Here is a 115343-nt window from a genome sequence, read left to right on the forward strand (position 1 = left end):
TGCGCTTCCTGGAGAATCACAAGGGATCGAGCGGTATCGTCTACTGCCTGTCGCGCGCGAAGGTCGAGGAAACCGCGGAGTGGCTGAGTGCGCAAGGCATCCGCGCGTTGCCCTACCATGCGGGTATGGACCGGGAGGTTCGCGATGCCAATCAGGACGCCTTCTTGAAAGAGGAAGACCTCTGCCTCGTCGCGACCGTCGCCTTCGGGATGGGCATCGACAAACCCGATGTACGCTACGTCGCGCACCTGGATTTGCCGAGCTCAGTCGAAGCCTATTATCAGGAGACGGGCCGTGCCGGTCGTGACGGTCTGCCGTCCGAAGTTTGGATGGCCTACGGGATGGCCGACGTCATTCAGCGCGGCAGGATGATCGACAACGGCACGTCCGGCGACGACGTCAAGCGGGTCGAGCGCGCCAAGCTCAATGCGTTGCTTGCGATCTGCGAGACGGCCGGCTGCCGACGACAGGCGATCCTCGCACATTTTGGAGAAGAGCATGCGGGGCATTGCGGAAACTGCGATACCTGCATCAAGCCCGTGGACACCTGGGACGGAACCGAGGCCGCCATCAAGGCGCTCGCTGCCGTGTATCGAACAGAGGAACGGTTCGGTACCGGCCATTTGATCGATGTCCTGCTCGGCAATGACAACGAAAAGACACGTCGCTTTGGCCATGTGGACATGCCGGTCTTCGGTGCGGGAAAGGATCTGGCGCAAAAGACGTGGCAGTCCGTCTATCGCCAGCTTCTGGCCGCAGGCCTGGTGCGCGTCGATCACCAGGCTTTCGGGGCTTTGAAACTGGAGCCTTCGGCACGCGATGTCTTCCGCCACGAGCGGACCGTCCGTTTCCGCAAGGACCCGGTGACCGGCCGCAAGACGGCACGAGGGCAAACGGCAGGCTCGAAAAACCCAAGGTCGCAGTTGGGAGAGACCGATGCGGTCTTGTTTGAGGCATTGCGCAAAATGAGAATGACGATTGCGAAGGATCTGGCGATCCCTCCCTACGTCGTATTCGCCGATGCGACGCTGATTGCGTTTGCAACGCAGAGGCCGACAACCCACGATGCGCTCCTCGGTGTATCCGGCGTCGGGCAAGCGAAACTTGAGCGTTATGGCGACGCGTTCCTCGATATTATTCGGGCACACGACGGATAATCGATAGACGACTGTTCGATTGAAAGGTGGAAGGGCGCTGCGAGCGGCTAATGGTCGTCCCGACACTATATCGGGACGACGCCAGTCTTACTGCTTTGTGACGGGAAACGTTCTGAGGCGGTCCGGCGGGCACGTGCCCTCGATCCCGGCGCGTCTGTCCGCTACGTACTGGATTGCTTTCACGACCTCGAGATCGAGGATCGGCTTCTCCATGACGCCAAGCGTTCCCTTCACGCCCGCCCCCAACGCGCCCGGATCGCTCGTCATGAACAAGACGGTGATGTCGGCGATTGCGAGGTCGCGCCCGATGCCCGGACCGGTTGGACCGTCATCGAGGTTAACATCGACCAAAGCCATATCCGCTGTGGCCGCAAGCAACGTGGCTTCCGCTTTGTTTCTCGCCACACCGATTGAATGGTGCCCCAACGCTTCGACAGCGTCCTCCAGACCCATTGCAATAATCGGCTGATCTTCGACAATCAGAACATTGAAAGCCATTTCCATTCTCCGTTCATGAACACTTTTGCGTAATCTCTTAGTGAGCGAACGGGTGGAAATGCAGGGTGTTCCAGTCTTCGTCACAAATACTTATGGTTGAGCGTGGTTATCGCGTGATGCCCCACAGAAATCCGATAGCCGCCGCAAGCCCAACGGCTCCGATTGGCGATCTTTGGATACCGCGCTTGATGTCGTCCACAATAAGGCGGGGTTCGTTCGCGTACTCGCGGTAGGTTGCCGGCTCTACGGCTCTGTCCTTCAAACTTTCGAGCTCTGCGCGGAGGGCTGTCAGCGTATCTCGTGCTTTGGCAGTTGCCGAGTTGTCGCGGTCGTGGACCGATGCCAGCGCTTCATCGACAAGCGGTTCGTCTGAACTCGTGCTCGGGCCGCCAAAGCCTGTGGCAGTGGACGAAGATGAAACAGGATCGGAACCCGGGAAGGTCTCCTCGAGGCCCTGTTGCAGGACTTCGTCTGGAGTGCGGGCGCGTTGTGCTGCCTGTTCGCGAAGAAGAGACGCGGCAGCAGGCGACTGGGAATGATCGGCCATTGGGTTTTCCTTGCTTGTTTGTGTGGGGATCGAGACATCCTCTGATCCGGCTCGTGTTTCTATGGGTACCGAAACTCGCTCTTCGAGAGCGGTTTCGGGAGAGGAGCGAGCCTTCCCGAAACCGAACGACAATGAACGGATCAGATCATGATCTCGCCGCCGGTCACCGGAATGACGGCGCCGGTCATGTAGCTGCCAAGGTCGGACGCCAAGAGAACATAGGCACCTGCCAATTCGGCTGGCTGGCCCGCACGACCGAGCAGGGTCTGCTCGCCGAACTTCGCCGCCTTTTCAGCCGGCATGGTCGAGGGAATGAGAGGCGTCCAGATCGGGCCCGGCGCGACGGCATTCACCCGGATCCCATGTTCTGCCACCATTTCGGCAAGACCAGCCGTGAAGTTGGAGATGGCACCCTTGGTCGAGGCGTAGGCGAGAAGCTGTGGCGAAGGTTGACGCGACTGGATCGACGTCGTGTTGATGATCGAGCTACCCGGCTTCATCAGAGGGACAGCCGCCTTCGATAGGAAGAATGGTGCGTAGATGTTGGTCCGGAACGTCTCGTCCCACTCTTCCGCAGTGATATCGGTAATGGTGGCATAGGTGCGCTGGAAGGCGGCATTGTTGACGAGGATGTCAATTTTTCCGAGCTCATCGGCCGTGCGCTTCACGAGCGCGTTGCAATGCTCTTCCGACTTGATGTCGCCGGGAACGACCACTGCCTTGCGGCCTGCTTCGCGCACCCACTTCGCCGTGTCTTCAGCGTCTTCGTGTTCGCTGAGGTACGAAATCAGGATATCTGCGCCTTCGCGGGCGAATGCGATCGCCACAGCTTTGCCGATGCCTGAGTCAGCACCGGTGATAAGCGCGACCTTGCCCTCAAGACGACCATTGCCCTTGTAGGAGTGTTCGCCATGATCCGGCGCCGGATCCATCAATGCGGTCTGGCCTGGCGGATCCTGATGCTGGGCGGGATGGGGAGGTGTCGGGCGACGTGTTTCTTGCATGGTTTGATCTCCAGTCTAGCGTTCTGAGCAGAAACAAGCTGATCCACAATCGGTTCCGTTGTCGCTCACTCAACCTCTTCGAAAGCGCTCCAGTCGGGCCGGGGAAACTAAAAGTTGACTTTCGGGAGCGTAGCCGCTATTTGTGGTTTATCGATATTTTGCTTGCTGATCTTTGGTTATTGCGCTTCGAACGAAGCGCCTGAGCGAACTTCCTCTTCAAAACAAATCGCTATCACCTTCTGCAAGATCTCGTTTTGCAGATTTCTTCTCTATGCTTTGAAAGGGTTCACTATGACCACCGGCACAGTAAAATGGTTTAATTCCACTAAGGGCTTCGGCTTCATTCAGCCTGACGATGGCGGCGCTGATGCGTTCGTTCACATCTCCGCAGTCGAGCGCGCCGGAATGCGCGAAATCGTCGAAGGCCAGAAGCTGGGCTACGAACTTGAGCGCGACGCAAAGTCGGGCAAGATGTCGGCCTGCAACCTTCAGGCTGCTTAATTCGATTTTTGCTTCGCTTTGACCACGGATGTACTGGCACTGTCGAAGTAGCAGTTGGTGAGGGCCGAGCATACGTGCTCGGCCTTCTTATTTGGCGTCTACCGCCAGGATTGGATAAGAAATGACGGAAACAATGTCGAAGTCGCGCGAGCGTGCGGAAGCCGCATTTGCTCAGACCCAGACCCAGTTTTTCTCCCGCGTCGAAGCGGTCGCAGAATTAAACGCACACGTCGCCGAACGTGACTCAAAGACGGCTCGGCTCAAGGCTGCGCGCCTTGCAAAAGAAATTGAAGACCGCGCCTCTGCGACTGCTGCCCTGATTGCCAAGCGCGCCAAGAAGGCCTGACACCAGCCCGACTTCGAATGAACTCGGCCCGCAGCCTGCGCGGCCGATCTTGTTTGATGACCGTGGCTCCGACTACCGCTATAGTCGACCAGAGATCACGGACCTCCGATCGTCGGCAGATACGTCTCGACTTCACGCCTTCCCACGGTGTCGAGCACAGCGATATTCTCGTTCCAGAAATCTTCAGCTTCTTTGGTATCGGTTCCCCATGCACGCGTAGCGCTGCGACGGCCACCGAGACGCAGATACTGATGGGCCAGCATCGACAGGCCGGACGCAGTCCCAGTCTCAATCGTGGAGCTCCTCACGGGAAGTGCAGATAGCATCCGCTCAAGCGCGTCGTGCTCGGGGCCACGTGGGTGTTGACTTAAGAACACGTCCACTGGAATCCGCGTTTCGTGGCCACCGGACGGCAAGTTGCCACGGTGCGTGACCGTTGCGCGATGGTTCTCGGAAGCAGGTTCGATAAACCACCGATCTCCATTGGTGCTGTGCGCAAACTCCTGCGGTTCGTTCATGCTGCCGATCCTTACGAGTTTTCGAGGGGGAGACGCTATCCGGACTCGCCGCGCGCCTCCACTATCAACAGCGACAGCCGCCAATGGTTGCCGAGAGCCTCGAATTGAGTTCGAGGCCCGGCTGCAATCCGCTAAACCCGTTCCAAGGCGAGGGCGATCCCCTGGCCAACGCCGACGCACATCGTGGCAAGCGCGTATCGCGTACTACCCAGCGATAGCTCCATTGCCGCGGTTCCGGCAATGCGTGCTCCGGACATGCCGAGCGGGTGACCCAGCGCGATGGCACCGCCATTCGCGTTGACATGCTCTGCATCATCGGGGATTCCGAGCTCGCGCAAAACGGCGATGCCCTGAGAGGCGAAGGCTTCGTTCAGCTCGACAATCCCGAAATCCTGCGGCGACAGGCCGAGGCGTGCGCAGAGTTTCTGCGTCGCTGGCGCAGGCCCGATGCCCATCACCCGTGGCGGAACGCCAGCCGCAGCGCCGCCGAGGATGCGTGCAATCGGCGTCAGGCCATATTTTAGGGCCGCTTCCTGCGAGGCGATGATCAGTGCCGCGGCCCCGTCATTGACGCCGGATGCGTTGCCGGCCGTGACCGTGCCGCCTTCGATCTTGTTCACCGGCCTGAGCTTGGCCAATGCCTCCAGGCTGGTCGTACGGGGATGCTCGTCCTTGTCGACAATGATGCTGTCGCCCTTGCGTTGCGGGACGCTGACTGGTGTGATTTCGCGCGCTAGACGGCCGTTCTGCTGAGCTGCGGAGGCTTTCTCCTGGCTGCGCAGTGCAAAAGCGTCCTGATCCTCGCGAGAGACGTGATAATCGATCGCGACGTTGTCGCCCGTTTCCGGCATGGAATCGACGCCATACTGCTTTTTCATCAGCGGATTGACGAAACGCCACCCAATGGTGGTGTCATAGATCTCGGCGTTGCGCGAAAACGCGGTCTCGGCCTTCGGCATCACAAATGGCGCACGGCTCATGCTTTCGACGCCACCGGCAATCATAATCTCGGCTTCGCCGGCCTTGATGGCGCGGGCAGCGGTGATCACGGCATCCATGCCCGATCCGCAGAGACGGTTGATCGTCGTGCCGGATACGGAAACAGGCAGGCCGGCAAGCAGCAGCGACATGCGCGCGACATTCCGGTTATCTTCGCCCGCCTGGTTGGCGCAGCCAAAGACCACGTCGCCGACCGCTTCCCAGTCGACGGCAGCGTTTCGCTCCATCAATGCCCTAAGAGGTACAGCGCCCAGATCGTCCCCACGGACCGATGACAGCGCGCCGCCGAAACGACCGATCGGGGTACGGATATAATCGCAGATAAATGCTTCGGTCATCGATCTCTCCTCAAAGCGCCGGTACGACAAGATCGGCAACAGCGCCGTCCACATGGAGCTGCGCGCCGGTCATCGCCTGCAATTCTTCAATGGTCATTGCGGCAAGCTTCTCACGCAGGACAAAACGACCGTCCGCGATATCGATTACCGCATGGCTCGTATAGACCCTCGTAATGCAGCCGACGCCCGTTAGAGGGAAGGTGCATTTGGAGACAAGCTTCGGCTTGCCGTCCTTCGTCACATGCTCGGTGATGACAAAAACCTGCTTGGCACCATGCACCAGATCCATGGCGCCGCCGACCGCCGGCACGCCCTTGGAGCCAACACGCCAGTTGGCGAGGTCGCCATTTTCCGCCACCTGATAGGCGCCGAGGATTGCAACGTCGAGATGGCCGCCCCGCACCATGGCGAAGCTGTCCGCATGATGAAAGAAAGCCGCGCCGGGCTTGACCGTGACGGCCTTTTTGCCCGCGTTGATCAGATCCCAGTCTTCCTCACCGGCTGCCGGAGGCTCACCGAAATCGAGGATGCCGTTTTCCGTGTGGAAGATCGCCTGTCTGCCGGGCGGCTGATAGCGGGCGACCATTTCCGGAAAACCGATCCCGAGATTGATATAGGCGCCATCTTCGATGTCCTGCGCGGCACGCCAGGCGATCTGCGTGTTCGACAGTTTGATGTCTTCGCGGGTATCCAGTGTCTGAGTTTCGCCGCTCATGCGCTCATTCCTCCGGCATAGGCCACTCCGGCCCGGATGAGTTCTTCCTCTTGCTGAGGGTTTGAGACCTCAACCACCGCATCGACAAAGATGCCGGGCGTGATCACGTGTTCGGGGTCGATGTCGCCGGGTTCGACGATCTGCGAGACCTGGGCGATGGTGGTGGTCGCCGCCATGCACATCAGAGGATTGAAGTTCCGGCCGGCCTTGCGATAGGTGAGGTTGCCATGGGTGTCGCCGAGATGCGCCTTGACGACGGCAAAGTCGGCCTTGAGCCAGCGCTCCTGCACATAATGTCGTCCATCGAACTCGGCGACCGGCTTGCCCTCGGCCAGTTCCGTTCCATAACCCGTCGGCGTGTAGAAGGCCGGTATGCCGGCGCCACCTGCGCGGATCCGCTCGGCAAGCGTGCCCTGGGGGACGAGTTCCAACTCGATCTTTCCGGCCAGATAGGTATCGGTGAAGGCGCGCGGATCGGACGAGCGAGGGAAGGAGCAGATCATCTTCGCGATCATGCCCGCATCGATCATCGCCGCAATACCGATGCGTCCGTTCCCGGCGTTGTTATTGATCACGGTCAGGTTTTTAGGACCATTGTCGATCAGCGCGTGGATGAGTTCGATCGGCGCACCGGAGCCTCCGAAGCCACCGATCATCACCGTTGCACCGTCGGTGATCTTGGACACGGCATCAGCCAAAGTCCGAATTGTTTTATCCATCAGTATCCTCCGCAAACCGCTCCCGCTGCAGAAACAACTAAATCCCATAAGGATGGACGGCAAACCATTTGTGCGATATCGTCTCTTTGTACGATTATCGCACAAAATGAGGCTCTGTTGGACGTCAAGACGAGAGACATGATGGGCGGGCTGGCAAAGGGCCTCAAGGTCATAGAAGCCTTCTCTGCCGAGCGACCGCGTCTCAGCATCGCCGAAGCCTCACAGCTCACCGGTTATGATCGCGCGACGGTGAGACGATGCCTCCTGACGCTCTCCGAACTCGGCTATTGTGCCTATGACGGAAAATTCTTCACCGTCACGCCCCGCGTCTTGCGACTGGGAACGGGATGCCTGGCAGCGATGCCACTTCCGAAGATCGTGCAGCCCTGGCTCGATGACCTGTCCGAACAGACAGGCCAAAGCACATCCGTTTCCATTCTTGATGCGAGTGACATCGTCTACGTCGCGCGGGCCGCGCAGCGCAGGGTCATGTCGATTTCGCTGATGCCGGGCTCACGCCTTCCAGCCTACTGCACCTCTATGGGGCGGGTGATGCTGGCAGCACTTCCTGTCGAGCAGGCAGAAGATCTTCTTTCATCAAAGCCGCTCGTGGCGAGGACCGCAAAGACCGTGACCGACATCGAAACACTCAAGGGCGAACTGCTCCGCATCCGTCATCGCGGCTATGCCTGCATCGATCAGGAGGTCGAAATCGGCCTCCGCTCTCTGGCCGTCCCGCTATTCGGCCCCCGCGGCCAGGTTGTCGCCGCATTGAATATCGGGCTCGCCGCATCGGAAGAGCCGATGCAGGCTGTCGCTGACCGTTATATTCCGTCACTGCTTAAAGTTCAGAAGGAACTGACAGGCATATCCAGCTGAAATTGCAGGATATGACAGTCTTCCAACTCCGAAACCATCTTATTCCCGCGGTATCTCCTGCAGCATCCGGATGATGGCGGAAAAGTCCTCGCCGCCGTGTCCGGCTGCCTCGAACTGGGCGTAGAGGTCGGCCGCGTGGGCTCCGAGCGGTGTCGCGGCGCCGGATTGTTGTGCTGCTTCTTGCGACAGCAGCAAGTCCTTCAGCATCAGCGCCGTGGCAAAACCAGGCCGGTAGTCGTTGTTGGCAGGCGATGTCGGCACGGGACCGGGCACAGGGCAATAGGTCGTCAACGACCAGCACTGGCCCGATGAGGTCGAGGCGACATCGAACAGCGCCTGATGCGAGAGGCCCAGCTTTTCAGCCAGACCGAACGCTTCGCAGACGCCGATCATCGAGATGCCGAGGATCATGTTGTTGCAGATCTTTGCAGCCTGACCCGCACCATCGCCGCCGCAGTGGACAATCTTGCGGCCCATGGCTTCGAGGATAGCCTTACCCGACGCAAACGCACTCTCCGAGCCGCCCACCATGAATGTCAGCGTGCCCGCTTCCGCGCCAGTCGTTCCCCCGGACACCGGAGCATCGAGAGAGAGGCAACCCATCGCGCTTCCAAGAGCATGCGCCTTGCGGGCGCTTTCCACGTCTACGGTCGAACAATCGATGAGCAGCGTTCCCTCGGGGATCACGGATGCCAGATCCGACCAGACGGCGAGGACATGCTGGCCCTTGGGCAGCATGGTGATAATGCAGTCTGCATTCAGCACAGCCTGGGGGAGGGTGCTTGCCGCGTTGACGCCATGCGCGCTTGAGGCATTCCTGCTCGCCTCCGAAAGATCGAAGCCCCAGACGTCATGTCCCGCCTTGACGAGATTGGCTGCCATCGGCCCGCCCATGTTCCCAAGTCCAACGAATGCAACCTTGCTCATAGTCCCCCCTTACCGATTGTCCGACAAGATCATCGCCGCCGCCTTTTCGGCAATCATGATCGTCGGAGAATTCGTGTTGCCCGATGTGATGGCGGGCATGATTGATGCGTCGGCAATTCTCAGCCGGCCGAGTGCTCTCATTTTCAGTCGCGGATCGACGACGCTATCGGGATCCGACCCCATCCGGGCCGTGCCCACGGGATGGAAAATCGTCGTTCCTATTTCGCCGGCAGCGCGCTCCAGATCTGCATCCGTGTCGTACGCCGGTCCCGGCTTGTATTCTTCCGGCTGGTAGCGGGCGAAAGCGGGCTGCGCGACGATGTTGCGGGTCAGCCGGATCGAACTTGCCGCGACACTGCGGTCGGCAGCTGTCGAAAGATAGTTCGGCCGGATCGCCGGCGCTGCTGCAAAATCCGGGCCTTTCAGATGCACGGAACCGCGGCTTTCGGGGCGAAGATTGCATACGCTTGCGGTGATTGCCGGAAAAGCATGAACCGGATCCCCGAAGCGGTCCAGCGAGACCGGTTGGACATGGTATTCGAGATCAGCCGTTTCCTTGTCCGGACCCGACCGGGTAAAAATCCCGAGCTGGCTTGGAGCCATGGACATAGGTCCTGAGCGTTTCAGCGCATATTCCAGCCCGATCGCAGCCTTGCCGAGCCAGCGAGAGGCTTTCTCGTTCAGCGTCGGCACGCCGGTGACCTTGTAGACCAGCCGTAGCTGCAGGTGATCCTGCAGGTTTTCGCCGACCTGTCGCACCTCCTTGACCATCTCGACCCCGGCGTCCGCCAGAACCTCGCCGCGTCCGACGCCTGAGAGTTCGAGCACATGCGGCGTCCCGATCGCGCCCGCCGAAAGCACCGTCTCGCGACGGGCATGAGCCACCTGCGACACGCCATTCTGCTGAAACTCGACGCCTTTCACCTCACCGGTTTCGATGATCAGGCGGCGGACATGCGCCTTGGTGAGGACGCGTAGGTTCGGCCGCTTCATCGCGGGCCGCAGAAAGGCCTTGGAGGTGTTCCAGCGAATGCCCGAACGCTGGTTGACGTCGAAATAGCTCGAGCCTTCGTTGTCGCCGCGGTTGAAATCCTCGATCATCGGGACGCCCGCCTGTTCCGCCGCCTTGCGGAAACTGTCGAGCACCGCCCAGTGCAGACGCTGCTTTTCGACCCGCCATTCGCCGCCTTCGCCATGCAGATCGTCGCCGCCCTTGTAGAAGTCCTGACTCTTGCGAAACAGCGGCAGCACGTCGTCCCAGCCCCAGCCGGCACATCCCATCTGCCGCCATAGGTCGTAATCTCGCGCTTGGCCGCGCATATAGATCATGCCGTTGATCGAGGAGCAGCCACCGAGCAGCTTTCCGCGCGGATAAAACAGGGAGCGGCCGTTGAGGCCTTCCTCCTTTTCGGTGGCAAAACACCAGTCGGTGCGCGGGTTGTTGATGCAATAGAGATAGCCGACCGGGATATGCACCCAGTGATAGTTGTCGGTCCCGCCGGCTTCCAGCAGCAGCACGCTGTTGCGGCTATCGGCCGAAAGGCGGTTCGCAAGAACGCAGCCGGCGCTTCCGGCACCGATGATGATGTAGTCGTAGGTTTCCATGATCTTCAGCCAATCAGCGGCGATGCTCGAAGCCCAGTTTTCGGCCAAGCCGCGAGGCGTAGAATTCCCCGATCAGGCCGCGCCGGAAAAGGAGGACGCAGACCATGAAGACCACGCCGGTGATAATCGTCACGGGAAATTCCGAGGTCGCGAGATAGTTCTGCAGGGCCACGACCAGCCCGGCGCCGAAGATCGGACCGATCAGCGTGCCGATGCCACCAAGAAGCGTCATCAGGATCACCTCGCCGGACATCTGCCAGCCGACATCGGTCAGCGTCGCGAACTGGAAGACGAGCGCCTTGGTTCCGCCGGCAAGCCCGGCAAGGGCCGCCGACATGACGAAGGCGCCAAGCTTGTAGCGGGAAACGGAATAACCGAGGGAGATGGCGCGCTGCTCGTTTTCACGGATCGATTTGAGAATCATGCCGAAGGGCGAGTTGATGAACCGCCAGATGATCGCCATGCCGATCAGAAATACGGCCAGCACGAAATAGTACATGTTCGTCGTTTCGCTGAGATCGATAAAGCCGAACAGGTGGCCGCGCGGCACGGACTGGATGCCGTCTTCGCCATGCGTGAATTCCGCCTGCAGGCAGAAGAAGAAGAACATCTGCGAAAGCGCAAGCGTGATCATCGCAAAGTAGATGCCCTGCCGCCGTATCGCAAAGAAGCCCATGATCAGGCCAAGCACGGCCGCTCCGAATGCACCGACGAGAATGCCGAGTTCCGGCGACAGACCCCAGACCTTCACGACATGGGCAGTAAAATAGGCGGCTCCGCCGAAGAACGTCGCATGGCCAAAGGACAACAGGCCCGTGTAACCCAACAACAGGTTGAACGCGCAGGCAAATAGCGCAAAGCACAAAAGCTTCATCAGAAAGATCGGGTAGAAGAACAGCGGTGCAACAAGGAGCAGCACTAGTCCCAACCCGATGAAGATCGCGTAGGTTTTCGTGGCTGTGCCCGATCTCTCGATGCGCGGCGGGGCGGCGGTGTGGATGATGTCGCTCATCTCTGGCATCCTTCCCTAAACATCCCGGCCGAAAAGACCGGCTGGCCGCAGAAGCAGCACGATCGCCATGATCACGAAGATCACGATGCTCGATGCTTCCGGATAAAACACTTTCGTCAGGCCCTCGGCGATTCCGAGCATGTAGCCGGTCAGGATCGCACCCATGATCGATCCCATGCCGCCGACCACGACGACCGCAAAGACGACGATGATGATGTTGGACCCCATCAGCGGCGAGACCTGATAGATCGGCGCGGCCAGCACTCCGGCGAAGGCTGCAAGTCCGGCCCCGAGCCCGTAGGTCAGTGTCAGGAGCACCGGCACGTTGACGCCGAAGGCCTGAACGAGGGTCGGGTTCTCGGTGGCTGCCCGCAGATAGGCCCCGAGCTTGGTTTTTTCGATCAAAAGCCAGGTGCCGATACAGGCGACCAGCGACACGACCACGACCCAGCCGCGATAGATGGGCAGGAACATGAAGCCGAGATTGGTGCCGCCGGCAAGCTGCGGTGGGACCGAATAGGGCTGGCCCGACGAACCGTAGAGATACCGGAACGTGCCCTCGATGGTGAGCGCCAGTCCGAAGGTGAAGAGCAGGCCGTAGAGGTGGTCCAGTTTGTAAAGCCGTGACAGCAGGAAGCGTTCGGTGATTGCTCCGAACAGGCCCACGACGAGGGGTGCGAGAACGAGCGCGAACCAGTAGTTGATGCCGAAATACTGCAGCATCAGCATGGCGACGAAAGCGCCGAGCATATATTGCGCGCCGTGGGCGAAGTTGATGACGCGGAGTAAGCCGAAAATGACGGCTAGGCCGAGGCTTAAGAGCGCATAGAAAGAGCCGTTGATCAGGCCGATGAGGAGCTGTCCCAAGAAAGCCTGCAGCGGAATGCCGAAAATCATGGTCATGGGGCGGCGCTCCTGGCGTCGTCTGATTTTACCGAAATTGGACGTGAGCGCGTTGCCAGGTCGTCCGTGCGGTGATCCGTTTGCATTGCGACCATGCTCAAACCCCTAGAACCTTGTGCAGCATGTCCATCCTCTCGGGCAGTTCGCCGACGGGGAAATTTGCCACCATCTTTCCGAGGTCCATCAGGTAGAACCGGTCAGCGACGCGGCTTGCGAAGCGAAAATTTTGCTCGACCATCAGCACCGTCATGCCGCGGTCTTTGAGCGTCTTCAGGACTTCGCCGATGCGCTGCACGATGACAGGCGCAAGCCCTTCGGTCGGCTCGTCGAGGATGAGCAGTTTTACCCCGGTGCGCAGGATCCGGGCGATCGCCAGCATCTGCTGTTCGCCACCGGAGAGTTTCGTGCCCGGGCTGGAGCGGCGTTCGTGAAGGTTCGGGAATAGCTCGTAGATCTCGCTGAGCGGCATTCCACCTTGCGCAACGACAGGCGGCAGCATCAGATTTTCCTCGACCGTCAGCGTCGAGAAGATACCGCGCTCCTCCGGTACGAAGCCGAGACCCGCATGGGCGGTTCTGTGCAATGGAACGCGCGACATGTCCTGGCCGGAAAAGAGGATCTCGCCGCGGCGTTCCCGGATGATGCCCATGATCGTGCGCAGCGTCGTGGTCTTGCCGACGCCGTTGCGACCGAGAATGGTGATGGTTTCGCCCTCATGCACCGTCATGTCGACGCCGTGCAGGACATGGCTTTCACCATACCAGGCATTGAGATTGGAAACCTGAAGCAGGGGTTGCGCCATCATGCCTCCTCCGTGCCCATGTAAGCCGTGCGGACGCGCGGATCCTGGCTGACCGTCGCGTAATCGCCCTCGGCCAGAATTTCGCCGCGCTGCAGTACTGTGACGTGGTGGCAGATATCTGCAACGACGGAAAGATTGTGCTCCACCATCAGCACCGCGCGGGTTTTCGCCACTTCGCGGATGATGGCGGAGACCGTGCCGATATCCTCCTGGCCCATACCCGCCATCGGCTCGTCGAGCAGCAGCACTTTCGGATCGAGTGCCAAAGTCGTTGCGATCTCCAGCACCCGCTTGCGCCCGTAGGAGAGATCGGCAGCCAAGGCGTCACGCTCACGCTTCAAACCGACGGTCTCGATCAGCTCGTCGGCACGCGCGTTTAGCCGGTCGAGCGAGGAGAGCGGCAGCCAGAACTGCGTCGACAATCCGGTCGGACGCTGCAATGCGACACGGACATTGTCACGCACGGTCAGATGCGGAAACACGGCTGATATCTGGAAGGAGCGGACCAGTCCCATGCGCGCCACCTTGTCCGGCGGCAGTTTCGTGATGTCGGCGCCCATCAGCGTGATCGAACCGGCCGTCGGCTGCAAAAACTTGGTGAGCAGATTGAACACCGTCGTCTTGCCGGCGCCGTTCGGACCGATCAGCGCATGGACACTGGCGTCGTGAACATCGAGATCGACATTCTTGACGGCTGCGAATGCTCCAAAGCTCTTCGACAGGCCACGGGCGGACAAGACCACCCGTGGCTGCTCGTTAGTCGAGATCGATGCGACTGCCATCGCTCACTTCACCAGCTCGCAACCGGCCTTGGCCGGGTCGAGATAGGCCTCCTTGCCGGGAATGGTGGCAAGCACGTTGTAATAGTCCCACGGCTCCTTGCTTTCGTCAGGCTTCTTTACCTGCAGCAGGTACATGTCGTGGATCATTCGGCCGTTGGCTCCGACCGTGCCGCCGCGCGCGAAGAAGTCGTCGACCGGCATTTCATGCAGAGCTTTGGCCACCGCGTCGCTTTCGTCCGTACCGGCCTTCTGCACGGCTTTGAGATACTGCGTCACGGCCGAATAGGTGCCGGCATGAACCATGTTCGGCATCTTGTTGGTGCGTGCGAAAAACTTCTTCGCGAACTCGCGGCTCTTGTCGTCGAGGTTCCAGTAATAGCCTTCCGTCAGCGTCAGGCCTTGTGCTGCCTCAAGTCCGAGCCCGTGCACTTCGGCCAGCGTGAACAGGAGCGCCGCCAATTTCTGCCCCCCCTGGACAATACCGAACTCGGCCGCCTGCTTGATCGAGTTGGCCGTGTCGAGACCGGCATTGGCTAGCCCGATCACCTTCGCGCCTGATGACTGCGCCTGCAGCAGGAAGGATGAGAAATCCTGGCTCGACAGGGGATGCCGCACCGAACCGACGACCGTGCCGCCATTGGCCTTCACATAGTCGCTGGTCTGCTGCTCGAGGGAATAGCCGAAAGCATAGTCCGCGGTCAGGAAAAACCAGCTGTCACCGCCCTGCTTGACCATCGCACCGCCTGTGCCGACCGCAAGCGCATGGGTATCATATGCCCAGTGGAAGCCGTAGGGCGTGCAGGACTTGCCCGTGAGATCAGTGGTCGCCGCACCGGTGTTGATGGTGATCTTCTTCTTGTCCTTGGACAGCGCCTGGACCGCGAGACCGACCGACGACGTTGTCAGGTCCATGATCGTATCGACCTGCTGGGTATCGTACCACTGGCGGGCGATGTTGGAGGCGATGTCGGGCTTGTTCTGGTGATCGGCGTCGATGACCTCGATCGGAACATCCAGAACCTTGCCGCCAAAATCCTCGACCGCCATCTTTGCAGCCTCAACGGACGACTTGCCGCCGAAATCGGAATACACGCCGGACTGGTCGTTAAGGATACCGATCCTGACCTTGCCGTCGGATGCCGTTTGGGAAAATGCAGTGCTGCTGGCAAGCAATACGGCCAGCGGTGTAACAACGGACGCCACAAAGGTCTTTCGCATAAGGTCTCCTCCCAGAGATAACAGCGCGCGAATCTGTTCAAATTTGGCGGGCCACCCTCCTCAAAGCAGCCCCTCCTGTGGGTATGGTCGAGTAAAACGAACGTTGACGCAAGGAGGAGCGCGCTATTAATTGCAAACAGCCTCTGTTCAATTTTGAACAGACACGTGACAGCGTTTGAACAAATAGGGACATTGGAGCGCTAACCGCCGACATGACAGCCAGCCCGAACTTCACCTGGGACGACCTTCAATATTTCCTGGCCGTCGCCCGAACCGGGCAGCTTTCCGTCGCGGCCCGGCAATTGCGCACCAGCCATGCCACCGTATCGCGCCGCATCGACCGACTGGAATTCAGTCTCCGGATCAAGCTTTTCGAGCGCAATCCGCGCGGCTATGTCCTAACGGGAATAGGACAACGCTTCATCGAAGCGGCGGAACGCATGGAGGCGGAAGCGGACCGGTTGCAGATGGATATCTTCTCGGGGAGCGCTGCTCACCAGGGCGTCGTCCGTCTCAGTGCTCCGGAAGGAATTGCGAACTTCTTCCTCGCGCATCAGATCGGTGATTTCACCGTCCAGCATCCCAATCTCTCGCTCGAGCTGGTGACGATCCAGCAGATCATGTCCTTGTCGCGCAAGGAGGCCGACATTGCCATCTCGCTCGATCCGCCGAAGGGCGGACCCTACGAGATCGAGAAGATCACCGACTATCGGCTGAACATCTACGGCGCAAAATCCTACCTGTCCGAGCGACCGGAGATCAAAAGCCGCGACGACCTGCTGCTACACCCGTTCATCGGCTACATCCAGGATATGATCTTTGCGCCGGGACTGGACTATCTTGGCGACGTCCATCCGGGAATCCGGCCGCGGTTTCAGAGCTCAAGCATCTCGGCGCAACTGACGGCGACGCTTCAGGGCCAGGGACTCTGCATCCTGCCGCATTTCATTGCGCGCCGTCAGCCGGATCTCGAGCTGGTGCTGCCCCGCGAGGTGCAGTTGACCCGGCACTACTACCTGGTCCGTCACCGCGACATGAGCCGCATTCCCCGTGTACGTGCCGTCGCCGACTACCTTTTGGCAGTCGTGCAGAACAATCGAGATGCTTTTCTTGGCGAAATAGAAAGCGCCTGAGCAAAACGGATGTGCCCGCCAAACCTGGTTTACCTGGCGTGGCGGGCACTGTACCGAGACAGTAGTCGCGTTCGGAATCAGTGACTGACGATTTTTACAGGGATTGCCTTGGACGCCGGCGTCTTGGACATCTCGTCGTGATGGTCGATTGCGTTCAGCACATTGCATTCGGGATAGTACCCGCCGATCGTGCCGCGCGGAAGCTTGTGCGCTCGGACAGTCAGCCCGCTGAGTTCGCGGTGTTTGCCGTCTTCGAAGTCACTGACGAGCGATACGACCTGACCTTCCCGAAGTCCTGCTGCAGCGATGTCTTCCGGACACATGAGAAGCACGTCTCGCGTACCCTCGATGCCGCGGAATCGATCCGAATAGCCATAGATCGTTGTGTTAAACTGGTCGTTGGATCGCATCGTGATCAGCCGGAACCGACCAGCCGCATCCTCGAACGACAACGCGTTGAGCTGATGCGGCGTTGTAAAGACCGCTTTCTTTTCCTCGGTATTCCACTTGCGGTCATGCGCATCATTGCCGCGGTAAAAGCCGCCGGGCTCGAACATGCGCTGGTTGTAATGCTTGAAGTCGTCGGGGTAGGTTGCCTCGATGAGATTGCGGACGAGGCTGTAGTCCCGCGTCCATTCGTCCCATTTCAGCTTCGGGTTATGGTCGAGGGTTGCCTTGGCGATGCCGGTCACGATCGCAAGTTCGCTCTGGAGTTGCTTGGATGCCGGCGTGCGCTTTCCGATCGAACCGGAAATGTGGGAGAAGCTGTCTTCCGTCGTGACGGACTGATTTCCGGTCGCCTGCATGTCGATCTCGGTTCTGCTAAGACATGGCAAGATCCAGGCCTCCTTGCCCGGAAACAGATGGCTGCGGTTGAGCTTGGTCGAGACCATGACAGTCAACTCCTGCTCGGCCCAGACCCGCTCCATATCGACCTGATCCGGCACGGCGCGAAGCAGATTGCCGCCGAGTGAGATCGTGGCGCGAATGGTTCCCGCCATCATGCCTTTGACCGCATCGACGATGTGCGTTCCGTCCTCGGTCGGAGGATCGAAATCGAACAGTTCCTTCAGTTTGTCCATCGGGATGAGCTTGGTCTTTTCGGCGATGCCGACGGTCCGCTGGCCCTGAACGTTCGAGTGGCCACGCACCGGACAGCAACCAGCCCCCTCGCGGCCGATATTGCCGCGCAGGAGAAGAAGGTTGACTAGCATCGCGATGTTGAGGCCGCCCTGCGAGTGCTGGGTCAGTCCCATTCCATAGACGCCGATGACGCGCTTGGCGGCAATATAAGTCGCGCCTGCCTCGCGCAGATCAGCCTCCGTGAGCCCGCTTTCGCGGACAATGTCCGACCAAGGCGTATCGCGCACGCATTCGATGAACTTGTCGAAGCCCGTCGTATGCTCGGCGATGAAATCGACATCGAGAACACGCGCCCGGCCAGCGGCAACCGCCGCATCATCGGCCTCGACGACGGTCTTACAAAGACCCAGCATGGCAGCGACGTCACCACCGGCCTGCACCTGCAGATACTGATCGGATATCTTGGTCTCGTTGCCCGTGACCATGTCGAGCGGATTTTGCGGGTTCACGAACGACACGAGACCCTGCTCGATGACAGGGTTGAATGTGACGATCTTCGCGCCGCGCTTTTTGGCTTCCTGCAGCGGATGCAGGAAACGTGGACTGTTGGTGCCCGGGTTCTGGCCGAAGAAGAAGAAGGCGTCGGTCTTTTCCAAATCTTCCCAGACGATGGTACCGACCGGCGAGCCGATGACCTTGGTGAGGCCGACGGACGTCGTCTCGTGGCACATGTTCGAGCTCTGCGGCAGGTTGTTGTTGCCATAGGCGCGTGCCAGCAAGGCATAGAGGTAGGATGCTTCCAGTCCGGCATGGCCGGACGAATAGAAGACCACGCTCTTCTTCTCCAGGCGCTTTAGCGTTGCGCCGATCTTTTGGAACGCCTCGTTCCAGGTGGCCTCCACGTATTGTCCGGTCGCGTGGTCGAAGCGGAGAGGATGGGTCAGGCGACCTGTCATCTCCAGATCGTGGTCTTTCCAGCCCTTCAGCTCCTCCACCGTATGCTTCTTGAAGAAATCAGGTCCGCAACGGGAGTTGGTCAGGTCCCACATGGTGGCCTTGGCACCATTCTCGCAAAACTCGAAGGGGTGATAGTTTTTGGGCTTTGGCCAGGCGCACGAGACGCACATGAATCCGCCCGGCTTGTTTTGGCGAGACAACGTTTCGAGAAACGCTGGTGGAGGCAAACTCTCGCCGTAGATCCGGAAAATCGACTTTACCGAACCCCAACCACCTGCAGGGCCTTTGCCTTCAGGATTGCTGATGTTGTCTGCCATGGGTGGGCCTCCGAAATGTTCGCTGAAAGGGATGCTAGGGGCGGCATCGACATAACTCGAAGAAGGCGCGATCGTTCCTCCCGCAGGGCAGTCGTTTCCGAGCGGCTGTCGGATCCGGAGACGGCATAGGGCCTCGGTTTCAGGACGAGGCATACCGCAAATGACTGACGTGACGTTGCTCCACTATTCTTCTTGAACCGGCGGCATATATAGGCGTTTGCGTCCGGACGATTGCGGTTGGGCGCGCCAGGCAAGACTAGTTGTAAACAGGGAGATACCGGCCGTGCACCTGCCCAAGATCGTGATCGGAACCATATTCGCCATTGCCGCATCTGCGGCCACGGCATCGGCGCAAGTCGTCGTATCATCAAAGATCGATACCGAGGGCGGCGTCCTCGGCAACATCATTTTGTCCATCCTGAACGCAAACGACATCAAGACGACGGATCGCGTTCAGCTCGGCGCCACACCTGTCGTGCGCAAGGCGATTACCGCTGGCGAAATCGACATCTATCCGGAATATACCGGCAATGCGGCGTTCTTCTTCGAAAAAGCCGAAGACCCGGCCTGGAAGGATGCGGCAAAGGCCTATGCTGAGGCCAAGAAGCTGGATTACGATGCAAACAAGATTGTCTGGCTGACCCCGTCTCCGGCAAACAACACCTGGGCGGTCGCCATCCGCAAGGAAGTCGCGGACGAAGGCAAGATCAAGACCTTCAGCGAATTCGGCTCGTATGTTGCTGGCGGCGGTAAGGTCGTTCTGGCTGCCTCCTCGGAATTCGTCAACTCGGCTGCCGCCCTTCCGGCCTTCCAGAAGACCTACGGCTTCACGCTTAAGTCCGACCAGCTGATCACGCTGTCCGGCGGCGACACCGCTGCCACGATCGCAGCAGCTGCAAACCAGACCAACGGGGCCAATGCGGCGATGGTCTACGGCACGGACGGTGGCATTGCGCCATCAGGTCTCGTCGTTCTGGAAGACGACAAGGGCGTCCAGCCGGTCTACCAGCCGGCTCCGATCATCCGTGAAGCAGTTCTGAAGGAGCATCCGCAGATCGAAACGCTTCTGAAGCCGGCCTTCGAAAAGCTCGATCTTGTGACGCTCCAAGAGTTGAACGGTCGCGTGCAGCTCGGTGGCGAACCGCCGAAGGCCGTTGCCGAAGACTTTCTGAAGAAGAACGGCTTTCTGAAGTAACAGTGTCTGCTTGATGCATTCCTCCCGAAAGGGCGGGATGCATCATCCGGGGGCCAAGGAGGATCGGATTGAAGCTTCGCCTCGATAAGCTGGGTGTCGTCGTGGCGCTTCTGGCAACCTATGCTGCCTTTTTCGCGCCCCTCATGATTTTCCGTCCCAACCGGATCGTGCCGGGGCAGGGGAAGTCTCTCTGGGAATCCCTGCCGCCATCCACGTCGATCTCCTTCGTCGTCGTTATCAGCGTCGCGATCCTCATCACACTCTTCAAAACACCTCTTTATCTAAGGCTGTCGGCTGCGGCGGCCGTTCTCGCGGGACTGGCCATCTCCGTCGGTTCCGCCGCGTCGTTTCTGACGCCGGACGGCAATACCTATGCTCGTGTTTCGCCGGCCTCCGGTGCCTGGCTGTTGATGCTTGCCTTCGCTCTGCTCGCCGCCGATGCGATCGCCAGACTGCGGCCAACGCCCGTCGTTCGGATCGCCTTGCTGGCGGTCAGCCTAGCGGGAATAGCGGTCGTCCTGTCTTCGGGTCTCTGGGACGGACTTTCCATCATCAGGGAATATGCGGGCCGCGCCGACGTCTTCTGGCAGGAAGCGGGAAAACACGTGACATTGGCGATCGGATCGCTGATTGCAGCCGTCGTCGTCGGTCTTCCCCTCGGCGTTCTTGCCCACCGAGTCACGTCCTTGCGTTCCGGCATTCTCAACACGCTGAACTTCGTCCAGACGATCCCGTCGATTGCCCTGTTCGGCATTCTCATCGCGCCGCTCGGCTGGATCGCCATCAACGTGCCGGGTGCGGCCGCGATCGGCATACGCGGCATTGGCGCTGCACCCGCGTTCGTCGCGCTGTTCCTCTACTCCCTGTTGCCTGTTGTCGCCAACACCGTCGTTGGCCTTGAGGGCGTGCCCCGGGAAGCAAACGAGGCGGCCCGCGGAGTCGGCATGACCGGGCGCCAACGCCTGTTCGGCATCGAACTGCCGCTCGCCATGCCCGTCATCCTGACCGGTATCCGCATCGTTCTGGTTCAGAATATCGGGCTTGCCACCATCGCGGCCCTGATCGGCGGCGGCGGGTTCGGCGTCTTCGTCTTCCAGGGCGTCGGCCAGACGGCAATGGATCTTGTGCTCCTGGGCGCCGTACCCACCGTCGTGCTCGCCTTCACCGCAGCCACCGTATTGGACGCACTCGTCGAACTGAACGCCCCTGTTGGCACTCGAGGCAAAGCCGCATGATCGAAATCGAGACCCTCACCAAGCGTTACGGCGACAATACGGTTGTCGACACAGTGACTATGACGATCCAACCGCGCACGGTAACGGTCATTGTCGGAACGTCCGGCTCCGGCAAGACCACGCTTCTGCGGATGATCAACCGGCTCGTGGAACCGACCTCTGGAACCATCAAGCTCGACGGCGTCGACAATCGCGACTTGCCGGGGTTCGAACTGCGGCGCAGGATCGGCTACGCGATCCAGGGACACGGGCTTTTTCCGCATCGAACCGTCGCGCAGAATATCGCCACTGTTCCGGGTCTGCTTGGCTGGGACCGGCCCCGCATCGACGCCAAAGTAAAAGAGCTGCTCGAACTCTTCCAGCTCGACCCCGCCGATTTCGCGGCGCGTTTTCCGCATGAACTCTCCGGCGGGCAGCAACAGCGCGTCGGCGTGGCACGCGCTCTTGCGGCCGAACCCAACGTGCTCCTGATGGATGAGCCGTTCGGCGCTCTCGACCCGATCATTCGCGCCAAGGCGCAGCAAGACCTTATCAGCATTCAAAAGGTGCTCGGCACGACCATCGTTCTCGTCACGCACGATATGGACGAGGCCTTTCATCTGGCGGACCGGATTGCGGTGATGGACAAGGGCAAGGTCGTTCAATACGGCGCGCCTGTCGAACTGGTTCGACAGCCTGCGACCCCGTTCGTCGAAACGCTGATTGGCGATACGGAGCGGCCGTTCCGGCTCCTGTCGATGCAGACTATCGGTGAGGCCCTCGAGCCCAATCAAGCGACAGGGGAACCACTGTCCGAAGACATGAGCCAGCGAGAAGCGCTATCAAAGCTTTTGTGGACGGGACAGCAGGCATTGCCTGTTCGCGCATCCGATGGGCGGATCATCGGTTCTGTTTCGGTCGAAGGACTGTCCAAGCGCGCGGCGGGTCTGGCATGAGAGCGTGGCTTCCTCTCATGCTGCGGGCGTTACTGCTCGTTCTTCTGCTGACGTTCCTGCTGATGCCCGAATTGTTCGATCCCATCCTGCGCCCGCTGGTTCAGCAGAATGCGCCCGCGATCTACAATCAGGGAAGTCTTCTGACACTCACGCTTCTGCATCTGCGGACGGTCGCCATCGCCACGACAGCAGCGATCCTTGTGGCTGTTCCCATGGCAATTCTCGTGACGCGGCCGATCGGCGCCGAGTTTTTGCCGCTCTCGCGGGGCCTCGTGAATATCGGGCAAACCTTCCCGCCAGTAGCGGTGCTGGCGCTCGCGGTTCCAACGCTGGGCTTTGGTGAAAAACCGACGCTGGTCGCGCTCTTTCTCTACGGTTTGCTGCCGATTTTCGAAAACACACTGACGGGGCTGACGACCCTTCCGCCGTCTGTCATGGAGGCGGCGCGCGGGACGGGCATGACCGGGTTGCAGCGGCTGTTCAAGGTCGAGCTGCCGCTCGCCACACCCGTCATCCTCGCCGGTATCCGTCTGTCGGTCGTGATCAGTCTCGCCACGGCCACGATCGGTTCGACCGTTGCCGCAAAAACCCTGGGCGAAGTCATCATCGCCGGCCTGCAGGCCAACAATCTCGCCTTTATCCTGCAAGGCGGCCTGATCGTCGGCGCTCTTGCGATCCTCATCTACGACACGCTTTCCGCCGTCGAGCGGATTGCAGCGCGTCGTACGGGCCTGAACGTGCGGTAATTCCGCTTCTGGTAGAGCTTCAACGCTGACAGTCTAGCTGTCCCACTTCGGCCCGACACCGCGGCCGGTGATCAACCAGCCGAGGCTTACCTGCAGGGAGCGTGCGACGATCTCGAGATCGGTTGCGATCGGTGCGTCACGGTCGTTCTCCCAGGCCTCCCAGACACTCCGGTCAACACCGGACATGTGGGCGGCATCATCTACCGAAAGATCAGTCGCGTCGCGTGCCAGCGAGATACGCCCGCCGAGCGTATCGCCGGTAGCCTGGTCGAGATCCGTTCCGTCAATAAACATCGTTTGCTCCTAACAACTGGATGCTGGCATCAAGTAGCAAAAGGGCTCCGCGGATAACCGCGAAGCCCGAGGCCTATGTCAGCCTTCTTCTCCAACCCAGGCCTTGACCTGATCCGGATGGTCCTTGATGTATTTTGCGACCGCTTCGTCGTAGGACGTCTCCTGCGCGGTAAACATCCCCGCTTCGAGATCAGCGATCGGCAGCTTCATGCGCGAGAGGAAGCCGGCAACCTTCGGATTTTCGGTCTTGAAATCCTTGCGGGCAAGGACGTCGACGTGTTCTGCTTCACCCAGCGACTTCTTGGGGTCGGTCAGGTAACGAAGCTTGTACTTGCCGAACATCCAATGGGGGCTCCAGGACGTGGCGACGAACCACTTTTCGCTGCGCATGGCGCGATCGACCGTCGTCAGCATGCCCGCCTCACTGGAGATCTGCAGCTTGTAGTCGTCGAGACCGTAATCCTTTACGGCCTTTTCTGACAACCGTGTCAGACCTGCGCCCGGATCGATGCCCTGCACGATGCCGGAAAGCTTCTTTTGCACTTCAGGCTTCTTCAGATCCTCGATCGAAGCGATCTCGCTTTCCGGGATATAGGCCGGAACGACCCAGCCCAGCTTTGCGCCGTCATAGACGGTACCGAGCGTTTCGACCTTGTCCTTCACCTTCTCGTAGTAGTCCGCATGGGTCTGCGGCAGCCAGGCCATCATCATCGCGTCGAGATCGCCGCGGCTGACACCCTGGTAGAGCGGAGCGACATCGGACTGTACCAGCTCGACTTCCGTGCCGAGTTCATCCTTGATGAGCTTTGCGGCGAGCTTGGTGACAAATTCAGCATCGGACCAAGCGGACCAGCCGATCTTTACCGGCTTGGCGTCCTGCGCCATCGTTGCGGTCACAGATCCACCGATGAGAGTGGCGGCGAGCCCGAGGGTTGCGAGGGTCTTGAACATGTAGTCTCCTTTTTGGGAGGTTTGCAATTGCGGGTTCATCACCCGCACGGTTCGGCGAAGGACTGGATCAGGCGGTTGCCGTCACCATGTCCTCACGCTCGTTTCTCTTGGAAAGCGCGCGCCAGAGGGCGTTCGGCTTTCTGGATTTCTGGCCGAGGCTCTGGGTGATCCGGTCGAGAATGACGGCCAGGATGACGACGGCAAGACCGCCCTCGAAGCCCGTGCCCACATCCAGGCGCTGGATACCGGTCAGAACCGTGTTGCCGAGCCCGCCGGCGCCGATCATCGAAGCGATGACGACCATCGACAGCGACAGCATGATCGTCTGGTTGATACCGGCCATGATCGAGGGCAGGGCATTGGGAAGCTGGATCTTGAACAGAAGCTGCGTCGAGGTGCAGCCAAACGCGTTGCCTGCCTCGATAAACTCGTGATGTACCTGGCGGATGCCAAGATTGGTCAGTCGCACGACAGGCGGCATTGCAAAGATCACCGTGGCGATGGCACCCGGTACCGCTCCAAGCCCGAAGAACATCGCTGCCGGAATGAGGTAGACGAACGCCGGCATGGTCTGCATCAGATCGAGGATGGGCCGGACGATGGCTGCGACACTATCCTTGCGCGCCATGGCAATGCCGAGCGGCAGGCCGATGATCATCGCCATCAGCGTCGACGCGATCACCAGGGAAAGCGTCTCCATCATGGCGCTCCAAAGACCCATGTGGTCCACCAGCCAAAGTGCGATGCCGGTCAGCAGGCCGAAGCCGAGGCCGACCCGCCAGAGGGATAGCGCAACAAAGATGGCAATGCCGACGGGCATCGGGAGCGCAAGCAGCGCATCCTGAATCGTCCCGGTCACAAAGCCGATCGCCGACGCGATCAGATCGAGAAAGGGGGAGAAGTTGTCGAGGATGTAGTTGACGGCTGTATCGATGCCGTCGCCGATGTTGAAATTCATGTCTGTCTCCGGTTTCTGGCCGGCTACAGCGCCGCCTGCATCATGGGCCGGCAGGGCGCTGCAACAATTCTAAGGTCGTGAATGGAAATCAGCTGGCGCGGTCGAGCGTTTCAAGCAGCGTCGTTTTGCTGATCGATCCGAGATAGCGCTTGGCGTCATCGATGACGGGGACCGGCCAGGCGCTGGCGGCGACCGTGCCGAGAACGTTGGAGAGCGGTTCGTCGGCTGCGATTGTCTCGATCCCGGTGAGAAACGCTCCGCGGTAGGGATCATCCGCCTTGGCGCGCAGCTTTTCGACAAGCGATGTCTGGCTGACCATTCCCTGGTAGGTCTTGTCGCGACCAAGAATGATCGCGTATTCGCGGTCGAAGTGCTTCATGCGTTCGAGTGCGGCGGCGGCCGATACACCCTGACGGTCGATGATCGTGACCTGGGTCTTGCGGGCAACATCGCCGGCCTTGAAGACATGGCTGACATCAACATTGCGGAAGAAGGAGCGGACGTAATCATTGGCCGGGCTCATGACGATTTCGTCCGGCGTACCGACCTGAATGACGCTGCCGTTCTGCATGATGCAGATACGGTCGCCGATCCGCATGGCTTCGTCGAGATCGTGGCTGACGAAGACGATCGTGCGGCTTTGTTCGGACTGAAGACGGACCAACTCGTCCTGCATCTCGGTCCGGATGAGCGGGTCAAGTGCCGAGAAGGCTTCGTCCATGAGAAGAATGGTCGGTTCACTGGCCAACGCACGGGCAAGGCCGACGCGCTGCTTCATGCCGCCGGACAGCTGATCCGGAAGGCTGTCCTCGTAACCGTCGAGGCCCACGGCCTTCAAAGCAACGAGAGCCTTCTGCCGACGCTCGGCTTCGTTGACGCCTGCCACCTCGAGACCGAAGGAAGCGTTGTTGAGCACGATACGGTTGGGCAGAAGCGCGAAGGACTGGAACACCATGCTGATATCGCGGCGCCGCAGATCGATCAGTTCCTTGCGCGACATCTGGGTGATGTCACGCCCGTCGATTTTTATCGCACCGGATGTCGGCTCGATGAGCCTGTTCAGCAGACGAAGGAGGGTGGATTTTCCGGAGCCGGACAGGCCCATGATCACGAAAATCTCGCCAGCCTTGATCTCGAAGCTCGCGTCGTTGACACCGACGGAGCAACCGGTCGCTGAATGGATTTCGGATTTTGTCTTGCCGGCGCGGATCATGTCCAAGGCCTTGTCAGGCCGCTCGCCGAAGATTTTGTAGACGTTGTTTAGACTGATCTTGGTCGGTGTCGCTTCGAGCGGCGCGTCATTTTCAGTTGCATAAGCCATTAAAAATTTGGCCCGGGCTCGGTAGCGCGGGCATTCTCCTAGACAGTCGGATCTACTCTACGGCGGAAGCATAGGCTTTCCGGCCAGAGGTCGTCCGTGTATTTTATTTGGGCGATATAGCCATCGCCGGCGAAGAACCAATCCGATCAGCGTATCGCGAGGATTGTATCAAGTCAGACGTCACGCACTAAAAGCGCGCTTCAGACGCACATTCGTTATGCGCATCTGCAGCCCGTCCATGACCTGTTTGTAGAGCGAGAGATGTGGATGTCCATCAAAAAATCCAATTTACATGGGCCGGAAAACCTCCCGAGGCGGGCTCATCCATCGCAGATCCACTGCATCAACGAGCATCTCGCCCTATCGAACCCGGATTTCAGACCGGCCATCACGAAACCGTGAAACAATGAAAATCTTGCTCTAGCCCAAATTGCGAACGTCCAGACTTGTGAGCCAGTGAGCTAGACTGCGCCGCGCAATCGTCCCAACAAGCCGATTTCCGGACCGTTACACCCAACGCAACTCCCCGCAGCCGCTCTGAGAAACACTCGCGTTGCAATGCGACATGGGATATTTGCATTGTTGGGTGATGGGCGGGTAACGACGTCTGGTCTTTGTGAAGCGGTTTACTCAGCGTGGTCTCATGAGCGTTGTCGGGCAGAGTACTTTTATCATCGACAATCTGAGATTAGCGGACGGTCGCCAAGGCATGTCGCTGAGTGTTTCGAACGGCGTGATAGTCGCGATCGGAGAGCAGACCGCACAGCTATCGTCGCCGCGTCTCGATGCTGGAGGGGTGCTGATCCTGCCGGGACTGACGGATGCGCATGTCCATCTCGACAAGGCGATGATCCTTGGCCGCTGCCCGCTGTGCGAGGGGACCCTTGCTGAAGCCGTTCGGCTGACGGCGCAAGCGAAACGCAGCTTTACCGCAGAGGATGTCGAAGCGCGCGGCGCGCAAGTCTTGGAATTGGCTGTGCGTGCGGGTACGCAGCGCATGCGCAGCTTCGTCGAGGTGGATCCACGCGCAGGTCTTCGAAGTCTGGAAGGTCTGCTGCGGCTGAAGCGCAGATGGTCGGGTCTCATCGACGTCCAGCTTTGCGCCTTCGTGCAGGAAGGCCTGACCAACGAGCCTGAAACCATCGACCTTCTTCACGAAGCCATGAAGATGGGTGCGGATCTGATTGGCGGATGTCCTTATACGGACCCTGATCCCGTTGCCCATGTCGACCGCATCTTCGGCCTTGCCCGTCATTACAACGTTGATGTCGACTTCCACGCCGACTTCGATCTCGATCCCGGAAATTCCATTTTGCCCGAGATCATCAGGCAGACCGAAGCCTTCGGCTGGGGTGGGCGTGTCACTGTCGGCCATGCAACGAAGCTTGCAGCCTTCGACCCTGACGAGCGTGAGAGGATGGCGCGGAGCATGGCCGAGGCCGGTATCGCTCTCGTCGTCTTGCCCGCGACAGACGCGTTTTTGAACGGATCGCGCGACAACCCGATGCGGCCGCGAGGCATCGCTCCGGCAGCCCAGATGAAGCGCTTCGGGGTGGATGTCGCGCTCGCCACCAACAATGTGCAAAACCCGTTCACGCCGTATGGCGACGCCTCACTGCTTCGGATGGCAGGCCTCTACGCCAATCTCGATCAGCTCTCGACGGCAGCTGATATGCACAGCGTTTTCGAGATGGTGTCGAAAGATGCGGAGAAGATCACCGGGATGCTAGCGCCACCGATCGCTGTGGGGGCGAAGGCCGAATTCATTCTTGTTGCTGCAGAAACGGCTGAAGATGCGATCCGCCGCAACGCGCCCGTCGTCGCCGCTGTCAAACGCGGCGTGTTGCGACTATGGGCGCCTCTTGCGCCTTTGATCATTCCGGCCTGAAACTTTCCTTGTCCCGCGCGCGTAGTAGGAGCGAAATGCTCATTTCGGCGAAACGCATTGAGGACTAATGCAAAAGATTGTCTTGCTTCTGGGGTTTGCGCTCGCGGCGTTCGGCATCGTCGGCGCGCGGCAGGTGACGGCCGATGACCATGCGGCACAAGCGGTCCGGATCGATGTCGGCGGTTACAAACTCAACAGCGTTCTGATCGAGCCGGACAAAAAAGCGGATCTTCCCCCGATCGTTTTTCTCCATGGTGCGAGCACGAGCCTGAAAGATCCCCTCTTTTCGTTCAGGAAGACGTTGCAGGGCAGGGCGCGACTGCTGTTCGTCGACCGACCGGGACATGGCAGTTCCGATATCGGAAGCGAACAGAATATCCTTCCGGATGGCCAGGCTGATGCCGTCGCGCAGCTGATGAGGAAGCGGGGGATCGGCAAGGCCATTATCGTCGGCCATTCCTTCGGGGGCGCCATCGCCGCAGCATTTGCAGTTCGGCATCCGGACATGGTGTCCGGTCTCGTCTTCCTGTCGCCGGCGGTCTACCCCTGGGACGGAAGCGTGGCATGGTATTATTCTGCAGCCACAGCCCCTGTCACGGGCCAGGTCTTCAGCGCGCTCGTCGTTCCACCGGTGGGGCTGCTGGCGATCAAGGGGGCGGCCAGCGCAGTCTTCTCTCCCTATCCTGTCCCCGCCGGCTATATTGCCGAGACCAATGCATTTCAGGCGCTGAGCCCAACCGCATTTCGCCATAATGCGCGGGAAATCTCGGCGCTCAGCGACTGGGCACGTACCGCCTCGCGACAATATCCGAAGATCAAGGCGCCGACCGTGATCATCACCGGTGATGCTGATGAGATCGTGTCTCCCGAAATCCATGCCAAACATCTGGCGCGCGATATCCGCGGCGCAAAACTGATCGTCGTCCACAAGCTCGGGCACAAGTCCGACTACGTCGCAAGGGATCTGGCGGTGGCTGCCATGGAAAGCGTTGCGGGCCGACGCAGGGACTTAGCCTCCATTGCAAGGTCGGTGGAGCGACGGATAGCGGCAGATGCAAAGGATTGAACTCGCCAGGGAACGCGAGGGACAGGACCTGACCGTCTGGCGCCGTCGGTGCCGGTTGGGCCTCTTCCTGTTCTATGCCGCAGCGGGCGTCCTGCATATCACCGTGCCGCGGCCGTTTCTCAGCATCACACCCAGCTGGGTCCCTGATGCGCCGGAGGTGATTCTTGTAACGGGCCTTTGCGAGATCGCAGGCGCGATCGGATTGCTTGTTCCGTGGTCGCGTCGGTATGCGGGCATTGGCCTGGCGCTTTACGCAGCCTGCGTCTTTCCTGCCAATATCAAGCACGCAGTTACCAGCCTGACTGCGCCAGACGCCTCGCAGTGGCAGTGGCTTTATCACATGGTCCGATTGCCGTTACAGCCTGTTCTGATCTGGATCGCCCTGTTTGCGGCGGGCATCGTCAGGTGGCCGATGAGGGCGAGAGACTGATCTGTCGCCTCTGCGCGACAACAATTCCGCGCCGGCATCGTGCCGCGCTCGGCGAAGGTCGGAGGGTTTTCAACCCGAATCCACCGGCAGCACGACACGACCTCAAGGGTTTCACAAAGGAAGAGACCATGTCCTCCATTTCCAGAACCGGCTTTACGATACTCTCAGGCGCACTGATCGCTGTCACGCTTGGTGTTTCGGCCTTTGCGGCAGACACCGTCCGGGTCCGCGGTACAGTCGAGAGCCTCCAAGGCAAGACCCTGTCTGTCAAAACCCGCGAAGGCACGAATGCCAAGATCACGCTCAAGGATGACTGGAAGGTGTCGAGCGTTGCCAAGGCCTCTATCGATGACATCAAGCCTGGTGACTTTGTAGGGATCGCCTCGTTGCCGACTGCCGATGGCGGTGATGGCGCTCTTGAAGTTCTGATCTTCCCGGCGGCGATGAAAGGCACCGGTGAAGGCAGCTACGCCTGGGATCTGAAGCCGAACAGCTCGATGACCAATGCGACGGTTGCCGATGCGGTCAAATCCGTCGATGGCCACACGGTCACCGTGACGTACAATGGCCAGGAGAAAAAGATCTCGATCCCTGAGGGCACACCGATCGTGACGTTCGCGTCAGCAGTCGAAGCGGATATCAAGGCAGGCGCGACTGTGTTTGTGCCATCGGAAAAGGCGGCCGATGGCTCCATGTCGAGCGGTCGGGTCGTTGTTGGCACCAACGGCGTCGTGCCTCCGATGTGAACGAGCTCGTCGATTTCCTAGAGATGGCGCAGTTCTATCCGCGCTTCGAAACCGTCGGAGCGTCCTGTCGCCGGAGATGCGAGGATCAACTGTCCGTTCATCTGACCGAGTAGTCGGTCCACAATGGAAAGACCGAGACCGGAGCCTTCGGCTTCGGTCCGGCCACGCCCGAAGCGCTTGCGAATGGCGGCGAGTTCAATCGCACTCATAACCGGCGATCCGTTGGTAATGCGCACTGGGCCACCATCCTCAAGAAATACCTCGACCGGTTTATCCGGCGTCCCGTGAATGAGTGCGTTTTCGATCAGATTGCGCAGCACGATCGCGAACCCGTCTTCGCTCACCGGCGCCGTCAGGCGCGCGCCAGTTGGATGGCGGAGGACCAGCCGGTCGGGATCGGCCATGCCGCGCTGAAAATCGGTCACCACCATGTCCAGAACACGACCGAGATCGACGGCGTGGTCGGCGAGGCCGATGCCCGCCTCCGCGCGAGACAGTTGCAGCATCTTTTCCGCAAGGTGGCTCAGTCGCGTCAGTGAGGCTTCAACCTGGTCGGCACGCCGGCGATGAGGGTTTCCCACAAGTTCGGCGACCAGCATCTGAGTCTGCGCCAGCGCGCCCGCAATCGGCGTTCTCAGCTCGTGGGCGCTGTTGGCGGTAAATTCACGCTCCGCATCAAGTGCTGTGCGCAGGCGCTGCATCAGCCGATTGACCGATGCGGCAATCGGCATCAACTCTTTCGGAAGCGCCGTCGCGTCGATCGGCTCGGTGTTGCCGCCGTCCTTGGTTTCGATCTCCTCGCGCAACGCACCGACGGGACGGACAGCTCGACGCACCACGAACCAGATCGCCATTCCGCAGACGGGAATAAGCAGCAGGAGTGGCAGAAACAGTGCCATGGCGCCTTCGCGAAGCGCTTCTTCTCTGTTTTCGAAAGCGTCGGCGACCTGCACGAAGACACTCCGATCGCCATTCGCCGCGGTATAAAATTGATAGGTGTCGTTTCGCCACAGCCCTGCCTTCAGCGGCGCCTCGAAAGGTTCTGCCGGCGCATCATGGGACCGGATCAGGATCCGGCCGGCCGTGTCTCTCACCTGATAGATCAGGTACTCCCGTTCGCCGCTCGAACTCGCGGTCTGTAGTTGTTGGGGGGAGGCGCCGACGAGGCTGCGATGTTCAAGGTCGTCGACGGCAAGGGGAACCAGTCTTTCGGCCGTATCCTGCAGAGTGCCATCGAAAATTTCGGCGAGCTCCTCTTCCATCACAACGAGGCCGAGGCCCACGGCAAGCAGCCAGAGAAACGCCATCACCACGGTCAGCCACAAAATCAAACGCCGGGTCATGGAAGGCGCCGTCTTGGAAAGAAGCATGCTCATCGATCTACCCTAGCCGATATCCAATTCCGCGCAGTGTTGTGATGTGGTCGCGGCCAAGCTTCTTGCGCAAGCGGCTGACATAGACTTCGACGGTATTGCTCTCGATTTCCGAGCCGAAGGCGTAAAGCGCTTCCTCGATCTGTGATTTGGAAACGACCGCGCCGACACGAGACGACAGCGCGTCAAGCACGGCCCATTCTCGGCTGGAAAGTTCGATGACGGTGCCCGTTGCGGTAACGCGGCGGTCGGTCGCATCGATCTCGAGATCGCCCACGCGAAGAAGCGAAACCGGACGGCCGCTGTAACGGCGACTGACCGCCAACATGCGCGCCGTCAGCTCACCCAGGTTGAAAGGCTTCACGAGGTAGTCGTCTGCACCGCTGTTCAATCCTTCGATGCGATCTGAAATCTGGTCATGTGCCGTCAGAATGATTACCGGCGTGGTGATACCCTTGGCGCGCAGGCGTTTCAAAAGCGCGATGCCGCTGCCATCCGGCAGGCGCAGATCCAGAAGGACAAGACCGTAGCCGGTCGTCGAGAGGGCGCTCTCTGCAGCGTCAAGCGTCTTGGTCCAGTCGACGGCATGGTCGGCGCTCGCCACATGGTCGCGCACTGCTTCCCCAAGTGTCACGTCATCCTCGACCAGAAGAACTCTCAAGCAGTCTGCTCCATCCCTTTGCCATTTCGCTTCGGCGATCCGGAGGCGAGAATAGCCGGAAATCTCAGGAAGTGGAGCGACAATCGTGCGCACACAAGCGAAGCACGAGAGCCCTGTTGCCAACCCAGCAAGCGATGTCGAGAAGAACTGTCTGACCGGACTACCACCAGTGTCGAACGGTCAGAAGTCTGCACGCGCGCTGGCAACGCCGCTACTGTCTCTCACCCGCCGGCATGATGCCATTACGTCAAGGTCCGGTTTGTAGCTCGAAGTCCGAACGGACATCATTCCCAGTACGGTGTGAAACAGATTGTCATGTGAGGCGGGTGCAGCCGCTCGGGAAGAGAGGCATTGCGGATCGGTCGTGGTTTTCAACTCCGACCCTTGCCACAGCACAAAGGGCACGTGGGTCTGCTGCGATGGCGCAACGACATACGGAGCGCCGTGCAGATAAAGGCCATGCTCACCGAGCGACTCGCCGTGATCGGACATGTAGATCATGGCTGGAGCGATGACGTCCTGACGCGCCTTCAGACTGTCGATAACCGACGCGAGGATGTGGTCCGTGTAAAGGATCGTGTTGTCATAGGCGTTGACGATCTCATCGGTTTTGCAATTGCCCAGTTCAGCATTGCGGCATTCCGGCATGAAGCGGGCAAAGGACTTGGGATAGCGCTCAGAATAGGCGGGGCCATGACTTCCCATCTGATGGAGGACCAGGACGCTGTCGCCCTTGACTGTCGAGAGCCAGCCATCGAGTGCCGCGACCATCCCCTCGTCGAGGCACTCCCTGTCTTTGCAGTAGCGGGGATCGTTGGCATCGGAAAACGAGTGGTAGGCGGTACGGCTTGCAACGTTCTTGCTGCCGGTGTTGTCGTCCCACCATTCCGTTTTGACACCCGCGTGACCGAGGACGTCGAGCAGATTTTCATTCGCGAGGCCGGCACGATGGGAATAGCCGCGCCGTGTCAGGTTGGAAAACATGCAGGGCACGGAAACCGCTGTTGCCGTGCCGCAGCTTGATGTTTCCTTGAAGTAGGTAATGTCTCGGCGGGCGAGCTCCGGATTGGTGTCGCGGCCGTAGCCACCAAGCGAAAAATTCTCGGCACGGGCCGTCTCGCCGACAACGATCACCACGACGCGCGGTCGGCCGGAGGATGTCGGGGCAATGACGCGGGCATCGGTCCCGAGCGATTTCACGACGACGGTTTCGTCCTCGCTGGTCGCCATGGCAAAGCCGATGGCATTGCCGATCGGCACGAAGGGGTTAAGTGTCATCATCAGGTCTTTGTGGAGCCGCGTGACCGAGGCAATGCTGCGAGCGCTGCTCATTCCGCAGGCGAGCGCGACCAGCAGAAGTGGAACGATTGCCGCGCTGTTCCACAAGACTTTGCCGAAGAACGGCCTGTGTTCGATCTTGACCCAGCAGACCAGAAGCGATGGCAGGATGCCGAAAACGGCCATGTGCAGCACGAAGGCCGGTGTCAACAGATGCCCGGCTTCGGATGACGTCGTCTGGACGGCGTTGCGGATCATGTCGACGTCGATGATCGTTCCGAACCTGTCCATGAACCAGGAGCCCGCAGCAGCGCTCACGAAGAGAAAGACCAGAACCGGCTTCAGGACATACTTGAGCGACAACGATACGATCAACGCAGCGAAAAGGCATGCGAGACCGAGTATGAAGGCAGCAAAGGCCAGGTGACTGTCGAAATAGGCGAAAGCCCGCGCGAGAAACATCCGGTTGGTAAAGGCTGCAAGATAGAGCGCACCTGTCACAGCCAGGGTAACGCTACCCATCCGCGGGCGGAAGAAAGGAGGTGCGGTTCTGGACAGACTGGAGATCGGCACTGGTTGATCCTCGGCGATATCGATTGCCACGGATTTGCATCGGATCCTGACACGCACCTGAATGCCCTAGACCAACGGCCACCCTTCAGCTGGGAGTCAGCTTCGTTCGTCATCATTGCCTGAGTGAGAAGCAACAAGGCCTATACTCGGTGAACAGTTTTCGTCTTCGGCCCGGTCTAATTTTCGTGGGCATATTCGTACTGATCGTGTGCTCGATCTCGCTGCTGCGCGATCCCCGGCACGTTCGCAATCCCCAGACGCTACCGGGATCGAACGTTCGACAAACACATATGCCGACGGGTTGAGCGGCCGCATCTTGACCGGCGGATGTCCGGTGCGCCATGTCATAGGGTGCATCTTTACGGACGACGGGGGCAGGCAGTGGGCGATATCGATCGGGACAGGGCAGAGCGATTGATGCAAGACGCCGATCTTGACGGCCTGCTGCTATTCCAACCCGAGGCATTCCGCTACGCAATCGGCGCATCCGCTGGCGTCGCAACGATGTGGGGCAGGGCAGGGGCAGCAATCGCTTTTGTCCCCGCGGATGCGGGGCTCGCGCTTGCCGCCGTCGTCAGCGATCACGCCCTGCCAAGCATCCGCAAATCCGCACCTGATGTCGAGCTGCGCAGTCATCGGATCTGGATCGACACCGTCGATACAACGGACGCCGGCTCCATCGCGCAAATCGACCAGTGCTATCGCCGAGGTGGGTCGACGGGGGAAAGGCCTGAAACCTTTGATCGCGAAGTGTCCTTCGGCCTGCTGGGGGAACTGCTTCGTGAGCGCGGTCTATCTGAGGCCCGTCTTGGCGTTGACGTGGAGTTCATGCCCGCCGCCGATTTTGCCGCGCTGAAGCACCATCTGCCCCGCGCCTTGTTGACCGATGGATCTACGGTTCTGCGCCGCCTGCGCTCGGTGAAGACGCCGGTCGAGATCGCTCGATTGCGTCTTGCGGCCAATGCGGCAGAGGCAGGCATCGTCAGAATGGTCGAGGCCATACGGCCTGGCTCCTCTGTAAAATCGCTTTCCGACGCTTGGAAATCCGGCGCGAAGGCGTTCGCAATCGGGAAGGGCGTCAGCCTGTCCGGGTCATGGGACTACATCTCCGTTGGCCCGGATCTTTCAGACGCGAACGCAACGGTTGTTCCGGGTGCGCTCATCAAGGCAGATGTAGGGACGCTGGTGGAGGGATATTCTTCCGATAGCGCACGAACCTTCGTCTATGGCGAGGCGCCGCCGCTCGCGAACGATCTCGACAAGATCCTCCTCGAGGCATTTGCAGCGGGCCTCGAGCAGATCCTTCCCGGCAATACATTCGGCGCGGTGCATCGGGTTGTCACGGCCGCCATCCGTCGTGGGGGATTGAGCGAATATCATCGTGGGCATTTCGGGCACTCGGTCGGCGGCAGTGCCGGCATCGAGGAATGGCCATTTTTCTCGATGGGAAATGAGGAACTGATCCAGCCGGGCATGGTGGTGGCGCTCGAGACGCCCTTCTACGGGAATGGCTTTGGTGCCCTGATGATCGAGGACCAGTTCCTTGTGACCTCTGACGGCACGGAATGCATGAATAGATTGCCGCGCGGTCTTCAGAAGATCATGCATTGAAGCCTGACGACCGAACGCCCGCGAACGGCATTCTTCAGAAATCAGGGGCCCTCCGCGCACGCCGTTCGTCCTGGTTCTTGCGATGGACACGCAATATTGCACACCCAGACAGTTGCCAAAACTCGATCATTGTTGCACCACCATTGCGCAAAACGAACCGACATCGCAATTGGAACATAGCGTAATGCGTCTGAGATATTCTTTCTTTGGTCTACTTCTTGCCATCGCACCAGCAGCCTATGCCTTGGAACCGGGCACACCCCCCGTCTTGGCTCCGCTCGATCGGCAGGCACAGGCGGCCAATATCAGCGCACAGTTTCTCGGCCGCTACAGCTATAAGCCCGTACCGCTGGACGACGCGCTGTCGGTCAAGATCATGAACAGCTTCATCAAGTCGCTGGATCCGGACCGGAGCTTTTTTCTCAAATCCGATATCGACAGCTTTGCCGCGAACAGCAAGAAGATCGACGATGCGATCGAAGACGAGGACCTGAAGCTTCCCTTCTCGATTTTCAACGTTTATTCGCAGCGCGTTTCAGAGCGCCTGACCTATGCACGTGAGTTGCTGAAGCAGGGTTTCGACTTCACCCAGCGGGAAGAGTATTCCGTGCTGCGAGACGACGCGCCGTGGCCGCAGTCGCAACAGGAAAGCAACGACCTGTGGCGCAAGCGAGTGAAAAGCGACTGGCTGCGCCTGAAACTGGCGGGCTCCCAGGACGCGACGATCCGCGAGACGCTCGACAAGCGCTACCAGAACGTCCTTGATCGGACCTACCGTTATAAGAGCGACGATGTATTCCAGTCTTTCATGGCTGCCTACACGACGTCGGTTGACCCGCACACGGACTATTTCGGGGCGAGGGCAGCGGCTGAATTTGACATCTCCATGAGCCTGTCTCTCGTCGGTATCGGTGCGGTTCTGCAAGAGCGTGACGGTTACACCACGATCCGTGAGCTCGTGCCTGGCGGCCCGGCGCAGCTCTCCGGCAAGCTTGCTGTCGGCGATCGCATCGCAGGCGTTGCGCAAGGTGAAGATGGCCCGATGAAGGACGTCGTGGGTACGCGCCTCGACGAAATTGTGCAGATGATCCGTGGCGCGAAGGATTCTGTCGTCCGTCTGGACGTGCTGCCTGCAGATACCGGTGAGACCGGAAGCCACCGGGTTATCAGCCTCGTGCGCGACCGGGTTAGTCTCGAAAAACAGGCGGCCCAGAAAAGCATTATTCCGGTCGAGGACAAAGGTGTCGCCCGCCGCATCGGCGTGATCACTCTGCCCGCCTTTTACGAGGACTTCGAAGCGAGACGCAAAGGCGAGAAGAACTACAAGAGCGCCAGCCGCGATGTCGCCAAGCTGCTCGTTGAACTCAAACAGGAAAGCGTTGATGGCGTCCTGATTGACCTGCGTGATAACGGAGGCGGATCCCTGTCTGAAGCGATTGAACTCACCGGGCTCTTTGTCGGCAAGGGACCGGTCGTGCAGCAGCGCGATGCCAAGGGTAAGGTTGAAATCCTGAAAGACGATCGGTCTGCTCCCGCTTGGGCGGGCCCGGTCGGCGTGCTCATCAACCGCGGTTCGGCTTCGGCCTCCGAGATCTTTGCTGCAGCTATCCAGGATTATGGTCGAGGCGTTGTGATCGGCGAGCCCAGCTTCGGCAAGGGAACCGTGCAGACCGTCGTGGATCTCGATCAGGCGACGCGCAGCAGCGAATCGAAATACGGCGAATTGAAACTGACCATCGCCCAGTTCTTCCGTGTCGATGGCGGTACGACCCAGCTTCGCGGTGTGACGCCGGATATCAGCCTCCCGGGCCTTTCTGACCCGAAGACGCTGGGTGAGGCGAGCTATGACAATGCCCTGCCATGGACACGTATCAAGCCTGCCAAATATGCCGCAGTCGGAAATGTCGCATCGGTTCTGCCACAACTGCAGACCCAGCACGAAGCCCGAATCAAGGATGACCCGGATTTCCAGCGGTTCATCGAGGACGCTGCCGAACTGAAGCAGCAGCGCGAGAAAAAGGTCATCTCGCTCAACGAGGCCGAACGCCGGGCAGAACTCGCAGCCGTCGCCAGTCGTCTGAAGGCTCGCGAGCAGATCAACAATGGCCTGGTCGGCAGCGAAGACGATGGTCTGCAAGCAAACGAACGTAGCTTGAGTGCGGAGATCGCTCTTGAGGATGCGCGCAAGAATGCCAAGGACGTCCTGAAAAACGAGGCGTCTGCGATTGTCGCCGATCAGGCGACCTTGCTGCAAGACAGCAATGCACAGCCCGGGCGCGCCAAGCGGAACTAGTCACAAGCGGGCTGCGGGGTCGTCGGGGTTCAAGTGAACCTTATGACGGTCAGTGGAGCAACGTGAAACGACGTTGACAGCGCGCGGTAGAGATACCGTGCGCTGTCGTCAAAGCGAAGGGAATATGCAGTTTCGCCGACGTGGAAAACCTGATCCACCCGACAGAGAGCATCACCCAGTTATCAGATAATATGCATTATGGAACCAATGGATATTGATGGCGTGTAGCAGGCTTAGCGGCCTTGGCTGAGACGGTAGATACGTCCGCTACGGTTCAACGTGCCGCCTCTGAAGCGCCGATATCCAGCACGCCATTTCCGGCTATCTTTGCCGACGCGTGAGAGACGAAGCGAGAGAGACGAAGCGTGACAAAGCAGTGGCCGCGGGTTTGAAAAATGCAAATCCTAGTTCAGCCGCGACCATCGATAGCTTGTAATCCCGGCCGACCTGGGAGCCTTACCAGACCGCGGCTAAAACTCCTCCCACGCCTCGGCGACAGCTGCACTTGTTGGAAAAGAGCTGTTCACTCTCGCCATCAGCTTTCTGGCTGGGGACGGCATATGGGGCGCGCCGTTGGCGTTTCCGGTTCGAGGTTGAAGGTCATGTCCTTTGCTCAACGTGAACCGACCAATCATGGTGAAAAGGTTATCTGCTTCGCGGGCAAGGCTGTTGCTGGCTGCAGTCGATTGTTCGACCATGGCCGCATTCTGTTGCGTGCCCTGGTCCATCGTATTGACCGCCATATTGATTTCCTTGAGCCCGACCGCCTGCTCCTTGGCCGCTTCGACGATGGCGGTGACATTGACGCTGACGTCCTGGACGCGGGAGACGATCTCAGTGAGCGATTTTCCGGTTTCTGCAACAAGCTGAACCCCGTTTCGAACCTGCTCGCCTGACGTGTTGATCAGGGTTTTGATCTCCTTGGCCGCCTTTGCAGAGCGTTGAGCAAGTTCACGGACCTCCTGGGCGACGACGGCAAATCCCTTTCCGGCCTCCCCGGCGCGCGCCGCCTCGACGCCGGCATTCAATGCCAGCAGATTTGTCTGGAAAGCGATATCATCGATGACCCCTATGATATTGACGATCTCGTTCGACGAGCGCTCGATTTCGCCCATTGCCGAAATCGCTTTTCGCACGACGTCACCAGACTTTTCGGCACTGTCCTTTGTCTCGGTGACAAGGCGACCAGCGGCTTCGGCACGCTTGCTCGATCCGGCAACGGTGGTCGTGATCTGCTCAAGGGCAGCAGCCGTTTCTTCAACAGAGGCAGCCTGTTGCTCGGTGCGCTTCGAAAGATCATTGGCGGCCGACATGATCTGGTTGGAACCCGCCGCGATCGTCTGCGCGTTCTGGCCGACGGTGCGCAAGGTCTGCTCGAGGCGTTCCATGGAACTGTTGAAGTTCGTCCTCAACACATCAAGCTGCGCAACGAATGCTGCATCGATCCGATGCACGAGGTTCCCATTCGCAAGCTGATCGAGACCATGTTTCAGGTTATCGACAGCGAACTCCATCGCTTCGGCTTCGGCGGCTCTGATCCGGTCGCGTTCAATACGCTCCCGCTCCGAAACGCTGCGGTTTGCATCGGCCTCGGCCTCCAGACGAGCTCGATCTTTCGCACTTTGCCTGAAGACACCAACGGCGCCTGCCATTGTGCCGATCTCGTCGCGGCGGCCCTCGCCGAAGATGCGCACGTCAAGTTTGCCGCCCGCCAACTCGGTCATGGCCCTCGTCATCTCGGTCAACGGCCGGATAACCGCAGAACGAACCGTCCAAACCGAAATCACCACGACGGTAAGACCCGCGAAGGCAATGATCGCCATGACCAATGTCAGGCCAGCCTTCATCTCCTTTCCTGTCGCGAGCGTTTCGGCTGCGACACGAAGCTGAAGCTTCACCAGTTCGTCGATGGGACCACCAAGCGGATCGATTGTCGGATAAAGATCGGCGTCGGCGAAGCGTCCCAAGGCATCCAGATCGCCGGATGCAATCAGGGTCAGCAGGCCTTTCAGCTTTGCATCGGCCGCTGAGCGAGACGCCTCGAAGGTCGTAGCGATCGCCGACTCATCGGCTGTCATCTTCGTGTTGCGATATTCGCGCCATCGTAGGTCGATGACCTTCATGGCGGTCTCGATGTTTTCGGTCGCCTGCCGGGCTGTCAACGTTCTCGCGCGGGCCTTGTGGACCGTATCGACGATGTTTACCGCGTAACTGTCGGCGACCTGCTTCAACTGCGCCAAGGGGATGACGCGATCTTCAACGATGGAATTGGCAAGCTTGCCTTCTTCATCGAGTGCATAGAAAGCAAAACCAGCCATCGACAGTAGCGCCGTAGCGAGGACGAAAAGACAGGCTAGAAGCTTTGTTCGTATCAACATTTTCAACCTCTCATCGGGCATCGACCTGCCACCGGCACAACGGGCCGGAAGTCAGTATGGTCGCAGATTGTGGATTTTGGAAAAACTGACCGTATGCAGTGGCACGGCGTCTTGCTCGCCGGTACCGCAGGGGTCGATCGGAAAAGGAATTCTAGACGATTGGCCCAAACTAAAATTGTTGCCGTTTACCGGGCAGTGCAAATCCTGAAATCGGTCTCGCGCTGACAAAAGACGAGCGCCTACCCACTCCCTCGATTTGTAGGGCAGATTCGTTAAACTGTGGTTACGATGCGAAAATCAGCAATTCGTCTTAATCAAATACTCATACGTTGTGCGATTGAGGCGTAAGTTGCGTTTCAGGTTGTACCTGCTTCCGCAAGCCAAGTTTGGTCGTGCACCGAACCGTCATCTGACAGTCACGGAGCGTCTAGGCGGATGAGTGCGAACGGCGCAGCTATCAGGCGGCGATGAGGCCGGCAGTATTCAAACCTTCGAACATTCGTTCCAGGTTCAGAAAACAGATCATTCCTGTGGGCTGGACGATGATGCCGTCGGAATAGCTCGTCGCGGCACCCGCGTTCATGTCAGGCACAGGCTGCATGTTTTCGACGGGAATCGTGAGGATGTCCGAGACCCGGTCGACAACAAGACCAAAGGCCATTCCGTGGACTTCCGCCACGACGATCGCACTCCGCTCATTGGGTTCGGTACTCCGCATACCGAGCTTGCAGGCGAGGTCGATGATCGGAATCACTGCACCGCGGAGGTTCATCACTCCCAGAACCTCTCTGGGTGAATGCGGGATCGGCGTCGCGGGGCCCCAGCCGCGGATCTCGCGGATCGTCACCGTCCTGACGCAGAACTCCTGGTCGTGAAGGCGGAACGCGATGATTTCCAGGGTCTCACCGGAACGTGCAGAATTGGAAGGATGCAAAGTGTTCATTTCATCGTCCTTGCAAAGCGGTCGGTTGATTTTCGAGTTCGTAGTTCTGTGTTGTTGGTGACGTCATCATTGCAACAGTCAGTGGACCGTCATTTTTCTCCACGCGGGCATCGCTGATGGCGCGGCGGCAGCGTTCAAAGGATTCCTTCGACTGCGAGCACCCAGCGTGAACCGGGATGCAGCTTGTAGGCACTGAAAGCAGGCTTTCCCTGCGATCGGTCTCCATGATTTCGAGAATGACGGACAATGCCTTGTCGAAGGCAGCGACACAGCGGGGGTCGAAGTGGCTCCCCGATCTTTCACGTATGTGTGCTACGGCCCGATCCACGCTCCACGCCTCTTTGTAGGGCCTTGCGCTCGTCAACGCATCGAAATTATCGGCAATGGCGACGATGCGGCCGGAAACCGGAATGGTCTCACCCGAAAGCCGGAACGGGTACCCCTGCCCGTCCCAGCGTTCATGATGACTGCCAGCAATTTCGGCAGCAAGCTGCAGAAGGCTCGACTTCGATTCCCGGAGAATATCGCAGCCGACGACCGTATGCCGCTGCATGGCCGCGAACTCCTGTTCGGTCAGCTTGCCGTTTTTCAGGAGGACGGCATCGGGAATGGCGACCTTTCCGATATCGTGCATCGGCGAGGCAAGCCTGATGTCGGAACAAGCACGCGCCTCCATGCCGTAGGCCCGCGCGATTGCCTCAGAATAAAGGCCTACGCGCCGGGTGTGCCGGGCCGTCTCGAAGTCCTTGTAGCTTGCTGCAATCGTCAAGCGGTCAATGATTTCCTCCTCGCGGGCACGCAGCTCAACGACCGCTTTCTCGACCTCGATACGAAGCCACTCGGCCTTGTCAGCAAGCTTGTTGCGCGCGTCCACGAGAGCGACCAGATTCTTGATCCGGGCCTGGAACTCCAGCGGATTCACGGGTTTCGTCAGAAAGTCGATCGCGCCCGCATTGAGCGCCGCCATGCGCGTCGCCGTATCGGTATCGGCCGTGACAAATACCACGGGCTTGTCGCGGTAATTCTCGAAGCGAACAAGTTCGGTCAACAGCTCGATGCCGCTGTAGACAGGCATCTGGAAATCGATGACGGCGATGTCGAATTCGAGCGCTGGGGCATCTGCCAGCACGTCTTCGGGATGAAGATAGGGAATGGCGACGCAGTCCGGCAGTTTCTCGACGAGTCTCGTCAGGAGAGAGAGGTTCGTTTTATTGTCGTCGACAAGTAGAATGCGCATGTGAACGTCCCTTATGCGACAAGGAGCTGCCTGTAGCGGGTGACTGTGTCTTCAAGGTCTGCAAGTACGGTTTCGGTGATTGATGCATGACGGAGGTCCTGAGACCGGTCAGCCACGTCTTGAAAACCGACGCTGCTTGCTGCGCCCTTCAGAGTGTGCAGCAGATGATCGGTATGACGGTGGTCATTGACGGCCAAGGCGGAGTGAAGATCTGTGAGGAGTAGGCTTGCGTCTTCGAAAAAGCTCGACAGGAGTTCGTCGAACGTCTCTTCGCCCAGTGCCTCCACGATCTCCAACCGCCGGGTTTCGAACGCGTTATCGATGCTCGGACTTTGGACAGCCTCCACAGCAGTTTCCGGAGCCGCCTCCAGAGACCCGATGATACCCCGAAGCTGATGCATTGAGACCGGCTTCGACTGGAACCCCGTCATCCCCGCCTCCTCGCAAAGCCGCCTGTCGTCGTCAGAAGCATTCGCGGTCATGGCGATGATGGGAGCATTCCGGCTAAGGCCGTTGGAAGCGCGAATTTGCTTGGTAGCCTCTATGCCGTCCAGCCTCGGCATCTGCATGTCCATGAGGACGAGATCGAAGCGGGTTGTCTCCGCCAGTTTGACGGCTTCCAGCCCGTCGTTCGCGATCGTGACCAATTGGCCGAGATGGGCGAGAAACCCGGCCGCGACCTGCTGATTGATCACGTTGTCCTCGACAAGAAGGATATTCCATGTCTGAAACTGTTGGGGCGCAGCCTTTGCCGCCAAGGCGTCGACAAGACGCTTCTCGGCCGGGTTGGCAGGGATTTCGAACCAAAAGATGCTGCCCTCGCCTTTGCGGCTGTTGACACCTATTGTTCCCGACAGCGCCTCTACGATTTGCTTGCAGATGGTCAGTCCCAGTCCCGTACCACCGTATTTCCGGCTGATAGACGCATCGACCTGCGAGAACGGCTGGAATAGCTTGCCAAGACCTTCACCGTCGATCCCGATGCCTGTATCTTCAATCTCAAACCTCAGCTGTGCGTCTTTCGGATCGCCAATCTCCAGCACGCGCAACGTGACGGTGCCCTCGCTCGTGAATTTGATGGCGTTGCTCAACAGGTTGAGAAGAACCTGACGCAGACGGGTGGGGTCCGATGATATGACCGGCGTGGTGAACGAGGTCGGCAGTTCCAGCGCAATGCGATTTCCATGTTCAGTTGCTCTGTCTCGTACCATTTCGACCGTGGCTGTGACGACGGCCCGAACGTCAACCGCGCGGGTCTCGACGTCCAGTTTTCCGTGTTCGATCTTTGCGAAGTCGAGGATTTCGTTGATGATTTCGAGAAGAGCCTGACCAGAACGCCTGATGGTCTGCAGGCCAGGTGCAACTGACGGCGGTAGGGGAGACAACTCCAGTAGTTCCGCAGTTCCGAGAATGGCGTTCAAAGGTGTACGGATCTCGTGTCCCATCGTCGCCATGAACTGGGACTTGGCGCGGTTCCCGGCTTCCGCCGCGAGATATGACTCCTTCAGCTGGTTCGAAATCGCCTCCAGGCTGAGACCGGCAAGCTGAACTGACTTGAGCTGACGTCGCAGCGTAAGAATGAGGAATACCACGCAGCAGACAAGAAGTGCGACGAGACCCGCCGATTTCATCTGAAGGTCAAGGACTGCGTCCCGTGCCTCAGCCCGTTCGATGCTGACGGTGCTGTTCGTATAGAGAAGCAGTTTTTCCGTATTCTCTACGAGCCTCTCAAACTCTGAATCTGCTGTCTCTAGCTGCACCGGATCCACGGGGTCGCCTGCGGCCAGTCTGTCGAAAACTGCGCTGCGACCGAACACCGCGTCGCGAATGGCAGTGACCTGCTCGGCAACAGCCGCATCCAGCTTGAACTTTGTCTCGAACGAGGTTTTGTCGAGAATATTCATTCGCGAGTACAGAATGTCGTAGCGCGTCCCGAGAGCCTTGATGCGCTCCGGAGTCAGGTCGTTTTCAACGAGCATGATGTGCAGGGTCTCGTGCAACCGGCGGGCTTCCCGGTCGAGCTGGTAGACGGACCACAAAGCATTCTCGCGAATGCCGTCCTGCAGGGCGGAGTATTTCCTTGAGATATCGGCAAACAGAAAAACGAGGCCCAGCAACAGCAACACGGCAAAGCACTGCAGCACGACGGTCGCCTTGCTGGCTTTCCGGATGATATCGCCACTCTGCTGGGCGGCAGTGATCATTCAGTGACCTCGATATCCTTGATCTGCCAGACCGACCGGGAGAAGTATTTCTCGTTGAACAGACCTTGGTCCTTATCGAAAGGATACACGAGGAAGAGCGGGCCCTTGTCGCGGACAGACATCAGCTTGCCGTCCATGCGGGTGGCGAGCATTGTGTCGAGCGAGGTTGCATCTTCCATCGGCAGGTCAGCGGCATAATCGTTGAGCGCAATGACCTTGAGCTTGTTGCCATGGGCCCCCGCTGCCTCGAGTACAGACCGCAGAAGCGGGCCGGAGAACTTGACCACGCCTTCGGTCCAGGGGGTCTCCATTTCACCCGTGCGGCCCGCAAGGGCTTCGAGCATAGGCATGTCGAACTGGGCTTTGCCACCGACGTTGGGATGATCGAGCTTGGTGCCAGTCACCGTAAGCACCACCTTGCCTTTCGGCAAGTCAAGCGCCGTCGCCTGAAGAGGAAGCAGCGCGCCGGCGACAATGACGGCTGCGATCATGATGCGGTTTATCACTTGAAACTCCAAGATACGAAGTAGACTCGCGGCGCGCGCGACAAGCTGTCAAAACGGGGGGTGCCTATTGGCCAGCGTCCCATCGGGGCATGCGTGGTGGAATACACCGCGCGCTCCTCCCAGATCGGCGTCATGCCGATTGCGTGTTCAACGCTGTGGACGCCTTAATTCTAGGGCGGAGGCATTTATATTAGGTGAATCTTGAAATGAGAATTGGAGTAGAAAGAGACGTTACGAGACGTAGCGCTCAATTCTTACTTCTTTGCTGTTGCCTCAGGCGCTTACGGTCGAAAAGATGACCGCCCCCTGTGGCAGATCGCTTTTTAGCTAGGGCGATGCGATCAGGCGATGAGCCGGCGGCGTATAGCTTCGGCAATGGCCTGCGTTCGGTTGGTCGCGCCGATCTTCTTCACGGCCGACTTTATGTAACTGTTGACCGTATCGTTCTGGTATCCAGTCGCGACCGCAATCGCCTCGCTCGTCAGCCCGAGACTGGCCTGGGTCAGGCAGGCAATTTCACCCTTGGAAAGCCGAAGCTGGTGGGCAGCGAAGCGATCCATCAGCGGCTTGGTGACAGCCGTGTGAATGGATTCCGCTACCAGCGAAAGGAAGATCAACTCTTTTTCGTCAAACGGTGTCGAGCGGGAAAAACAGATCGCTCCGTAAATGACATCGTTCCTGAGGATCGGGATAAGCGTTCGGTTGTGCAGGCCGAAGGTTCGTTGGAGGTAAACGAGCCTCTGCGGCGGCGGAGTTTCCGCGTAGACCTCGCTCTCGACCACGATCACGTTCGAGGCCTTCGCGGCTAGCACGAACGGGTCGGTCAGATAGAGGCGATCCGCGTCATAGGCGTCGAGGAATGCAGGAGGCATGTCGGTGTCGATCGAAAAACCCTGACCGAACCTGTAGTGGTCGACGTCGAGACCGCTGATGGAGATGTAGTCAAATGGAACCGCCAACCGCAGGCGGTCAACGATGTCGTTTTTTCCGAAATGACGATGCTTCGGCACCGAACGCAGGTCGCAATAGTCGTCGAGAGCGTTTGGATCAAGAATGGAAAGCGCGCTGACGGGCATATCAGAATCCGTTGGAAGATCGACAACACGAGTTTTGGCGTCTCAGCGTTAACAAAAGGTAAAGACTCAACCTTGGATTTTGCAACCAACAGTCGGGCTCTTTCAAGCGAGGGCTTTTCTGAGGTCGATATATGGGAGGAGCCGCCCGTCCGCTGACCGAACCATGAAGTCTCCCAGGATCCGGTGCTCGAACCCGCTGGAGTCCGTAGCGTCCGGTCCTGTCGCACATTTCGAGGCCATTTCGATCCGTGCCAGACTGTCGACCACCAGGCCAGTCGTCTTGAGGCCGTCCGACACGAGCAGAACGCGACCTTCTTGGCCGGGAGGAACTGCAGGCAACCGGAGCCGTCTGGCAAGGGAGATGAGAGGGATAGCTGTGCCACGGTGGACAAACAGGCCCATCGTGCCGCGTCCGACATTGTTCAACGAAACGTAGTCTTCCGGCATCTCGACGATCTCCCGGACATCGGCAACCGGCGTTGCCATGTCTCCCCCTGCTCTGAAGACCAAGTATGGCAGCAACGCGTCTCCGCGCTGCCCCGGCGCTCGACCGGCCGCCGCTGTCTTGCGCTTGGTGGATGAAAGTCGCGAAAACATCAGCAGGACATCGTCACTCATCATTGTCCGCTCGTCGAGGACGAGAAACAATGTCCGTCCGTCGACGGAATAGACACCGCTGAGAACAGACCCGGTCTCTACGGCATGATCAGGCATCGCCATAATGTCGTCCAACGGTATCGGCCGTATATCGACGACGGTATCGAGCGCAAAGCCCAGCAGCCGGTCGTCGGGGTAACGCAGGACGAGGACGGACGACTGCTTGCGTTCCGACAGGACGCCCATGCCAAGCACCCGAAGCGTATCAAGAACCGGCACCTGGGTGCCATGATGATCGATGACACCGAGACAGGTCTCCGTCTTCATCGGCGAATCCTTCAACTGCGCGGTCGGCGCGGTGGCCTCGACCACCCCGGCCGCAACGCCGAAAGAAAACGCGCCGCACGTGAACAGCAAAAGTGGCTTCGCATTCGAGCTCGTCTTTGCGACCGCCTTCACGACTGGCTCTTGCACCGACGGAATTCCCGGCAACGCCAAGATGCGCTCCGCTGCCAGGACCGAGACTACCTTTCCGCTGTGGAAGAATGAATGCGTGACCAAAGGTCCCTGTACGGCGGGTCGCGACACGCCCAGCTCATCGAGTGCCGCGACGTCTTCTGTCGCGATGCCCCGCACTTCGTCAGCAAAAATGCATATCAGCCTCTGTCTTACCCGCAGGACCAAAATTACGGCGCCGAAGGCCTCCGTCGACGGCAGGCCGAGCATCGGTCGGATATCCATAACCGGGATGGTGCTGCCTCTCAATTCGAACAACCCGCACAAGCCGGTTGCCGCGATGCCTGCATTCGATAGCCCACCGGGCGCCGGAACGACTTCTCGGATATTCTCGACATTGATGGCAAGCATCGCCTCGCCAATGCGCAGGAGGCCGAACTGCTGCGTTGCAGGGCGACTGCCTCTCAGCACTTCCGGCATCGCAAGAGATCTGACCATCTGGTTCATGGGTTAACCCACTTTGCGCTGTTGCGCCGTCGATGACGTCAGGTCATTGATGAGCTCGACAACAGTCCTTGAGACACGCTGCTGAGCATCCGTCGATTGCGCAATCTCCCGGATGGACTCGCCGGTCTTGTTCACGCTGCCGACGATGCGTTCGAAAGCAAGTCTCGCATGCTGGGACCGGTCCGTTCCCTGGTTGACGCGAATGGTCGATTCCTGGATGAGCTTGGATATCTCGTGCGCAGCTTCCGAACTTCTCTCGGCGAGCTTCCTGACCTCGCCCGCGACGACCGAGAACCCGACCCCATGTTCCCCAGCCCGTGCGGCTTCGATTGCCGCGTTGAAGGCGAGAAGGTTGGTCTGACTGGCGATCTCGCCAATCACCTTGACGATATCGGAGATTTCCGTGGAGGACTTCTGGATGAGATCGATTGCCGCGATCGCGCTGCCCAGCGCTTCTGAACCCTGTTCCGCATTGCCCTGCGTCTCGGATGCAAGCGTGGTGGCCGTGCGGGTGTTAGCGGTGATTTCCGCGATCGATCCGGACAGTTCTCCGACAATGCTGGTCATTTGCTGAGATTTCGAACGGATGTCATGCTCGAGCTTGACCTGATCGGTGATGTCGCTGGCATACTTCACCACGCGCACCGTCTCGCCCCGCAGATTGACGATCGGGCTGTAGATCCCCTGAATGTGCACTTCCCGGCCATACTTTCCGACGCGGGCAAAACGCCCCGAAAAGAATTCTCCCTTGTTGAGACGCAGCCAGAAATCCCGGTAGTCTTCCGAGACGATGTAATCCTGGCTGCAGAACATGCTGTGGTGTTGCCCCGTGATTTCGCGAAGCGAGTATCCCATGACCCGTAGGAAGTTCTCGTTGGCGGAAACGACATGTCCGTCGAGATCGAATTCGACGACTGCCTGCCCCCGCGAGATCGCGTCGACCCTTCCCTCGAACTCGATGTTGCGCAGTTTCGCCTGCGTGATGTCAGAGGCGAACTTTACGATCTTGATCGGGCGGCCTGCGAGGTCGAGGATCGGATTGTAAGTCGCCTGAAGCCATATGTCGTTACCGCTTCTGGTGAGGCGTCGGTATTCCCCTCCTTCGAACTGGCCACGTCCCAGCCGGTCCCAGAAGGAAGCGTATTCCGCTGTCTGCGTGAAGGCAGGGTCGCAGAACATCCGGTGGTGCTTGCCCCGGACTTCCTCCAGTGAGTAGCCGACGGCGGCAAGAAAATTCTCGTTCGCGTCAAGGATATTGCCGTGCAAGTCGAACTCGATGACGGCCTGGGCCCGGCCGATCGCGTTGACCTTGCCTTCGAACTCGGCGTTCCGGATCTTGCTGGCAGTCACGTCATAGGCATACTTGACCACCTTGCAGGGGTTGCCGTTGAGATCGAAGATGGGATTGTAGGTCGCCTGGATCCAGACATCCTTTCCGCCCTTGGCGAGACGACGGTACTCTCCGCTCTCATAGTCGCCGCGCCCCAACCTCTGCCAGAATGCCTTGTAGGCGGGTGTTCGGGTTTGGTCGGCTCCGCACAGCATCCGGTGATGCTGACCGATGACTTCTTCCCGAGCATATCCCATCAGGGTGAGGAAATTTTCGTTCACTGCGAGGACGTGGCCTTCGAGGTCGAATTCGATCACGGCCATTGCGCGGTCGATCGCCGCTACTTTTCCCAGGAGTTCCGCCTCTACCGACTTGGTCGCTGTGACATCCATCGCGTACTTGACCACGCCAACGGTCAAGCCGTTGTCGTCGAGGATCGGATTGTAGCTCGCCCGTATCCAGACCTCGCGTCCGCCGCGTCCGATGCGCTTGAATTCACCGTCGTGGAGCTTGCCTTCCGCCAGATCACTCCAAAACGCGGCATATTCGGGAGCTTCCACGATCTCCGGCTCGCAGAACATGGAGTGATGCCGGCCACGCACCTCGGCCAGCGAATAGCCCATGAGGGAAAGGAAGTTCTCGTTAACGTTCTTTACCGTGCCGATTAGATCGAATTCGATGACCGCTTGCGCACGGTCGATTGCGCGTGCCTTGTTGCGCAGAACGGCGATCTCGTTGAGGTCCGAAAGGGTGCTGACAGAAGACTTTACAGTCATGGGAGAGCACTTTCGGTAACCAGGCAAACTTCGAATTTCATCACGAACCCCATCCATCTGAAGAAACGGCACGACCGCGACGGTCTGATACCCGAATTTTAGAGGCAACTAATTAATGAAGGATTAATGCTAAATTAGAGCCTGCGTCGTTATGCGTCCGTTTCCGGTCGTACTGGCTCCGTCGCGGTAACCAAATCGCTGTAACCAAATTTTGACGGGTTAGCGCTCATCCTTGTCCTGAATTGTAGTGAGTACGGGATAGGAACATGCGTTTCAGCGCTCAGCGGCTTGGCGATCTCGCCGGTATCATCCGGCATCTGAACTGGCGCCTCAGCCCGCTCAACCGGATGGGTGTCGCCCGGATGGTCAACGACACGACGGCAGCGCTGGAAACTCTTGCTCGCAGCGAGGCCGATCTCTCGATATCGGAGCAAGCTGAAATACGGGCTATTGCCTCGCGGCTGATCGTGATCCTCCAGGACGCGTATTCAGGCAAATCACCGACAATTCATTGACGTCGGCAACCGGCCCAGCCACTCCCGCCTTTTTGATCGGAACTGGCACTGCGGATCCGGCGAACCTGAATTGCGAACGCCGACAGCGATCCGCCGGCAAATTGACAATTGATAATAACACTCGATGAAGTCGAGCAAGCCTCGAACTTCCCGCAGAGGTAGGCATTTGTGCGCACGCATGGCAGCATCGCTAATTAGCGCAAAATTTTTCTCATAAATCGTACCTCATAAGCATTGCATACTCAAACCTTGCGGGTTTAAAGGTCAGCAACGAATGAGGCCATATGTCGCAGCGACGGGTGCCTCACGTTTCCAGCCTATTCGGTTCCGGCCCCCTGTCGGGACACCAAGGAGCGATACAATGAGAGATGTCCCGGGGTTACCGTCCCGCCGTAGCTTTTTGAAAGCTTCGGCGGCAAGTGCGGCCGTCGTCGGCGTGGTGATGCAGGCGAAGGCGGAGACCCCGCCGGCCCCGCCACCGATCGAAGAATACCAGCCGGTCTGTCTCAAGCCCACTGAGTGGGCCTTCGTTATGGCTGCCACGGCGCGGCTCATTCCCTCCGAAGGCGAAGGTCCCGGTGCCATCGAGGCCCGCGTCCCCGTCTTTATCGACAAGGAACTGGCCGGTGGATTCGGTGAGGCGGCAGACTGGTACATGGAAGGTCCGCACGATGCCGCAGCCCATCCGTTCCGCGGCTGGCAATCGCCTTTGACGCCGCTGCAAATCTATCAGCAGGGTATCCCGGTGTTCGACGCATGGTGTCAGCAGACGCACGGCAAGATATTTGCCGAGCTTGACGCCGCAACTCAGGACAAGGCCCTGACCTCCCTCCAGAAAGACGAGATGAAGATCAAGCCCGAACTGCGCGACTTCTTCACGATCCTCTTGCAGAACACCAAGGAGGGCTACTTCGCAGACCCGATGTATGGCGGCAATCACGGCATGCAGGCCTGGAAATATATCGGTTTCCCAGGTGCCCGCGGCAGCTACAAGGAGTGGGTGTTGAAGCACAACGTCGCCTACCCGCTCGGTCCCGTTTCGATTTCCGGTGAGAGGGCATAACGATGGCACGCACTGCAAAGAAGAAGGACGTCGTCATCGTCGGTCTCGGCTGGACCGGCTCGATCCTCGGCATGGAACTCGCCAACGAGGGTCTGGAGATCGTTGCGCTTGAACGCGGCCATGACCAGAACACCGTTCCGGATTTCCAGTACCCGAACATGATCGACGAGCTGAAATACGGCGTTCGTCTCGGCATGATGCAAAAGCCGCGCAATTCGACCCTGACGATCCGTCGCAACGTCGATGAAGCCGCCCTGCCCTATCGCAGCCTCGGCTCGTTCCTGCCGGGTATCGGTGTGGGCGGTGCAGGCACCCACTGGAACGGTCTGAACTGGCGTCCGCAGCTCTCGGAATACCGTCTGCGCTCGCATGTGGAAGAGCGCTGGGGCGCCGGCATCATTCCGGAAGACATGAACCTGCAGGATTACCCCGTCAGCTACGAAGAGCTGGAGCCGTTTTTCGATCGGTTCGAGCATGTCGCGGGGATTTCCGGCAAGGCCGGCAATCTCAATGGCAAGAAAATCGAGGGCGGCAATCCGTTCGAGGCACCGCGCTCGCGCGAATACCCGATGCCGCCTATGCCGGTGACCTGGGACGGAGCCAAATTTGCCGAAGCCGCGAAAGCTGCCGGCTGTCACCCGTTCCCAAGCCCGGGCGGCATTGCCTCGCAGGCCTATGTCAACGAATACGGAATGCAGATGGGCCCTTGCAACCACTGCGGTTTCTGCGAGCGCTACGGCTGCTACAACTATTCGAAATCCTCGCCGCAGACGGCGATTCTCGACGCGTTGAAGCGCAAGCCGAACTTCGAATACCGCACCCATGCGGAAGTGTTGAAAATCGAAATGGCGCCCGACGGCAAAACCGCGACCGGCGTGACCTATTTTGACGAAAAGGCCGGCGAAGAGGTGTTCCAGCCCGCGGATCTGGTAATCCTGGCCGCCTACCAGTTGCACAACGTCCATCTGATGCTGCTCTCGGGCATCGGTCAGCCGTTTGATCCCGCAACGAACGAAGGCGTCACCGGTCGCAGCTATGCCTACCAGATGAACGGCGGCTACACGATGTTCTTCAAGGACGAGGTGTTCAATCCGTTCATCGGCACCGGTGCCAACGGCATGTCGATCGATGATTTCGGCATGGACAATATCGACTTCGGTCGTGAAGGCTTTATCGGCGGCGCCTACTGGCGTGCCGGCCAGTCCAACGGTCAGCCGATCCGCTCCATGGCGCTGCCCGCGGGCACGCCGACCTGGGGTGCCGGCTGGAAGAAGGGCATCGGCGAGTGGTACGGCCACTCGATGTCGATCGGCTCGCACGGTTCACACATGTCCTATCGCGGCAATTATCTCGACCTCGACCCGACCTACAAGGATCGCCACGGTCGTCCGCTGATGCGCATGACGTTCAACTGGCAGCCGAACGACATCCGCATGACCCAGTTCATGAAGTCGAAGATGGAGCCGATCGCCAAGTCGATGAACCCGACCTCAATGCAGGAAGGCTTCAAGAAGGACGGCGCCATGTACGACGTGCGTCCTTACCAGACGACGCACAATGTCGGCGGCACTGTGATGGGTGACAATCCGAAGACATCGGCAATCAACCGGTATCTGCAGGCCTGGGACAAGCACAACATCTTCGTGATGGGCGCCGGCGCCTTCCCGCAGAACACCCAGTACAACCCGACCGGCATGGTCGGCGGCCTGGCCTATTGGGCGGCGCATGCGATCCGGACGCAGTACCTGTCCAATCCGCGGCCACTGGTGTGAGGAGCGCAACGATGAAAACCTTTCTTCGCGTCATTCTCATCCTCGCCGTTCTCGGCGTCGTCGGCCTTCTCGCCTTCATCTTCGTGCCGGTCCAGCGCACTTCCGCGGTTGCCCAGCTCCCGGCTGATTACAAAGCACCGGCAGGCAGTGGCGAATACGCCATGCGGGCCGGTGACTGCATGGCCTGTCACACCGCGGAAGGCGGCGAGCCCTTCGCCGGCGGCCGGCCGATCCACAGCCCGATGGGCACGATCTGGGCCACCAACATCACCCCGGACAAGGAAACCGGCATCGGCAATTACACGCTCGATGATTTCCGCGCGGCGCTCTACGACGGCGTTCGCAACGACGGTGCGCATCTCTACCCGGCCATGCCTTACGAAAACTATCGCAAGCTGACGGAACAGGACATCCAGGCCCTCTACCAGTATTTCATGACCGAGGTGCCTGCAGTTTCCAACAAGGTCGAGGAAACGGCACTGTCCTTCCCGTTCAACCAGCGCTGGGGCATTCGCGCCTGGAACTGGCTGGCGCTGGGCAAGCCGGGCTTTGAACCTGTTTCGCAGGACGAGCAGTTCAACCGCGGTGCCTATCTCGTGCAGGGCGCCGGACACTGCGCCGCCTGCCACAGCCCGCGCAACCTGCTGATGGCACAGGACGGTACCGACGAGAGCAGCGCTGCCTTCCTGACCGGCGGCGAGATCGACGGCTATACGGCACCTGACCTGCGCGGCCCGCAAAGCGCACCGCAGAAATGGTCCACCGAAGAGCTCGCGGCCTATCTTACGACTGCCCGCAACGCGCATTCCACGGCAACCGGCGAGATGATGCTGGTTGTGCGCGATTCGCTGCAATACATGACGCCCGAGGACAATCTGGCGATCGCAACCTACCTCAAGAAGATCGGCAGCACTGGCGGTTCCACGGCACCGGCAACGCCTTCGGCGGCGCCTGAAAAGGCCGAGGTTACCGACACCGAGAAAATGCTGACGGAAGCCAAAGCGGATATGCCGCTCGGTCCCCGCCTCTATCTCGACAATTGCGGTGGCTGCCACTTTGTCAACGGCAAGGGTGCCGCGGAAATCTTCCCGGAGCTTGACGGAAATTCGCTGGTTACCGCGAAGTCTTCAAAGGGCCTGTTGGATGTCATGCTGCACGGAGCGGAACTGCCTTCGACCAAGGACCGTCCCATGCGCGTGCGCATGCAGGGCTATAACGACCGCCTCAACGACGAAGAAGCGGCAGCACTTGCCACCTTCCTGCGCCAGGCCTGGCATAACGACGCTCCGCCGGTCTCTGCGGAAGACGTCAAGGCTGTCCGCCGCTAGACCACGACATCAGACCCTGCCGGTTCGTAACCGGCAGGGTCTTTACACGTTGCCATGGGTGGCATCAGCCGTTGGCCGTTGCCAAGGCCTCCGGCGGCCCGAGGATCGCAATACTTCGCCGCGTCAGTTTGGCGTGATACATGCGCCGATCTACGAGAGCGACAAGAGCCGTTCTTGACCACTTGACCTCGCTTGCAAAGCCAAAACCGAGCGCCGCACCGACGCGCAGCGTTTTGCTTCCGATCGTGACGGCGGCCAGCACAGTGTCCATCATCACGGCGAGCCTCTGCTCCTGCATTTCACTGTCTCCCATGTCTGACTGGAACAGGAGGGCAAACTCGTCACCGCCCAGCCGCGAGACGAATTCGCCCGCTCTCAGGGACGACAACAGCCTTTTCCCGATAACCGCAAGCAACTCGTCCCCGACCGGGTGACCGTGCATGTCATTGACGATCTTGAAGCCGTTGAGATCGAAGATTGCGAGCCCGAACTCCTCATGGTTGGCGCGATCTTCGATAAAGTGAGCGATCCGTTGCTCGAACCCAAGACGGTTCGGCAGCCCGGTCAGGCTATCGGTGACGGCCGCGGCTCGCAACGCCTCTTCCTGTCTGATTTGCGCGCTCGTCTGTTCGGTGACATCGGTCAGCGCCTCGAGATCGTAGAGGTCGTTTCCGATCGTGATCCGGCGTGCGGAGATCATCACGGAAATCTCCCGCCCGTCACGATGCCGGATCTTGCCCGACTGCGCGGAGTAATACCCAACCTCGTCAAGGAGTTTGATCCTGGCAACACGGTCTGAGCCATCGACGATCAGGCCGACATCTGTCAGTTTGCGACCAACCAGTGCCGTTTCGTTCATCCCGACGAGGTCCATGTAAGCCTGGTTGACCCGCACATAAACGGAGTTTGGCCCGGCCATCGAAATGGCATAGGCAAGCGGAGAGATGTGAAACAGCGTCTGCAACATTCCGTCCAGCCCATCTCCGCCTTGTGTCACATTGGAAAAGAGTGAGGCTGCCGCCCGTTCATCCGAAAGCATCGGCCTAACCCTTATTCGCTTTAGGGGATTGCCACAGCAGGACGACCGGTGACGGCAAGAACCGCAGATCCACCCGATATTGCATGTCGCAGGTTCTGTCTGTCATCATTCCCTCGCCTCAACCTCGCCCGATGGAGAGGTTCGCGGGTGAAAAACCTCCAGCTAGTTTTGCGTCCACAATACGAGTCACAAACTCGACGACTTCCGTCATCTCTATCCATTCGGCCCCGGTCGCTTTGGATCCCGACCTATACCCTCGGCGACCCGCAAACCCCGTGAGCATGTTCAGATCGAACTGCGCCGTATTGCCGACGTCCAGGTGCTCGAGATTCCTCCTGACCAAAAGGATCAGTTTATCGAGCGCTTGTGCGGTGGAGAGCCCGGCAGCCAGCAGTGCGAGTGGTATTGCGATCAGCATTTTCACAAAACTACCCTCATGATGTGGCGTACCGGGTCGCCATGCTCAGAATTCCGACCAGCCTTCATTGGCCGCCTTCGACCGCTGTAGTTTGCCAGGAAGCGACTGGATCATTTGTCGCGCAGGCGAAGCTGCAGGCGCATGCGCCCGACCGTTGCTTTGGCCTACCGCGCTTGGCGTCGTTTTGAACCCGGCGACAAGCTCGGAAAGTCTCTCGGCCTCGTTGGAGAGTTTTATCGTCGCCGCAGACGTCTCTTCCACCATGGCAGCGTTTTGCTGCGTGATCGTATCCATGCTGCCCACGGCAGAGTTGATTTCAGCTATCCCAGTCGCCTGTTCGCGCGACGACATGGCAATCGATACCATGTGTTCGTCGATCGTCTGCACCTGTCTGCCGATGCTTCTCAATGCCTTGCCCGTTGTGTTCACAAGATCGACGCCGCGCGCGACATCCTGAGAAGATCTCGAGATGAGATCCTTGATTTCCTTGGCGGCCCGGGCTGAGCGTTGCGCGAGCTCCCGCACCTCCTGCGCCACCACCGCAAAGCCTTTCCCCTGGTCACCGGCACGGGCTGCTTCGACCCCCGCATTGAGTGCGAGGAGGTTCGTCTGGAACGCGATTTCGTCAATGACACTAATGATGTCGTTCATTTGTTTGGATGACTCGACAATGTCGCTCATCGCCTTGACGGCCTGCTCTACGATTTCTCCGGACGTTGCTGCCTCTGTTGCAGAGGCCGTCACGACCGCCTGGACTTCTGTCGTCCGGGTTTGAGACTGCCGCGCGATTGAACTGATCTGCTCCAGCGCTGCCGCTGTTTCTTCAAGCGCCGTGGCCTGCCGTTCGGTGCGCTTTGCCATTTCGTCGGTCGCAGTGGCGATTTCGGCCGACTGCGAGAGAACGAAGCCGACCGTGCTTGAGATCTCGGAAAGAGCACCGTTGAGGCTCGATACGGAATCGTTGAAATTATGCTTGAGCCCGTCGAAACTGACCGCGAGGGGCTGTTCCAAGGGCCGGGTCAGATCACCGCCGGAGAGAGATCTCAACGCACTTTCGAGGGCTGAGAGCGCTGTGTCTTGTTCCGCTTTCAGCGTCGCCTGCTCCGCTTCAGCCTTGGCTCTCTCGTCCGCAAGGACGTCGAGATAGACCGAGATCGCATAATCCATGTCCACAAGGGCCGCTTTGACAACCGTCGTTACGTCGTCTCCGATCTTCTGGCGTTTGCCGCGCACCAGGAAACTACCGAGCTCGTTATCGATGACGGCGCGCACGATGTTCTCGATCATCAACGCATAGCCGCCAATGTACCAGCGCGGTTGAAGCCCAAGCCTTGCATGGGCTTTGCCGATCATGGTGACTTCATCAACATAGGCTTCGTCGAACTTTGCCGAGGAAATCGTTTCCCAGTGTCGAGCCTGTCGTCCTTTTGCCTGGGTGATGTGATTTTCACCGGAAAAGTATTTGGAGGTTTCCGGGTGATGACGGACCTTGGCGTAAAACACATCGAGCGCGCTATCGAGCGACCCGTTAATGATGGGCGCCAATGCTGCGAGTGTCCTGCGCTGTGGATCACCAAGACCAGCGAAGTCCAGTCGGTCGTTAAGCGTTGCCTGTGCTGATTTCTGCGTACTCATGTATGTCCCCTGCTGCGGTCCCTTGGTAACAAGGCATGGTTGGTCTGCCCGCTAAAGCGAGTGCGATCTGTCGCTGACGGGAACGCAGTCCATCACCGGCGCGCGTGCTTCGAATCCATCGCGGGGCAAGCAAGGGGGCTCAAAAACCCAGATGTCTACCGAACAGGTGTTAGACTGTCAGGTGGCGGCTGTTCCTGATCTTCACGGCCATAAAACCCTCATGGGTATGCGGCGCCACGGCGCCTATCTGGCACCACAAATCTAGGATTCAGGGGATAAAAAACCGTTAATAGTTCGCCCTATGCTATAGTAGCAGAACTTGATTTAAGCAGCGCGATCGTTTGACCGAGGCTATATCTGGCAATCGTCAAGCATAGAGCCAAAAATACGAGTTTTTGCCTTAAAATTCATGCCGCATGTAAGCGCTGCTATGACCGGCAGCGTGCTCATTGCATTCTCAAGACAGCGGTCGATATTGACAGAAGAGAGCTGGGACATCGTCAAGGTCATTGCGTAGGGTCTAAGCGTAGGCAACCGCCACAGCATCGTGAGTCTCTGCGACGGGACAGAATATGCTTTGCATACAGTCAAGAACCTGGCGGACACCTTCCTCGTGAGAGCGATAGAAAACCGTCTGCGCTTGTCGACGCGCCGAGACGAGGTTCGCGTCCCTGAGAATCTTCAGATGTTGAGAGAGTGCCGATTGGCTGAGATTCACCGCCTTTGCGAGTGAACGCACGTCGCGCTCCCGATCCTGCACCAGACAAAGGACTTTGAACCGTGCGGGGTGCCCCATAACCTTCAGTAGATCGGCGGCGTCGCCCTCATCGAAGGGAAGAACTTCTCCCGACAGACCGATGTCCATAACGCCTCCAACCACCATTGAATAAAATCGCGTATCTTCATGGACCGAACCGAGTCCGGCGCCACATCAGCGAGAAGTAATACAAGCAAGATATAAGCTGCGGCGGCTAAGCATCTCCGCATTACGTCTCTGCTTCAATACGCAAATTGTACGTTATTTTATCGCAGTCCAGACGTTTTACGCATCTTAACAATACTTAACTTTGACAACCGCCGAATCTGTATTAAGGCAGATACGAAACGCGGTCTCGCCGCCCAATATACATTCAATGCTGGTGTGAAATGACAGAAGCAGACGCGTTGGAGATCCTGCGGATCTCTGTCTGGGCAATGCTCCTTGCTTCAGCGCCCGCGGTTTTCACCGCGATGGCAGTCGGCTTGGTTATCAGCCTTGTCCAGGCTCTCACGCAGGTCCAGGAAAGCACGCTGAGCTTTGCGCCAAAAATTGTTGCTGTCTTTGTAGCGCTGGCAGTGGCCGCCCCGTTCATAGGCGGCCAACTCAATCTTCTCGTTGTCGAGATTTTCTCTCATGTGCAGTCGGGTTTCTAGGCCGGCTGCGATCTCAAGAGGTCAGGCGTCTGCAGTCTCTCGCACTTCGTCGAGCAGGAAGAACACGACCACATAGCGGGTCGCATAGGATCGGCCGCCCTCGGCATCGCCTGCGTCCGAACCTCCGTCGGCCGGGTGCCATTGCTGGTAGTGCGGATTGTTGGCGATCAGCGTGATCGCTTTGCCAGTACGGCTACCGCCAAGACGATAGCGTGTTTCCGCCAACGGCCAGACACGTTCGTAATCCTGTTGCGTGAGACGGACCTTAAGAGCATGGCGCGTTACCGTTTCGCCCTGCGAAACATCTCCCTTGCGGGCCACTGGAACCTCCAGCGAAACCTCCTCAGCCCCATCCAGTATGAAGTCAAATTCCTCAGGCCACGTCCGCTTCATGTAATCGCTCCTCCAAGCTATACCGAGGGTTGCCGACGACTGTATCGTCGTCTGCCGAGACAATATGCAAACATTATCCCCTTCTGAAAAGCATCAAACCGCCTACGGCCGCACTATTTCGTGAGGTTGCGCTTGGCGCCGACAAAATGTCTTACCAGGCCGCCACAGGGAAGGCGTCGATCGGGATCTTCAGGTACCTCACGCCGTTCGCCTCCTTTGGCGGCAGCTCTCCTGCCATCAGATTGACCTGCAGGGCATGCAGCATCAGTTTTGGAAACGGCAACGTTTTGTCACGGCTGATGCGGGACTGGATAAACTCGTCACGCCCTGACCGGAGGTGAATGTTCTGCGCCTTCTGTTGCGCGACGGTGCTCTCCCAGAGCGCTTCCCGCCCGCCATGACGATAATCGTGGCCGGTGAACAGCCGGGTGTCGTCGGGCAAGTTCAGGATTGCCTCGATCGACGACCACAGATCTTCAGCGCTGCCTCCGGGAAAATCGGCGCGGGCCGAACCGCTGTCGGGCATGAACAGCGTGTCGTGGATGAAGGTCGCATCACCGACCAGATACGTGATCGATGCCAGTGTGTGGCCGGGCGAATGCATGACGCGGCCCTCGATCTCACCGATCATGAACCGGTCGCCATCCGAAAACAGCCGGTCCCACTGGGATCCGTCGGTTGGCATCGCCGGCGCATTGTAGATGTCCTTCCATAGCGCCTGGACCTTGACCACGTCGGCGCCGATCGCGGTCGGCGCGCCGGTCTTCGACTTGAGGTATGCTGCTGCGGTGAGATGGTCTGCATGGGGATGCGTGTCGAGGATCCACGCGACGTCTAGTCCCTGCATCTGGATATGTGAAAGGAGCGCATCGGCGTGACGCGTGGCCGTGCTTCCGGATTTCTCGTCGTAGTCGAGAACCGGATCGATGATGGCGCATTTCTTCGTGGCCTTGCAGCTTACGACATACTGGATGCTGCCGCTACGCGCGTCGTAAAAACCAGCGACTTCGGGTTGGGCACTCATGGTGTAAAATCCGGCTTGTCAAACGCCTGCACTGGCGCGGCTTTATGATGGTCTGGCCACAGGATGTCCACGAGGCAGGTCTGATCGCAGCAACGCTGTGACAGGGGCAAGACGAGGACATCAAGCGTCACGGCGGCCCTCCTAAGTCAACCTCTCACGAACGTCAACTCGGAGCCCTTTGCAGCAATCTTGCTTACCAAGCGACAGGGCCAACGCGATAAGCCGCGCCATTGGATCGAGACCAGCCGAGCAGTTGTTCGCGCGTGGCAACGCGCTTGATTTTGCCCGTCGCAGCCATAGATCCACATCGTTGGCCGGCAAACAAACTGGTTGTGCCTGTGGCGCATGTCTCGGCGACCCTGAATGCGGCTGATGTGTGGTTCCGTTTGGCAACAGCGAGTACTTCCGCGGGGAGTACGGTTGCCTCGAGATCACGCGGGATCGGCAACCGACAGGATGAGCATATGCACAATCTTATCAGAAATCTCAGCTTGCACTTTATCACATGCCTTTTCGCGATCGGCGTCGTATCGCAGGCCCTCGCCGCTCCCGATGTCGTCAAAGTCGGGCCGGATCACTACCAGGGGACATGGCTGGAAATCGGGAGGACCCCGATGTTCCTGACCGACGGCTGTGTTGCCGGTTATTCCACCTACCGCAAGGGCAAAACCCCTGACACGGTCATGGTCGAAGACGGTTGTCGTGTCGATACTCCAACCGGGCGCCTTAAAACAATCAATGGGACCGGGAAGATTCAGGATTACGGAACGACGAACGCAACGATGCGCGTCCGCTATCCACTGCTCATCACCTTCACCTACCGCGTGCTCTACAAATCGCCGGATAAATCCTGGTTCATCAGCGCCAACCCGTCGATGTCGGACCTGTGGATCTATTCGCGAACCGTACCATCGAAATCCAAGCTCAACCGCATGGTGCGCAAGGCGAGCGAACTCGGCTACGACGTAAAGAAGCTGGAATTTCCGCCAGCCCGCTAGGCTGATTGGAAAGCGTCCGAACGGTTTGGCGTCCACGCGACAGGACAGCCGTTCGGAACGCGAGCTTCATTGCGGCTTCAAGCCTTGGTTTTATAAAGCTCGGCCCCTACCCTGCGACCAGCTTGAGAGACCGAATGGAGCTATGGGATCGAGCGCGCGGACTTCGTCACGGAGATTGTTTTCTACCAATATTTCAAGAATCCTTGAAGTCTTGAATAATTGTTGTTCTATCCTTTACAGGGCTTTGAAGGCCGGGCAAGCGCCCGCGCCTGGTCACTATCAGCGCGTATTGGACAAGGAATGAACTGGTGAACGAGCGACAGGTCCTTGATGCGTTTGGCGCACTGTCACAGCAGACCCGACTGCAGGTCATTCGCAAGCTCGTCGTCGCCGGCCCGGGCGGACTGGCGGCGGGTATGATTGCCGAAGCTGTGAACGTGTCGCCTTCCAACATTTCCTTTCATCTCAAAGAACTGGAACATGCGGGCCTGATCAGCGCTCAGCGGGAGTCACGCTCCATTGTCTACAGCGCGAATTTCGAGACCCTCAACGGCCTTGCCCATTTCCTGATGGAGAACTGTTGTTCGGGCCAATTTGACGCCGGTTGCGGACCTACAGAACTCGCAGGGTCTGGGTCATAGGAACCCTAAATGCGAACGTTTCAATCTTTTTCGATGGAGTATCCAAATGGCTGATCTGCCAGCGGCCTCGCTTGATCTCATTTCCCAGCCCGACCTTGAGGCACTTCGACCACCCTATTCGCAGCACAAGCCGCGGATCCTGATCCTCTATGGATCGCTGCGGAAGATTTCGTTCAGCCGTCTTTTGGCGGAAGAGGCATCACGGCTCCTCGAGCACCTTGGATGCGAGGTGAAGATCTTCAACCCCGAAGGTTTGCCCCTACCAGATGGCGCACCCGATACGGATCCGAAGGTTCAGGAATTGCGGGCGCTTTCTCTCTGGTCGGAAGGCCATGTCTGGGTCAGCCCCGAGCGGCACGGTGCGATGACCGGCATTATCAAGGCGCAGATCGACTGGATCCCCCTCACGACCGGTTCGGTGCGACCGACGCAGGGCAAGACGCTTGCCGTCATGCAGGTCTCCGGTGGCTCGCAGTCCTTCAACGCGGTCAATCAGTTGCGCATTCTCGGTCGTTGGATGCGGATGATCACCATTCCGAACCAGTCGTCGGTTGCCAAGGCATGGCAGGAGTTCGACACGGATGGCCGCATGAAACCCTCGGCCTACTACGATCGCGTCGTCGATGTCTGCGAGGAACTGGTCAAATTCACACTGCTGACCCGCGATGCGTCCGACTACCTGACAGACCGCTATAGCGAGAGGAAGGAAGAGGCCGCAAAGCTCGAACAGCGCGTGGATCTGAAGTCGATATGAGCGAGCGGCCGCCGATCGGCACTATCCTTGCCCTGGGCCTCACCCAGATCATCGGCTATGGAACTCTCTATTACAGCTTCAGCATTCTTGCACCCGATATGGCGCGAGACCTGAACTGGTCGACGGAGTGGATATTTGCCGCACTTTCGGCGGCACTTCTTCTGGGCGGCTTGACCGCTCCCTGGCTCGGCCGGGCCATTGATCATTTTGGCGCAGGACGGGTGATGACGGCCGGATCCGCGATTGCCGCGGCAGCGCTGGTCGCTTGTGCCTATGCGCCGGGCAAGAGCGGCTTCGTCGCCGCTTTGATCGTGATCGAGATCGCCGCCAATCTCGTACAATATGGCGCGGCCTTTGCGCTGCTGGTGCAGGCAAGCCCCCGCACCGCCCAGCGCAGCATCACCTATCTGACCCTCATCGCCGGCTTCGCCTCGACGATCTTCTGGCCCATCACAACGGCTCTGCACGCCCATCTGTCCTGGCAGAATGTCTACCTGGTGTTTGCCGGGCTCAATCTGCTCGTCTGCCTGCCTCTGCACGCCTGGCTGTCCTACGGCCTTGCCCAGGGGAAGTCGCAGAAACAGAACGGCACGGCGCAAGTCGTCGAAGGGTGCCTCAGCCCGGACGTCCGGCAGTTCGGGTTCAAGCTGATGGTGGTGGGGTTCTCTTTGCAATCTCTCGTCAGTGCGGCGATCCTGGTGCATATGGTGCCGCTGCTGTCGGGTCTTGGCCTTGGGGCCACGGCCGCCATTGTCGGCACGCTGTTTGGTCCGTCACAAGTGCTGAGCCGGTTTGCCAATATGGTGCTCGGCGGCAATCTGCCGCCGCTGGCTTTGGCAACGATTGCCGCCACGTTGATCCCCGGGGGTGTATTGATCCTCACCCTCACCGCTCCGTCGGTGACAGGCGCCATGGCGTTTGCCGTTGTCTTCGGTTTGGGCAACGGTCTTTTCAGCATCGTCACCGGCACCCTGCCGCTGATGCTGTTTGGCAGCGCTGGCTACGGCAGGCTGCAGGGCAAGGTCATGGCCGCACGATTGATCCTGTCCGCGACCGCACCGTTTGCGCTGGCGTTTGCCATGGCCCATATCGGTACGCTGTGGTCACTGACCATCACAACAGCGCTCGGGGCCTGTGCGATTGTCGCCTTCGTCGGGATTGCGCGACTGGAGCGCCGCCACAAGTCTGGCGATCATCTCGCCAGCCGTCCGGCCTGAACCAGTACGCCGGGATCCGTGCGTCCTTGGTTGCCCGCTGGGAGCGCTACACGGCCGGGCTTCCTGCCGATTTGGTAAAATATCTGCGGCCCATCCACAGTGCCATCTGTACCAAAAGGATCAGCACAGGAACCTCGACGAGCGGGCCGATGACGGCCGCAAATGCGACCGGGGACGCCAGGCCGAACGCGGCAATGGCAACCGCGATAGCCAGCTCGAAGTTGTTGCCGGCCGCAGTAAAGGCAACCGCTGTCGTGCGCGGATAATCCGTCCCCACCGACCTCGCCATCCAGAAACTGACAAGAAACATGATGAGAAAGTAGATCGTCAGCGGAATGGCGATCATCACCACATCGCCCGGCAGGCGGACCACGTCTCCGCCCTTCAGGCTGAACATGGCGACGATCGTGAACAGAAGGGCGGCCAGGGTCATAGGGCTGATCTTCGGGAGGAAGACATTCTCGTACCAGTCCCTGCCCTTGCTCGCGGTCAGCAAGCGGCGCGACAGATATCCCGCAAGGAACGGAATACCGAGATAGATCAACACCGCTTCCGCAATCGTCCAGAACGAGACGTCAATCACACTGCCTTCAAGACCAAACAGCGGAGGCAGGACGGACAGGAAGAACCACGCATAGACGCTGAAAAACAGGATCTGGAAAATCGAATTGAAGGCAACGAGACCCGCGACATACTGGTTGTCGCCCCGGGCAAGCTGGTTCCAGACGAGAACCATTGCAATGCAGCGGGCAAGACCGATCAGGATGAGGCCGGTCATGTATTCCGGATAGTCCCGCAGGAAGATCACCGCCAGCGCGAACATCAGCACCGGACCGATAATCCAGTTCTGCAGGAGAGAAATCGCCAGAACCCGCTTGTCGGCAAACACCTGAGGGAGTTCCTCAAAGCGCACTTTCGCCAGAGGCGGATACATCATCAGGATGAGGCCGATTGCAATCGGAATATTGGTGGTGCCGACGGACAGGCTGTCGAGCGCTGCGGGCAGGCCGGTAAAGACAGTTCCGAGCAGCACACCCAGTGCCATGGCGGCAAAAATCCAGACGGTCAGATAGCGGTCGAGGAACGACAGACGCAGTGTTGGTTCTTCGGGACGCATGGCGGCCTCCTTGGCAGATAGACATCGTCCGCAGCCTTGCCATGAAGACTGGGGTCGCACGGGTTCGGCTTAAATGGCGTGCGTTAGACGACGCGACGGCCGGTCTGGTCGACGACGACTTCGCCGCCTTCTTTCGCAAACGCAGCCTGCTGGCCAGCTGGGAGAATATCCAACACCGCTTCCGATGGTCGGCACAGCCTGACACCGGCAGGCGTGACGACGATCGGGCGGTTGATCAGGATGGGATGGTCCATCATGGCATCGACCAGTTGCTCATCGGACAAGGAAGGGTCGCCCAAACCGAGTTCGGAAAACGGCGTTCCCTTTTCGCGAAGAAGATCGCGCGCGGAAATTCCCATCCGGTCGATCAACTGCTTAAGCAGCGCGCGCGCTGGCGGGGTTTTGAGATACTCAACCACATGGGGTTCGATGCCGGCGTTGCGGATCATCGCAAGCGTGTTGCGCGAGGTCCCGCAGTCCGGGTTGTGGTAGATGACGATATCGATGGGGTTAGTCATGCAACGTCAGGCCTTTTGTTTGTCGATCCTTCGAGCTGACCGATTTCCTGAAGCTTGGCGGTCAAGCTTATCCTTTCGAGGCTTTCCAAAGGCAGCGCGGCGAAAGCTGCGATACGCAGCTTCATGTAGCGAAACGCTGTGGTGAAGGCGATGCGCTTTTCCGCGTCGGTACCCTCGACTGCAGCAGGATCCTCGATACCCCAATGGGCGGTCATTGGTTTTCCCGGCCAGACCGGGCAGGATTCGCCAGCAGCGTTGTCGCAGACCGTAAAGATAAAATCCAATTGCGGAGCCTCGGCACCCGCAAACTCGTCCCAACTTTTTGACCGAAGTCCCTCCGTGGGAAACTTGTGGCCAACAAGCACATCGAGCGCCATTGGGTTGACGTTGCCTTTAGGCTGGCTTCCCGCCGAGTAGGCATTGAATTTCCCAGCGCCAATTTTTCGCAGAACACTTTCCGCGAGGATCGATCTCGCAGAGTTGCCGGTGCACAGAAACAGGACGTTGAATGTCTTGTCGGTCATGAGAGCGCCTTTCCCGGAGGGCAGCACGGGGTGAGTTCCGCAATCAGCGGCGCGCAGAGCTCTGCGTTTCCGCCACAGCAGTCCTTGAGAAGGAAGAGCACCAATTCCCGTAACGTCTCCATCTCCACACGGTAGGTAACGACGCGGCTTTGGCGCTGCGAAGAAACAAGACCCGCGCGTGACAAGATGTTGAGATGCGCAGACATCGTGTTTTGTGGCACCGCGAGCGCGCGCGCTATGTCACCTGCGGGCAGTCCATCCGGTTCATGCCTGACAAGCAGGCGAAAAGCTTCGAGCCGGGTTGGCTGAGCAAGCGCAGCAAGGGCGAGAATAGCGACTTCTGATTCCATATATCCAGAATACTGGATTTATGGAATCAGTCAAGATGCGTGTTCCGGGTCGTCTTCTTACGATCGACGGCAGGTACTCGTGTTCAGAACCAGGAAGTCAGTGCGATTTCCGCCGGCCAGCGCTTGCGTAGATCAGCGCTGCCACCACAACCAGCAAACCCTGGAAGAGATACTGGTAGGTCTGGGTCAGCCCCAGGAATGTCACCGCGTTCAGCACTTCGGTCAGAAGCACGGCTCCGAGAAGGGTTCCGATGAAGGTTCCCCGCCCGCCCGAAAGGCTCGTTCCGCCCAGAACGACTGCGGTGATGCTGGCCAGCGTGTAGTTCACGCCCTGGCGCGGGTCACCGACACCGATCTGCGTCATCAGCATGATGGCACCGACAGCGGTCAGCAGCGAACAGGCGATATAGCCGCCGATGAAGGTGAGTTCGACAGGAATGCCGGCCCGGCGCGCAGATTGTTCATCGGATCCGACCGCCCGCAGACGCCATCCGGCCCGGGTCCGGCGCAGCAAGAATTCGGCGCCGACCGCTGCAACAACCAGTACCAGAAAGGCGACCGGGAAAGGACCCAATTGCCAGTTGACCCAGTCGGTGACCGTCGCGCTGATATAGCCATCCGGATTGTCACGCAGCAGGAAGCTGCAGCCCTGGATCGCGATATACATGGCGAGCGTCGCGGCAATCGGGGTGAAATTCGCAAATCGGATCAGCACACCGTTGATAGCCCCGGTCACAAAGGCGCCGGCAAACATCAGGAGGAAGCCGACCGCCATCATCGCAGTGGAATTGTCGTCGGTAATGAAGAATGACGCGACCACGACCAGAAATCCGGCGAGAGGACCGACCGAAAGATCGATCCCGCCCATCAGCAGCGCCACTGTCTGGCCCATCGCAATAAAGCCGAGTGCGGTCGCCAAAAGCAGGATGTTGTAGATGTTGTAGACAGAGAAGAAGTTCTCGTTCTGGCCATAGACATAGAGCCCAAGGAGCACGGTCACGATGGCAAGCGGGACCGCCGGAGCATTGTCCGACCGCAGCAGGTCGCGCCATCGGCTGCCGGTACTCGGCTGTGCCACCGTCAAACTGCTGTCGCCATGCGTCTCCGCTCCAACGGCCGCAGCGACTATGCGTTCTTCGGTGACGTCGTCACCTTCAAGGATCTCGACCACATGCCCGCGCGACAGCACGACGACCTTGTCGCACAGACCTTCGAGCTCCACGGCATCGGAGGAGTTCACCACAACCGGCGTCCCTGCCTCCGAGACTTCGCGCAGAATTCGGTAGATTTCAAACCGGGCTCCGACATCCACACCTTGCGTCGGTTCGTCGGCAATGATCAGTCCCGGCTCGGACAAAAGTGCGCGGGCCATGACCACTTTTTGCTGGTTGCCGCCCGACAGCGCAAAAATCGGCGCTTCGATCCCGGGCGTCTTGACCGCCAGCTCACTGAAGATCGCACCGACCTGCGCCAGTTCCTTCTTGCGGCTCATCACGCCACCGACCGCGAACTTCTCAAGCGCGGAATAGGTTGCGTTTTCCCGAACGGTCAAACTGCCGGCGACACCTTCGACGTGGCGATCCGACGGCATGAAGGCCGCCTCATGGAGGAGTTCCGGTTGGGCGAGTGCGCGCCCGCGTAAGACGATCTGCCCCTCGGCAGGCCTCAGCCCTGCCAGCACCCGCATCAGTTCCGGCTGACCGTTGCCGGCGACACCGGCGATCCCAACGATCTGCCCGCGCGGCACGTCGAAGCTGATGTTCTTCAGGTCCCTGTTGGTGATGCCCATCACGGACAGACCGGTCTCCGTATCGGCCGATGACGCTTTCGGCGGGAATGCCGATTCCAGAGTACGCCCGACGATAAGCCCGACCAGATCGGCATCGCTGATCTCGCCGATGACGGCGGAGCCGCGCACGCGACCATCCCGAAGCACGGTGACCCGATCGGCAATCTGGCGAAGTTCGGCCAGGCGGTGGGTGATGTAGATGACCGATGTGCCAGCGGCCGCCACCTCGCGGATGCGGGCAAACAGCATGTCGGTCGAATCCTGGTCGAGCGAGGCGGTGGGTTCGTCCAGGATCAGCACCTTCGGCTCGAGCGCCAGCGCCTTGGCGATCTCAAGCAAATGCTTCTGCGCAACCGTCAGACCGTCGGCGCGCATGCCAAGAGGGAGATGCAGGCCGACCTTGGCAAGCACGCGCCGGCCCACATCGTCGGGCTTTGCGCCCGCAAACACCGAGGCTGGCAAGGCCACGCGCAGGTTTTCCAGGATCGACAGATCGTCCAGAATGGCAGGATGCTGGAAGCAGATGCCAATCCCGTGGGACTTGGCGATTTCCGGGGTCATTTGCTGTACGGCGCGGCCTTCGAAGTGAATCTCTCCCTCGGTCGGCTGCAGCGTTCCGGAAATGATGTTCATCAGGGTCGATTTGCCGGCGCCGTTCTCGCCGAGAAGGGCATGCACTTCGCCGGCCCGGAATTCCACGCTGACATCGGCCAGTGCCGCGACAACCGAGAAATATTTCGAGATGCCCGAAAGGCGGATCACCACATCCCGAGCGTCCAGCGCCACGTCTTGACTGTTTCGTGCCAACATTATTTGCAATCCGTCCTGGTGACAGAGCCCCGGAAGGTAAACCCTCCGGGGTCAGCGATGCGTAAGTTTCAGTTACTGGCCGACGGCCTTTGCCTGGTCTTCCGGCTTCAGCGCCGAGGACATGTAGATGGCGCCCGGCAGATCCTTGCGGCACTGAACGGCATTGGGCTTGCCCGATACGGAATCCTCATAAGCAGGCGCCTCGAAGATCTGCTCCTTCGGCTTTTCGCCGCCGGTTGCAAGCGCGACGGCCCACTGCACGGCCAACCGGACATTGTCGTTACCGGTGGCGACGGTGAACAGCTTGAAGTCCGGGTTGCTGGCGTGATTGTCCTGCCAGAAGCAGCCGAGCGAGTTGCCGTCCGACGTGGCAAGCGCCGGGATGGACTTGCCCTGCTTGGTGAAGGCCGGCAGAGCACCGACCAGCGACGGGCCGAAATCGGACACGATGACGTCGATCTTGGCGTTCTTTGCGATTTCGGCGGTCAGCACCTTTTGCGTCAGCGCCGGATCCCAGTTGGTGACGGCAAAGGGCGCCTGATTGACGAAGACATACTCAGGCCCGAGCACGCTCTTCAGGCCTTTCAGCTCATCCAGGCCCTGGCTGTTGCCGGCAGGTCCGCTGAGGAACAGGACATTGCCACCCTTGGGAAGCACACCCTTGATCCACTTGCCCCAAGTGACGCCGTCGTTTTCGAAGGACGAGCCGATGAACTTCGAATAATTCATGCCTTCCTTGCCGCCAACAGCGACGCGGTAGGGCACAATGATCTTTCCGGCCTTGAAGACGCTGGTGATGGCCGGCAGCATGGCCGGGCCGGCGTCGCCAAAGACGACCAGTGCATCGACGCCCTTGGCGGCCATACCCTTGATGTCGGAGATTGCCTTCTGGGTGTCGCCCTGGCCGTCGGCATACTCATACTTGGTGATACTGGGGCACAGTTCGACGGTCTGCTTGCCGGATGCCGTCGTCACCTGACGCCAGCTGTTGCCGCCGTAACCGTCAAGAAGGGCAAGCGTCGCCTTCTTGGGCCCGCACCAGGACGGTGTCTCCGCCTTTGCCAGACCCGCACCTCCCAGTGCGATGACCGCAGTCGCAACCGAGACTGCCAGGCCCTTCTTCAAATTTGCATAGTTCATGTCTGCTCCTCCACTTGTTATTGTTAGGTTGTTTTTCTGACTTTCCCGCTCCACCGGAGCGAGTAGACGCCGATGCCGAAACCGAGGGCCAAAGCCTGGATGATGGTTTGCGCTGAATAGGGCACACCGACCGACAGCGCGAACTGGCTCAGCTGGTTGAGGAAGAAGGCCGCCAGCACCGTCGAGATGGGAAAACCGCGCCCGCCGAGCAGCGACGTGCCTCCCAGCACGACGACGGCAACCGACGGCAGCAGCAGGCTATCGCCTTGGAAGGCCGTGGGTTCGCGGGTGATGCCGGCAATCAGGACGCCGGCCAGGCAATAGAATAGCTGGGCATAGACATACGCCATCATCTGATAGGAGCGCACGCGCAGGCCTGCGGCCTCTCCGGCAGCAGGGCTTGCGCCGATCGCCTCGAACCGGCGGCCGCCCACGGTCTTTTTCAGCATGAAGGAGACCAGCGCGGTGGCGCCGAGGGCGAAGTAGACGGCATTGGGCAGGCCGAAGGTTTCGCCGCCGGCAATATTGGCGAGCAGGCCCGTCGTAACAGACGGCACCCCGCCCGACATGGCAAAGACGGTCGCATAAAGCAGTGCGTTGGTGCCAATCGTCGCAATGATCGAGTTCAGGCGGAAGATGCTGACGAGCGCGCCATTGAGAAAGCCTATCGTCAGATTGAAGGCCAGCGCCAAGAGCACCGCCTGATACAGCAATCCGTCATTCTGCTGCGGGTAATGGGTCGAGACCACGACGGCGAGAGAGACGGCACCGGGAAGCGAGAGGTCAAAGCCGCCCTGCTGAACCACCATCAACTGGCCGAGGCCGACAATGGCAATGATCGCCGCAAACGGAAGACTGCCTGACAGGGCACCCCAGGATACGCTTGAGGGCGCAAAGACCAGGCAGGCGACCAGAAGGACCATGGTTGAGAAGACCACGGTCACGAAACTCCGCGTCAGCTTCATCCGGCCTGGGGCATAGCTGTCCGCCCGTGTGGGGATTGTTGAGACTGCACTCACCGGTCGGCTCCTTTTGATGATCGCACCTCACCTGAGGCGATGGCCGGGCGGCGCAAACCGATCTCTTCGGCGGCGTTGGACGCCGCCTTGAAGTCTGCAAAGAGACACGTCGGTTTGTCAGCAAAATCAGGCATCGCGTCCTCCTCCCAGAGCCGGTTATGGTTCATACCTGGAGGAAGCAATCTGCTGGACAGATCCTTGGCATCGTCGGCCTCAGCCTCAAGCTTCGGCAAGCCTGTAGCTGGCTCCGAACCGCTGCGCGGTCAGAACTTCACAAGGCACGATGATTTGCGGATTGCCCAAATTCTTGCTCCTCCAAGAATTTGTCACTCTGACCGGTCAGCATCTCTTGCTAAAACAAGTACGCAATCCGGCGCTTCAAATACGTCAGGAAATTCTCTCCTCCGAACTCCTTCCGATCAACTGTATGTATTTTGAAGACTACGAAAACCCTGAAAATATCCGCTTTGGATAAGTGTATTCGAGACGGGAAACATATCAGTGCACCCTCAGCCCGCCGGGATGCTGGCCGCATAGGTTTCGATCAGCAAAGCGGCGTTTTCTGGTTTCGCCTCAAGCGTGTTCGCCTCGATCTCATAGGCAAGGTCTACGACCCGCTGATTGATCGGGGCCGTCCGGCCATGCGCTTTCAGCGTGTCGATGACCCAGCCGTTGACCTCCTGGATCTCGGCCCGCCGGCCCTTCCGCCAGTCCTGCAGCGAGGTCGTGAGCGTATCGGCTTGCGAGAAGACGGTGAGCACCTCCTCGAAGATCTGGTCGACGTAGCGCTCCGGATGGTTTGTGGTGACCGGTGGCATGCCGATGATCGGGACGATCTTTGCGCCATCGGCAATCGCCGCCTGCATGGCCTCATAGCCGGCCGCCCGCATCACCTCTAGCATTCCCGTGCTGCGGGCTGCATCGCCGAGCGGCAGGTTGACGATGGCAGACGGAATAAGTTCGGCGGCGTTGACGACGAGCTTCATCCATTTGGCGGAGCGGATATCATCCGTCACCTCGACGGTCCCTGTGCAGCGCAGAAGTTCGGCGACCGACTCCACCCTCTCCTGGGTCTGCGGATCGAGGGCGCCGAGCGCAAACCAGGATGTGTCGTGATCGTTCTGCCGGTTGGTGACGCCGGGTACGAACATGTTGGAAGCGATCTCTATGACGGCGCCGATAGTCCGCTCCCGCCCGACGATGGCCGCGATGTCCTCGTGCGTCATGCCGTTCTGGAGGCCGATGACCAAGCCGTCCGTGGCCAGCACCGGCTCGATCAGTTGGGTCGCCCATTTCGTGTCGTAGGCTTTGACCACCAGGAAGACGAGATCGAACGGCTCCTTGATCTCCGCGACTTCGCAGAGATGCAAGGCCTTGACCCTGGCGTTGATCGTCCGGGTCGGTAGATTGACGGTGATCCCATTTTCCCGGATCGCGTTCACATGGTCGGGCCATTGCTCGATGAAGGTCACGTCATGACCGGCGAGCACGAAGTCCGCTCCGATCGATGCGCCCTGTGCGCCGGTTCCGAGAAAAGCAATTCTCGGCGTCTTGCTGAAATGGGAGGTCATGCGATGGTCTCCTAGAAGGGCATGAAGGCGGGGCCGCGCCGCGCTTATCCGCGGTCAGGCGACACGTGTGGTCAGCAGATATAATCGACCTGATGGCGGGCGATCCGGATGCCCTCGAGCTCTGCCCGCACCTTCGCGTGCGCCGGATGGTCCGCGTAAAGCTTGAGAGCGGCTTCGTCGTCGAACTCGGAGTAGAGAACTACGTCGCAGGCATAGGAGATGCGGCTGATGTCCAACCCCACCTCAATTGCACTCAAACCAGGGATCTGTCCTTTGAGGCCTTCGAATTTGGTCTTGATCAGACGCGCAGAGGCGATTTTTTCCTCGGGCGTCTCGCCGCGCACGTTCCACATGACGATGTGCCTGATCATGGCTTGTCTTTTCGCTCGGATGAGCCGTCGTCCACGACGTGGGCCGCGCCCAGTTCACGAAGCCAATCCGATATCACCTGCCAGTATTCACTAAGCCACTTGCTCATCGCTACCCCCTCCCAAGGGCCGTTCATTATAGGACGTTATTCTGGTCGCTGGCCCTCGTAAGCCCCGGCTAGGAGCTGGTGCAAACCATCCTTTTCCAGCACTCGCGGGTTCCAGTAGGCGTTGGCCATGGCCTGCTCGACGGCAGGATCGATGCCGTCGTCCGGCATGCCCATAGTTTTAAGAGCCATCGAAGCCCCCAGTCCTTGAGCCAAATCAAACAGCCCCGTTGCCGCATCCTTTGCGGAGAGCGCCTGCGCAATACGCGCCATGGCTTCCGGCGCGGCCGGTGCGTTATAAGCGACCGCATGCGGCAGAAGTGCCGTATGCATGGGGGCGTGCGGCAGGTTGAACATGCCGCCGAGCGTGTGGCAAAGCTTGTGGTGCAACGCCATGCCGACGGATCCAAGGCACACGCCACAGAGCCAGGCCCCATAGAGCGCGTCCGCCCTGGCATCCGGATCATCCGGGCGACGGGCAATGATGGGGAGCGCGCGGGCAATCGCGGCAATCCCCTGCTCCGCCATCAGCGAAACAATCGGGTTGGCCTCGCGGGCATAAAGCGCTTCCACCGCATGCGCCACGGCATTGATGCCGCTTGTCACCGACATGGCAACCGGCAGGGTGAGAGTGAGGTCCACGTCGTAGACGATGACCTCGGGAAGGATGCGCGGGTCGGATTTCGTCACCTTACGGCCATTCTCCGTCTCACCCAGAATGGGCGTCGCTTCAGACCCGGCATAGGTCGTCGGCACGACGATCTGCGGAAGGTCGGTGCGAAAGGCGATCGCTTTACCAAGCCCTGTCGTGGACCCGCCGCCGATCGACAGAACCGCATTGGCCCCGAGCCGCTCGACCTCACGCAAAGCATCGGCCGTCACGTCGACCGGCGTATGCATCTGCGCCTTGGAATACAGCCCGGCAAAGCGCGAGCCCAGAACCTCTGAAATCCCTTGCGCCTGGTCTTCCTGTTCGGGCGTTGAAAGCACCAGCACCCGGTCGGCCGACAATCGCTCGGCCTCTTCCGCCAGGCGAGAGATCGTTCCACGCCCGAAAATCACGCGGGCCGGATTTCCATTATAGATGAAATTGTCCAAGCCTGGCTCCTATCTCGACTGGTCAGGTCGCACGAGGATGAAATCGAACTCCGAACGCCACAGCGTGTCGCCGTCTTCAAGGCGGTCGAACGGTGCGACGAGGGTCGACTTGACGCCAAACACCGCGTCGGATTCGAGATACGCATCACCACCGACAAACGTATGCGTCACCAGCTTCTGATAGCCTTCGGCTCGCACCATGTAGTGCATGTGAGCCGGGCGATATGGGTGCCGTCCCAGATGCGCGAGCATCTCGCCCACAGGACCGTCGTCGGGAATGGGGTAGGACACCGGCTTGATGCCGATGAAGCTGTAATGTCCGTCGGCCCCGGTGACGAATACGCCGCGATTGTTCCATTTCGGCTGAATGTCGGGCTGCTGGACGTCATAGTAGCCGTCGGCATTGTCGGACCACACGTCGATCCGCGCCCCCTCGATCGGCGTGCCCTCGAGATCGAGCACACGGCCGAGGAACAGGCAGCTCTCGCCCTTCCCGTCCAGACAGATCTGCGCGCCCATCTCCCTCACCGGGGCGCCTTCGACATGGAACGGCCCAAACACGGTGTTTTCCGTTGCACCCTCGGGCCGGCGGTTGTTGATCGCATCCACCAGCATCGACAGACCGAGCGTATCGGACAGAAGAATGAACTCCTGCCGCTCCTGCGTGCAGATCTGGCCGGTGCGGGTGAGAAACCCGATCGCCGTCTCCCACTCATCCTGCGTCAGTTGGACCTCCCGGGCAAAGTCATGCAGATGCTTCACAAGGCTCGCCATCACTTGCGCAAGACGCGGATCAACGTCAGCGCCCATGCGCGCATTGACGGTGTCGACCGAGTTCGTCTCCGTAAAGTAACCGATGTCCGCCATGGCCTGTCGATCTCCTTGCTGGTCGCGTGGTCCTGTCATCACGGAATGATCCGGTCGGCGCGCAGGCGATCGAAGGCGTCCGTGCAGGATTCCGTCGTGTCCTGGTAGGCAAGGAAACCGGCCTTGCGGCTGCGGGCCATGTCGTTGAACGTCTCCACCTGCCGGCCAAGGTCGGCGTCCGTGTGCCAGAAAGAGGCGACGCGCGAGAGCGCATTTTCCTTGAGGCCGTGCTTCTTCACGAGCGCATCCCAGATCGGCGCTGCATCGGCCGTCTTCGTCTCGAGCGGCTGCGGAGAGCCCGGATAGTCCGCGGCTTCGATGCCGAAATAGGCGGCGATCCGCGGCCAGAGCCATTTCCAGCGAAACACGTCACCATTGACCACATTGAACGCCGTGTCGGCAGCTGCTGGCGTCGTTGCGGCCCAGGCCAGATGGTTGGCGAGGATGCGGGCATCCGTCACGTCGGTTGCCGCCTGCCATTGCTCGGCGGATCCGGGAAACACGAAGGGCATCCCGGTTTCCTTGCAAAGAGAGGCATAGACGCCAAGCGTGGCCGCCATGTTCATGGCGTTTCCGACCGCATAGCCGATCAGGGTGTGCGGCCGATGCACCGACCAGGTGAACCCTTCGCGGGCTGCCGCCGCAAAGACCTCGTCTTCCTGCACATAGTAGAAGTTCTGGTTGGGAAGGCGCTCCTGCTCTTCGCGGAACGGCGTCTGCGGCGCGACTTTCGCATAGTTCTCGAAAGGCCCAAGATAATGCTTGGTGCCGGTAACGAGGGCGACATGGTTCACACCTCGGCCACGAAGGGCATCGAGAACGTTGCGGACGATCGCACCATTCACATTGCAGTTCTCGTCTTCCGTCGCCTGCCGCGACCAGGCGGTGATGAACACATGGGTGGGCCGGATACCCTCGAGGGCGGCAGCGACGGAGGCAGCGTCGGTGAGGTCGCAGGACAGGGTCCGGACAGCGGCAATCGGGCTTTGCGACCGGGACAGACCGGAAATCTCCCAGCCGCCTTGGGCCAGCAGATATTCGGCAAGATTGCTGCCGGCAATGCCGGTCGCACCGACAATGAGAGCGTGATGTGTCATGTCCTCATCCATTCAAAAGAGTGATCTTGATGCTCTTGGTCGCGTCCTTGCCAAAGGCAAAGGCTTGCACCGCATCTGTCAGAGCATAGTCATGGGTCTGGATCGGCGAGAGGTCGATGCCCGTTCGCTCCAGGAAGCGGATCGCGGCCGGCCAGACGCCGGGCGAGCCGATACAGCCCCGGACCGTCACATTCTTCATCTGGATCTGGCCGATGACAACAGGGACTTTGCGGCCGATGTTGATGCCGACCATCGACATGCGCCCATCTTCTCTTGCGTAGTCGAACGCCGCCGCAAGCGAGGCATCATGTCCGGAGGCTTCGACCACCAGATCAGCGCCATGACCACCGGTCATCTCGCGGATCCGATCTGCCGCGCCGCCATCGGATGGATCGATCGCAGCGTCTGCGCCGAGTTTCAGTGCCACATCGCGACGGGTTGCGAGCGGATCAACGACGATGACGCGCGCACCCATGCCAATCGCAGCCGCTGCCGACACCAGGCCGATCGTTCCGCCGCCGGAGACGACGACCGTCTCGCTGGCATTGGTGCCGCCGGACCGCAGCACCGCATAGAAGCCGCAGGTAAACGGCTCGATCAGCGCCGCCTTCTTGTCGTCCACCGCGTCCGGCAGCTTATGCAGCCACTCCGGATTGACGGCGAAGAACTCCCGGTCGGCGCCGCTTATCGAAAAACCGAAATGATGAAGCCGCTCGGGCGTGCGCACCACGCATTCGCCGACGACACGGTCTCCCGCCTTGAAGCCCGTGACGTTGCGACCGACCTCGACGATCTGGCCGCTCCACTCGTGGCCGGGCGTCACCGGATAGGAGATCGGAATGATGTAGCGACCGGCCAGAAGTTCGTAATCCGAATGACAGATGCCGACGGCACGGGTTCGGACGAGGACCTCGTTTGCGGAAATCTCCGGCATGCCCAGATCGGCAATGACCGGCTTGTCCGGTGCTTCGAATACCAAGGCTTTCATGATGCTCCTCCCAAAGCCAATCTCAAAGTTGCTCGACTGCGCCCGAGCGGGCAGACAGGATGATCGCTTCGAGCAGCGCAATATTGTCGATCATTTCTTCGCCGCTGATCGGATAGGTCTCTCTGCCGCGGACAGCGCGCGCAAAAGCCCGCAGGTTGTCCCGGACCGGCTCGGCCGGTGACACTTCGCGGGTCGTGATCGGCTGGCCCTTCCAGCCCTCGGTGACGATCCACCCATCCGGCGATTCCACATGCGCTTTGTCCCGCACCTCGATCCAGCCGAGCGTGCCGAACACCGCAAAGCGCGAGATGAACGGCGTTGCAAGTGTGGCGGACACATAGGCCGACCCGCCGGACTTGAAGCGGATATGCGCACTCATGGTGTCGCCCTGCGGGATTTCCGACGCGAGGTTTTCGCAGATGACGCGGACATCCTTCGCCGGCCCCATCAGCTTGACGGAGAGGTCCGTCAGATGGATGCCGGTGGCAGTCATGCCGCCCGCCGGCGCCTGTTCGGCATCGAGCCGCCAGTTGGACGGATCGAGCCCCAGGAACTTGTCATGGCTGAAATTGGCTTCGATCTGCAGTAGGCGGCCAAGGCGGCCCGTGGCCGCGGCATCAAGGATCTCGGCAATCGGCGGTTCAAAGCGGCGCTCGTGTCCCATGCCAAGCACCAGACCGGCCTTCTCGCACAGCGCGACAGAGGCTTCGGCGTCCTTCCTGGTCATCGCAAGCGGCTTTTCGCAAAAGACATGCTTGCCGGCGGCAACCGCCTGCGCGATCTGGCTCTGGTGCAGCGAATGTGGCGTTGCCAAAATCACGGCCTCGACCTCGGGATCGGCAAGCGCCTCGCCGAGTTCGGAGGAGAAACGCATGCCCCGTTCCGCGGCAAAGCCCTGCTCTGCCGGGTTGGGGTCGACGCCATGCACGAAGTGCATTTCAGCACCTCCCGCATTGACCAGCGTCGCCATTTTCTTGCCCCACCAGCCAAGGCCGACAATGGCCGCCTGGACGGGTTTTCCCTCGTAGCCGCTCATCGGTTGTCCACCCGCTTGGCAAAGGGATGGATGTTTACCGACGCCCAGACGCCGGCAGCATTGAACGGATCTGCCTGGTTGAAGGCCACCACCTCGTCCTTCGTGTCGGCCTCGAGCAGGAACAGCGAGCCGATCATCGTCTCGTTGTCGTCGGCGAGAAGAGGACCGGAGATTACGGTCTTTGTCTTGGCCGATGCCAGATAGGCCTTATGGGCATCGTAATGGGCGAGGCGCTTGTCAACGGCGCCGGGATGGTCGAGGCAATGAACGATGTAATGCATGATAACCCTCTTGGATCAGGCTGTTTCAAGTGCTGCAGACCGCCCGCAAATCACCTTTGGTCGGACGGATCTGCGTGGCGGCCGCGCTTGTCACGGTCCGCGGCAAGCGCAGGGTGTCAGCCCTGCATGTTGACCAGAATCTTCATGTGTGACGCATTGGGATCGAGCAGAGCCTCGAAACCCTTCTCGACCACATCCTCCGGCGAGATCTGCGCGGTCACAATCTGCTCAACCGGAAAGATGCCGGCGCCGATCATCTGGGCTATGCGTGGCCAGATCGTCACCGGATAGCACCACGTCGCCTCCACTGTGATGTCCTTCAAGGCCCAGAGCATGGCGTCGATCGAGGCAGGTTTGACATGCAGGCCGACCTGGACGACCGTGCCTCGGCGCTTGACGGCCTTGACGCAGAGATTGAGAGAGGCTTCCGCGCCGACACATTCGAGCGCCACATCGACGCCGACGCCGTCTTCGGTATGCTGTCGGAAAAGGCTTTCCGTATCCGTTTCGCGCGGGTCGAAGACGATCGCCTCCGGGACCAGCTTCTGAGCCAGCGCGCGGCGGTTTGGATTGAGTTCGGAAACGAAGATCGTCGTCGCACCGGCTGCGCGGGTCGCCAGAAGGACCAGAGCTCCGATCGGCCCGACACCGGACACGAGGACCGTGCTTCCGGCCTCGACACCGCCGCGATCGACGCCATAGAGCGCGACCGCCGCCGGTTCGATCATGGCCGCCTGAACGTCGCTGACGCTGTCAGGGACCGGAAAGACGTTGTAGCTGTTGACGACAGCGCGCTCGCCCATGCCGCCCCAGTCCCAGGACAGGCCGACGCAGGCCATTTTCTCGCTGAGATGATATTGACCGCGGCGCCCGTAATAGTCGTCGCGTGGGGAGATGAGTGGCTGCACCGACACGCGGGTTCCGGGCGAAACATGCGTTACGTTGCGCCCGACTTCAAGGACGCGCGCCGAGAATTCGTGGCCGAGAATCTGTGGCAGTGTTGCGCCCGAATAGACATGAGGCGTGCTCGGCGTGACGATCGGTCCGGCAATGTATTCATGCAGGTCGGTCCCGCAAATGCCACAGACCAGCGGCTCGATCAGCACCATGTCGTCCCCGAGCGGACCCGACGGCGCCGGGACATCCTCCACCCGGATGTCTTTCTGTGTATAGTAGCGAACGGCTTTCATCTGACTGTCCTTCCCGAAATAACTGCATCTGCCTGCGCTGCCAGCCGCGCCCTGCCAATCTCCGATGTCATGAGGCGACATGGCGGCAGTGGCCTCACCAACGCATTGCCGAGGTTTGCTAGCGGCGAATATCCAAATTTCTGAAATGATCGTCTTGCATGGCGGATCCTCCTCCGATCCTCGACATATCCTGCGAAACACACGGCACAGGGGAACGACGCTCGACAGCGCGCGCACCATGATCCTTGTTGTCAGCTAAGTTCCTCCCACGGAACGCTGAACGGTCCGACTTCAGGCTAGTAGATAACGGAACCCGTCACAGCCCCCCTTTTGTCCAGAATGGATATTTTGCAGAGAGCATTCGGTAGGCTGTCGCCCTAGTGTTTGGAGGGAGGAAATGTCTGGTCCGCGCTGATCGATGCGCGCGCTGGGCGTATGGATCCCCGGGCGATGGCCAGATCGGTGGTCCGTCACAGCCTGTTGTCGATTGGGACGGGAGGACGCAATGAACGAAGAAATTTCAGTCGGCTGGGCTGGCATAGGCAAGATGGGCGCTCCGATGAGCCGCCGGGTACTGGAAGCCGGTTACCGGCTTCACGTCTATGAACCCTTGCCCGAAAATCGGGCGACGATCGTTGCGGAAGGCGCCAATGTCGCCCACACGCTTGAGGATCTGGCCGCGAAATCCGACGTCGTGATCCTGACTATTCCCAACGACGCCGTTTTGCGCGACCTCATCTTCGGCAAGGGCGGCCTTGCGAGCGTCATGAAAACCGGCCAGACGCTGGTGGAAATGAGCACTGTGTCGCCCGCGATCTCCGCCGAAGTGAATGAAGCCATGAGCGCATGCGGCGTCCATTACCTGCGCGCACCGGTCTCGGGCAGCACGGCGACCGCGTCTGCGGGAACCCTTTCGGTCATGGCGTCAGGTCCGGAAGACGCCTACAAGCGCCTCGATCCTATCTTTGGTTGCTTTGCCTCGCGTCGCTTCTATGTCGGCCAGGCCGAGGAGGCCCGCTATCTGAAGCTCGTCCTCAACGCCTTGGTGGGCGCCACATCGGCTCTGCTGGGCGAAGCGCTGACGCTCGGCCTCAAGGGAAACCTCTCGGTTGAGACCATGCTCAATGTCATTTGCGAAAGTGCAGTTGCGTCGCCTTTGATCGCCTATAAGCGTGACCTTCTGGTCCAGCGCAATTTCGATCCGGCATTTTCGGTGTCGCAGATGATGAAGGACTTCGACCTGATCCTCGACGCGGCCCGGGCAGACCATATCCCGATGTACATGGCATCGATGATCCGTCAGCAATACGAGACCGCCTTTACGGAAGGGCTGGCTGAAAAGGACTTCTTTGTGCTGTTCGAGCAGTCCGAACGCCGCGCGGGTCTGCTGCCGCCAGCGGAAAAATAATCACCACATTCGCGTCAGCACCTGGAGCGCCTAGCCAAGAGGCGCTGCAATGGCTACGAACATCGTCTAGTGACGCGACGGACGGGGGGCCGACGTGAACGACTACGAAATGCTGCGGGTGATTGAGTTCCTGGACAAGACCCGGCGGCCCTTCGGCGACGTGATCGGCGGATTCGACGAAGACCCCGGCTGGAAAATCGTGGTCTTTCTCATCAAGGCCCATATCCACAGCCAGACTGTCGCCATCTCAACGCTCGGCCAGGAATCCGGCCTGCCCTACGCAACTTCCATGCGGCTGATCAATCGCATGGTGGACAGTGGCTACATTTTGAAAGTCCCCAAGGGGCCCGGCGCCAAGACCTTCTCCCTGCAACCGAGCGAAAAGCTCCTGCAGTCCTTCCAGGCTTATGCCGGAAAGACGAAGTCCCTGCTTGCCCAGACGCTCGGCCTGCGCGGCGGCGAGCAGGAGGAAGACTATTACTTTGGCGGGACCCCGTTGGGCTCGCAGATCATCCCGCCCATGCGACTGGTGCAGAAGCGGGTCGAGTCGCATATCGAACTGCGCTTCCTCCTCAACGACGACAACTACTTTTCGTCCATGCGCAACATGTGGGCCGACTTCCGCAACAACCTCGCATCGAAGAAGAACTTCGACCTTCTGCCACTGCCAGATCTCTATCGCCGCATCCTGGACAATCGCAACAAACCGGTCTCTGACTACGATGTTCTCGCCATCAACATGCCCTGGCTTGGCGAGTTTGCCGAAAAGGACATCATCCGCCCCTTTGATGCCCTGATTCAGAAAACCGGTATCAACCCGCTCGACTTCCATCCTTCCATCTGGTCGACGGCCCGTTGGGATGGCCAGGACTATGGCGTTCCGGGCTACTGCACGATTGAGATCCTCGCCGCCCGGCGGGACCTGTTTGCCGATGCCGGGCTGGATTTCCCGCGAAAGTTCGAGGACGTGCTTGCCGCAGGCCGGCATTTCCACGCCCCGCAGCACGGCATGTATGGCGCAGTCTGGGACGGTGCCCGCGGCATGCCGATCGCGTCGAGCTTCATGTTCTTTCTCGGCGCCTGCGGCCAGCCGACCATTTCACTGCGCAAGTCCCGGGCGGGCTTTACGCTGGAGGGCGTAAACCTTGAAGAACTGCACTGTACCATCCAGTCGGATGCCGCCCTCTCCGCGCTGGACTTCATGCGGCGCCTGATCGAGATCTCGCCGCCGGGCATTCTCAACATGGCGTGGGACAAGACGCTTGACGTGTTCATGAAGGGAAAGGCCAGTCTCGGCTATTTCTGGACGATGCGCGCGGCGAGGTTCGAGTACGACGTCCAGTCCGTGGTCAAGCGGCGGGTCGAGTACCTGCCACAGCCCTCCGGGCCTGGCGGCACCCGCGCTTCGCCGATCGGCGGTTTCCTTTTCTGCATTCCGTCCAATCTGCCCGAAGCCCGGGTGGAACTTGCCGCCGACGCAATCGCCTGGATGGCGTCGCGCGAGGCCATGAAGGCCCATGTCAAGAACGGCTTTCCGATCGCCCCGCGCTTCTCGGTGAGTGCGGACCCGGAAGCTGCGGCGAGTTCGCCGATCGTGCGTTTTGTCGATCAGCTCGCGAAGAAGAACCTGCTGCACACCTGGCAGCGACCCAATATTCCGCAATATTCAGCGATCGAAAGGATCCTTGGCGAGGAAGTGCATGACGCATTGTCGGGGGCAAAGTCAGACAGGACAGCATTGGCGGATGCGGCCGATCGGATCAACCGGGAGCTTAAAGCCTCAGGGAAACGACGCACCGGGCCTGCGAGCTAGAAAAGGACGGAAGCAGTCTTGAGACGGCCACCGGCAGTGTGCCATCGAGATATTTGGGGCGTCGCCAACCTATCGAGTTGATGACGCTTGAGAGCGCAGTTTCATCCACCCGTTCAAAAGACGTAGCGGAAAAGCATGACGCCATAGGCAAGCGCGACAAGCGCAGTCACCCGAATGCGCAGTTTCCAATACCACTGCCGTGAAGGATCCGTAGAAAGGGTCCTGTGGTCGGCGATCAGCAAAAGGGCAAACAGCAACACCTGTACCAGCAGGGCTATCGGCAAAGGACTGGCAACCAGTGTCGCAAAGGCAATGAGAGCCAGCACGTTACTGGCGACAATGATCACCAGGTCGCCCCTGCCGGTTTGAGCGCTTCCCCAGAGGGCTCCGGCCATAAAGGATGCGATGACTGCCCCGTAGGACAGGAATGCGGGTGCCGTTTCAAAACCGAGAACGGTCGAGGGGGCAAATGCCAGCAGCCAGAACGGCAGGGCCCCGCAATAGGTCAGAAGCGTGGAGATGGTCCGCGGGGTCATTGTCATGGCGCTACCTTTACGATCTGTTTGAGCGCATCGCCAAGGGCCGCGGCGCTGAGGAACGCTGCCTCGACCCGCCCTGCGATGCACCAGTCTCCGCAAGCCGCCAATTGGGACACATCATCGAGAAGGAAAGCCTGTCCGGCCGGCCGATCGACATTGGCATAGCGCCAACGATGGATGGTTGCAGCCTCAGCCTCACTCGGGGAGATCGGAATATAGCGCTGGAGCGCCTCCAGCATCGTCCGACGAACATCTTCCAGTGGCTCCTCCAAATGATCGTCGGACCACTTGGCCGTCGCGTTGACCACCAGACAGGGGTCGTCAGGCCGTTCCGGCTTGGAATTGTTGCGGGAGATCCAGCCGATGACCGGATCATCGACACGGGCGGCAGCAAAGGGAAGCTTTGCATCCTCGGTCTGGCGAATCATCAGCGTGAAGCAGGCATTCATCCGGGTTTTTGCCAGCGCCCCGTGATGCGTAAACTCGTCAGGAAGAAGCAATGCCGACTGCGGGGCTGGCGCCGCTAAAACCAGCCAGTCGAACGGGCCCTCGCGGCGATCGCCGATTTTCAAGAACCACTTACCCGCCGTGCCGCTGATCGCCTCCACAGGCGCGTCGGTCTGGATATCAAGGCCTGCCGCCATCGCTTTCGCAAGCGCGTTCATCGAAGGGCTCCCGACATAACGCGTGGTGTCGCCCCCCGACAAAGCCGCGAGATCGCCGTCGGGCAGCGTTGCAAGCGCACCGGTCCAGGGCTGAATCACTCTGTCGGCCTGCGCCGTCTCCAGCGCTGCACGGAAACGTCCGTCCCTGATGGTGAAATACTGCGCTCCATGATCAAAAGTCACGGCATCGGTTCGCCGTGTCGCCATCCGTCCGCCGACGCCTCTGCTTTTCTCGAAAATCCTGACATCGGCACAGTCGGCCATGGCTCTGGCCAGAGTCAGTCCGGCGATCCCTGCACCGACAATGCCCAATCGTATTCGTCTTGCCATGTCTGTCGATCTCCGGCGGTGGCTGAGGCCATCAATGCCCCATAGGTTCCGCCGCCGCAAGCCGATCAGGCTGCGTCTCTGGTTTCCATCTTGGATGCGGCCTTGGTTGAATACTTGGGCGCTCGTGGGCGCAAGGTGCCCTATGTCGGGGATAGAGGGCACCCATCCAGCAGGTAGGCTGTGATGTAACCTATGCTTGCGGAACATCTGTGCAGATGGGATGGTTTGGCATTCTTCGCACTCGAGGTATCAGCCATGCTCATCAACACTACAAAGCACACGTCATGATGGAGCAAGTCACCGTCTGGTTTGACAGCGGCTGCCCGCTTTGCCGGCGCGAGATCGCGATGATCCGGAGGCTGGACCACCGCAATGCAATCCGCTTCATCGACGCCTGCGATCCCATGGCATCGTGTCCTGTCGATCGTGTGGAGATCCTGTCGCGGTTTCATGCCGAAGAAGGAGGCAAGCTTTTGTCGGGGGCGGCAGCCTTTGCCGCAATGTGGCGGGCGATACCCCTTTTGCGCCCGCTCGGTCTCATCGCAGGCTGGCCTCCCGCCACACCATTGTTCGAGATGGCCTATCGGGGGTTCCTGCGACTGAGGCCGTCTCTGCAGAAGTTTTTCCGGTGAGAGATACCGTGGTCACGGCGCTGTCTGAACGCGGCTCGCTGCCGACCGTCCCGGAAATTTGCCGATTAGCGCGGGGAAGCCAGGCACGCACTCGTCAAGAGCGTGCCTGGCTATGAAACCGGGTCGTTAGGCCAGCCAGAAGATGATCCCGGAAAGCGCAAAGCCAACGAGGCCCACCAACGTCTGCATCGCGGTCCAGGTCTTGAACGTGGTCTTGATGTCCATGTTGAAGAAGCGACCGACCAGCCAAAAGCCGGAATCATTGACATGCGACAGCATGACAGAACCGGATGCGACCGCGATGACGATCGCTGACAGCTGAATACCCTGATAACCGGCAGCCTGCACCGCAGGCTGCACCAAGCCAGCAGCCGTGATGAGTGCAACCGTCGCGGAGCCCTGTGCAACGCGCAGCGCGGTCGAGATCAGGAAGCCTGCCACCAGTATGGGCATACCGATATCGGCAAGCACATCCGACAAAGCATTGCCGATCCCCGAAGCACGCAGAACGCCGCCAAACATGCCGCCCGCGCCGGTGATCAGGATAACAGAGCAGACAGGTCCAAGAGCAGAGTCAACGATGCGCTCCACCTTGATCGGATCGCGACCGCGCATTGGCCCAAGAACGTAGCCGGCGACGAGAACCGAAATCAGAAGTGCGATTGGAGTAGAGCCTACGGTGCGGGCAAGCTGGAACCAGCTGGCATCCTTGCTGACCCATTCCTGTGCGCGCGCGAAATCGAGGCCGGTATTCATGAAGATGAGAACGAGCGGCAAAAGAAGAAGTGCAACGACGAGGCCAGGGCTCGGCAGGGAGATTCTCTCGTCGTCGGAGGATTGCTCATCAGTGACGTTGTCGGGCACCGGCAGGTAGATGCGTTTGCCGATCCAGCTTCCGAAAAAATGGCCCGCAACGACCCAGGTCGGGATGGCGACCAACAGACCGACGATGATCAGGAGTCCGACGTCAGCGCCCAGCAGTTCGGCTGCGGCGACGGGCCCGGGATGCGGCGGCACGAAAACGTGCATGCACGAGAAGGCGGTCGCGACCGGGATGCCGTAGAGAAGAAGGCTTCCGCCAAGGCGACGCCCTACCGTGAACATCACCGGAAGCATGACGACGAGGCCTGCATCGAAGAAGATCGGGAAGCCGAAGAACAGCGACGCGATGCCCAACGCCAGCGGTGCACGTTTTTCGCCAAATCGGCGGACGAGGTCATCCGCAAGAGCCTGCGCACCACCCGATACTTCCAGCAAGCGACCCAGCATGGCGCCAAGGCCGACAAGCAGAGCAACGCCCCCGAGGGTCGAGCCAAACGCGGACGTGAGGGTGGTAAGGATATTCCCCGCCGGAATTCCCGTCACGAGCGCGGTCAGGAAACTGACGAGAATGAGCGAGACAAAAGCGTGGATGCGAAACTGGATGATAAGAACCAGCAGCAGCGCAACGGCGCCAGCCGCAATGGATATGAGCGTACCCGCTCCCAGGGTCTGTTCGAACTCCGGCAAAATTATACTCCTACAGGGCTTAGCGGTTGTGTCTGCGCGATGTACGGAGGTATCGCCCAGAATGCAAACTCAACCTCAATCGACGTGCACGACCACGTTAGGGCCTCTGCTCAGAGCGGCTTGCAGGAATTGCCTGCGAAGGCTCTATTCAACTTGAAATCGAACGTTCAACCAGAACGGCTGGTCATCACGCAGTGTCAGTCGCGTCGCGCATTTGCCTGCATCCTGCGGCGAAACGCGGATGGCCGGTCGGCGAAGCGGTCGGTGAAAGCTTCGTAGAAGCGCGAGACCGAGCCGAAGCCGGATTCGAAGGCGACATTCGTGATCGACATGTCTGTCGAGATCAAAAGCGAGCGAGCCGTGTCCAGCCGGTGGCGGGCAATCGCCTGGTTCATCGTCTGGCCGACCGCCCGCTTGAACAGGCTCATGGCATAATTTGGATGAAGTCCCACATCCCGCGCCACGTGATCGACGGAAATATCGCCGAGGGCGTGTTCGGCAATGAAGCGCAACATCTGCTCCACATGACCGGCGCGCCCGCTGTCACTGGATGAGAGGCCGGCAATGGCAGGGGCGTGTTCGCGCAGATCCCGCCAACCTTCCCGTTCGATCCTCAAAACCCGGGCCGTGAGCTCGGTTCGGACGATCTCTGCCAGTCCCTCGTCACCCTGCAAGAGTTCCTCGCGCCATCTGAGAAAGACGTCCTCATCGAAAGGCCTGATAACGGTCGCTTCGATGACCGCACCACGGAAGACGGCATCCCGGAACCGGCTGAGAGTGGCAAGACCAAGAAAAACGGACATCGGAACATAGAGACAGACAAACCGCGTACCATTTTCGATCTCCGTCACCTGATGCGGAACCATTCCCCAGAAAAGGCAGAGACGGCCCGCGCCGATCGTCAATTCCCGCCCGTCGAACCAGTAGGTCATCTGGCCCTGGGTAAGAAAATTCAGTTCGATCTGACTGTGCATATGCGGGCCTGCCATCCGCTGCACGACAAGAGTTTCGCCGGCGCAGAACCGATGGTCGCCGAACACGACAAGCGGGTGCCGCGGATCGAGATCGGGATGTGCCGGAACCGATCCGTCCTGCGAAATGGTTGATGCGGCCTTATCCATCTTAGGATCCCGGAAAACATTCCCTGAAAAACGGTGGAACTCTACGGGTTTGTGGCGGAACATCAAGACGGGCTGGAGGAGCTCGATCGGTAAGGCTGAAATCTAGGACTTCATCCGGTTACCGATGGTCACAAGGGAGGAACACATGACCGTTCTAAGAAAGAGGCTGCTTGGCCTCGTATTGTCGACTTTTCTGATTGCGCCATCGGTTTTCGCGGGCGAAATCACTGTCAATTCAGACCATTCGGATCCCGTGCCGAAAAAGGCGATGGGCGATCTGATTGCCGCCTTCGAGAAGGCCAATCCCGACATCAAGGTCAAGTGGAACAATTTTGACCACGAAGGCTACAAGGCGGCTATCCGCAACTTCCTGACGGCCGATGCGCCCGATGTCGTCGCCTGGTATGCCGGCAACCGCATGGAGCCCTTCGTCAAGGCGGGACTGTTTGCCGATGTGAGCGACGTCTGGTCGGCCAATGGCTACGATCAGCAGATGAAGGCTGCCGTACCGTCGATGACGATCGACGGCAAGAAGTGGGGCATGCCCTATACCTATTACCAGTGGGGCATCTACTACCGTAAGGACATCTTCGCCGAAAAGGGGATCACCCCCCCAAAGAACTGGGCCGAGCTGATCGCCGCGAGCGCCAAGCTCAAGGCTGCAGGGATCACGCCCTTCACGATCGGCACCAAGGCACTCTGGCCGACCGGCGGCTGGTTCGACTATCTCAATCTTCGCGTCAACGGCTACCAGTTCCACATGGATCTGACGGCCGGCAAGGTTCCTTACACCGATCCCAAGGTAAAGGCCGTGTTCGAGAAATGGGCCGAGCTCGTCAAGCCCGGCTACTTCATCGAGAACCATGCGGCGATCGACTGGCAGGATGCAGTCCCGCAGCTCGTCCAGGGCAAGGCCGCCATGTATCTGATGGGCAATTTCGCCGTCGCCACGATGAAGGACGGCGGTCTGAAGGAAGAGCAGATCGGCTTCCTTCCCTTCCCTGAAATCACCCCCGGCCTGCCGAGGGCCGAAGAAGCGCCGACCGATACGTTCCACATTCCGGCCAAGGCGAAGAACAAGGAAGACGCCAAGAAATTCCTGGCTTACGTCGGCTCGGCCCAGGCACAGTCGACGATGAACGCCACGCTTGGCCAGCTGCCCGTCAACAATCAGGCTGAAAAGCCTAAGGACGTCTTCCTCGAAGCCGGCTTCACGATGCTATCGGGCGCCCAGGGTCTTGCGCAGTTCTATGACCGCGACGCCAATGCCGAAATGGCAAAGGCCGGCATGGAAGGCTTCCAGGAATTCATGGTCAAGCCGGACAAGATCGACGCCATCCTGGCGCGGCTCGAGAAGGTTCGCGCCCGCGTCTACAAGTAGCGCTTCCTCCCAGGAGACCGGGCGCAGCGACCGCAAGGTCCTGCGTCCGGCCGCAATCCTAAAAGAATCTGCAGGAGTATCGTCGTGAGCTATTCCGCAACGCAGCCGTCGCGCCGCTCTAAGAACAACAGGGAATGGCTCACGCCATGGCTGTTTCTCGCCCCCGGCCTTTTCATGTTCATCGTCTATGTCCTTTTGCCGATCTTCCAGTCGATCTGGATCAGCTTTCATAACTGGGACGGGCTTGGCGAAAAGGTCTGGATCGGGCTTGGCAACTACAGCGAACTTCTGGATGACGATTCCTTCTACGTTTCCCTGAAGAACAACGTCATCTGGCTGCTGCTCTATCTTCTGGCGATCCCTGCGGGCCTTGCCGTAGCACTTTTTCTCAACCAGTCGGTCACCGGGATCCGGCTCTACAAGTCGCTGTTCTTTTTCCCGTTCGTCATAAGCCAGGTCGTGGTCGGCCTGATCTTTACCTGGTTCTACGCGCCGGATTTCGGGCCGTTTTCGAAACTGCTGGAGTGGCTGACGGGCGAGCAGCTGGCGGTCCTGGCGGATGAGCGCTACGTCACCTACGGCATCATCATCGCCGGCCTGTGGCCACAGACGGCCTATTGCATGATCCTCTACCTGACAGGTCTCAACAACATCAATCCGGAACAGGTCGAGGCCGCGCGGATGGATGGCGCGAAGGGGCTCAAGCTTCTCTGGTACGTTGTCCTGCCACAGCTTGCGCCGGCGACATTCATCGCCATGGTAGTGACCGTCATCGGTTCGCTGCGCTCCTTTGACCTTGTCTCGATCATGACCGCCGGCGGACCTTACGGATCGAGCCAGGTTCTCTCCTATTTCATGTTCGAACAGGCATTGTCGGAATACGGTTTCCGCATGGGTTATGGCGCCGCCATCGCAGTCGTGCTGTTCCTGATCATGATGGTGTTCATCTCGCTCTTCATCGTGCGGATGCTTGTCCAGGAAAGGAACGCCTGATGTTCCCCTCCCCCATTCAGAACGCATCGCCTTGGATGCGGACCAGCTACAAGGTGCTCTTGCCTGTGTCGCTCGTCCTCTGGCTGCTGCCGCTGATCGGCGTCGCCATCACCTCGGTGCGGCCGGCGGGCGATCTTGCAGCCGGCAATTACTTCGGCATGCCCTCCGGTTTTGCCGGTGTCGAGAACTACACGGCCGTCTTCCGGGATTCTCCGATCGGTCTCTACATCCTGAACTCGTTCAAGGTGACGATCCCGACGGTCATCGGCGCGGTCGGTATTTCCTGCCTGACCGGGTTTGCGCTGGCGGTCTATCGCTTCAAGGGCAATCTCGTCCTGTTCTTCATGTTCGTCGCGGGCAATTTCATTCCGTTCCAGATCCTGATGGTGCCGGTCCGCGACCTGACACTGAAACTCGGCCTCTACGACACCGTAACTGGACTGGTCCTTTTCCACGCAGCCTTCCAGACCGGCTTCTGCACGCTGTTCATGCGCAACTTCATCAAGGGCCTGCCTTTTGCCCTCATTGAATCCGCGCGCGTCGAAGGCGTGTCCGAATGGAAAATCTTTCGCCACATCGTGCTGCCGCTGATGCGGCCGGCGATCGCCGCCCTTTCCGTCCTGATCTTCACCTTCGTCTGGAACGACTATTTCTGGGCGACCGTCCTCGTGCAGGGCCAGCACGCCATGCCTGTCACCGCCGGCCTCTATTCGCTGAACGGCCAATGGGTTGCCGCCTGGCATCTCGTGTCCGCCGGATCGATCATCGCGGCTCTCCCGCCGGTCGCCATGTTTTTCCTGATGCAACGGCATTTCATTGCCGGCCTGACACTTGGAGCAACCAAGGGATGAGTGACATCGTAACTGTCGGCTCGGGCGATTTCGCACTCAGCCTGCGCCTGCCCGAAACCGGAATGCCCGAAATCCTGGCCTTAGGCCGACCGCCGGTTGTCGCCGATCCGCTGTTTGAGATCGAACGGTCGAGCCGTATCAACGGCATGGACATCGCCGTCCCCTCGGCCGTCCTGTTGCCATCAGGCGGAATGGGCTTTTTCGGCTGGCCGGCGATTGCAGGCCACCGCGCCGGCCGCGATTTCATTCTCGCCTTCAGCGGCTGGTCGGTTGCACGGAACGGAGCACAGACCGTGCTTTCGGCAAGCGACCCGGTCGCGCGGATCGAGATCTCCATCGCGCTTACGGACCATGCTGCCGGCGTGCTGTCGATCGCAACCCGGCTCTCCAATGCAGGCGATACCGACTACCAGCTCGACCGCTGCATGGCCGCGAGCTTCCTGGCGCCATCAGGTGAGACAACGATCACCAGTTTTACCGGCTCATGGGGCCGTGAGTTCCAGACGCGTCGCGAAACGCTCGGCAATGGTCTGTGGATGCAGGAAAACCGCCGCGGTCGCACCTCGCATGACCGGTTGCCGATGCTGTTCGTCGAAGGCGCTGACCAGCGTTTCGGCGTCACGCTCGGCTGGAGCGGCAATCATCAGGTCGCCATCGACCGGACCGATGACGGCCAACGGCTCGTCCATCTCGGCGAACTTTTCGAGCCCGGCGAGATCATTCTCGCGCCGGGCGAGAGTTACGAAAGCCCGGTCGCCTATGCCGGGCCGCATAGCGAGGCATTTCATGCCTTCGTCCGCACCGAGCTTGTCCAGTGGCCGGGCGGCTCCATGCGCCCAAGGCCTGTCACGCTCAACACCTGGGAAGGCAACTATTTCGACCACCAGCTCGACTCGCTTCAGGCGCAGGCTTCTGCGGCTGAAGCACTCGGCATCGAGCGTTTCGTTCTGGACGACGGATGGTTCGGCAAACGCGACGACGACACGACGAGCCTTGGCGACTGGGATATCGACCCGCGCAAATATCCGAACGGACTGAAACCGCTCGTCGATCACGTGACAAGCCTTGGCATGCAGTTCGGCATCTGGTTCGAACCGGAAATGGTCAATCCCTTGTCCGACCTATTTACCGCCCACCCGGACTGGGTGCTGCAGGTGGAAGGGCGGCCCCTGCTCGCGTCCCGCAACCAGCTCGTGCTCGATCTCACCCGGCGGGACGTCTCCGACTATCTGTTTTCGAAGATTGATGCGGTGCTTAGCGGCCACGCGGTTTCCTATGTCAAATGGGACATGAACCGCGACCTGACCCATAGCGGCGGTCGCGACGGCAGGGCGAAGACCGCCGCCCAGACACGCGCCGTCTACGCGCTGATGGATCGCGTTCGCGCCGCTCACCCCGATGTCGAGATCGAAAGCTGCGCGTCGGGCGGTGGCCGGATCGATTATGGCGCGCTCGCCCGCACCCATCGCGTCTGGACATCGGACTGCACCGATGCGCTGGAGCGGCTGGAAATCCAGCGCGGCGCCTCGGTTTTCGTACCGCCGGAAATCCTCGGAAGTCACATCTCCGCAGACCCCAACCACCAGACCAACCGTCGCCATTCCCTGAGCTTCCGGGCGCTGGTGGCGATGGCCTATCATTTCGGCGTCGAACTCAACCCGCTGGAGCTCTCGGCAAAAGAGCGCGCCGAACTGGCGCTCTGTATTGAGACCCACAAGCGGCTTCGCCCTCTTCTGCATGCGCCCGGCGCCAATTTCCGGCTTGAGCCGATCGACGGCCGTTATGTCTGGGGTGCCGCCAGCGCTGAAAAGATCGTCGTCATCGTTGCGCAGGGACCGCAGATGGTGGGCGAACAGCCCTCTCCGCTGCGATTGCCCGAACAGATCACGCGCTTCCGCGGAACCTGGCGCATCGAGACCGTTCTGCCCGAAGAGCCCGAGTTCATCCGCATATCGGACGGTCAGAAGCGCCTGCTTTCGGGCGAGATCACTTTCGATTTGGCGAATGCCGGTCTTGCTGGCCTTCCCTTGCCGATGCTTCGGCCCGAAAGCGCCCTGCTTCTTGAACTAACACCTAACCATGGGAGACAGATGCGATGAGCGACGTCAGCCTGCGCGCCGTCAAGAAAAGCTTTGGCGCCGTCAATGTCATCAAGGGTGTCGATCTCGATATTGCCGATGGCGAGTTCTGCGTTTTCGTCGGCCCGTCCGGCTGTGGCAAGTCCACGCTGTTGCGGATGATCGCCGGCCTGGAGAAGATTTCCGAGGGCTCGCTGTCGATCGGCAGCCAGGAGATGACCGACGTCGGCCCGTCCGAGCGCGGTGTCGCCATGGTGTTTCAGTCCTATGCGCTTTATCCGCATATGACGGTTGCGGAAAACATCGGTTTTGGCCTGAAGATGACGGGCCATCCGAAGGCCCTGGTCGCAGAGCGCACAGCCTATGCGGCAAAGATGCTGCAGCTTGAGCCGCTGCTGCAGCGCAAGCCGGGGCAGTTGTCGGGTGGTCAGCGCCAGCGTGTTGCAATCGGCCGTGCGATTGTCCGCAATCCGGACGTCTTCCTGTTCGACGAACCGCTCTCCAATCTGGATGCGGCGCTGCGCGTGCAGATGCGCTCGGAGCTCTCGAACCTGCATCAGGATCTGAAGGCGACGATGATCTACGTGACCCACGATCAGGTCGAGGCGATGACCATGGCCGACAAGATCGTCGTGCTGTCGGCAGGTCGCATCGAGCAGGTCGGTGCGCCGCTCGAGCTCTATCACCGGCCGAAAAACCTGTTCGTCGCCGGTTTCATCGGTTCGCCGAAGATGAACTTTCTGACGGTTCCCGTGACACCCGGCGAGAACGGCCGCGTCACCGCAAGCCTTCCCGGCGGCGCATCGCTTTCGCTCGACACGCACGGCGCCTCAGTGAAAGGCGGAACGATGACGCTGGGCGTCCGCCCCGAACATCTGGATGCGACCGGCAATGGCGATATCGTTCTCGAAGGCCGCGTGAAGCTCGCCGAACATCTCGGCTCCGAGACCCTGTTCTTCGTTTCGCTCGCCGATGGTTCTGAGATTGCGGTCAAGGCCGACGGCCTTGCAAGCCAGCGCGCGGGCGACCCTATCCGCATCGGCATTCCGGCCAGGGCCTGCCATCTGTTCGATACCGACGGCCATGCCGTCGTCAATGGAGATCTCACACGATAATGCTTGGCGTCTGCTACTATCCGGAACACTGGAACGAAGACCGCTGGGAAACCGATGCGCGGCGCATGCGCGAACTCGGCATTTCCTTCGTGCGCATCGGCGAATTCGCCTGGTCACGGCTTCAGCCGAGCCGCGGCAGTTTTGACTTCGCATGGCTCGACCGGGCGATGGACGTTCTGACGAAGGCTGGCCTCAAGATCGTGCTGGGTACGCCGACGGCGACACCGCCGAAATGGCTGATCGACGAATATCCCGAGATTCTCCCCTATGACGAACAGGGGCGTCCGCGTGGTTTCGGCTCGCGGCGTCACTACACCTTCTCCTCGGAAACCTGGTGGCGCGAGAGCGCCCGCATCGTCGAGGCGGTCGCGAAACGGTACGGCGACCATCCGGGTCTCGTCGGCTGGCAGACTGACAACGAATACGGCTGCCACGACACGACGCTGTCCTTTGGACCTGAAGACCTGAAGGCATTCCGCCGCTGGCTGCGGCTGCGCTACCAGTCTACCGAGCAGCTCAACGAAGCCTGGGGCTCGGTGTTCTGGTCAATGGAAGTCGCGAGCTTCGACGACGTCGCGCTGCCGAACCTGACCGTGACCGAAAGCAATCCGGCGACGCGGCTCGATTTCTGGCGTTTTCACTCGGAGCAGGTCGCAGCCTATGACGCAATGCAGTGCGAGATCATCCGCCGGCATTCGCCGGATCGCTGGATCACCCATAACTTCATGGGCTTCGTTCTCGATTTCGACCATTTCCAGGTGGCTGACAATCTCGACCTCGCCTCCTGGGACAGCTACCCGATCGGCTTCGTCGAAAAGTTTCCGTTCTCGGAGGCGGAGCGCAATCGCTGGGCCGAGACGTCGCATCCGGATATCGCGCCGTTTCACCACGATCTCTATCGCGCGGTGGGCCGTGGCCGGTTCTGGGTGATGGAACAGCAACCCGGCCCGGTGAACTGGGCGCCCTGGAACCCGATCCCGAAGCCCGGCATGGTGCGCCTCTGGACCTGGGAAGCGCTGGCCCATGGCGCAGAAGTCGTCAGCTATTTCCGCTGGCGGCAGGCACCCTTCGCTCAGGAGCAGATGCACGCGGGTCTGAACCTTCCCGGCCTAGACGAACTTTCGCCCGGCGGCCGCGAAGCTGGACAGGTAGCGAGCGAGCTCGCCACTTTCGGAACTCTGCCGGAAACACAGACGGCTAAAGTTGCTGTTGTCTTCGATTACCAGAGCTACTGGACGACGGTGATCCAGCCGCAGGGCAAGGACTTCCGTTACGAAGAACTGACCTTCCGCTGGTATGAAAGCCTTCGGCGCCTCGGCGTCGATATCGACTTCGTGCGCCCCGGCGCGCCGCTGGATGGCTACGCGCTGGTTATTTTGCCCTGCGTCACGGAAATATCCGCGGATCTGGAGAGGGAACTCCGCCAATTCGACGGTGTAGTCCTGATCGGCCCCCGGACCGGATCCCGCACCCGCAATTTCACCATTCCCGACAATCTGCCGCCCGGTCCGCTCTCCGATCTCACCGGCCACCGCGTGTTGCAGGTCGCGACACTGAGGCCGGGCCTTGCCCAGCCTGTGAAGGGACAGGTCTCGGGAGCGGCGATCCGCTGGCGCGAAGATATAGAAGCGACCGGCGATGTTCTTGCCCGCTTCGGCGATGGCATGCCGGCCCTCACCAGCAAGGAGAAGATCCATTACCTGGCCTGCTGGCCGGATGAGTCACTCCTTGCCGCAACGATGAGCCTGGTTCTGGACGCTGCGGACATCCCCACGTTCGAGCTGCCGGAACATGTTCGTATGCGGCGACGCGGCGAGCTCGTCTTCGCGTTTAACTACGGTGCGGAGGACTGGACGGTTCCAACCGGGATCCGCATCGTGCTCGGCGAGCGCACTCTTCGCCCGTATGAGGTTGCTGTCTGGCGGGCGTGAGCGAGCCAGACAGCAACCAAACACGCGCCTGCCAAACGGTTGCTCGGGAGCTGAACGGGCCCTATGGAACGGTGCGGAACTGACCGAAATGATGCGAGCGGATCTCCACTACGACATTCGCTGAGCTGTATCAGGATTCCGGCTTAGGCCGGTTCGCGGCAGGGTGTCGACCCGACATCCTGTTTCGATCTTCAGGAATGCCAGATGGCCCGCATCAACGGATGCTGAAGGGGAAATATTTCGCGTTGATGCTGTCATAGACTTCGCCAGCCTGAAGCTCCGCCAGGGCCGCATTGATCTTTGCCGTCAACGCAGCATCGTCCTTGCGGAAAGCGATGCCCGCACCTTCGCCGAAGATCGATGTGTCCTTGACGTCGGTGCCAACGAACTTGCAGCAACGTCCTTCGTTCGTGTTCGTGAGCCAGTCGTACACGGCAAGCTTGTCTTCAAGCATAACGTCAACGTCCTCGTTTGCCAGCGCCTTGTAAAGCTCCGGCGAGGAGCGAAACACCGTTGTCTCGGCGCTTGGGAAAAACTTCTTGATGTATGCCTGCTGTGAGGTCTCCGCCGCGATGCCGACGCGCAGGCCCTTGAGGCTTTCGTCCGATATGGTGGTCAAGACCGAGTCCTTGCGTGCGATAAAGACGGAGGGACTGTCGTAGTATTTGTCCGAGAATGTGACGAGTTTGCGTCTCTCTGCACTCATCGACATGGACGATACGATCATGTCGTATTTGTTCGAAAGCAGATTGGGGATCATGTCGGTCCATTCCTGGACGACCAGTTCGCAGGAAAGCCGTGCCGTCTCACAAAGGGCCTTGGCGATGTCGACGTCGAAACCCTGCAGTTGACCGCTGGAGTCCACGTAGTTGAAGGGAGGAAAGCCTCCCTCAAACGCAACCTTGATCTTCTGATCTCCTGCCCGGTCGGCAGCGACTGCCTCTCTAAGGTTATGTGTGGGCAAAAGGAGCAACGAAGCAGCTATACACAGTGTGATCAGCGCTCTAGGGTTCATTTTCGGCATCTGGCTCTCTTCTTGTCGTCCGGGCTCGATTCCCGTGTCGGGAATATTAGAACATACAAGGATTAAGAGCTTCTCTCGCATGCTTGTCAGCAGCCGACCAGAAGCTCATCTTGACCCCGGCCGTCTCCGGCATTGCGTGTTTTCGTCATCAATCGCGAATGCTTCAATTTTGAGACATGCTTTAAAAGCATTTCGTAATTAATCCCCTCTACACTTCCCTGGGCGAGGGGAGATTCCGTGTCTTCAAACTGGGTGTTTTCATTGTTGACGCGACTGTCGGCTCGTTCGTCGTCGCAGTCGGTTTTGATCCTGCTGACCGGAACCGGTCTTGCAATATTAGGGCTCGTTGTTCTCGCAGCCATTTGGGCTGGAAGTGAAAGCGACTCTGCGGCGCGCGACAGGCAACGAGAGCTGGTTGACGGCAGGCTGCAAAATCAGGTCGACCGCGTTGCACAGGATATGCAACTGCTGGCGGAAGGCTATGCTTCATTCTTATCTCCCGGCTCTCCGGACAGCGGCACCGAGATATCCAGAAGTGCGTCGATCCAGACGTTTGGTCGGATCGCCACATCCGTCTTTGGCTACAGCGCCGTTTTTCTGATTTCGCCCGATGGAGAACTCGCACTCCAGCCCGACCCCGATAGCGTGCGTCGTTTCAAATGGGTTCGTCCCGTCCTTTGGCCAATGATCGCGGCCGTCACAAAAGGCCTGGAAACCGATGGGCAGCACGCTCCCGCTCCCCAAAAGAACCAGGTGGAGTTGCTCCGGCTGGAAGGCAGGCCCTCGATTGCGGGCATCGTTCCGGTGGTTCATCAGGTGCAAGATGATCCAGGTAAGGTGAAGGCGGAATACTATCTGATCGCCATCCGGTTCCTGGACGGCCCGACGCTCGATATGTTGAGCAGGGAGCAGGGTCTCGCGGGGGCACGTTACGCTCGCACAGCGGATTACGAACCGGGTGAGGTCGCGTTCCAGGTGGCGTCCACCCGCACGGCAGAGCCCATCGGATTTATCGTCTGGAAACCGGACCTGCCTGGTTCTCGCGTTATCGCGCGTCTCCTGCCCTTCCTGTCTGCCGCCGGACTTGTCGTCACCATCTTGTTTTCCGCCCTGCTGCTGCGCCTGCGCTATAGCCTGAAACAACTCGCTGCTAGCGAGACCCATGCGCGGCATCTTTCCCATCACGACGTGCTGACCGGTCTTCCCAACCGCGCTTTGTTTGCGACAAGACTTGAGCAATGTCTTACCGAACTCGGGACACAAGACCGCGAGACTGTCGTCGCGCTGATCGACCTCGACCGATTCAAGCAGGTCAACGACGTCTACGGTCATCTCGCTGGCGATGAACTGTTGCGTATCGCCGTAGAGCGGATGAGGTCGCTTCTTCGGCCTGGTGACACACTTGCGCGTTTCGGCGGCGACGAGTTTGCCCTCCTCATCCCCTCTCTCGGCCACAACCGAAGCATCATCGGTTTGTGCAACGAGATCATGGCGCGCATCAGCGACCCGTTTCATCTTGTGAACGGTACTGTCGTTGTCTCTATCGGCGGCTCCATTGGATACACGGCCCCTGAGGGCGCGTTTACCACTGCCCGGGAACTCCTTCGTCGGGCAGACGTCGCACTCTACGATGCCAAGGAAAGTGGCCGCGGCCGCGCGGCAGAATACAAAAGCTCACTGGATACCCGCGCAAACGAACGGACCGAACTGCGGAACGAACTGCGCATCATGCTCGAAAGAGATGAAGGTCCGGGTGACACGCAACGGGTGATCCGCGACAACCGGGTAGGTCATCTGGAAGTTTTTGCTCAAGGCGTCCATCAGGCAGACAGGTCAGGTGATGTTACAGGTGCGGAAGCTCTTGTCCGATGGCGCCACCCGACAAAGGGGCTTCTATCGCCTGACAAGTTTATTCCGATTGCTGAAGAAGCCGGGATGATAAACCAGCTCGGCCGATGGGTCTTGCTCACGGCGGCCGCCGCTGCTGCGTCCTGGCCGGCTCATCTCTCGATTGCCGTCAACGTCTCGCCGTCACAAATCGGACAGCGCAACTTTGCCCAGATGGTTCTGTCGATTCTGAGGGATTGCGGGCTTTCGCCGGATCGCTTGGAGCTTGAAGTAACAGAGGCTGCCATTTTCAACCTCGACGAAGGCGCGGCCGAGAACCTGAACCTACTCAGGTCACGCGGGGTGAGAATTGCGCTCGACGATTTCGGCACCGGCTTTTCGTCGCTGAGCCATTTGATCGACCTCAAAATCGACCGCGTAAAGATTGACAGGTCCTTCGTCCAATTGCTGGGCTGCAAGGCAGAAGGTGCCGCCATCGTCTCCGCTATCGCCAGTCTGAGCCGGACATTGGGCAAGGCAACAACGGCCGAGGGGGTCGAAACCGAGGAGCAGAGGGAGTTCCTGATCGCAGCGGGATGCGACGAGCTGCAAGGTTACCTTTTCTCGCGACCCATACCGATCGAGGCCTTCGGCCACCAGGTGCGGCCGAGCCAAATACGCCTCTCGTTATAAACGGAACACGAACGGTGGCAGAATTCCATCGGTCGTTTCGGATCTGCCACAACTCTCGACAGTCGATGACGTCTTGCCTACAACGGATCAGGTCGTATGTTGTCTTGCTAACGTTACGGCGCGCGAAACAACTCCTGAGGAGGAAAGCTGGAATGAATTTCTTCCCGAGGATGGCTTTGGTGGCCGTCGTCTTGCAGTTGGGTCTCGGTCATGCGCGAGCAGACCGTCCTGATCTGGATCAGTCGGTGATGGTGTTCGGTGGCGCTATGGTCGATGAGAATATGCTCGACGCTGCCAACGTGTTCGGTTCTGACTACGAAGATAACGCGTTGATTGGGCTGGGGTACCAGGTGTTCCCATACCAGTTTGGGACGTTCAGCTTCGGCCTGGAGGCGGGTCTTGCTGGTCGGTTCGGCCAGAGCACGAGCGGCGAGGTGTGGGGCGGTGTCGTGGGCCGACATGACGGCGTCAAGCTTGGTCCTGTGCGTGTCGCGCCATCGTTCACGTTCGGCCTTAGCCATGTCACCAAAAGCCAGAAAGGTCGGGAGCGGGATCACGAGCAGGAACGGGACGGCAACGCCCGCACCCTGTTCTACCTTGGGCCTGAGCTGAGCCTTTCGAGCGACAAGCTCCCGAACACGGAAGTGTTCTGGCGGCTCCACCATCGCTCAGGCGCATGGGGAACGCTGGGCGACATGCACGGCGGCTCGAACGCCAATGTCGTAGGGGTCCGGTACAAGTTCTGACAAAAAAGGTCCGTATCAGGCTCAGCCTGATCGCATGGCCTGACGTTGGAAATGTCGATCGGCAGATGCCGGCGGCAGATCACACTGACTTTGGGAACAGTGGAGTCACATTCGTGGCTGCATTCCCGGTGGCGGGTTGGAGCTTGTTTGCGGTCGCCTTATCGAGGCCGTGCAGAATCTTGGCCAGCCCTTCGGCCTGACGATAGTAGTCCGGTTTTTCAGGAAGGGTCAGGTCGAACTCGCTGCTGATCCGAGCAATCAGATCCATCGCTCTTGCAGCAAGCCGGGCGTAACCCTCAATGCGGCGCTCGAAAAAGCCGTCATGCGCGGGTTTCGACAAATCGAGGCTTTCGAGAGCGTTCTCGTGGTTGCTAACACGGTTTGAAAACCACAATATCTCTTCGCCAAGATCCGCCCCGAAAAGTTGCCAGTCCGCGTCGTCAGGAAGGATCAGCACTGGTTCGGGAAGATGGAACGCGAACTCCTCCTGGTCCATAGGATTGAACTCAGGCCGGTCATGGACGGCTGCATAGGCGGCCCCAACGTAGTCATCGAGCGCCAGCATCGTTCGCATTGCAAGGCTGCGCGCGTTCCGGTTTGTCTGTCCCGGACGGACGAGAACGCCGAGTTTGTGGATGGACCGACTGGCGGATCCCAGAGCAAAGCTACCAGCGCCAATCAGCGCTCCCAACGTCATGAAACCTTGCGTTGTGCCGAAGAAATCAATCACCGAGTACCTCGTTAAGTAAGCCCGTCGTGGAGTCGACTGAAGAGTAAAAACCGGAATCGTTCCAACTGACAGTCTGCACCGAAGCGTGCAGAAAACAAACGTTACCGTTCCAGTTTGATGAGATTTTCAAGATGGAGCGGGCTTTACCGGCAATAGATGTGATGCCGAGCAGCCGTGTTCAAGTCTGCGGGCGATGCCCATCCTTCAGCGCGGGGCCTACGTCATAGAGGTTCTCCATGTCTTCTGGACGAGGCATTGTCACGAGAAACAGGCTTCGTCGCCGGCAACAAGAACCGCGTCCATGCGTTATCGTCGCAACGGTCTCATGGTAACTGCGAATAGATCGATAATGGAGACGACGATGGTGGCGGGTGTATTTGACGTTACGCAACTCAACTTGATCAGAGACGCGCACCTCGACTGGTGCGCCGTTAACACCGTTGAGCCGACCAGCGTGTTGGGGGAGGAAGCGGTTGCCTATCTGTTGAGGGCATATGGCGCTGGCTGCGACAGCCCCCAAGAGATGATCGCGTCCCTCGATCGTCACATCAGCGAACGGGCGAGCCACGTACAGCTGGGATCGCCTGCTATACCATCATCCGGCGACGAACGTTGAGACCAGCGGCTGAGGCAACGCTGCCCGGCGACCGACCACGCAATCTCGTGTGTAAGTCTTAGACGATCGTTCGAGCGCCGGTCACAAGGCTTTGCCTTCCAAACGGGCCCGCAGTGTCGCGTTTTCTGCTTCCAGCTGATGCAGTCTTTGACGAAGGGGTGCTACCGCTTCCTCGACCTGCTGCTCGGTATAGCGCGGGATGATGTGTTGCGGGCAGTTCCAGTCGTAAGCCTCGAGCCGAAGCTTGAATAACCGCTCCGGCCTGCCTTTGTAGGTGGGATCGGAGACCAGATCGGTAAGAGCCTGATCGGCATCGAGCGTTAGCCGCACGACATGTGCGTAGATTTTGAGCCGGGCTCGTCGGACGTAGTCCATCAGGAACAGGCAGGCCCGGTCGTTGGCTGCGAAATTTCCTGCACTGATGTACTGGCGGTTACCTCGATAGTCGGCAAATGCCATGGTTCGAGGATCGACGACCTTCAAAAAACCAGCTCTCCCTCCACGGTGTTGAACGTATGGCCACCCGGTTTCAGACACCGATGCCATGTAGAAGCTGTCGCGCGAGGCGATGAAGGCGATTTCGTTTTCCGTGAATGTATCTGAGGGGCGGTCGTGGTTGCCCAACCATATTTGATCCGCACCCATATCCGCCTGTGCGGCTCTGACGCTCGGCGTCACGGCGACTTCCAGGAAATGATACGGCACGTGAACCCCCATATTCAGGCGGGCCCGCATGGTGACCGGACGGTGCGGCGCCGCGGATCGGACTATAGCTCGACCAAATCAAAGATTGGAATGCTCATTCTTCCGGCCGGTGGACATTCCGGCCGCAGTTGATCGGGATCACACTCTTCGGTTCGTCTCTATCGATGCACGCTTTCTCCCGTCAAATTCTTCCTGTCCGATCTCCTACCGCACAACAGTGAAAACCGAGACTTCCTCGCTCTTGCCTTTGACGAGGATGCGGCCGAGCTCCCTCACACCGCTCGTGTCGGCCAGGCTGGCCGCCGTCCCTGCCCCGATCAATAGGGAGACGCCGAGGTTCTTGGATTCCCCCTCAAGACGTGCTGCCAGATTGACGGCATCGCCGAGCGCGGAATAGTCAAAGCGCCGGGTCGAACCCATGTTGCCCACGACGCAATCACCCGTGTTGATGCCGATGCCGATACGCAGCTCGTGATGCGTTCGACCGGCGATCTCCGCCTCACGCGCGAGCTCGGCGTTCAGGCTCTCCATTGAAGCGAGCATTGAGAGCGCGGCTGAAACCGCGTGATCGGCATGGTGGGGATCGTCGAGCGGCGCATTCCAGAATGCCATCAGGCAGTCGCCGATATATTTGTCGATCGTTCCCCCATGGGAGAGCACGATATCCGACAGCGGCGTCAACAGCCGGTTTATCAGCTCGGTGAGGTGTTGAGGGTCATCCTTTAGCTGCTCGGCGATTGTCGTGAACCCGCGGACATCGCAGAAAAGGACGCTCAGCTTCTTCTTCTCGCCGCCAAGCTTCAAACGGGTCGGATCGCTGGCCAGTTGAGAAACAAGCTCGGGCGATAGGTATTGAGCGAACGCTTGCGTGATCTGGCGACGGCCCGCCCGCTCCTTCGCGTAATCGAGCCCCGCCTGCGCAGCGCTCAGGCTGAGCATCGCCAATGCGGGCGAGACCGGAGACACAAACACCCTCCCGAACCGCAACGCGGCGTAAGCTCCACCCAGCATCACGACAAGCGCGACACTGTTGTACAACACGGTTTTCCAACCCGTATCCTTGCGGACCAGCAGCGCCCCGATGACGACCGCACCAAACAGCAGAAGTTGACGCAGTGCCTGGTCAGCTTCTGTAACGGAAGATCCCAGTCTGATGTTGTCGACGATCGTCGCCTGAATTTCAGCGCCGGCCGTCAGGTGACCGGTGTGGACGGTGTAGGGTGTTGCATAAGCGTCCGCTCCGCCCTTCTCCACCGTCGCTGCGGTTTGAAGGCTTAGACCGACCAGAACGATCCTATCCTTGAAAAACCCTTCGGGCAGGAACCGCTCCGGCTCGAGCGCCTGGTAATAGGAAACTGTCGGGTATGTGCGGGCTGGCCCGTAAACCTGAAGCAGTTTGTTCGGCACTCCCACCGGAATTTCGAAACCTGCAGCAGTCGCAACCGTGGCGGCGAAGCCATCGTCATAGGGTGGCAGACGACGCAGAACGCCGTCGCGATCAAGCGTAATCGAGGCAATGCCCGTCAAAGCATAGGCGTCACTGAACATTTGCAGCGGCAGAACCCGCACGAACTGATCCGCCTGCGCAGACGTCACAAGCGTTTCGTCACCGGCGAGCACGACGTCTGGTCCAAGCGCTGCGGCAAGGGCGGCGTCGTCTTCCGGATTGGACGGCTCCGCGAAGATGATGTCCACGCCGATCGTCTTGGCACCGGCCGCGCGCAACGCCGTGATCAGTCTGGCATGCAGGCCTCGTGGCCACGGCCACTGGCTCTGGATTTCGGCGAGAGACGGTTCGTCGATCGCAACGACGATCGGGCTGTCCGAGGCAAGCGGCAACGGGTTCAGGGTCGAGAGATAGTCGAACGCACGGTTGTCGAGCAGCGACCAAGCTGGAAGCTGAGCGATCAACGTCAATGCGACGTAGATTATCAGTGACAGCGCCGTGAGCTTTAGCTGCCGAGACCCGAGCATGGGCCCGCCGCGGGCATTCGACCGACTACCTGACATCTAGAAACGAACCTTCAACGTACCCTTGAAGGATCTTCCCCATGCGGGAACGCCGGCGTCGACTTCGAACTCTTCGTCGAGCAGATTGAAAGCCTCCAGTTCCAGCGCCATCCGCTTGTCGAGAGGCTCCCAGGTCAGCTTGCTGTCGAGGGTCCAGTAGTCACCAAGGCCAGTCCCGGCACTGCCTATCCGCTCGCCAATGTAGTTGGCGGCCAGCGAAACCTGGACATTGGCCGGATTGACATAGGTGAGCGCCAGCTGGCCCGCCCATTCCGGGATGAACGGCAAGGATGAGCCGGCGGGCAGGCTGCCGCCTTTTTCTTCCGAATCCGAGTAGGCGATCGTGGACGAGAGACCGAAGCCGTGCCCTAAGAGAAGATTGCCTGTCAGACTCGCCCTATCGATGCGTCCCTCGCTGGTGGTGAAGGGAACGGCTGTCAGTGGAACTGCGATCTGCATGTCGCGCACGTCCTGGTGCTGGAACTCCGCAGCCGTGAAGAACCTGTCTGTCCACTCTGCATCCCACCGAAGTGCGACCGTATCGGCACGTCCTTCCGGTGCAACATCGAAAGCATTCGGCTGCAGGCCGACGACAGAGACCGGCGACAGTGTCGGCGTCGACAGATCCGTGCTGCTGCGCATCACGGCAGCGCGGAGCCACTGTCCCTCGGCAGGTGACCAGGCAAGGCCGAGACGCGGCTCCAGGCGAACACCGTCAGATGCGTCGTTGCTGAGGTAGTTACCGAATACGGCGTACTCAGCCTTCAAGTTTGACTGGATCTCGTGGAGCAGATCGACATAAACGCTTGCGACGCTCGTGCGATCCGAGCTTCTGGCGGTCCCGGAAGCCCCGCCGATAAGGTCTTCTATCGTCTGTGTCTGGGATTCGGAGATCCAGCCACCTTCCAAACCATAGCGCCAGGTGAGATCACCCGCTTTGAACGTATGGCTGAGAGCGGCAATATAGGCATTTTCTACATACTCATCGCGTTCGCGAGCATTTGGAATCGTCGGAAACGGAGTTCCAAGGTCGATCTCGCTGTACCGTGTGTCATTGCGCCTCGTGCCGCTGTGAAGAACGGCGGCATTCATGACATTCTCGTAGGCGAACGTGTGGCTCCAGCCCAAACCTCCGTTGCGGCTTCGGCCGACAATCTCGTCTTGCCGCGTTTCCGTGACGACGGGCAACGTTCCGGGGATCGTCACCTCCTGCTCGAAGGTACTCTTTGCATCGTTGTAGTAGAACACGATGCGGTCGTAATAGGTCGGACTGGTGGTCAGGAAGACATTGCCGCCGAGCACCTCCAGCTCTGTCCCGATATCCGTGATCAAGCCGGCATCGCGGCTGTCGAGTGATTTCTGCCATTCGAAATTGGCGTAGTAGCTCGTCGGGTTCGGGAAGTTCGTATAGCCCTGAATCTCTGCCTCGCCCGTCCCGCCGGTGCCTCCGCCCGCCGCAGTGAAGCCACCTCCGACAGACACTTCGAAGAACGGCCGGGTGAGAATGTCAAACCCGCGACTGGGAGACGAGATCAGTGTCGGCTCCAGCAGGAGCCCCTGAAGCGTTGATGAAAAGAATTGCCCGTTCGGGGCGTTGTTGATGACGTCTTCACCATAGAGGTAGCTGTTCGCGAAAGGGTTGACGCTGCCACGGATGCTTTCATCGATATAGGCAGCACCGGAAAATGGATCGAAGACGGCATCGCTGTAGAATTCGCCCCAGGCGTTCAGGCCTTGAAAGCGGAACGCACTGTTGAGAATCGAACCCGCCTGCTGGTTTGCGCCAAGCGACGTGTACTCACCACCGCGCGCTCGCGCACGCAGGACGTAGTCTCGCGCATGTTGGATCGCACCCGGCGCATCATACTCCGAAATGGCCACCGAGGCCCGAACCGCCGAGATGACGGGATCGTTGTTATCCAGTCTATCGGCATTGTCGATCGCCTGTTCTGCAGCGACACGGTCCCCTTTCTGGTAGTAGGCCGCGCCAAGGACAATTTGCCCCTGGGCATCCGCCGGATTGGAAACAGTGCCTGCGAGCAGGTCTTCGACCGCCTTGTCGGGCTCGCCTGTCTGGAGATAGTAGCGACCTCTCGCAATCAGAACCTGATCCAGCGCCGGATCCGCAGCCATGGCAAGATCGATCTCGCGCTTCGCCTCCTTCACCCGGTTCGTGTCCAGATAGAAGATCGCCAGATTCGAGTGCGATATAGGATCGATCGGATCCAGCTCGATCGCCTTTCGAAGCGCTGCCTCTGCCTCTCGATTGGCACCCCTGGTCGAGTGTATGTCGGCGATCGCATTCCAGGTGGTGCTGCTTCCCGGCGTTACCTTCAGAACCTCGTAGAGATCTGCCAGCGCTCCGTCGTTATCGCCCTGGAACCCTGCCTTGAAATGAGATCGCGCCTCCAGCGCAGTGGGCTCATGCGGATCGAGAGACAGTGAGCGGTTTATCGCCTCCTCCGCCTGCTTGCGGTCATTCAACAACAGTGCGATCCAGCCGCGATAGGCCGGAAGCGAGGGGTCGGAAGGGTACTGTCGCTCCGCTTCGCGAAGAGCCTCGATCGACGCGTTCAGGTCCTTCAGGAAACCGACCGCATAGGCCCGCAGAAAAGCGGCTTCCGGTCCTCCAGCGCTCGGTGGCAGCGGCTCGACACGGCTTGGATCTGCCAGCGACCGAGCATAATAGCCACCCCAGAGCGCGATCGCTCTCCTGCGCGGATCGAGGCGGTGAGAAACCTGCGCGAAAAGGGCCGCCGCTTCACCGTATCGCGCTTGGTTGGCTGCGATGATGGCCTTGATCAGGATCAGCCGGTCCCGTTGGGTCGATGATAACTGCGTGCGCTCCAGCGCACCAAGCATCTCCATTGTCTTTGCCGGGCCTTCAAGCGACAACTGCGCTTCCGCCAGATCGACCAGGTCGGCGGTCGAACGCTTCTCAGGTGGAATCGCCAGAATCCGATCCGCATTTCGGCGCATGTCTGCAAATGGGACCGCTGCTGGCGGCATACGCTCGAACGCTTCTCGCGGCGGAAGGTAGAACAGCATTTGTTCGCGGTCATCGGAGTCGACGATAACCACCTTGCGAGGCGCCTGACCCAAGGTGGCTGCTGCCGCCTCACCCGCACGCACGTCGACCATGCCTTGTGGATTGGCGAGTTGCACGATCCCGTCGAGAACCGTCAGCGACGTGTCGTTGCCGCTGACCGTCATGGTCCAGTCGGTCCCTCGAATAGCGGCAGCCGCTGCGGCCGTCTGGACCTGTACGCCGGGCCCTCCGCGCTCGGCCCGGGCCCAGATCGTTCCTGACTGAAGCTGCAACACCGTGTCGGAACTCGTCTCGCTGGTGATCTGCTTCACGACCATCGAGGTGTTGCGGCCGAGCCTGACCTGGGTACGGTCCGAGAAAACGATGGCGAGCTGGCCGACCTCGTTCGTGCGCAGGATATCGCCGCTCATCAGGTCCTGTTTGAGATCGACGGACTGCCAGTCGGACACGTCAATAAAGCGGACTTCCTCGCCGGTCTTGCGTGCGATGACGGCCCCCGCTGCAGTACCTGAGCGCGGAATGGGCTCCGCACCCCCAGGCTCAAGTGCAGCCGACAAGAGAACAGCCGTCGTCAGCGACAGCACTGTTGCTGCCTTAAAAAGTTTCACTCTACAATCCGGCATCCCCCGCCGCTCCACTCTTAAGCAACTAAGTGTCGTAGTCGCCCTAGCAAGACTATTGAATAGCCGCCAGAGTCTTATTAGAGAGGATACTTTGTAAGCGGAGAATTTTCACGTGAGTGACTTTGATAGCGCACCTACGGAGATGCTTGACCTGACCATGGCGAGCGGTGAGGTGACGGAGGAGTACATAAACCACATCCGAAAAATCAATGACGTCTTCTATGACCAGATCAAGATAGCCGACCAAAAGGCCGCCTATATCTTCACGTTTATGCTGGCTTTCTTGATCTCTTCTGCGGAAGGGCGAAGTGTGTTCGATTGGGCGCTCTATGCAAAGGCAGACATTCCGGAGGCATTGCTTCGCGCCATACTGGCCTGCGCGTCAGTCTTTTCAATCATTTGCGCAATCCTGGTTGTCCTCCCCCGCAACATCCCCCGCTCGACGTCTCTCTTCTGGGGCACCTGGCCGCATCATCGCCCGCTGTTCGAGCTCGCTGCGGCGAACCGCGATGTCTCTTACCTGTTCAACGAATATCTCGATAACGCCGACATCCTGTCGCTGATCTCGCGCCGTAAGTACAAGTGCGTGTCGTTCGCCTTCCGCGGACTGGTCCTGACCGTCCTCGCCTATGTCATTCTCCTGCTGGCGACGCAGAACATCCGCTAATCACGCCATCTTGAGGCGATGAGCAATACTCAACCCCGGTCCTGTTCATCGTCACATCGGCACGGCTGCGGCACCCACCAAGCGACCGCGGAATCGGCCTTTCGAAAGAGGTCGATCCCTTCCGTTTCTGACGTCGATTTGGATCAGGTGTGATCGCCGCTATGCCACATCGTGTTTGTATCGATCTCGGACCGATGCGAGGGAAAGTCCTCGCCGCGGTAGCTGATCAGCAGCTTGAACAGGTCGCTGCGCAGCCTTTTGCGGGGTTCGAGACGGTGCTCGATCTGCCGCGTCAATGCGGCCTGCGTGACCGATAGAGCTTCGACAGAGGTTCCTTCGGCAATGATGACAACATTGACCGTATCAGGGTCGGTCGCTTCATCCTGCTCGAAAACCTCATACACCTGGTTGGGCTCGGCGAGTACGACCTGGAAGCCCGTTATGCGGGTTTGGGTCATCAGCTGGCGAAGAATTTCTTCCATCATCGGTATTGATGCATGGGCCTTCCCGCTTTCGACAGAATAGGCCTGCACGAGTGTTGCGCCTCCGATACCGCTTCCAGCTTTCACAGCGATCTCGCCTGGGATCCGCAGCACGCTCGAAAAATGCTGCCGCATTTTCTGAGACCAGGGCGTCGGATTTCGCACAAGATCGAGATAGGACGGCTGCTCGATCACCGCGAGACTTTCAAGCTCGTAGAGGGTGAAATAGCTCTCTTTTCCGGCTGCCGAAACGTATCGACGGGCGGCACGCATGCCGGGGACCGTGAGGCGCTCGGGCACGTGCTCGAATGTGTGCCAGGCCTCGTATTCTTCGGCCATGGTGGCGGGGTAATCGTTCCAGAGCGCTAGAATGGCGGGGCTCATCAGGGCTCTCCCATGCGCAGGACGACCTTAGACGCGACCCGATCCTGCGCGGCCTGGAAACCCGTTAGCGCGTCCGACAGTGGGAGCGTGTGCGAAATCAGCTGTCGCATCAGCGGCTGATTGGCGTCAAGAAAGGCAATGACGCCGTCCCAGTCGGCAGCAGGTGCCCGGTAGGAGCCGCGGATCTGCCGATGCATGCGCACGACGGATGTGAGGTCGATTTCGGCTGGCCGAGGGTGGATGCCGACAACGGTGAAGATCCCGCGCTTCTTGAGATACGGCAGCGTCGCGCTGACGAGCGCGGGTACGCCGGCCGCCTCGATGATCGCGTCGAACGGCGCAAGGTCCGCCAGGGCGCTCGCCATGTCTGTCTTCGCCGTATCGATCAGTTGCTCGAAACCGGCCGCGCGGAGTGCATCCAGCCGCGGCCCGTCATCGCGGCCGATCACTACGACCTTGGCACCTTTCGCCCGTGCCATGATGGCGATGCCCTGTCCGATGAAACCCGGACCGATCACCAGAATGGTTTGCCCCGACTGGACCTCCGCAGTCGCGACCGCCTCGGCGCAGACGGTCATCGGTTCTGTCAAAGCCGCAACATCCATGTCGAGACTGTCGGGAAGGACGTGGCAGTTATCGTAGGGCACGCACACGAATTCTGCGAATGCGCCGTTGCGGCCAATGCCGATCCCTTTGCGCGCCGTGCAATTGTCTTCGTCGCCGCGAAGGCAGGCATCGCAACGGCCGCAGGTGGTAGAGGGTCTTGCGGTCACGCGGGTGCCGATAATCGTTTCCGACAAAGCCTCCCCTACCCGTTCGATCGTGCCCGCAAACTCGTGGCCAAGGGTGACGGGCATGGCGCGCTCCATCGACTCGTAGCCCGGCGTCCACTCCGCGATGTGCAGGTCTGTTCCGCAGATGCCGGCCGAATGGACACGGACCAGAACGTCGCGCGGAGCAAGAGCTTCCGGCACGCCGATCTCGCGAAACTCCACGCCTTTGGCGGGCCGGACCTTTTGCAATGCCAGCATGGTGTCGTTCCCTTCGATAATATTTAGGTGTTCAGCCGCGCCAGCTCAGAAAGCGCTTTTCGACCTGCCCGATTACAAAATTCACGAGCAGTCCCATGACCGAGAGGATGGTGACGCCGGCAAAGAGCTTTTCCAGGTCGTAGAGCGAGCCGGCCTCGAGGATGTAAGAGCCGACGCCGTATTGCGCACCGAGCATCTCTGCGGCAACGAGAAGAATGATCGCGATCGAAATCGAGACGCGCAGACCCGAAAGGATGGCCGGGAATGCCCCGGGCAGGACGATCTTGCGGACGATCGACCACCAATTCAGCCCGAAGCTCTGGCCCATGCGGATCAGCGTGCGATCGACGTTGTCGACGGCTCCATAGGTGGCAACCACGGTTGGCGTAAACGTGCCAAAAGCGATCAGTGCGTATTTCGACATTTCGTCGATGCCGAACCAGATGACGAACAGAGGCAGGAGCGCGATCTTGGGGATCGGAAACAGCGCGGCGACAAGCGGGACCAGTCCGGCGCGGACATAACTGAAAAGACCGATCAGCACACCGACCGCTATGCCGACGCTAATGCCCATGAACGCACCGACGAAAAGCCGCTGCAGTGAAGGCAGAAGATGCTTCCACAGCAGACCCGTCTGCCAAAGCTGGACAAAGGTATCGAGGACCGCCGAGGGCCGTGGCAGCGTCAGGTTCGAGATGAACCCGCTACGGGTGCCGATTTCGGCGAGCGCGATCAGAACGACAAAGACTGCAATGCCGACGCCCTGCACCGGGATCGGCGCAAAGCCGCCACCGCGGAACGATACGGTCGATATCTTTCCTGTTTCACCCTTGCTTGATGTCTCTACAGGGCTGGAAAACGTGGTGACGTCAGACATTGACCAACTCCTTGTCGGCCGCCATGGCCTCTTCGCGCATCAGGTCCCAGAGCTGCTTCTGTTTTTCTTCCAGTACAGGATCGCCGAGATGCCGATCCGACAGTGGAATGTCGATATCGACGATCTCGCGGATCCGGCCTGGCCGGCGGGACAAGACGACGACGCGGTGCCCGAGCCGGACCGCTTCGTTGAGATTGTGGGTTACATAAACCGAGGTGAACGGCTGGCGCGTCCAGAGCGAGATCAGGTCATCCATCAGCAGTTCGCGGGTCTGGCTGTCGAGGGCTGATAGCGGTTCGTCCATCAGCATGACTGCGGGACGGACCGCAAGCGCCCGGCTGATTGCCACACGCTGGCGCATGCCGCCCGACAGTTGCTTGGGGAGCGCTTTGCGGAACTCGGAAAGGCGGGTGCGATCGAGAACATCCGTCACGATTTCGTCCATCTGACGTCCGCTCAGCCCATGGTCCTCGAGGACCAACCGGATATTGCCCTCGACCGTGCGCCAGGGCAGCAGAGCGAAATGCTGGAAGACGTATGTCAGCGGGTTGAGCGAATCTGCCGGCGGATTGCCGACCTGCAGCACGTTGCCAAAGGTCGGCCGCTCCAGGCCACCCAGGAACCGAAGCAGGGTCGACTTGCCGCAGCCCGACGGTCCGATCAGGCAGATGATCTGCCCTTGCGGAATGTCGAGCGAAATATCCTTCAAAACCTCGACGGCTCCATAGGAGTGGCTGATGTTGTTGAGCTTCAGATCCATGGGTACTCCAGGCTGGCCGCAGTGCTGCCGCGGGTTCGACCGGTCAGATAGTCTCGACGTAGGACGTATCGAACAGCTGTTCGTTGGTGATCGCGTCCTTGACCATGCCTTCGGACTTGAACCATTCGAGCTGTTCGACACAGCTTCCAAGCGACAATGCGAGGCCCTCGTTGACGCGCATGGCGCCTTCGGTCAGGTTCTGCTTGGCCGTTTCGAATGGGCTGTCGCTTTCCACATATTTGTGGACGATCTTGGCCAGGGCGTCGCGCTCGGCGTCACCTGCCTTGTTGTCGACGAAAGCAGCGTTGTAGTCGGCGATCGCCCGCGAATAGGCCTTGACGAAAGACGCTGTCATGTCGCGCTCGTTGGCGGCGTTTTTGGTCGAGGTAAAGGCGGTCGTCACCTGGTAATCCGGTGCGTAGTCCGACACGAGGCCGATTTGCTTGGCAGCGCCTTCGCGGATCATCTTCTTGGCGACATTCGGCTGAATGGCCCAGGCATCGATCTGGCCCGTGGTCAGGGCGCCGACGATTGCGCCAAGCTTCTGCAGCGGACGCAGCTGGATGTCGGACAGCTTGATGTTGTTGGCTGTGGCAATCTTGTGCGCCATGAAATGGAAGGAGGATCCGGCCGTTGTGATGCCGAAACTCTTGCCGGACAGTTTCGAAGGGTCGGTGAGACCGGCCTCATAAGCCTTGTTCGACGCCAGGATGATCGCGCCGGTAACGCCCTTCTGTTCGGTCAGCGCGCCGCCGATAACCTTGATGGCGTCCTTTTGCGCGAGGCTGATCAGGCCACCGCTCATCGCGGTAACGCCGAAGTCGGCATCACCTGAAGCGATTGACACGGCCATCGGCTGCGCTGCCTCGAAGAACTTCAGTTCGATGTCCAGCCCTGCGTCCTTGTAGTAGCCGCGCTCGAAGGCAATGAAGCTCGGTGCGTGGCTGGCAAGGTGAAGCACGGCGAGGTTACGGGTTGCAGCCCGTGCAGGCAGACCAAAAGCCGCAGCGCTGCCGAGTGCACCCATGCCGATGAGTGCCTGACGGCGGTTCATTTGAAACTTCATGATTATCCTCCTCCAAGGACGGCGTTGCGTTACGCCAGTGCCCCTCATTGCCACTCACCGCACCAGAAGACAACAAACAATGATTATGCCTCCCATGCCTTCAGAGCATGTTACCTGGCCTCTCAGGGCAGCGGCGGCAGGGCTGACAGTCGTGCGGCGAGGATCTCGATCAGTTTGCGCAGGTTGGCAGAGTGCGAGCGACGACGGTTCCACAGGACGGATATCGAGAACAGGGGTGCGTTGTGGATCGGCCGGATGACAAGATTGCTGCCAACCGGGCCGAGAGTCGTGACGTAGTCGACAAGGACGATACCCATAGCTTCGTTCGCCAGCGCCAAGGCAGTGTCGGAAAAGCGCGCAACGGCACGGGTGTTGACCTTCAGCTTCTCGCGGCTGAGGAAACGATCAACGATTGTCTGATGGGCACCCCCGGCGGCAAAGCTGATGAAATCCACGTCGGCAAGATCCGTTGCATGGATGACGGGACGGGCCGCAAGGCTATGGCTCTTGGGAATGACGGCGACCAGATCGACGCGCCCGACATGTTCCCTTTCGATCAGCGGATGGTCCAGCGATGCAATCGTCACCACCGCTTCACCGCGGCCGGTAATCAGATATTCCTCGATCTGGTCGACCGGCAGCACGTCGAAGAACAACTCGATACCCGGCACTTCGACGGAGAGCGTCCGCAGCGCCTGCGGAACCAGCGCCCGCGCCACGCTGGCCGTCGAACCGACCCGAAACACGGCGGTTTCGCCGCGCGCGATACGGCCGATCTGCGTTCCAACACCGGTCAGCTGGCGGATCAACGGATCGATTTCCGCGTATATTTCCAGCGCCTCGGACGTCGGCACCAGCCCGTTACGATCACGGGCGAAAAGCGCGATTCCAAGTAGGTCCTCAATCCGGCGGATCGTGCGGCTGAGCGCCGGTTGCGATATGGTGAGAACCTTGGAGGCGCCGGTGATCGAACGCGCCTGCATTACCGCATGGAAAACCTCCATCTGGCGCAGGCTCAGCAATCCGTCGGTGGCGGCCGGCACCCTGTGCTGGTCGTCGTCGTTCTCAGCGGGCATCGGTGAT

Annotated in this window: 104 protein-coding genes and 1 pseudogene (2 of these 105 only partly in view); 36 read left to right on the forward strand and 69 right to left on the reverse strand. The window is 59.7% G+C overall.

Annotated features, from left to right (window positions below; translation table 11 throughout):
- Positions 1–1157, forward strand: the 3' portion of a protein-coding gene (recQ, locus tag ACQY1L_RS19270) for a DNA helicase RecQ (protein ID WP_430245973.1). Its footprint begins 658 nt before the window's first position; 1157 of the gene's 1815 nt are visible here — the last part of the coding sequence; the start codon falls outside the window, past its left edge; the stop codon is at positions 1155–1157.
- An 87-nt stretch (positions 1158–1244) separates the two neighbouring features.
- On the opposite strand, the gene ACQY1L_RS19275 is transcribed toward recQ, so the two are convergent.
- From ACQY1L_RS19275 to ACQY1L_RS19285, 3 genes are all read right to left on the reverse strand, one after another.
- Positions 1245–1655 carry a response regulator gene (locus tag ACQY1L_RS19275; protein ID WP_430262114.1) on the reverse strand — a complete coding sequence of 137 codons (411 nt, stop codon included), beginning with the start codon at positions 1653–1655 and terminating at the stop codon, positions 1245–1247.
- A gap of 106 nt (positions 1656–1761) precedes the next feature.
- Positions 1762–2202 carry a hypothetical protein gene (locus tag ACQY1L_RS19280; RefSeq protein WP_062459686.1) on the reverse strand — a complete coding sequence of 147 codons (441 nt, stop codon included), beginning with the start codon at positions 2200–2202 and terminating at the stop codon, positions 1762–1764.
- 140 nt (positions 2203–2342) lie between these two features.
- Positions 2343–3206, reverse strand: a complete 864-nt coding sequence (locus ACQY1L_RS19285; protein WP_082471776.1) for an SDR family oxidoreductase — start codon at positions 3204–3206, stop codon at positions 2343–2345.
- Between the two features lie 291 nt (positions 3207–3497).
- On the opposite strand from ACQY1L_RS19285, the gene ACQY1L_RS19290 reads away from it, so the two are divergent.
- Positions 3498–3707 carry a cold-shock protein gene (locus ACQY1L_RS19290; RefSeq protein WP_062459695.1) on the forward strand — a complete coding sequence of 70 codons (210 nt, stop codon included), beginning with the start codon at positions 3498–3500 and terminating at the stop codon, positions 3705–3707.
- Positions 3708–3828: 121 nt separating this feature from the next.
- Positions 3829–4053, forward strand: a complete 225-nt coding sequence (locus ACQY1L_RS19295) for a hypothetical protein (RefSeq protein ID WP_062459699.1) — start codon at positions 3829–3831, stop codon at positions 4051–4053.
- A gap of 95 nt (positions 4054–4148) precedes the next feature.
- On the opposite strand, the gene ACQY1L_RS19300 is transcribed toward ACQY1L_RS19295, so the two are convergent.
- The 4 genes from ACQY1L_RS19300 to ACQY1L_RS19315 all read right to left on the reverse strand — a co-directional run bounded on the left by ACQY1L_RS19300 (position 4149) and on the right by ACQY1L_RS19315 (position 7342).
- On the reverse strand, positions 4149–4571 hold the full coding sequence (locus ACQY1L_RS19300) for a hypothetical protein (protein WP_430245641.1): 423 nt from the start codon (positions 4569–4571) through the stop codon (positions 4149–4151).
- Positions 4572–4702: 131 nt separating this feature from the next.
- Positions 4703–5908 (reverse strand): 3-oxoadipyl-CoA thiolase, encoded by a 1206-nt coding sequence (gene pcaF / locus ACQY1L_RS19305; protein ID WP_430245643.1) that lies wholly within the window; start codon positions 5906–5908, stop codon positions 4703–4705.
- Between the two features lie 10 nt (positions 5909–5918).
- Positions 5919–6623 (reverse strand): CoA transferase subunit B, encoded by a 705-nt coding sequence (locus ACQY1L_RS19310; protein ID WP_062578016.1) that lies wholly within the window; start codon positions 6621–6623, stop codon positions 5919–5921.
- Positions 6620–7342 (reverse strand): 3-oxoacid CoA-transferase subunit A, encoded by a 723-nt coding sequence (locus tag ACQY1L_RS19315; RefSeq protein WP_430245645.1) that lies wholly within the window; start codon positions 7340–7342, stop codon positions 6620–6622. Before ACQY1L_RS19315 ends, ACQY1L_RS19310 begins: the two co-directional genes overlap by 4 nt.
- A gap of 117 nt (positions 7343–7459) precedes the next feature.
- Between ACQY1L_RS19315 and ACQY1L_RS19320 the strand changes: the two genes are divergently transcribed.
- Positions 7460–8221 (forward strand): IclR family transcriptional regulator, encoded by a 762-nt coding sequence (locus ACQY1L_RS19320; RefSeq protein WP_430245647.1) that lies wholly within the window; start codon positions 7460–7462, stop codon positions 8219–8221.
- 39 nt (positions 8222–8260) lie between these two features.
- On the opposite strand, the gene mmsB is transcribed toward ACQY1L_RS19320, so the two are convergent.
- From mmsB to ACQY1L_RS19355, 7 genes are all read right to left on the reverse strand, one after another.
- Positions 8261–9148 carry a 3-hydroxyisobutyrate dehydrogenase gene (mmsB, locus tag ACQY1L_RS19325; protein WP_430245649.1) on the reverse strand — a complete coding sequence of 296 codons (888 nt, stop codon included), beginning with the start codon at positions 9146–9148 and terminating at the stop codon, positions 8261–8263.
- A gap of 9 nt (positions 9149–9157) precedes the next feature.
- The gene (locus ACQY1L_RS19330; RefSeq protein ID WP_430245975.1) at positions 9158–10753 is read right to left on the reverse strand and encodes a GMC family oxidoreductase; all 1596 of its coding nucleotides are present in this window, start codon (positions 10751–10753) and stop codon (positions 9158–9160) included.
- A 13-nt stretch (positions 10754–10766) separates the two neighbouring features.
- On the reverse strand, positions 10767–11765 hold the full coding sequence (locus ACQY1L_RS19335) for a branched-chain amino acid ABC transporter permease (protein WP_062459725.1): 999 nt from the start codon (positions 11763–11765) through the stop codon (positions 10767–10769).
- Between the two features lie 15 nt (positions 11766–11780).
- Positions 11781–12668 (reverse strand): branched-chain amino acid ABC transporter permease, encoded by an 888-nt coding sequence (locus tag ACQY1L_RS19340; RefSeq protein WP_430245651.1) that lies wholly within the window; start codon positions 12666–12668, stop codon positions 11781–11783.
- Positions 12669–12765: 97 nt separating this feature from the next.
- Positions 12766–13470: an ABC transporter ATP-binding protein gene (locus tag ACQY1L_RS19345; protein ID WP_430245978.1), complete on the reverse strand. Its 705-nt coding sequence runs from the start codon at positions 13468–13470 to the stop codon at positions 12766–12768.
- Positions 13470–14252, reverse strand: a complete 783-nt coding sequence (locus tag ACQY1L_RS19350) for an ABC transporter ATP-binding protein (protein WP_430245653.1) — start codon at positions 14250–14252, stop codon at positions 13470–13472. Before ACQY1L_RS19350 ends, ACQY1L_RS19345 begins: the two co-directional genes overlap by 1 nt.
- Positions 14253–14255: 3 nt before the next feature.
- Entirely contained in the window at positions 14256–15470 is a 1215-nt protein-coding gene (locus ACQY1L_RS19355) for an ABC transporter substrate-binding protein (protein WP_062578008.1), read from the reverse strand.
- Between the two features lie 212 nt (positions 15471–15682).
- Between ACQY1L_RS19355 and ACQY1L_RS19360 the strand changes: the two genes are divergently transcribed.
- On the forward strand, positions 15683–16603 hold the full coding sequence (locus ACQY1L_RS19360; RefSeq protein ID WP_174197702.1) for a LysR family transcriptional regulator: 921 nt from the start codon (positions 15683–15685) through the stop codon (positions 16601–16603).
- 77 nt (positions 16604–16680) lie between these two features.
- Here ACQY1L_RS19360 and ACQY1L_RS19365 read toward each other — a convergent pair whose 3' ends face one another.
- Complete coding sequence (locus ACQY1L_RS19365; RefSeq protein ID WP_430245656.1) at positions 16681–18960, reverse strand: FdhF/YdeP family oxidoreductase; 2280 nt, start codon at positions 18958–18960, stop codon at positions 16681–16683.
- Positions 18961–19243: 283 nt separating this feature from the next.
- On the opposite strand from ACQY1L_RS19365, the gene osmF reads away from it, so the two are divergent.
- The 4 genes from osmF to ACQY1L_RS19385 all read left to right on the forward strand — a co-directional run bounded on the left by osmF (position 19244) and on the right by ACQY1L_RS19385 (position 23071).
- Positions 19244–20155, forward strand: coding sequence for a glycine betaine ABC transporter substrate-binding protein OsmF (osmF, locus tag ACQY1L_RS19370; RefSeq protein WP_430245658.1), 912 nt, complete (start codon positions 19244–19246; stop codon positions 20153–20155).
- Positions 20156–20223: 68 nt separating this feature from the next.
- The gene (locus ACQY1L_RS19375) at positions 20224–21390 is read left to right on the forward strand and encodes an ABC transporter permease (RefSeq protein ID WP_430245660.1); all 1167 of its coding nucleotides are present in this window, start codon (positions 20224–20226) and stop codon (positions 21388–21390) included.
- Positions 21387–22325, forward strand: coding sequence for an ABC transporter ATP-binding protein (locus tag ACQY1L_RS19380; RefSeq protein WP_062577995.1), 939 nt, complete (start codon positions 21387–21389; stop codon positions 22323–22325). The genes ACQY1L_RS19375 and ACQY1L_RS19380 overlap by 4 nt, the downstream gene beginning before the upstream one ends.
- Positions 22322–23071 (forward strand): ABC transporter permease, encoded by a 750-nt coding sequence (locus ACQY1L_RS19385; RefSeq protein ID WP_113111454.1) that lies wholly within the window; start codon positions 22322–22324, stop codon positions 23069–23071. Before ACQY1L_RS19380 ends, ACQY1L_RS19385 begins: the two co-directional genes overlap by 4 nt.
- Positions 23072–23104: 33 nt before the next feature.
- On the opposite strand, the gene ACQY1L_RS19390 is transcribed toward ACQY1L_RS19385, so the two are convergent.
- The 4 genes from ACQY1L_RS19390 to proV all read right to left on the reverse strand — a co-directional run bounded on the left by ACQY1L_RS19390 (position 23105) and on the right by proV (position 26595).
- Positions 23105–23365 carry a helix-turn-helix domain-containing protein gene (locus ACQY1L_RS19390; protein ID WP_062459760.1) on the reverse strand — a complete coding sequence of 87 codons (261 nt, stop codon included), beginning with the start codon at positions 23363–23365 and terminating at the stop codon, positions 23105–23107.
- Between the two features lie 78 nt (positions 23366–23443).
- Entirely contained in the window at positions 23444–24316 is an 873-nt protein-coding gene (locus ACQY1L_RS19395; RefSeq protein ID WP_430245663.1) for a glycine betaine ABC transporter substrate-binding protein, read from the reverse strand.
- A gap of 67 nt (positions 24317–24383) precedes the next feature.
- Positions 24384–25274 carry an ABC transporter permease gene (locus tag ACQY1L_RS19400; RefSeq protein WP_174197708.1) on the reverse strand — a complete coding sequence of 297 codons (891 nt, stop codon included), beginning with the start codon at positions 25272–25274 and terminating at the stop codon, positions 24384–24386.
- Between the two features lie 88 nt (positions 25275–25362).
- The gene (gene proV, locus ACQY1L_RS19405) at positions 25363–26595 is read right to left on the reverse strand and encodes a glycine betaine/L-proline ABC transporter ATP-binding protein ProV (protein ID WP_430245666.1); all 1233 of its coding nucleotides are present in this window, start codon (positions 26593–26595) and stop codon (positions 25363–25365) included.
- Positions 26596–27304: 709 nt separating this feature from the next.
- Between proV and ACQY1L_RS19410 the strand changes: the two genes are divergently transcribed.
- From ACQY1L_RS19410 to ACQY1L_RS19425, 4 genes are all read left to right on the forward strand, one after another.
- Positions 27305–28483, forward strand: coding sequence for an amidohydrolase family protein (locus ACQY1L_RS19410; protein ID WP_430245668.1), 1179 nt, complete (start codon positions 27305–27307; stop codon positions 28481–28483).
- 67 nt (positions 28484–28550) lie between these two features.
- Complete coding sequence (locus ACQY1L_RS19415) at positions 28551–29549, forward strand: alpha/beta fold hydrolase (protein ID WP_430245671.1); 999 nt, start codon at positions 28551–28553, stop codon at positions 29547–29549.
- Positions 29536–29979 (forward strand): DoxX family protein, encoded by a 444-nt coding sequence (locus ACQY1L_RS19420; RefSeq protein WP_430245673.1) that lies wholly within the window; start codon positions 29536–29538, stop codon positions 29977–29979. The genes ACQY1L_RS19415 and ACQY1L_RS19420 overlap by 14 nt, the downstream gene beginning before the upstream one ends.
- A gap of 128 nt (positions 29980–30107) precedes the next feature.
- On the forward strand, positions 30108–30725 hold the full coding sequence (locus ACQY1L_RS19425) for a hypothetical protein (RefSeq protein ID WP_062460469.1): 618 nt from the start codon (positions 30108–30110) through the stop codon (positions 30723–30725).
- A gap of 17 nt (positions 30726–30742) precedes the next feature.
- Here ACQY1L_RS19425 and ACQY1L_RS19430 read toward each other — a convergent pair whose 3' ends face one another.
- From ACQY1L_RS19430 to ACQY1L_RS19440, 3 genes are all read right to left on the reverse strand, one after another.
- Positions 30743–32101, reverse strand: a complete 1359-nt coding sequence (locus ACQY1L_RS19430; RefSeq protein WP_371816254.1) for a sensor histidine kinase — start codon at positions 32099–32101, stop codon at positions 30743–30745.
- 4 nt (positions 32102–32105) lie between these two features.
- The gene (locus ACQY1L_RS19435) at positions 32106–32759 is read right to left on the reverse strand and encodes a response regulator (RefSeq protein ID WP_113165382.1); all 654 of its coding nucleotides are present in this window, start codon (positions 32757–32759) and stop codon (positions 32106–32108) included.
- 180 nt (positions 32760–32939) lie between these two features.
- Positions 32940–34559 carry a phosphoethanolamine transferase gene (locus tag ACQY1L_RS19440; protein WP_430245980.1) on the reverse strand — a complete coding sequence of 540 codons (1620 nt, stop codon included), beginning with the start codon at positions 34557–34559 and terminating at the stop codon, positions 32940–32942.
- A 432-nt stretch (positions 34560–34991) separates the two neighbouring features.
- Between ACQY1L_RS19440 and ACQY1L_RS19445 the strand changes: the two genes are divergently transcribed.
- Together ACQY1L_RS19445 and ACQY1L_RS19450 are read left to right on the forward strand one after the other, a co-directional pair.
- On the forward strand, positions 34992–36221 hold the full coding sequence (locus ACQY1L_RS19445) for a M24 family metallopeptidase (protein ID WP_430245677.1): 1230 nt from the start codon (positions 34992–34994) through the stop codon (positions 36219–36221).
- 184 nt (positions 36222–36405) lie between these two features.
- Positions 36406–38514, forward strand: coding sequence for a carboxy terminal-processing peptidase (locus tag ACQY1L_RS19450; protein ID WP_430245679.1), 2109 nt, complete (start codon positions 36406–36408; stop codon positions 38512–38514).
- A 731-nt stretch (positions 38515–39245) separates the two neighbouring features.
- Here ACQY1L_RS19450 and ACQY1L_RS19455 read toward each other — a convergent pair.
- The 8 genes and pseudogenes from ACQY1L_RS19455 to ACQY1L_RS19490 form a co-directional block, all read right to left on the reverse strand.
- Positions 39246–40913: pseudogene (locus ACQY1L_RS19455) on the reverse strand (HAMP domain-containing methyl-accepting chemotaxis protein); the annotation flags it as partial.
- A 436-nt stretch (positions 40914–41349) separates the two neighbouring features.
- A complete protein-coding gene (locus ACQY1L_RS19460) occupies positions 41350–41835 on the reverse strand; it encodes a chemotaxis protein CheW (protein WP_062459796.1) in 486 nt (161 codons plus the stop codon).
- Between the two features lies 1 nt (position 41836).
- Positions 41837–43072 carry an HD-GYP domain-containing protein gene (locus ACQY1L_RS19465; protein ID WP_082471774.1) on the reverse strand — a complete coding sequence of 412 codons (1236 nt, stop codon included), beginning with the start codon at positions 43070–43072 and terminating at the stop codon, positions 41837–41839.
- A gap of 11 nt (positions 43073–43083) precedes the next feature.
- Positions 43084–45276, reverse strand: coding sequence for an ATP-binding protein (locus ACQY1L_RS19470; protein WP_430245682.1), 2193 nt, complete (start codon positions 45274–45276; stop codon positions 43084–43086).
- Positions 45273–45782, reverse strand: coding sequence for a molybdopterin-dependent oxidoreductase (locus ACQY1L_RS19475; protein ID WP_342366109.1), 510 nt, complete (start codon positions 45780–45782; stop codon positions 45273–45275). Before ACQY1L_RS19475 ends, ACQY1L_RS19470 begins: the two co-directional genes overlap by 4 nt.
- Positions 45783–46123: 341 nt before the next feature.
- Complete coding sequence (locus tag ACQY1L_RS19480; RefSeq protein ID WP_062459805.1) at positions 46124–46858, reverse strand: helix-turn-helix transcriptional regulator; 735 nt, start codon at positions 46856–46858, stop codon at positions 46124–46126.
- Between the two features lie 102 nt (positions 46859–46960).
- Positions 46961–48418, reverse strand: a complete 1458-nt coding sequence (locus ACQY1L_RS19485) for a chemotaxis protein CheW (protein ID WP_430245685.1) — start codon at positions 48416–48418, stop codon at positions 46961–46963.
- A gap of 3 nt (positions 48419–48421) precedes the next feature.
- Positions 48422–50524: a methyl-accepting chemotaxis protein gene (locus tag ACQY1L_RS19490; RefSeq protein WP_430245688.1), complete on the reverse strand. Its 2103-nt coding sequence runs from the start codon at positions 50522–50524 to the stop codon at positions 48422–48424.
- Between the two features lie 266 nt (positions 50525–50790).
- On the opposite strand from ACQY1L_RS19490, the gene ACQY1L_RS19495 reads away from it, so the two are divergent.
- The 4 genes from ACQY1L_RS19495 (at position 50791) to ACQY1L_RS19510 (ending at position 55202) form a co-directional block, all read left to right on the forward strand.
- Complete coding sequence (locus ACQY1L_RS19495; protein ID WP_430245690.1) at positions 50791–51039, forward strand: hypothetical protein; 249 nt, start codon at positions 50791–50793, stop codon at positions 51037–51039.
- 361 nt (positions 51040–51400) lie between these two features.
- Positions 51401–52102: a gluconate 2-dehydrogenase subunit 3 family protein gene (locus tag ACQY1L_RS19500; protein ID WP_062577964.1), complete on the forward strand. Its 702-nt coding sequence runs from the start codon at positions 51401–51403 to the stop codon at positions 52100–52102.
- Between the two features lie 2 nt (positions 52103–52104).
- Positions 52105–53874: a GMC family oxidoreductase gene (locus ACQY1L_RS19505; RefSeq protein WP_062459814.1), complete on the forward strand. Its 1770-nt coding sequence runs from the start codon at positions 52105–52107 to the stop codon at positions 53872–53874.
- 11 nt (positions 53875–53885) lie between these two features.
- Positions 53886–55202: a c-type cytochrome gene (locus tag ACQY1L_RS19510; protein ID WP_430245692.1), complete on the forward strand. Its 1317-nt coding sequence runs from the start codon at positions 53886–53888 to the stop codon at positions 55200–55202.
- Positions 55203–55266: 64 nt separating this feature from the next.
- On the opposite strand, the gene ACQY1L_RS19515 is transcribed toward ACQY1L_RS19510, so the two are convergent.
- The 4 genes from ACQY1L_RS19515 to ACQY1L_RS19530 all read right to left on the reverse strand — a co-directional run bounded on the left by ACQY1L_RS19515 (position 55267) and on the right by ACQY1L_RS19530 (position 59159).
- A complete protein-coding gene (locus tag ACQY1L_RS19515; RefSeq protein WP_174197735.1) occupies positions 55267–56241 on the reverse strand; it encodes a GGDEF domain-containing protein in 975 nt (324 codons plus the stop codon).
- A gap of 118 nt (positions 56242–56359) precedes the next feature.
- Entirely contained in the window at positions 56360–56665 is a 306-nt protein-coding gene (locus tag ACQY1L_RS19520; RefSeq protein ID WP_430245695.1) for a hypothetical protein, read from the reverse strand.
- 39 nt (positions 56666–56704) lie between these two features.
- Entirely contained in the window at positions 56705–58294 is a 1590-nt protein-coding gene (locus ACQY1L_RS19525; protein ID WP_092663004.1) for a globin-coupled sensor protein, read from the reverse strand.
- A 520-nt stretch (positions 58295–58814) separates the two neighbouring features.
- Positions 58815–59159, reverse strand: coding sequence for an ArsR/SmtB family transcription factor (locus ACQY1L_RS19530; RefSeq protein ID WP_062578407.1), 345 nt, complete (start codon positions 59157–59159; stop codon positions 58815–58817).
- 281 nt (positions 59160–59440) lie between these two features.
- On the opposite strand from ACQY1L_RS19530, the gene fliQ reads away from it, so the two are divergent.
- The gene (gene fliQ, locus ACQY1L_RS19535; protein ID WP_062459823.1) at positions 59441–59707 is read left to right on the forward strand and encodes a flagellar biosynthesis protein FliQ; all 267 of its coding nucleotides are present in this window, start codon (positions 59441–59443) and stop codon (positions 59705–59707) included.
- Positions 59708–59728: 21 nt separating this feature from the next.
- Here the strand turns inward: fliQ and ACQY1L_RS19540 are convergent, their stop codons facing one another.
- Positions 59729–60100 (reverse strand): hypothetical protein, encoded by a 372-nt coding sequence (locus ACQY1L_RS19540; RefSeq protein ID WP_062459825.1) that lies wholly within the window; start codon positions 60098–60100, stop codon positions 59729–59731.
- 151 nt (positions 60101–60251) lie between these two features.
- Positions 60252–61124 (reverse strand): MBL fold metallo-hydrolase, encoded by an 873-nt coding sequence (locus ACQY1L_RS19545; protein WP_174197741.1) that lies wholly within the window; start codon positions 61122–61124, stop codon positions 60252–60254.
- 464 nt (positions 61125–61588) lie between these two features.
- Here ACQY1L_RS19545 and ACQY1L_RS19550 point away from each other — a divergent pair, with 464 nt between their 5' ends.
- The 4 genes from ACQY1L_RS19550 to arsK all read left to right on the forward strand — a co-directional run bounded on the left by ACQY1L_RS19550 (position 61589) and on the right by arsK (position 64734).
- Complete coding sequence (locus tag ACQY1L_RS19550) at positions 61589–62122, forward strand: lipocalin family protein (RefSeq protein WP_430245700.1); 534 nt, start codon at positions 61589–61591, stop codon at positions 62120–62122.
- A 308-nt stretch (positions 62123–62430) separates the two neighbouring features.
- The gene (locus ACQY1L_RS19555) at positions 62431–62763 is read left to right on the forward strand and encodes a metalloregulator ArsR/SmtB family transcription factor (protein ID WP_325264969.1); all 333 of its coding nucleotides are present in this window, start codon (positions 62431–62433) and stop codon (positions 62761–62763) included.
- 46 nt (positions 62764–62809) lie between these two features.
- Positions 62810–63517, forward strand: a complete 708-nt coding sequence (gene arsH, locus ACQY1L_RS19560) for an arsenical resistance protein ArsH (RefSeq protein ID WP_184655801.1) — start codon at positions 62810–62812, stop codon at positions 63515–63517.
- Positions 63514–64734 (forward strand): arsenite efflux MFS transporter ArsK, encoded by a 1221-nt coding sequence (gene arsK, locus ACQY1L_RS19565; RefSeq protein ID WP_325264973.1) that lies wholly within the window; start codon positions 63514–63516, stop codon positions 64732–64734. Before arsH ends, arsK begins: the two co-directional genes overlap by 4 nt.
- Before the next feature lie 46 nt (positions 64735–64780).
- Here arsK and arsB read toward each other — a convergent pair whose 3' ends face one another.
- The 17 genes from arsB to ACQY1L_RS19650 all read right to left on the reverse strand — a co-directional run bounded on the left by arsB (position 64781) and on the right by ACQY1L_RS19650 (position 80604).
- Positions 64781–65851, reverse strand: a complete 1071-nt coding sequence (arsB, locus tag ACQY1L_RS19570) for an ACR3 family arsenite efflux transporter (RefSeq protein ID WP_192087359.1) — start codon at positions 65849–65851, stop codon at positions 64781–64783.
- 83 nt (positions 65852–65934) lie between these two features.
- Positions 65935–66369 (reverse strand): arsenate reductase (glutaredoxin), encoded by a 435-nt coding sequence (gene arsC / locus ACQY1L_RS19575; RefSeq protein ID WP_430245704.1) that lies wholly within the window; start codon positions 66367–66369, stop codon positions 65935–65937.
- Entirely contained in the window at positions 66366–66893 is a 528-nt protein-coding gene (locus tag ACQY1L_RS19580) for an arsenate reductase ArsC (protein WP_430245706.1), read from the reverse strand. The genes arsC and ACQY1L_RS19580 overlap by 4 nt, the downstream gene beginning before the upstream one ends.
- A complete protein-coding gene (locus tag ACQY1L_RS19585; protein ID WP_082471771.1) occupies positions 66890–67243 on the reverse strand; it encodes an ArsR/SmtB family transcription factor in 354 nt (117 codons plus the stop codon). Before ACQY1L_RS19585 ends, ACQY1L_RS19580 begins: the two co-directional genes overlap by 4 nt.
- A 97-nt stretch (positions 67244–67340) precedes the next feature.
- Positions 67341–69842: an ATP-binding cassette domain-containing protein gene (locus ACQY1L_RS19590; protein ID WP_430245709.1), complete on the reverse strand. Its 2502-nt coding sequence runs from the start codon at positions 69840–69842 to the stop codon at positions 67341–67343.
- A gap of 72 nt (positions 69843–69914) precedes the next feature.
- Positions 69915–70982 (reverse strand): substrate-binding domain-containing protein, encoded by a 1068-nt coding sequence (locus ACQY1L_RS19595; RefSeq protein ID WP_062459847.1) that lies wholly within the window; start codon positions 70980–70982, stop codon positions 69915–69917.
- Positions 70983–71005: 23 nt separating this feature from the next.
- Entirely contained in the window at positions 71006–72001 is a 996-nt protein-coding gene (locus tag ACQY1L_RS19600) for an ABC transporter permease (RefSeq protein ID WP_200943513.1), read from the reverse strand.
- The gene (locus ACQY1L_RS19605; RefSeq protein WP_062577932.1) at positions 71998–72234 is read right to left on the reverse strand and encodes a hypothetical protein; all 237 of its coding nucleotides are present in this window, start codon (positions 72232–72234) and stop codon (positions 71998–72000) included. The genes ACQY1L_RS19600 and ACQY1L_RS19605 overlap by 4 nt, the downstream gene beginning before the upstream one ends.
- 276 nt (positions 72235–72510) lie before the next feature.
- Positions 72511–73572 carry a ketopantoate reductase family protein gene (locus ACQY1L_RS19610; RefSeq protein WP_062577928.1) on the reverse strand — a complete coding sequence of 354 codons (1062 nt, stop codon included), beginning with the start codon at positions 73570–73572 and terminating at the stop codon, positions 72511–72513.
- Between the two features lie 71 nt (positions 73573–73643).
- Positions 73644–73943 (reverse strand): Dabb family protein, encoded by a 300-nt coding sequence (locus ACQY1L_RS19615; protein ID WP_062577927.1) that lies wholly within the window; start codon positions 73941–73943, stop codon positions 73644–73646.
- Positions 73944–74086: 143 nt separating this feature from the next.
- Positions 74087–75145 (reverse strand): maleylacetate reductase, encoded by a 1059-nt coding sequence (locus tag ACQY1L_RS19620; RefSeq protein ID WP_430245715.1) that lies wholly within the window; start codon positions 75143–75145, stop codon positions 74087–74089.
- Positions 75146–75154: 9 nt separating this feature from the next.
- A complete protein-coding gene (locus tag ACQY1L_RS19625) occupies positions 75155–76012 on the reverse strand; it encodes an intradiol ring-cleavage dioxygenase (protein WP_430245717.1) in 858 nt (285 codons plus the stop codon).
- 38 nt (positions 76013–76050) lie between these two features.
- On the reverse strand, positions 76051–77109 hold the full coding sequence (locus ACQY1L_RS19630) for an SDR family oxidoreductase (protein ID WP_430245719.1): 1059 nt from the start codon (positions 77107–77109) through the stop codon (positions 76051–76053).
- Between the two features lie 4 nt (positions 77110–77113).
- The gene (locus ACQY1L_RS19635; RefSeq protein WP_430245721.1) at positions 77114–78097 is read right to left on the reverse strand and encodes a zinc-dependent alcohol dehydrogenase; all 984 of its coding nucleotides are present in this window, start codon (positions 78095–78097) and stop codon (positions 77114–77116) included.
- A 22-nt stretch (positions 78098–78119) separates the two neighbouring features.
- Positions 78120–79133, reverse strand: coding sequence for a Gfo/Idh/MocA family protein (locus ACQY1L_RS19640; protein WP_430245723.1), 1014 nt, complete (start codon positions 79131–79133; stop codon positions 78120–78122).
- Positions 79130–79414: a YciI family protein gene (locus ACQY1L_RS19645; protein WP_062459867.1), complete on the reverse strand. Its 285-nt coding sequence runs from the start codon at positions 79412–79414 to the stop codon at positions 79130–79132. Before ACQY1L_RS19645 ends, ACQY1L_RS19640 begins: the two co-directional genes overlap by 4 nt.
- A gap of 116 nt (positions 79415–79530) precedes the next feature.
- The gene (locus tag ACQY1L_RS19650; protein WP_062459869.1) at positions 79531–80604 is read right to left on the reverse strand and encodes a 2,3-butanediol dehydrogenase; all 1074 of its coding nucleotides are present in this window, start codon (positions 80602–80604) and stop codon (positions 79531–79533) included.
- A 505-nt stretch (positions 80605–81109) separates the two neighbouring features.
- Between ACQY1L_RS19650 and ACQY1L_RS19655 the strand changes: the two genes are divergently transcribed.
- Both ACQY1L_RS19655 and ACQY1L_RS19660 read left to right on the forward strand, forming a co-directional pair.
- Positions 81110–82012: an NAD(P)-dependent oxidoreductase gene (locus ACQY1L_RS19655; RefSeq protein ID WP_062459871.1), complete on the forward strand. Its 903-nt coding sequence runs from the start codon at positions 81110–81112 to the stop codon at positions 82010–82012.
- 94 nt (positions 82013–82106) lie between these two features.
- Positions 82107–83825, forward strand: coding sequence for an extracellular solute-binding protein (locus ACQY1L_RS19660; RefSeq protein WP_062577913.1), 1719 nt, complete (start codon positions 82107–82109; stop codon positions 83823–83825).
- A 113-nt stretch (positions 83826–83938) separates the two neighbouring features.
- Here the strand turns inward: ACQY1L_RS19660 and ACQY1L_RS19665 are convergent, their stop codons facing one another.
- Together ACQY1L_RS19665 and ACQY1L_RS19670 are read right to left on the reverse strand one after the other, a co-directional pair.
- A complete protein-coding gene (locus tag ACQY1L_RS19665) occupies positions 83939–84367 on the reverse strand; it encodes a DUF3429 domain-containing protein (protein ID WP_092662963.1) in 429 nt (142 codons plus the stop codon).
- Entirely contained in the window at positions 84364–85359 is a 996-nt protein-coding gene (locus ACQY1L_RS19670) for an NAD(P)/FAD-dependent oxidoreductase (RefSeq protein WP_430245728.1), read from the reverse strand. The genes ACQY1L_RS19665 and ACQY1L_RS19670 overlap by 4 nt, the downstream gene beginning before the upstream one ends.
- 215 nt (positions 85360–85574) lie before the next feature.
- Between ACQY1L_RS19670 and ACQY1L_RS19675 the strand changes: the two genes are divergently transcribed.
- Positions 85575–85991, forward strand: a complete 417-nt coding sequence (locus ACQY1L_RS19675) for a thiol-disulfide oxidoreductase DCC family protein (RefSeq protein WP_430245983.1) — start codon at positions 85575–85577, stop codon at positions 85989–85991.
- A gap of 126 nt (positions 85992–86117) precedes the next feature.
- Here the strand turns inward: ACQY1L_RS19675 and ACQY1L_RS19680 are convergent, their stop codons facing one another.
- A complete protein-coding gene (locus ACQY1L_RS19680) occupies positions 86118–87500 on the reverse strand; it encodes a GntP family permease (RefSeq protein ID WP_062459880.1) in 1383 nt (460 codons plus the stop codon).
- Between the two features lie 197 nt (positions 87501–87697).
- Positions 87698–88621 carry a helix-turn-helix domain-containing protein gene (locus ACQY1L_RS19685; RefSeq protein ID WP_430245730.1) on the reverse strand — a complete coding sequence of 308 codons (924 nt, stop codon included), beginning with the start codon at positions 88619–88621 and terminating at the stop codon, positions 87698–87700.
- Positions 88622–88766: 145 nt separating this feature from the next.
- Between ACQY1L_RS19685 and ACQY1L_RS19690 the strand changes: the two genes are divergently transcribed.
- From ACQY1L_RS19690 to ACQY1L_RS19715, 6 genes are all read left to right on the forward strand, one after another.
- The gene (locus tag ACQY1L_RS19690) at positions 88767–90002 is read left to right on the forward strand and encodes an ABC transporter substrate-binding protein (protein ID WP_430245732.1); all 1236 of its coding nucleotides are present in this window, start codon (positions 88767–88769) and stop codon (positions 90000–90002) included.
- Positions 90003–90086: 84 nt separating this feature from the next.
- On the forward strand, positions 90087–90995 hold the full coding sequence (locus tag ACQY1L_RS19695) for a carbohydrate ABC transporter permease (protein WP_430245734.1): 909 nt from the start codon (positions 90087–90089) through the stop codon (positions 90993–90995).
- Positions 90995–91846 carry a carbohydrate ABC transporter permease gene (locus tag ACQY1L_RS19700; RefSeq protein WP_113166532.1) on the forward strand — a complete coding sequence of 284 codons (852 nt, stop codon included), beginning with the start codon at positions 90995–90997 and terminating at the stop codon, positions 91844–91846. The genes ACQY1L_RS19695 and ACQY1L_RS19700 overlap by 1 nt, the downstream gene beginning before the upstream one ends.
- Positions 91843–93945, forward strand: a complete 2103-nt coding sequence (locus ACQY1L_RS19705) for an alpha-galactosidase (RefSeq protein WP_430245736.1) — start codon at positions 91843–91845, stop codon at positions 93943–93945. The genes ACQY1L_RS19700 and ACQY1L_RS19705 overlap by 4 nt, the downstream gene beginning before the upstream one ends.
- Positions 93942–95039: an ABC transporter ATP-binding protein gene (locus ACQY1L_RS19710; protein WP_430245738.1), complete on the forward strand. Its 1098-nt coding sequence runs from the start codon at positions 93942–93944 to the stop codon at positions 95037–95039. Before ACQY1L_RS19705 ends, ACQY1L_RS19710 begins: the two co-directional genes overlap by 4 nt.
- Positions 95039–96970: a beta-galactosidase gene (locus ACQY1L_RS19715; RefSeq protein ID WP_430245740.1), complete on the forward strand. Its 1932-nt coding sequence runs from the start codon at positions 95039–95041 to the stop codon at positions 96968–96970. Before ACQY1L_RS19710 ends, ACQY1L_RS19715 begins: the two co-directional genes overlap by 1 nt.
- A gap of 214 nt (positions 96971–97184) precedes the next feature.
- Here ACQY1L_RS19715 and ACQY1L_RS19720 read toward each other — a convergent pair whose 3' ends face one another.
- Positions 97185–97994 carry a transporter substrate-binding domain-containing protein gene (locus ACQY1L_RS19720; protein WP_244508841.1) on the reverse strand — a complete coding sequence of 270 codons (810 nt, stop codon included), beginning with the start codon at positions 97992–97994 and terminating at the stop codon, positions 97185–97187.
- 237 nt (positions 97995–98231) lie between these two features.
- Between ACQY1L_RS19720 and ACQY1L_RS19725 the strand changes: the two genes are divergently transcribed.
- Positions 98232–100514, forward strand: a complete 2283-nt coding sequence (locus ACQY1L_RS19725) for a putative bifunctional diguanylate cyclase/phosphodiesterase (protein WP_430245742.1) — start codon at positions 98232–98234, stop codon at positions 100512–100514.
- Positions 100515–100666: 152 nt separating this feature from the next.
- The gene (locus tag ACQY1L_RS19730) at positions 100667–101260 is read left to right on the forward strand and encodes a hypothetical protein (protein ID WP_430245744.1); all 594 of its coding nucleotides are present in this window, start codon (positions 100667–100669) and stop codon (positions 101258–101260) included.
- 79 nt (positions 101261–101339) lie between these two features.
- Here ACQY1L_RS19730 and ACQY1L_RS19735 read toward each other — a convergent pair whose 3' ends face one another.
- The 4 genes from ACQY1L_RS19735 to ACQY1L_RS19750 form a co-directional block, all read right to left on the reverse strand.
- The gene (locus ACQY1L_RS19735; protein ID WP_192087379.1) at positions 101340–101990 is read right to left on the reverse strand and encodes a hypothetical protein; all 651 of its coding nucleotides are present in this window, start codon (positions 101988–101990) and stop codon (positions 101340–101342) included.
- Between the two features lie 697 nt (positions 101991–102687).
- The gene (locus tag ACQY1L_RS19740; RefSeq protein WP_430245746.1) at positions 102688–103311 is read right to left on the reverse strand and encodes a pyridoxamine 5'-phosphate oxidase family protein; all 624 of its coding nucleotides are present in this window, start codon (positions 103309–103311) and stop codon (positions 102688–102690) included.
- 204 nt (positions 103312–103515) lie between these two features.
- On the reverse strand, positions 103516–105285 hold the full coding sequence (locus ACQY1L_RS19745; RefSeq protein WP_430245748.1) for a CHASE2 domain-containing protein: 1770 nt from the start codon (positions 105283–105285) through the stop codon (positions 103516–103518).
- A 36-nt stretch (positions 105286–105321) separates the two neighbouring features.
- Positions 105322–108978: a FecR domain-containing protein gene (locus tag ACQY1L_RS19750; protein WP_430245750.1), complete on the reverse strand. Its 3657-nt coding sequence runs from the start codon at positions 108976–108978 to the stop codon at positions 105322–105324.
- A 127-nt stretch (positions 108979–109105) separates the two neighbouring features.
- Between ACQY1L_RS19750 and ACQY1L_RS19755 the strand changes: the two genes are divergently transcribed.
- On the forward strand, positions 109106–109660 hold the full coding sequence (locus ACQY1L_RS19755) for a Pycsar system effector family protein (protein ID WP_062459905.1): 555 nt from the start codon (positions 109106–109108) through the stop codon (positions 109658–109660).
- Positions 109661–109803: 143 nt separating this feature from the next.
- Here ACQY1L_RS19755 and ACQY1L_RS19760 read toward each other — a convergent pair whose 3' ends face one another.
- The 7 genes from ACQY1L_RS19760 to ACQY1L_RS19790 all read right to left on the reverse strand — a co-directional run.
- On the reverse strand, positions 109804–110526 hold the full coding sequence (locus ACQY1L_RS19760; RefSeq protein ID WP_430245751.1) for a hypothetical protein: 723 nt from the start codon (positions 110524–110526) through the stop codon (positions 109804–109806).
- Positions 110526–111557 carry a zinc-dependent alcohol dehydrogenase gene (locus tag ACQY1L_RS19765; RefSeq protein ID WP_430245753.1) on the reverse strand — a complete coding sequence of 344 codons (1032 nt, stop codon included), beginning with the start codon at positions 111555–111557 and terminating at the stop codon, positions 110526–110528. The genes ACQY1L_RS19760 and ACQY1L_RS19765 overlap by 1 nt, the downstream gene beginning before the upstream one ends.
- Positions 111558–111588: 31 nt before the next feature.
- Complete coding sequence (locus tag ACQY1L_RS19770) at positions 111589–112434, reverse strand: ABC transporter permease (RefSeq protein WP_113166521.1); 846 nt, start codon at positions 112432–112434, stop codon at positions 111589–111591.
- The gene (locus ACQY1L_RS19775; protein ID WP_062577877.1) at positions 112427–113194 is read right to left on the reverse strand and encodes an ABC transporter ATP-binding protein; all 768 of its coding nucleotides are present in this window, start codon (positions 113192–113194) and stop codon (positions 112427–112429) included. The genes ACQY1L_RS19770 and ACQY1L_RS19775 overlap by 8 nt, the downstream gene beginning before the upstream one ends.
- A 43-nt stretch (positions 113195–113237) precedes the next feature.
- A complete protein-coding gene (locus ACQY1L_RS19780) occupies positions 113238–114260 on the reverse strand; it encodes an ABC transporter substrate-binding protein (protein ID WP_062577875.1) in 1023 nt (340 codons plus the stop codon).
- A gap of 122 nt (positions 114261–114382) precedes the next feature.
- Complete coding sequence (locus tag ACQY1L_RS19785) at positions 114383–115336, reverse strand: LysR family transcriptional regulator (protein WP_430245757.1); 954 nt, start codon at positions 115334–115336, stop codon at positions 114383–114385.
- Positions 115326–115343, reverse strand: the final stretch of a protein-coding gene (locus ACQY1L_RS19790) for an alpha/beta fold hydrolase (RefSeq protein ID WP_430245759.1). 891 nt of this gene lie beyond the right edge of the window; the window shows 18 of its 909 coding nt (coding positions 892–909); its start codon lies beyond the right edge, outside the window; its stop codon occupies positions 115326–115328. Before ACQY1L_RS19790 ends, ACQY1L_RS19785 begins: the two co-directional genes overlap by 11 nt.

This window comes from Neorhizobium sp. DAR64862/K0K3 (assembly GCF_050500185.1).
Taxonomy (GTDB): domain Bacteria; phylum Pseudomonadota; class Alphaproteobacteria; order Rhizobiales; family Rhizobiaceae; genus Neorhizobium; species Neorhizobium soli.

What these genes read in the sequence shown, in the direction of transcription:
- ACQY1L_RS19745 (WP_430245748.1), bottom strand. Translation starts at nt 105,285, where the DNA reads ATGCTCGGGTCTCGGCAGCTAAAGCTCACGGCGCTGTCACTGATAATC.
- ACQY1L_RS19480 (WP_062459805.1), bottom strand. Translation starts at nt 46,858, where the DNA reads ATGCCCGTCAGCGCGCTTTCCATTCTTGATCCAAACGCTCTCGACGAC.
- ACQY1L_RS19495 (WP_430245690.1), top strand. Translation starts at nt 50,791, where the DNA reads ATGCGTTTCAGCGCTCAGCGGCTTGGCGATCTCGCCGGTATCATCCGG.
- ACQY1L_RS19300 (WP_430245641.1), bottom strand. Translation starts at nt 4,571, where the DNA reads ATGAACGAACCGCAGGAGTTTGCGCACAGCACCAATGGAGATCGGTGG.
- ACQY1L_RS19715 (WP_430245740.1), top strand. Translation starts at nt 95,039, where the DNA reads ATGCTTGGCGTCTGCTACTATCCGGAACACTGGAACGAAGACCGCTGG.
- ACQY1L_RS19380 (WP_062577995.1), top strand. Translation starts at nt 21,387, where the DNA reads ATGATCGAAATCGAGACCCTCACCAAGCGTTACGGCGACAATACGGTT.
- ACQY1L_RS19685 (WP_430245730.1), bottom strand. Translation starts at nt 88,621, where the DNA reads ATGGATAAGGCCGCATCAACCATTTCGCAGGACGGATCGGTTCCGGCA.
- ACQY1L_RS19460 (WP_062459796.1), bottom strand. Translation starts at nt 41,835, where the DNA reads ATGAACACTTTGCATCCTTCCAATTCTGCACGTTCCGGTGAGACCCTG.
- ACQY1L_RS19430 (WP_371816254.1), bottom strand. Translation starts at nt 32,101, where the DNA reads ATGAGCATGCTTCTTTCCAAGACGGCGCCTTCCATGACCCGGCGTTTG.
- ACQY1L_RS19295 (WP_062459699.1), top strand. Translation starts at nt 3,829, where the DNA reads ATGACGGAAACAATGTCGAAGTCGCGCGAGCGTGCGGAAGCCGCATTT.
- proV (WP_430245666.1), bottom strand. Translation starts at nt 26,595, where the DNA reads ATGGCTTATGCAACTGAAAATGACGCGCCGCTCGAAGCGACACCGACC.
- ACQY1L_RS19470 (WP_430245682.1), bottom strand. Translation starts at nt 45,276, where the DNA reads ATGATCACTGCCGCCCAGCAGAGTGGCGATATCATCCGGAAAGCCAGC.
- ACQY1L_RS19720 (WP_244508841.1), bottom strand. Translation starts at nt 97,994, where the DNA reads ATGCCGAAAATGAACCCTAGAGCGCTGATCACACTGTGTATAGCTGCT.
- ACQY1L_RS19705 (WP_430245736.1), top strand. Translation starts at nt 91,843, where the DNA reads ATGAGTGACATCGTAACTGTCGGCTCGGGCGATTTCGCACTCAGCCTG.
- ACQY1L_RS19655 (WP_062459871.1), top strand. Translation starts at nt 81,110, where the DNA reads ATGAACGAAGAAATTTCAGTCGGCTGGGCTGGCATAGGCAAGATGGGC.
- ACQY1L_RS19355 (WP_062578008.1), bottom strand. Translation starts at nt 15,470, where the DNA reads ATGCGAAAGACCTTTGTGGCGTCCGTTGTTACACCGCTGGCCGTATTG.
- ACQY1L_RS19630 (WP_430245719.1), bottom strand. Translation starts at nt 77,109, where the DNA reads ATGACACATCACGCTCTCATTGTCGGTGCGACCGGCATTGCCGGCAGC.
- ACQY1L_RS19615 (WP_062577927.1), bottom strand. Translation starts at nt 73,943, where the DNA reads ATGATCAGGCACATCGTCATGTGGAACGTGCGCGGCGAGACGCCCGAG.
- ACQY1L_RS19315 (WP_430245645.1), bottom strand. Translation starts at nt 7,342, where the DNA reads ATGGATAAAACAATTCGGACTTTGGCTGATGCCGTGTCCAAGATCACC.
- ACQY1L_RS19610 (WP_062577928.1), bottom strand. Translation starts at nt 73,572, where the DNA reads ATGACCTCCCATTTCAGCAAGACGCCGAGAATTGCTTTTCTCGGAACC.
- arsB (WP_192087359.1), bottom strand. Translation starts at nt 65,851, where the DNA reads ATGCGTCCCGAAGAACCAACACTGCGTCTGTCGTTCCTCGACCGCTAT.
- ACQY1L_RS19290 (WP_062459695.1), top strand. Translation starts at nt 3,498, where the DNA reads ATGACCACCGGCACAGTAAAATGGTTTAATTCCACTAAGGGCTTCGGC.
- ACQY1L_RS19510 (WP_430245692.1), top strand. Translation starts at nt 53,886, where the DNA reads ATGAAAACCTTTCTTCGCGTCATTCTCATCCTCGCCGTTCTCGGCGTC.
- ACQY1L_RS19760 (WP_430245751.1), bottom strand. Translation starts at nt 110,526, where the DNA reads ATGAGCCCCGCCATTCTAGCGCTCTGGAACGATTACCCCGCCACCATG.
- ACQY1L_RS19765 (WP_430245753.1), bottom strand. Translation starts at nt 111,557, where the DNA reads ATGCTGGCATTGCAAAAGGTCCGGCCCGCCAAAGGCGTGGAGTTTCGC.
- ACQY1L_RS19440 (WP_430245980.1), bottom strand. Translation starts at nt 34,559, where the DNA reads ATGGGTAGCGTTACCCTGGCTGTGACAGGTGCGCTCTATCTTGCAGCC.
- ACQY1L_RS19410 (WP_430245668.1), top strand. Translation starts at nt 27,305, where the DNA reads ATGTCGCTGAGTGTTTCGAACGGCGTGATAGTCGCGATCGGAGAGCAG.
- ACQY1L_RS19700 (WP_113166532.1), top strand. Translation starts at nt 90,995, where the DNA reads ATGTTCCCCTCCCCCATTCAGAACGCATCGCCTTGGATGCGGACCAGC.
- ACQY1L_RS19670 (WP_430245728.1), bottom strand. Translation starts at nt 85,359, where the DNA reads ATGGCAAGACGAATACGATTGGGCATTGTCGGTGCAGGGATCGCCGGA.
- mmsB (WP_430245649.1), bottom strand. Translation starts at nt 9,148, where the DNA reads ATGAGCAAGGTTGCATTCGTTGGACTTGGGAACATGGGCGGGCCGATG.
- ACQY1L_RS19415 (WP_430245671.1), top strand. Translation starts at nt 28,551, where the DNA reads ATGCAAAAGATTGTCTTGCTTCTGGGGTTTGCGCTCGCGGCGTTCGGC.
- ACQY1L_RS19590 (WP_430245709.1), bottom strand. Translation starts at nt 69,842, where the DNA reads ATGTTGGCACGAAACAGTCAAGACGTGGCGCTGGACGCTCGGGATGTG.
- ACQY1L_RS19340 (WP_430245651.1), bottom strand. Translation starts at nt 12,668, where the DNA reads ATGACCATGATTTTCGGCATTCCGCTGCAGGCTTTCTTGGGACAGCTC.
- arsC (WP_430245704.1), bottom strand. Translation starts at nt 66,369, where the DNA reads ATGACTAACCCCATCGATATCGTCATCTACCACAACCCGGACTGCGGG.
- ACQY1L_RS19595 (WP_062459847.1), bottom strand. Translation starts at nt 70,982, where the DNA reads ATGAACTATGCAAATTTGAAGAAGGGCCTGGCAGTCTCGGTTGCGACT.
- ACQY1L_RS19665 (WP_092662963.1), bottom strand. Translation starts at nt 84,367, where the DNA reads ATGACAATGACCCCGCGGACCATCTCCACGCTTCTGACCTATTGCGGG.
- ACQY1L_RS19490 (WP_430245688.1), bottom strand. Translation starts at nt 50,524, where the DNA reads ATGACTGTAAAGTCTTCTGTCAGCACCCTTTCGGACCTCAACGAGATC.
- ACQY1L_RS19485 (WP_430245685.1), bottom strand. Translation starts at nt 48,418, where the DNA reads ATGAACCAGATGGTCAGATCTCTTGCGATGCCGGAAGTGCTGAGAGGC.
- ACQY1L_RS19425 (WP_062460469.1), top strand. Translation starts at nt 30,108, where the DNA reads ATGTCCTCCATTTCCAGAACCGGCTTTACGATACTCTCAGGCGCACTG.
- ACQY1L_RS19275 (WP_430262114.1), bottom strand. Translation starts at nt 1,655, where the DNA reads ATGGCTTTCAATGTTCTGATTGTCGAAGATCAGCCGATTATTGCAATG.
- ACQY1L_RS19690 (WP_430245732.1), top strand. Translation starts at nt 88,767, where the DNA reads ATGACCGTTCTAAGAAAGAGGCTGCTTGGCCTCGTATTGTCGACTTTT.
- ACQY1L_RS19335 (WP_062459725.1), bottom strand. Translation starts at nt 11,765, where the DNA reads ATGAGCGACATCATCCACACCGCCGCCCCGCCGCGCATCGAGAGATCG.
- ACQY1L_RS19390 (WP_062459760.1), bottom strand. Translation starts at nt 23,365, where the DNA reads ATGTTTATTGACGGAACGGATCTCGACCAGGCTACCGGCGATACGCTC.
- ACQY1L_RS19400 (WP_174197708.1), bottom strand. Translation starts at nt 25,274, where the DNA reads ATGAATTTCAACATCGGCGACGGCATCGATACAGCCGTCAACTACATC.
- ACQY1L_RS19310 (WP_062578016.1), bottom strand. Translation starts at nt 6,623, where the DNA reads ATGAGCGGCGAAACTCAGACACTGGATACCCGCGAAGACATCAAACTG.
- ACQY1L_RS19365 (WP_430245656.1), bottom strand. Translation starts at nt 18,960, where the DNA reads ATGGCAGACAACATCAGCAATCCTGAAGGCAAAGGCCCTGCAGGTGGT.
- ACQY1L_RS19730 (WP_430245744.1), top strand. Translation starts at nt 100,667, where the DNA reads ATGAATTTCTTCCCGAGGATGGCTTTGGTGGCCGTCGTCTTGCAGTTG.
- ACQY1L_RS19350 (WP_430245653.1), bottom strand. Translation starts at nt 14,252, where the DNA reads ATGGCAGTCGCATCGATCTCGACTAACGAGCAGCCACGGGTGGTCTTG.
- arsK (WP_325264973.1), top strand. Translation starts at nt 63,514, where the DNA reads ATGAGCGAGCGGCCGCCGATCGGCACTATCCTTGCCCTGGGCCTCACC.
- ACQY1L_RS19540 (WP_062459825.1), bottom strand. Translation starts at nt 60,100, where the DNA reads ATGAAGCGGACGTGGCCTGAGGAATTTGACTTCATACTGGATGGGGCT.
- ACQY1L_RS19775 (WP_062577877.1), bottom strand. Translation starts at nt 113,194, where the DNA reads ATGGATCTGAAGCTCAACAACATCAGCCACTCCTATGGAGCCGTCGAG.
- ACQY1L_RS19770 (WP_113166521.1), bottom strand. Translation starts at nt 112,434, where the DNA reads ATGTCTGACGTCACCACGTTTTCCAGCCCTGTAGAGACATCAAGCAAG.
- ACQY1L_RS19450 (WP_430245679.1), top strand. Translation starts at nt 36,406, where the DNA reads ATGCGTCTGAGATATTCTTTCTTTGGTCTACTTCTTGCCATCGCACCA.
- ACQY1L_RS19385 (WP_113111454.1), top strand. Translation starts at nt 22,322, where the DNA reads ATGAGAGCGTGGCTTCCTCTCATGCTGCGGGCGTTACTGCTCGTTCTT.
- ACQY1L_RS19710 (WP_430245738.1), top strand. Translation starts at nt 93,942, where the DNA reads ATGAGCGACGTCAGCCTGCGCGCCGTCAAGAAAAGCTTTGGCGCCGTC.
- ACQY1L_RS19585 (WP_082471771.1), bottom strand. Translation starts at nt 67,243, where the DNA reads ATGGAATCAGAAGTCGCTATTCTCGCCCTTGCTGCGCTTGCTCAGCCA.
- ACQY1L_RS19505 (WP_062459814.1), top strand. Translation starts at nt 52,105, where the DNA reads ATGGCACGCACTGCAAAGAAGAAGGACGTCGTCATCGTCGGTCTCGGC.
- ACQY1L_RS19330 (WP_430245975.1), bottom strand. Translation starts at nt 10,753, where the DNA reads ATGGAAACCTACGACTACATCATCATCGGTGCCGGAAGCGCCGGCTGC.
- ACQY1L_RS19550 (WP_430245700.1), top strand. Translation starts at nt 61,589, where the DNA reads ATGCACAATCTTATCAGAAATCTCAGCTTGCACTTTATCACATGCCTT.
- ACQY1L_RS19645 (WP_062459867.1), bottom strand. Translation starts at nt 79,414, where the DNA reads ATGCATTACATCGTTCATTGCCTCGACCATCCCGGCGCCGTTGACAAG.
- ACQY1L_RS19515 (WP_174197735.1), bottom strand. Translation starts at nt 56,241, where the DNA reads ATGCTTTCGGATGAACGGGCGGCAGCCTCACTCTTTTCCAATGTGACA.
- ACQY1L_RS19635 (WP_430245721.1), bottom strand. Translation starts at nt 78,097, where the DNA reads ATGAAAGCCTTGGTATTCGAAGCACCGGACAAGCCGGTCATTGCCGAT.
- fliQ (WP_062459823.1), top strand. Translation starts at nt 59,441, where the DNA reads ATGACAGAAGCAGACGCGTTGGAGATCCTGCGGATCTCTGTCTGGGCA.
- ACQY1L_RS19580 (WP_430245706.1), bottom strand. Translation starts at nt 66,893, where the DNA reads ATGACCGACAAGACATTCAACGTCCTGTTTCTGTGCACCGGCAACTCT.
- ACQY1L_RS19640 (WP_430245723.1), bottom strand. Translation starts at nt 79,133, where the DNA reads ATGAGCGGCTACGAGGGAAAACCCGTCCAGGCGGCCATTGTCGGCCTT.
- ACQY1L_RS19420 (WP_430245673.1), top strand. Translation starts at nt 29,536, where the DNA reads ATGCAAAGGATTGAACTCGCCAGGGAACGCGAGGGACAGGACCTGACC.
- ACQY1L_RS19500 (WP_062577964.1), top strand. Translation starts at nt 51,401, where the DNA reads ATGAGAGATGTCCCGGGGTTACCGTCCCGCCGTAGCTTTTTGAAAGCT.
- ACQY1L_RS19395 (WP_430245663.1), bottom strand. Translation starts at nt 24,316, where the DNA reads ATGTTCAAGACCCTCGCAACCCTCGGGCTCGCCGCCACTCTCATCGGT.
- ACQY1L_RS19785 (WP_430245757.1), bottom strand. Translation starts at nt 115,336, where the DNA reads ATGCCCGCTGAGAACGACGACGACCAGCACAGGGTGCCGGCCGCCACC.
- ACQY1L_RS19675 (WP_430245983.1), top strand. Translation starts at nt 85,575, where the DNA reads ATGGGATGGTTTGGCATTCTTCGCACTCGAGGTATCAGCCATGCTCAT.
- ACQY1L_RS19285 (WP_082471776.1), bottom strand. Translation starts at nt 3,206, where the DNA reads ATGCAAGAAACACGTCGCCCGACACCTCCCCATCCCGCCCAGCATCAG.
- ACQY1L_RS19345 (WP_430245978.1), bottom strand. Translation starts at nt 13,470, where the DNA reads ATGGCGCAACCCCTGCTTCAGGTTTCCAATCTCAATGCCTGGTATGGT.
- ACQY1L_RS19545 (WP_174197741.1), bottom strand. Translation starts at nt 61,124, where the DNA reads ATGAGTGCCCAACCCGAAGTCGCTGGTTTTTACGACGCGCGTAGCGGC.
- ACQY1L_RS19280 (WP_062459686.1), bottom strand. Translation starts at nt 2,202, where the DNA reads ATGGCCGATCATTCCCAGTCGCCTGCTGCCGCGTCTCTTCTTCGCGAA.
- ACQY1L_RS19650 (WP_062459869.1), bottom strand. Translation starts at nt 80,604, where the DNA reads ATGAAAGCCGTTCGCTACTATACACAGAAAGACATCCGGGTGGAGGAT.
- pcaF (WP_430245643.1), bottom strand. Translation starts at nt 5,908, where the DNA reads ATGACCGAAGCATTTATCTGCGATTATATCCGTACCCCGATCGGTCGT.
- ACQY1L_RS19780 (WP_062577875.1), bottom strand. Translation starts at nt 114,260, where the DNA reads ATGAAGTTTCAAATGAACCGCCGTCAGGCACTCATCGGCATGGGTGCA.
- arsH (WP_184655801.1), top strand. Translation starts at nt 62,810, where the DNA reads ATGGCTGATCTGCCAGCGGCCTCGCTTGATCTCATTTCCCAGCCCGAC.
- ACQY1L_RS19465 (WP_082471774.1), bottom strand. Translation starts at nt 43,072, where the DNA reads ATGCGCATTCTACTTGTCGACGACAATAAAACGAACCTCTCTCTCCTG.
- ACQY1L_RS19530 (WP_062578407.1), bottom strand. Translation starts at nt 59,159, where the DNA reads ATGGACATCGGTCTGTCGGGAGAAGTTCTTCCCTTCGATGAGGGCGAC.
- ACQY1L_RS19625 (WP_430245717.1), bottom strand. Translation starts at nt 76,012, where the DNA reads ATGGCGGACATCGGTTACTTTACGGAGACGAACTCGGTCGACACCGTC.
- ACQY1L_RS19525 (WP_092663004.1), bottom strand. Translation starts at nt 58,294, where the DNA reads ATGAGTACGCAGAAATCAGCACAGGCAACGCTTAACGACCGACTGGAC.
- ACQY1L_RS19360 (WP_174197702.1), top strand. Translation starts at nt 15,683, where the DNA reads ATGACAGCCAGCCCGAACTTCACCTGGGACGACCTTCAATATTTCCTG.